Origin of the sequence: Sphingobium abikonense NBRC 16140 (genome assembly GCF_001598335.1) — a bacterium.
Taxonomy (GTDB): domain Bacteria; phylum Pseudomonadota; class Alphaproteobacteria; order Sphingomonadales; family Sphingomonadaceae; genus Sphingobium; species Sphingobium abikonense.
The window spans coordinates 1-113,021 of record NZ_BCYT01000009.1; the positions used below are offsets into that span (position 1 = coordinate 1).

The 113,021-nt window shown below is 63.9% G+C and carries 106 protein-coding genes, 2 tRNA genes and 2 pseudogenes; 46 read left to right on the forward strand and 64 right to left on the reverse strand.

Annotated elements, in window-relative coordinates:
• From SAB01S_RS18750 to SAB01S_RS11475, 5 genes are all read right to left on the reverse strand, one after another.
• Positions 1-306: hypothetical protein (locus SAB01S_RS18750; protein WP_218016153.1), on the reverse strand; the 306-nt coding region annotated here is incomplete at its 3' end.
• A 3-nt stretch (positions 307-309) separates the two neighbouring features.
• Positions 310-1,467 carry a hypothetical protein gene (locus SAB01S_RS11460; protein WP_062733147.1) on the reverse strand — a complete coding sequence of 386 codons (1,158 nt, stop codon included), beginning with the start codon at positions 1,465-1,467 and terminating at the stop codon, positions 310-312.
• A 320-nt stretch (positions 1,468-1,787) separates the two neighbouring features.
• Positions 1,788-2,186, reverse strand: coding sequence for a VOC family protein (locus tag SAB01S_RS11465; protein WP_062733148.1), 399 nt, complete (start codon positions 2,184-2,186; stop codon positions 1,788-1,790).
• A gap of 460 nt (positions 2,187-2,646) precedes the next feature.
• A complete protein-coding gene (locus SAB01S_RS11470) occupies positions 2,647-3,834 on the reverse strand; it encodes a CaiB/BaiF CoA transferase family protein (protein WP_062733149.1) in 1,188 nt (395 codons plus the stop codon).
• A gap of 69 nt (positions 3,835-3,903) precedes the next feature.
• Positions 3,904-4,638 carry a FadR/GntR family transcriptional regulator gene (locus SAB01S_RS11475; RefSeq protein ID WP_062733150.1) on the reverse strand — a complete coding sequence of 245 codons (735 nt, stop codon included), beginning with the start codon at positions 4,636-4,638 and terminating at the stop codon, positions 3,904-3,906.
• Between the two features lie 130 nt (positions 4,639-4,768).
• Here SAB01S_RS11475 and SAB01S_RS11480 point away from each other — a divergent pair, with 130 nt between their 5' ends.
• The 4 genes from SAB01S_RS11480 (at position 4,769) to infC (ending at position 9,535) form a co-directional block, all read left to right on the forward strand.
• Positions 4,769-5,518: an electron transfer flavoprotein subunit beta/FixA family protein gene (locus SAB01S_RS11480; RefSeq protein ID WP_062733151.1), complete on the forward strand. Its 750-nt coding sequence runs from the start codon at positions 4,769-4,771 to the stop codon at positions 5,516-5,518.
• Positions 5,515-6,444, forward strand: coding sequence for an electron transfer flavoprotein subunit alpha/FixB family protein (locus tag SAB01S_RS11485; RefSeq protein WP_062733152.1), 930 nt, complete (start codon positions 5,515-5,517; stop codon positions 6,442-6,444). Before SAB01S_RS11480 ends, SAB01S_RS11485 begins: the two co-directional genes overlap by 4 nt.
• Before the next feature lie 429 nt (positions 6,445-6,873).
• Positions 6,874-8,871 (forward strand): threonine--tRNA ligase, encoded by a 1,998-nt coding sequence (thrS, locus tag SAB01S_RS11490; protein WP_062733278.1) that lies wholly within the window; start codon positions 6,874-6,876, stop codon positions 8,869-8,871.
• Between the two features lie 130 nt (positions 8,872-9,001).
• Entirely contained in the window at positions 9,002-9,535 is a 534-nt protein-coding gene (infC, locus tag SAB01S_RS11495) for a translation initiation factor IF-3 (protein ID WP_021225320.1), read from the forward strand.
• 201 nt (positions 9,536-9,736) lie between these two features.
• On the opposite strand, the gene SAB01S_RS11500 is transcribed toward infC, so the two are convergent.
• From SAB01S_RS11500 to pabB, 6 genes are all read right to left on the reverse strand, one after another.
• Positions 9,737-10,852 carry a zinc-binding dehydrogenase gene (locus tag SAB01S_RS11500; RefSeq protein WP_062733153.1) on the reverse strand — a complete coding sequence of 372 codons (1,116 nt, stop codon included), beginning with the start codon at positions 10,850-10,852 and terminating at the stop codon, positions 9,737-9,739.
• Positions 10,853-10,928: 76 nt separating this feature from the next.
• A complete protein-coding gene (msrA, locus tag SAB01S_RS11505; protein ID WP_245646468.1) occupies positions 10,929-11,570 on the reverse strand; it encodes a peptide-methionine (S)-S-oxide reductase MsrA in 642 nt (213 codons plus the stop codon).
• 16 nt (positions 11,571-11,586) lie between these two features.
• Complete coding sequence (locus SAB01S_RS18660) at positions 11,587-11,739, reverse strand: hypothetical protein (RefSeq protein WP_021225317.1); 153 nt, start codon at positions 11,737-11,739, stop codon at positions 11,587-11,589.
• Positions 11,740-12,022: 283 nt separating this feature from the next.
• Positions 12,023-13,225, reverse strand: a complete 1,203-nt coding sequence (locus tag SAB01S_RS11515) for a pyridoxal phosphate-dependent aminotransferase (RefSeq protein WP_062733156.1) — start codon at positions 13,223-13,225, stop codon at positions 12,023-12,025.
• 139 nt (positions 13,226-13,364) lie between these two features.
• On the reverse strand, positions 13,365-13,988 hold the full coding sequence (locus SAB01S_RS18850; RefSeq protein ID WP_062733157.1) for an aminotransferase class IV: 624 nt from the start codon (positions 13,986-13,988) through the stop codon (positions 13,365-13,367).
• 33 nt (positions 13,989-14,021) lie between these two features.
• Entirely contained in the window at positions 14,022-15,191 is a 1,170-nt protein-coding gene (gene pabB, locus SAB01S_RS18855) for an aminodeoxychorismate synthase component I (protein ID WP_062733158.1), read from the reverse strand.
• Between the two features lie 92 nt (positions 15,192-15,283).
• On the opposite strand from pabB, the gene SAB01S_RS11530 reads away from it, so the two are divergent.
• Complete coding sequence (locus SAB01S_RS11530) at positions 15,284-15,667, forward strand: DUF983 domain-containing protein (RefSeq protein WP_062733280.1); 384 nt, start codon at positions 15,284-15,286, stop codon at positions 15,665-15,667.
• 7 nt (positions 15,668-15,674) lie between these two features.
• On the opposite strand, the gene SAB01S_RS11535 is transcribed toward SAB01S_RS11530, so the two are convergent.
• Positions 15,675-16,112 (reverse strand): acyl-CoA thioesterase, encoded by a 438-nt coding sequence (locus tag SAB01S_RS11535; protein ID WP_021225312.1) that lies wholly within the window; start codon positions 16,110-16,112, stop codon positions 15,675-15,677.
• 243 nt (positions 16,113-16,355) lie between these two features.
• On the opposite strand from SAB01S_RS11535, the gene SAB01S_RS11540 reads away from it, so the two are divergent.
• From SAB01S_RS11540 to SAB01S_RS11555, 4 genes are all read left to right on the forward strand, one after another.
• Positions 16,356-18,671: a TonB-dependent receptor gene (locus tag SAB01S_RS11540; protein WP_062733159.1), complete on the forward strand. Its 2,316-nt coding sequence runs from the start codon at positions 16,356-16,358 to the stop codon at positions 18,669-18,671.
• Between the two features lie 22 nt (positions 18,672-18,693).
• Entirely contained in the window at positions 18,694-20,037 is a 1,344-nt protein-coding gene (locus tag SAB01S_RS11545; protein ID WP_062733160.1) for an alkaline phosphatase family protein, read from the forward strand.
• 114 nt (positions 20,038-20,151) lie between these two features.
• Entirely contained in the window at positions 20,152-21,390 is a 1,239-nt protein-coding gene (locus SAB01S_RS11550; RefSeq protein ID WP_062733161.1) for a YceI family protein, read from the forward strand.
• Between the two features lie 131 nt (positions 21,391-21,521).
• On the forward strand, positions 21,522-22,892 hold the full coding sequence (locus SAB01S_RS11555) for a class II 3-deoxy-7-phosphoheptulonate synthase (protein WP_062733162.1): 1,371 nt from the start codon (positions 21,522-21,524) through the stop codon (positions 22,890-22,892).
• A gap of 226 nt (positions 22,893-23,118) precedes the next feature.
• On the opposite strand, the gene SAB01S_RS11560 is transcribed toward SAB01S_RS11555, so the two are convergent.
• From SAB01S_RS11560 to SAB01S_RS11570, 3 genes are read right to left on the reverse strand one after another with little or no spacing between them, the layout of a single operon-like run.
• Positions 23,119-23,682, reverse strand: coding sequence for an LptA/OstA family protein (locus SAB01S_RS11560; RefSeq protein WP_062733163.1), 564 nt, complete (start codon positions 23,680-23,682; stop codon positions 23,119-23,121).
• On the reverse strand, positions 23,682-24,329 hold the full coding sequence (locus SAB01S_RS11565) for a hypothetical protein (protein ID WP_021225305.1): 648 nt from the start codon (positions 24,327-24,329) through the stop codon (positions 23,682-23,684). The genes SAB01S_RS11560 and SAB01S_RS11565 overlap by 1 nt, the downstream gene beginning before the upstream one ends.
• A 21-nt stretch (positions 24,330-24,350) precedes the next feature.
• Positions 24,351-24,968 carry a ribonuclease D gene (locus tag SAB01S_RS11570; protein ID WP_062733164.1) on the reverse strand — a complete coding sequence of 206 codons (618 nt, stop codon included), beginning with the start codon at positions 24,966-24,968 and terminating at the stop codon, positions 24,351-24,353.
• 279 nt (positions 24,969-25,247) lie between these two features.
• On the opposite strand from SAB01S_RS11570, the gene SAB01S_RS18980 reads away from it, so the two are divergent.
• On the forward strand, positions 25,248-26,069 hold the full coding sequence (locus SAB01S_RS18980; protein WP_062733165.1) for a cold-shock protein: 822 nt from the start codon (positions 25,248-25,250) through the stop codon (positions 26,067-26,069).
• A 158-nt stretch (positions 26,070-26,227) separates the two neighbouring features.
• On the opposite strand, the gene SAB01S_RS11580 is transcribed toward SAB01S_RS18980, so the two are convergent.
• From SAB01S_RS11580 to SAB01S_RS11620, 9 genes are all read right to left on the reverse strand, one after another.
• A complete protein-coding gene (locus SAB01S_RS11580) occupies positions 26,228-27,913 on the reverse strand; it encodes a GH35 family beta-galactosidase (RefSeq protein WP_062733166.1) in 1,686 nt (561 codons plus the stop codon).
• A 305-nt stretch (positions 27,914-28,218) separates the two neighbouring features.
• The gene (locus tag SAB01S_RS11585) at positions 28,219-28,461 is read right to left on the reverse strand and encodes a hypothetical protein (protein ID WP_062733167.1); all 243 of its coding nucleotides are present in this window, start codon (positions 28,459-28,461) and stop codon (positions 28,219-28,221) included.
• Complete coding sequence (locus SAB01S_RS11590; RefSeq protein WP_174525645.1) at positions 28,458-28,667, reverse strand: hypothetical protein; 210 nt, start codon at positions 28,665-28,667, stop codon at positions 28,458-28,460. The genes SAB01S_RS11585 and SAB01S_RS11590 overlap by 4 nt, the downstream gene beginning before the upstream one ends.
• Positions 28,668-28,800: 133 nt before the next feature.
• The gene (locus SAB01S_RS11595; protein ID WP_062733169.1) at positions 28,801-30,177 is read right to left on the reverse strand and encodes an ATP-binding protein; all 1,377 of its coding nucleotides are present in this window, start codon (positions 30,175-30,177) and stop codon (positions 28,801-28,803) included.
• A 10-nt stretch (positions 30,178-30,187) separates the two neighbouring features.
• The gene (locus SAB01S_RS11600; RefSeq protein WP_062733281.1) at positions 30,188-30,907 is read right to left on the reverse strand and encodes a response regulator; all 720 of its coding nucleotides are present in this window, start codon (positions 30,905-30,907) and stop codon (positions 30,188-30,190) included.
• A gap of 131 nt (positions 30,908-31,038) precedes the next feature.
• A complete protein-coding gene (locus SAB01S_RS11605) occupies positions 31,039-31,659 on the reverse strand; it encodes an EF-hand domain-containing protein (protein WP_062733283.1) in 621 nt (206 codons plus the stop codon).
• Between the two features lie 203 nt (positions 31,660-31,862).
• Positions 31,863-33,080 carry an argininosuccinate synthase gene (locus tag SAB01S_RS11610; RefSeq protein WP_062733170.1) on the reverse strand — a complete coding sequence of 406 codons (1,218 nt, stop codon included), beginning with the start codon at positions 33,078-33,080 and terminating at the stop codon, positions 31,863-31,865.
• Positions 33,081-33,248: 168 nt separating this feature from the next.
• The gene (locus tag SAB01S_RS11615) at positions 33,249-34,289 is read right to left on the reverse strand and encodes a hypothetical protein (protein ID WP_245646465.1); all 1,041 of its coding nucleotides are present in this window, start codon (positions 34,287-34,289) and stop codon (positions 33,249-33,251) included.
• 166 nt (positions 34,290-34,455) lie between these two features.
• Positions 34,456-34,650 (reverse strand): DUF4169 family protein, encoded by a 195-nt coding sequence (locus SAB01S_RS11620; protein WP_062733174.1) that lies wholly within the window; start codon positions 34,648-34,650, stop codon positions 34,456-34,458.
• Positions 34,651-34,740: 90 nt separating this feature from the next.
• Here SAB01S_RS11620 and SAB01S_RS11625 point away from each other — a divergent pair, with 90 nt between their 5' ends.
• The gene (locus SAB01S_RS11625) at positions 34,741-35,730 is read left to right on the forward strand and encodes a LacI family DNA-binding transcriptional regulator (protein WP_062733176.1); all 990 of its coding nucleotides are present in this window, start codon (positions 34,741-34,743) and stop codon (positions 35,728-35,730) included.
• Positions 35,731-35,751: 21 nt separating this feature from the next.
• Here SAB01S_RS11625 and SAB01S_RS11630 read toward each other — a convergent pair.
• A tRNA-Gly gene (locus SAB01S_RS11630) sits at positions 35,752-35,825 on the reverse strand.
• A 113-nt stretch (positions 35,826-35,938) separates the two neighbouring features.
• Here SAB01S_RS11630 and SAB01S_RS11635 point away from each other — a divergent pair.
• The 4 genes from SAB01S_RS11635 (at position 35,939) to SAB01S_RS11650 (ending at position 41,303) form a co-directional block, all read left to right on the forward strand.
• A complete protein-coding gene (locus SAB01S_RS11635; RefSeq protein WP_062733178.1) occupies positions 35,939-36,856 on the forward strand; it encodes a LysR family transcriptional regulator in 918 nt (305 codons plus the stop codon).
• A gap of 114 nt (positions 36,857-36,970) precedes the next feature.
• Entirely contained in the window at positions 36,971-39,091 is a 2,121-nt protein-coding gene (locus SAB01S_RS11640; protein WP_062733181.1) for a TonB-dependent receptor, read from the forward strand.
• A gap of 82 nt (positions 39,092-39,173) precedes the next feature.
• Positions 39,174-40,289, forward strand: a complete 1,116-nt coding sequence (locus tag SAB01S_RS11645; protein WP_031299231.1) for a DUF47 family protein — start codon at positions 39,174-39,176, stop codon at positions 40,287-40,289.
• Positions 40,290-40,304: 15 nt separating this feature from the next.
• Positions 40,305-41,303 (forward strand): inorganic phosphate transporter, encoded by a 999-nt coding sequence (locus SAB01S_RS11650; RefSeq protein ID WP_021228627.1) that lies wholly within the window; start codon positions 40,305-40,307, stop codon positions 41,301-41,303.
• A 58-nt stretch (positions 41,304-41,361) separates the two neighbouring features.
• Here SAB01S_RS11650 and SAB01S_RS11655 read toward each other — a convergent pair whose 3' ends face one another.
• A complete protein-coding gene (locus SAB01S_RS11655) occupies positions 41,362-41,547 on the reverse strand; it encodes a hypothetical protein (RefSeq protein ID WP_009820985.1) in 186 nt (61 codons plus the stop codon).
• A 145-nt stretch (positions 41,548-41,692) separates the two neighbouring features.
• On the opposite strand from SAB01S_RS11655, the gene SAB01S_RS11660 reads away from it, so the two are divergent.
• Entirely contained in the window at positions 41,693-43,105 is a 1,413-nt protein-coding gene (locus SAB01S_RS11660) for a helix-turn-helix domain-containing protein (RefSeq protein WP_062733183.1), read from the forward strand.
• Here SAB01S_RS11660 and tatC read toward each other — a convergent pair whose 3' ends face one another.
• The 8 genes from tatC to glmU form a co-directional block, all read right to left on the reverse strand.
• The gene (tatC, locus tag SAB01S_RS11665; RefSeq protein ID WP_062733185.1) at positions 43,106-43,885 is read right to left on the reverse strand and encodes a twin-arginine translocase subunit TatC; all 780 of its coding nucleotides are present in this window, start codon (positions 43,883-43,885) and stop codon (positions 43,106-43,108) included.
• On the reverse strand, positions 43,882-44,376 hold the full coding sequence (locus SAB01S_RS11670) for a twin-arginine translocase TatA/TatE family subunit (protein WP_062733187.1): 495 nt from the start codon (positions 44,374-44,376) through the stop codon (positions 43,882-43,884). Before SAB01S_RS11670 ends, tatC begins: the two co-directional genes overlap by 4 nt.
• Positions 44,377-44,405: 29 nt before the next feature.
• Positions 44,406-44,648, reverse strand: a complete 243-nt coding sequence (locus SAB01S_RS11675; RefSeq protein WP_021228632.1) for a twin-arginine translocase TatA/TatE family subunit — start codon at positions 44,646-44,648, stop codon at positions 44,406-44,408.
• A 27-nt stretch (positions 44,649-44,675) separates the two neighbouring features.
• The gene (scpB, locus tag SAB01S_RS11680) at positions 44,676-45,266 is read right to left on the reverse strand and encodes an SMC-Scp complex subunit ScpB (protein WP_062733188.1); all 591 of its coding nucleotides are present in this window, start codon (positions 45,264-45,266) and stop codon (positions 44,676-44,678) included.
• Positions 45,263-45,994 (reverse strand): segregation and condensation protein A, encoded by a 732-nt coding sequence (locus tag SAB01S_RS11685; RefSeq protein WP_040604035.1) that lies wholly within the window; start codon positions 45,992-45,994, stop codon positions 45,263-45,265. The genes scpB and SAB01S_RS11685 overlap by 4 nt, the downstream gene beginning before the upstream one ends.
• Positions 45,995-46,044: 50 nt before the next feature.
• Complete coding sequence (glmS, locus tag SAB01S_RS11690; RefSeq protein WP_062733190.1) at positions 46,045-47,868, reverse strand: glutamine--fructose-6-phosphate transaminase (isomerizing); 1,824 nt, start codon at positions 47,866-47,868, stop codon at positions 46,045-46,047.
• Positions 47,869-47,977: 109 nt separating this feature from the next.
• A complete protein-coding gene (locus SAB01S_RS11695) occupies positions 47,978-48,844 on the reverse strand; it encodes a metallophosphoesterase (protein WP_062733192.1) in 867 nt (288 codons plus the stop codon).
• 7 nt (positions 48,845-48,851) lie between these two features.
• Positions 48,852-50,144, reverse strand: coding sequence for a bifunctional UDP-N-acetylglucosamine diphosphorylase/glucosamine-1-phosphate N-acetyltransferase GlmU (gene glmU, locus SAB01S_RS11700; RefSeq protein WP_062733285.1), 1,293 nt, complete (start codon positions 50,142-50,144; stop codon positions 48,852-48,854).
• A gap of 152 nt (positions 50,145-50,296) precedes the next feature.
• Between glmU and SAB01S_RS11705 the strand changes: the two genes are divergently transcribed.
• Together SAB01S_RS11705 and SAB01S_RS11710 are read left to right on the forward strand one after the other, a co-directional pair.
• Positions 50,297-50,965, forward strand: a complete 669-nt coding sequence (locus SAB01S_RS11705) for an HAD family hydrolase (protein WP_062733194.1) — start codon at positions 50,297-50,299, stop codon at positions 50,963-50,965.
• 10 nt (positions 50,966-50,975) lie between these two features.
• On the forward strand, positions 50,976-51,737 hold the full coding sequence (locus SAB01S_RS11710) for an enoyl-CoA hydratase/isomerase family protein (RefSeq protein WP_062733196.1): 762 nt from the start codon (positions 50,976-50,978) through the stop codon (positions 51,735-51,737).
• 64 nt (positions 51,738-51,801) lie between these two features.
• Here SAB01S_RS11710 and SAB01S_RS11715 read toward each other — a convergent pair whose 3' ends face one another.
• Both SAB01S_RS11715 and SAB01S_RS11720 read right to left on the reverse strand, forming a co-directional pair.
• On the reverse strand, positions 51,802-54,726 hold the full coding sequence (locus SAB01S_RS11715; RefSeq protein ID WP_062733198.1) for a TonB-dependent receptor domain-containing protein: 2,925 nt from the start codon (positions 54,724-54,726) through the stop codon (positions 51,802-51,804).
• Positions 54,727-54,914: 188 nt separating this feature from the next.
• On the reverse strand, positions 54,915-55,730 hold the full coding sequence (locus SAB01S_RS11720; protein ID WP_062733199.1) for an HpcH/HpaI aldolase/citrate lyase family protein: 816 nt from the start codon (positions 55,728-55,730) through the stop codon (positions 54,915-54,917).
• Positions 55,731-55,824: 94 nt separating this feature from the next.
• On the opposite strand from SAB01S_RS11720, the gene SAB01S_RS11725 reads away from it, so the two are divergent.
• Positions 55,825-56,799 carry an SPFH domain-containing protein gene (locus SAB01S_RS11725; protein WP_031299235.1) on the forward strand — a complete coding sequence of 325 codons (975 nt, stop codon included), beginning with the start codon at positions 55,825-55,827 and terminating at the stop codon, positions 56,797-56,799.
• 37 nt (positions 56,800-56,836) lie between these two features.
• Positions 56,837-57,286 (forward strand): NfeD family protein, encoded by a 450-nt coding sequence (locus SAB01S_RS11730; RefSeq protein ID WP_062733201.1) that lies wholly within the window; start codon positions 56,837-56,839, stop codon positions 57,284-57,286.
• Positions 57,287-57,288: 2 nt separating this feature from the next.
• On the opposite strand, the gene SAB01S_RS11735 is transcribed toward SAB01S_RS11730, so the two are convergent.
• Positions 57,289-58,494, reverse strand: coding sequence for a tetratricopeptide repeat protein (locus tag SAB01S_RS11735; protein ID WP_169802566.1), 1,206 nt, complete (start codon positions 58,492-58,494; stop codon positions 57,289-57,291).
• Positions 58,495-58,550: 56 nt separating this feature from the next.
• Complete coding sequence (locus tag SAB01S_RS11740) at positions 58,551-59,333, reverse strand: helix-turn-helix domain-containing protein (RefSeq protein ID WP_062733286.1); 783 nt, start codon at positions 59,331-59,333, stop codon at positions 58,551-58,553.
• Positions 59,334-59,541: 208 nt separating this feature from the next.
• Here SAB01S_RS11740 and SAB01S_RS11745 point away from each other — a divergent pair, with 208 nt between their 5' ends.
• Positions 59,542-60,414 (forward strand): OmpA family protein, encoded by an 873-nt coding sequence (locus tag SAB01S_RS11745; protein ID WP_062733204.1) that lies wholly within the window; start codon positions 59,542-59,544, stop codon positions 60,412-60,414.
• Between the two features lie 42 nt (positions 60,415-60,456).
• Here the strand turns inward: SAB01S_RS11745 and SAB01S_RS11750 are convergent, their stop codons facing one another.
• From SAB01S_RS11750 to SAB01S_RS11760, 3 genes are all read right to left on the reverse strand, one after another.
• On the reverse strand, positions 60,457-62,289 hold the full coding sequence (locus SAB01S_RS11750; protein ID WP_062733206.1) for a DUF885 domain-containing protein: 1,833 nt from the start codon (positions 62,287-62,289) through the stop codon (positions 60,457-60,459).
• Positions 62,290-62,364: 75 nt separating this feature from the next.
• A complete protein-coding gene (locus SAB01S_RS11755; protein ID WP_062733208.1) occupies positions 62,365-63,576 on the reverse strand; it encodes a cation:proton antiporter in 1,212 nt (403 codons plus the stop codon).
• A gap of 30 nt (positions 63,577-63,606) precedes the next feature.
• The gene (locus SAB01S_RS11760; RefSeq protein ID WP_245646466.1) at positions 63,607-64,242 is read right to left on the reverse strand and encodes a DUF421 domain-containing protein; all 636 of its coding nucleotides are present in this window, start codon (positions 64,240-64,242) and stop codon (positions 63,607-63,609) included.
• Between the two features lie 24 nt (positions 64,243-64,266).
• Here SAB01S_RS11760 and SAB01S_RS11765 point away from each other — a divergent pair, with 24 nt between their 5' ends.
• Both SAB01S_RS11765 and SAB01S_RS11770 read left to right on the forward strand, forming a co-directional pair.
• The gene (locus SAB01S_RS11765; protein ID WP_062733210.1) at positions 64,267-65,409 is read left to right on the forward strand and encodes a cupin domain-containing protein; all 1,143 of its coding nucleotides are present in this window, start codon (positions 64,267-64,269) and stop codon (positions 65,407-65,409) included.
• A gap of 6 nt (positions 65,410-65,415) precedes the next feature.
• On the forward strand, positions 65,416-65,964 hold the full coding sequence (locus tag SAB01S_RS11770; protein WP_062733212.1) for a pseudouridine synthase: 549 nt from the start codon (positions 65,416-65,418) through the stop codon (positions 65,962-65,964).
• 13 nt (positions 65,965-65,977) lie between these two features.
• Here the strand turns inward: SAB01S_RS11770 and SAB01S_RS11775 are convergent, their stop codons facing one another.
• The gene (locus SAB01S_RS11775) at positions 65,978-67,075 is read right to left on the reverse strand and encodes an anhydro-N-acetylmuramic acid kinase (RefSeq protein WP_062733289.1); all 1,098 of its coding nucleotides are present in this window, start codon (positions 67,073-67,075) and stop codon (positions 65,978-65,980) included.
• Between the two features lie 126 nt (positions 67,076-67,201).
• Between SAB01S_RS11775 and tyrS the strand changes: the two genes are divergently transcribed.
• Together tyrS and SAB01S_RS11785 are read left to right on the forward strand one after the other, a co-directional pair.
• Positions 67,202-68,419, forward strand: a complete 1,218-nt coding sequence (tyrS, locus tag SAB01S_RS11780; RefSeq protein ID WP_062733292.1) for a tyrosine--tRNA ligase — start codon at positions 67,202-67,204, stop codon at positions 68,417-68,419.
• 125 nt (positions 68,420-68,544) lie between these two features.
• Positions 68,545-68,901 (forward strand): PilZ domain-containing protein, encoded by a 357-nt coding sequence (locus SAB01S_RS11785; RefSeq protein WP_062733214.1) that lies wholly within the window; start codon positions 68,545-68,547, stop codon positions 68,899-68,901.
• Here SAB01S_RS11785 and SAB01S_RS11790 read toward each other — a convergent pair.
• From SAB01S_RS11790 to recG, 3 genes are all read right to left on the reverse strand, one after another.
• Positions 68,873-69,961, reverse strand: a complete 1,089-nt coding sequence (locus SAB01S_RS11790) for a mechanosensitive ion channel family protein (RefSeq protein ID WP_062733215.1) — start codon at positions 69,959-69,961, stop codon at positions 68,873-68,875. The two genes, SAB01S_RS11785 and SAB01S_RS11790, sit on opposite strands and share 29 nt — an antisense overlap.
• A 66-nt stretch (positions 69,962-70,027) precedes the next feature.
• Entirely contained in the window at positions 70,028-70,537 is a 510-nt protein-coding gene (locus SAB01S_RS11795; RefSeq protein WP_157078336.1) for a hypothetical protein, read from the reverse strand.
• Positions 70,538-70,592: 55 nt separating this feature from the next.
• Entirely contained in the window at positions 70,593-72,656 is a 2,064-nt protein-coding gene (recG, locus tag SAB01S_RS11800; protein ID WP_062733219.1) for an ATP-dependent DNA helicase RecG, read from the reverse strand.
• 197 nt (positions 72,657-72,853) lie between these two features.
• Here recG and SAB01S_RS11805 point away from each other — a divergent pair, with 197 nt between their 5' ends.
• Entirely contained in the window at positions 72,854-73,117 is a 264-nt protein-coding gene (locus tag SAB01S_RS11805; protein WP_062733294.1) for an FAD assembly factor SdhE, read from the forward strand.
• Positions 73,118-73,249: 132 nt separating this feature from the next.
• Positions 73,250-76,723, forward strand: a complete 3,474-nt coding sequence (gene mfd, locus SAB01S_RS11810) for a transcription-repair coupling factor (protein ID WP_062733220.1) — start codon at positions 73,250-73,252, stop codon at positions 76,721-76,723.
• 47 nt (positions 76,724-76,770) lie between these two features.
• Here the strand turns inward: mfd and SAB01S_RS11815 are convergent, their stop codons facing one another.
• The 3 genes from SAB01S_RS11815 to SAB01S_RS11825 all read right to left on the reverse strand — a co-directional run bounded on the left by SAB01S_RS11815 (position 76,771) and on the right by SAB01S_RS11825 (position 79,819).
• A complete protein-coding gene (locus tag SAB01S_RS11815; RefSeq protein ID WP_062733222.1) occupies positions 76,771-77,589 on the reverse strand; it encodes a ferredoxin--NADP reductase in 819 nt (272 codons plus the stop codon).
• Positions 77,590-77,750: 161 nt separating this feature from the next.
• On the reverse strand, positions 77,751-78,062 hold the full coding sequence (locus SAB01S_RS11820) for a hypothetical protein (protein ID WP_062733296.1): 312 nt from the start codon (positions 78,060-78,062) through the stop codon (positions 77,751-77,753).
• A 155-nt stretch (positions 78,063-78,217) separates the two neighbouring features.
• The gene (locus SAB01S_RS11825) at positions 78,218-79,819 is read right to left on the reverse strand and encodes a phosphoenolpyruvate carboxykinase (protein ID WP_062733224.1); all 1,602 of its coding nucleotides are present in this window, start codon (positions 79,817-79,819) and stop codon (positions 78,218-78,220) included.
• 264 nt (positions 79,820-80,083) lie between these two features.
• Here SAB01S_RS11825 and SAB01S_RS11830 point away from each other — a divergent pair, with 264 nt between their 5' ends.
• From SAB01S_RS11830 to SAB01S_RS11855, 6 genes are all read left to right on the forward strand, one after another.
• The gene (locus tag SAB01S_RS11830) at positions 80,084-80,788 is read left to right on the forward strand and encodes a response regulator transcription factor (protein WP_021228663.1); all 705 of its coding nucleotides are present in this window, start codon (positions 80,084-80,086) and stop codon (positions 80,786-80,788) included.
• Entirely contained in the window at positions 80,757-82,352 is a 1,596-nt protein-coding gene (locus SAB01S_RS11835; protein ID WP_062733226.1) for a sensor histidine kinase, read from the forward strand. Before SAB01S_RS11830 ends, SAB01S_RS11835 begins: the two co-directional genes overlap by 32 nt.
• Positions 82,353-82,414: 62 nt before the next feature.
• Entirely contained in the window at positions 82,415-82,846 is a 432-nt protein-coding gene (locus SAB01S_RS11840) for an HPr kinase/phosphorylase (protein WP_062733228.1), read from the forward strand.
• Entirely contained in the window at positions 82,843-83,781 is a 939-nt protein-coding gene (gene rapZ, locus SAB01S_RS11845) for an RNase adapter RapZ (protein ID WP_062733230.1), read from the forward strand. Before SAB01S_RS11840 ends, rapZ begins: the two co-directional genes overlap by 4 nt.
• Before the next feature lie 22 nt (positions 83,782-83,803).
• On the forward strand, positions 83,804-84,208 hold the full coding sequence (locus tag SAB01S_RS11850) for a PTS sugar transporter subunit IIA (RefSeq protein ID WP_009820945.1): 405 nt from the start codon (positions 83,804-83,806) through the stop codon (positions 84,206-84,208).
• The gene (locus tag SAB01S_RS11855; protein ID WP_021228667.1) at positions 84,205-84,477 is read left to right on the forward strand and encodes an HPr family phosphocarrier protein; all 273 of its coding nucleotides are present in this window, start codon (positions 84,205-84,207) and stop codon (positions 84,475-84,477) included. The genes SAB01S_RS11850 and SAB01S_RS11855 overlap by 4 nt, the downstream gene beginning before the upstream one ends.
• Positions 84,478-85,138: 661 nt before the next feature.
• On the opposite strand, the gene SAB01S_RS11860 is transcribed toward SAB01S_RS11855, so the two are convergent.
• Both SAB01S_RS11860 and SAB01S_RS11865 read right to left on the reverse strand, forming a co-directional pair.
• On the reverse strand, positions 85,139-85,576 hold the full coding sequence (locus SAB01S_RS11860; protein WP_062733232.1) for a DNA polymerase III subunit chi: 438 nt from the start codon (positions 85,574-85,576) through the stop codon (positions 85,139-85,141).
• Between the two features lie 10 nt (positions 85,577-85,586).
• The gene (locus tag SAB01S_RS11865; RefSeq protein WP_062733298.1) at positions 85,587-87,026 is read right to left on the reverse strand and encodes a leucyl aminopeptidase; all 1,440 of its coding nucleotides are present in this window, start codon (positions 87,024-87,026) and stop codon (positions 85,587-85,589) included.
• Between the two features lie 250 nt (positions 87,027-87,276).
• On the opposite strand from SAB01S_RS11865, the gene SAB01S_RS11870 reads away from it, so the two are divergent.
• The 4 genes from SAB01S_RS11870 to rsmA all read left to right on the forward strand — a co-directional run bounded on the left by SAB01S_RS11870 (position 87,277) and on the right by rsmA (position 92,805).
• A complete protein-coding gene (locus SAB01S_RS11870) occupies positions 87,277-89,496 on the forward strand; it encodes an LPS-assembly protein LptD (protein ID WP_062733299.1) in 2,220 nt (739 codons plus the stop codon).
• An 85-nt stretch (positions 89,497-89,581) separates the two neighbouring features.
• On the forward strand, positions 89,582-90,970 hold the full coding sequence (locus tag SAB01S_RS11875; protein ID WP_062733234.1) for a peptidylprolyl isomerase: 1,389 nt from the start codon (positions 89,582-89,584) through the stop codon (positions 90,968-90,970).
• The gene (pdxA, locus tag SAB01S_RS11880; RefSeq protein ID WP_062733301.1) at positions 90,948-91,973 is read left to right on the forward strand and encodes a 4-hydroxythreonine-4-phosphate dehydrogenase PdxA; all 1,026 of its coding nucleotides are present in this window, start codon (positions 90,948-90,950) and stop codon (positions 91,971-91,973) included. Before SAB01S_RS11875 ends, pdxA begins: the two co-directional genes overlap by 23 nt.
• Positions 91,966-92,805 carry a 16S rRNA (adenine(1518)-N(6)/adenine(1519)-N(6))-dimethyltransferase RsmA gene (rsmA, locus tag SAB01S_RS11885; protein WP_062733235.1) on the forward strand — a complete coding sequence of 280 codons (840 nt, stop codon included), beginning with the start codon at positions 91,966-91,968 and terminating at the stop codon, positions 92,803-92,805. Before pdxA ends, rsmA begins: the two co-directional genes overlap by 8 nt.
• A 3-nt stretch (positions 92,806-92,808) precedes the next feature.
• Here rsmA and SAB01S_RS11890 read toward each other — a convergent pair whose 3' ends face one another.
• The 4 genes from SAB01S_RS11890 to rpoZ form a co-directional block, all read right to left on the reverse strand.
• Positions 92,809-94,356, reverse strand: coding sequence for a M56 family metallopeptidase (locus SAB01S_RS11890; protein WP_062733237.1), 1,548 nt, complete (start codon positions 94,354-94,356; stop codon positions 92,809-92,811).
• Positions 94,353-94,721 carry a BlaI/MecI/CopY family transcriptional regulator gene (locus SAB01S_RS11895; protein WP_062733239.1) on the reverse strand — a complete coding sequence of 123 codons (369 nt, stop codon included), beginning with the start codon at positions 94,719-94,721 and terminating at the stop codon, positions 94,353-94,355. Before SAB01S_RS11895 ends, SAB01S_RS11890 begins: the two co-directional genes overlap by 4 nt.
• Positions 94,722-94,828: 107 nt before the next feature.
• Positions 94,829-95,194 carry a PilZ domain-containing protein gene (locus SAB01S_RS11900; protein WP_169802567.1) on the reverse strand — a complete coding sequence of 122 codons (366 nt, stop codon included), beginning with the start codon at positions 95,192-95,194 and terminating at the stop codon, positions 94,829-94,831.
• Between the two features lie 281 nt (positions 95,195-95,475).
• Positions 95,476-95,820 carry a DNA-directed RNA polymerase subunit omega gene (rpoZ, locus tag SAB01S_RS11905; RefSeq protein WP_021228850.1) on the reverse strand — a complete coding sequence of 115 codons (345 nt, stop codon included), beginning with the start codon at positions 95,818-95,820 and terminating at the stop codon, positions 95,476-95,478.
• 126 nt (positions 95,821-95,946) lie between these two features.
• Between rpoZ and SAB01S_RS11910 the strand changes: the two genes are divergently transcribed.
• The gene (locus tag SAB01S_RS11910; RefSeq protein ID WP_062733242.1) at positions 95,947-97,149 is read left to right on the forward strand and encodes a phospholipase D-like domain-containing protein; all 1,203 of its coding nucleotides are present in this window, start codon (positions 95,947-95,949) and stop codon (positions 97,147-97,149) included.
• 42 nt (positions 97,150-97,191) lie between these two features.
• Here the strand turns inward: SAB01S_RS11910 and SAB01S_RS11915 are convergent, their stop codons facing one another.
• From SAB01S_RS11915 to ald, 6 genes are all read right to left on the reverse strand, one after another.
• Entirely contained in the window at positions 97,192-97,572 is a 381-nt protein-coding gene (locus SAB01S_RS11915; protein WP_062733244.1) for a hypothetical protein, read from the reverse strand.
• Between the two features lie 175 nt (positions 97,573-97,747).
• Positions 97,748-98,302 carry a hypothetical protein gene (locus tag SAB01S_RS11920; protein WP_062733246.1) on the reverse strand — a complete coding sequence of 185 codons (555 nt, stop codon included), beginning with the start codon at positions 98,300-98,302 and terminating at the stop codon, positions 97,748-97,750.
• Positions 98,299-99,648: a sensor histidine kinase gene (locus SAB01S_RS11925; protein ID WP_062733248.1), complete on the reverse strand. Its 1,350-nt coding sequence runs from the start codon at positions 99,646-99,648 to the stop codon at positions 98,299-98,301. The genes SAB01S_RS11920 and SAB01S_RS11925 overlap by 4 nt, the downstream gene beginning before the upstream one ends.
• Entirely contained in the window at positions 99,641-100,351 is a 711-nt protein-coding gene (locus tag SAB01S_RS11930) for a response regulator transcription factor (RefSeq protein ID WP_062733250.1), read from the reverse strand. Before SAB01S_RS11930 ends, SAB01S_RS11925 begins: the two co-directional genes overlap by 8 nt.
• A 196-nt stretch (positions 100,352-100,547) precedes the next feature.
• The gene (locus SAB01S_RS11935; protein ID WP_062733252.1) at positions 100,548-101,378 is read right to left on the reverse strand and encodes a sulfite exporter TauE/SafE family protein; all 831 of its coding nucleotides are present in this window, start codon (positions 101,376-101,378) and stop codon (positions 100,548-100,550) included.
• 353 nt (positions 101,379-101,731) lie between these two features.
• Positions 101,732-102,847, reverse strand: coding sequence for an alanine dehydrogenase (gene ald, locus SAB01S_RS11940; protein WP_062733303.1), 1,116 nt, complete (start codon positions 102,845-102,847; stop codon positions 101,732-101,734).
• A 158-nt stretch (positions 102,848-103,005) separates the two neighbouring features.
• Between ald and SAB01S_RS11945 the strand changes: the two genes are divergently transcribed.
• A complete protein-coding gene (locus SAB01S_RS11945; protein WP_062733253.1) occupies positions 103,006-103,473 on the forward strand; it encodes an Lrp/AsnC family transcriptional regulator in 468 nt (155 codons plus the stop codon).
• Here SAB01S_RS11945 and SAB01S_RS11950 read toward each other — a convergent pair.
• Positions 103,463-104,356, reverse strand: coding sequence for a peptidylprolyl isomerase (locus tag SAB01S_RS11950; protein WP_062733255.1), 894 nt, complete (start codon positions 104,354-104,356; stop codon positions 103,463-103,465). The genes SAB01S_RS11945 and SAB01S_RS11950 overlap by 11 nt on opposite strands.
• A 153-nt stretch (positions 104,357-104,509) precedes the next feature.
• On the opposite strand from SAB01S_RS11950, the gene SAB01S_RS11955 reads away from it, so the two are divergent.
• A tRNA-Ser gene (locus tag SAB01S_RS11955) sits at positions 104,510-104,600 on the forward strand.
• A 458-nt stretch (positions 104,601-105,058) separates the two neighbouring features.
• On the opposite strand, the gene SAB01S_RS11960 is transcribed toward SAB01S_RS11955, so the two are convergent.
• Both SAB01S_RS11960 and SAB01S_RS11965 read right to left on the reverse strand, forming a co-directional pair.
• Positions 105,059-106,696: an FMN-binding glutamate synthase family protein gene (locus tag SAB01S_RS11960; RefSeq protein ID WP_062733256.1), complete on the reverse strand. Its 1,638-nt coding sequence runs from the start codon at positions 106,694-106,696 to the stop codon at positions 105,059-105,061.
• Complete coding sequence (locus tag SAB01S_RS11965; RefSeq protein WP_062733258.1) at positions 106,693-108,405, reverse strand: thiamine pyrophosphate-dependent enzyme; 1,713 nt, start codon at positions 108,403-108,405, stop codon at positions 106,693-106,695. Before SAB01S_RS11965 ends, SAB01S_RS11960 begins: the two co-directional genes overlap by 4 nt.
• A gap of 425 nt (positions 108,406-108,830) precedes the next feature.
• Between SAB01S_RS11965 and SAB01S_RS18870 the strand changes: the two genes are divergently transcribed.
• The 5 genes and pseudogenes from SAB01S_RS18870 to SAB01S_RS11985 all read left to right on the forward strand — a co-directional run bounded on the left by SAB01S_RS18870 (position 108,831) and on the right by SAB01S_RS11985 (position 111,199).
• On the forward strand, positions 108,831-108,962 hold the full coding sequence (locus tag SAB01S_RS18870) for a LysR family transcriptional regulator (protein ID WP_245646467.1): 132 nt from the start codon (positions 108,831-108,833) through the stop codon (positions 108,960-108,962).
• 77 nt (positions 108,963-109,039) lie between these two features.
• Positions 109,040-109,588: pseudogene (locus tag SAB01S_RS11970) on the forward strand (LysR substrate-binding domain-containing protein); the annotation flags it as partial.
• Positions 109,563-110,039, forward strand: a pseudogene (locus tag SAB01S_RS11975) (alpha/beta fold hydrolase); the annotation flags it as partial. The pseudogenes SAB01S_RS11970 and SAB01S_RS11975, both read left to right, overlap by 26 nt.
• Positions 110,040-110,099: 60 nt before the next feature.
• The gene (locus SAB01S_RS11980; RefSeq protein WP_062733304.1) at positions 110,100-110,729 is read left to right on the forward strand and encodes a pyridoxamine 5'-phosphate oxidase family protein; all 630 of its coding nucleotides are present in this window, start codon (positions 110,100-110,102) and stop codon (positions 110,727-110,729) included.
• Positions 110,729-111,199, forward strand: coding sequence for a nuclear transport factor 2 family protein (locus SAB01S_RS11985; protein WP_062733305.1), 471 nt, complete (start codon positions 110,729-110,731; stop codon positions 111,197-111,199). The genes SAB01S_RS11980 and SAB01S_RS11985 overlap by 1 nt, the downstream gene beginning before the upstream one ends.
• A gap of 115 nt (positions 111,200-111,314) precedes the next feature.
• On the opposite strand, the gene SAB01S_RS11990 is transcribed toward SAB01S_RS11985, so the two are convergent.
• The gene (locus SAB01S_RS11990) at positions 111,315-111,947 is read right to left on the reverse strand and encodes a glutathione S-transferase (protein ID WP_062733260.1); all 633 of its coding nucleotides are present in this window, start codon (positions 111,945-111,947) and stop codon (positions 111,315-111,317) included.
• Between the two features lie 531 nt (positions 111,948-112,478).
• Here SAB01S_RS11990 and SAB01S_RS11995 point away from each other — a divergent pair.
• On the forward strand, positions 112,479-112,955 hold the full coding sequence (locus SAB01S_RS11995; protein WP_062733261.1) for a hypothetical protein: 477 nt from the start codon (positions 112,479-112,481) through the stop codon (positions 112,953-112,955).
• Positions 112,956-113,021 lie beyond the last annotated feature (66 nt).

Sequence of the window (113,021 nt, forward strand, 5' to 3'; positions counted from 1 at the left end):
CTGATCAGCGGGCAGAGCAGCGAGGGCCCTAACTAGGGCCACTTCGATCGCCGTGGGCAGTTCCTCATTCCAGCCTGCGGGAAAGCCGAATATCTCGGCATGTCCTCTGGCGGCGTGATCAACGGACCAGTAGACCGGCTTCCGAAATTTCCTGATCACAAATGACGCAATAGGCGGGAGCGCAGCTCCAGAGAGGATGGCGACCGCCTCCGCCGCGGCCTCCGCACCCAGCGTCAGAGCACCGATGACAAGCGGGCGTGTCGGATCGACGTCTTCGCCGTGGCCTAGAGCGTCACGAAGGTGCATGCCTCAAAGCATACTCGCCGACTGCGCCCAGCAATCCCGCATGCTGCTGGTGCCGTCCTGCATGATATACTCGCGAACCGCTCGGAACACGAGTCCACGGGTCGCTTCGCCGACGTTGCTACGTTTAGTGTCGATCGTCTTGCGGACCTGTTCGAATATTTCGACGCCAAGTGCTTCAACCGGGTTCTTCCTGGCTTCTTCGATCAGCTTTGCCATCGCGCCCGGTAAACGATCCTTTAGCGTATCGTTCTTGTGAGCGAAGCCGATGGCTGCGGCGAAGCCGAGAACAACGGTGTCGTTGCCGAAAAATCGGTTGTGCTGCTCGCCGAGCGTCTGATCCAGCGCGACTACCCACTCTATAAACTGGCGAAAGCCATCTCGCTGGTTACCGTCTTCCGAGGTCAGGTCGATGCCGAGCGATTCTAGAGCCTCGTCAACCACCATGGTTTCCACGACGAGGTTGGTTCGGTCGACGTTCGGGCTCCTCTGCATCCATGCTTGGAAGGCCTGAGCTAGCGTCGAGAGATGGTACTGGCCCGCCCGAACTCGCCGCTTATGGTCCTTAAGTCGAAAAATCTCGATGCCCTCGAGATCCTGAAGATCCTCCGCGAGTCCACCAGAAAGGATATCAATTTGATGCTTCATCGACATCGGACGCTGGCCTGCGTTGAGTAGGAGCATTCGATACGCGAGCGGGAAGAAAGCGATGTTGACCCAGATCTCGAGCCTGAGGGAGCGACGGAGGAACTCCTCTCGCTCCTCCTCCTGAAGGTCATCGAAAGTCTGGCGGAGTGCGTTCGTGCGCTGGAGGCCGTCGATAATATCGAAGTGTGCGGGGGTACTCTTCGCGATGGCGCCCTGGAGCGCGTCGAGATCCTCGCGCGATGCTTTGATGAACCCATCGGCAGTGTCGTAGTTTGCCAAGGCGGTCTGGTCGATGTCCCGAACCGCCAGCACGATGGTCGGCAGTATACACCCGAGCTTCAGGTCCGCGCGAAGGTTCTTGTAGGGCTTGGATCCCCGGATGATATCCCGCTGGATCGCGAGATTCTCTTCGGAACCTTGGGTTTTCGCAAGGTACCACTCATAGTCCGCGCGTGCGCTCACCATGAAGTTTTGGATCCGGTTGTCGTAATCGATACCGACCACTTCGAACTGCATGAAGTCTCCTGAAGATGGCAACGGGTAGCAGATAGCCCCAAAACGATCGAACTTAAATCATGCACTCGGATCACCGCCCAGTCCAGCCACTTCGCCGACCCGTTGGTGCGCTTTCGGAAACGGCTGTCGACCATCGTTGAGCCGACGAATGGGCACTGGCGATTATCCGCCTGAAGCAGGGCGGAATGGCCGCTTTCTCGCTGTTTCCTCCCGAACCTGCAATTCCGCAATCGGCCAAAATGGAACGGGAAGAGAGCGACCAGCTGCCCCACCAAATCATTGGCGGGCAGCTGAATCAGGCTAAACGATGCCAAGCAGCGTCATTTGGGGAAGTGGATGCCGCATAGCTTGTTTCCATCTGGATCGCGGAAGTACGCGAGTACGATCGTACCCATAGACGCTGTTTCGCGAGGACCGGGCGCAACCTCGATCGACATGCCACCATTGGCAACTGCAGCATCATGAAACTGCTTCACCTGCTCTGACGAATTGCATGAAAAAGCAATGGTGCTGCCGTTCGCGACAGTTGCCGGTTCGTCATTGATCGGCTGGGTGACAATGAAATTGGCCCCATTCCCGCTGTTGTAGATCAGGCGCGTGTGGCCACTGTCGGCCACGTTGATCGTCGCCTCCGCAACTCCGAGGGTACCAAGCACCGTGTCGTAAAAGCGCTTCGCCCGGTCGATGTCGTTCGACCCCACCATCGTGTGAAAAAGCATGCATCTTCTCCTACTAGGGCTACGCCATGATTGAACACTGCCCGCGCTCGGCCATAGCAGGATCAAACGCGCGGTCACGCTTGGATCGTTGGGCTGACGTTGGCATGCTTGAATCGATAGGGACAGAAGTCTCACCTTGGTCGATGGGCGACAGGCAGCCACTTCCGTTCATGATCTTGTCGCCTGCCCCAAGGGGGACCGGCGGCTATCCCTTCCTACCCGCCGGTAAGGCGACATTCCGAAATCGGCCATCCTCCCCCTGTCCTACATCCCGACCTCATGCCATAATCCACCCCGGCTCTTTCCAACCGTCCGTCTCCACCCCGCGCGCCGTCCGCACAGGGACACGCATTAACTTCGCAAAAAATCTCCTATTGCGAAATTCGCGCCACCATTCCGCATCCACGCAAATGCGTAGCCCACGACGGTGTGAACTTCGCACCTTTTACAAACGCGCGTGTCAGCCCAGATCGCCGCTGGCCCGCAACGCCGCGACAACCTCCGCGCTCAAGCCCAGCCCGGCCAGCACCGTCGCGCCATCCTCGCCCAGTCGCGCGACATGATGCCGTGCCTCGACCCGCGATCCGCTCATGCGGAAAGGCGGATTGGGCACTTTGAACGTACCCGCGCCGTCACGCACCTGCGCGAACGCGCCGCGCGCCGCGAGTTGCGGGTCGTCCAGCAACTCGCCAATCTCGCGATAGCGGGCGCATGGCACGCCATGGCGCGACAGGATCGCCTCGGCCTCCGCCGCGCTGCGCTCTATCGTCCACGCCTCGGTCAGCGCCAGCAACGTCGCCCAATTGGCATTGCGATCCGCATTGGTCAGGAAGCGCGGATCGTCGCGCCATTCGGGATGACCTACGGCGTCCGACAATTGCTCGAAATTGCGCGGACTGGTCGGCGCGACCATGATGAAACCGTCATTGGTCTTGAGCGGCGTATAGAGCGGCCGCCGCGCGTCGCCCGGAAATTGCGCCTCCTGCGTCTCGAACACGAGCATGCCGACCATCGCTTCCAGCATCGACAGGTCGATATGCTGCCCCTGCCCCGTTCGCTCCCGCTGATAGAGCGCGGCCTGTATCGCGCCGAACGCATGGGTGCCGCCCAGCACGTCAGCGATGAAAATGCCGCTGGTCGCGGGCCGATCCGCCCCGTCCTGATAGCGCAGGTTCACCATGTCGAAACCGCTGGCCGCATGGATGACCGGCGCATAGGCCGGGAACAGCGCCTTTGGCCCGGTCTGGCCATAGCCGGAGATGGAGCAATAGATGAGCCGCGGATTGATCGCCGCCAGCGTCGCAAAGTCGAGGCCGAAGCGCGCCATGACGCCGGGCCGGAAGTTCTCCACCAGCACGTCGCAGGTGGCGACGAGCTGCTTCATGAGCGCGATGATCTCGGGCGATTTGAGGTTGCAGGCGATCGACTGCTTGCCCGCGTTCAGATTGCCGAAATAGGCGCTATGCCCGTCTCGCTTGGGCGGCCGCGCACGGACCTGATCGCCCTCAAGCGATTCCACCTTGATGACGTCCGCGCCAAGGTCTGCGAGCATCCGGGTGGCGAAAGGCCCGGCCATGACGCTGGTGAAATCCAGTACCCGCACGCCGTCCAGCGCGCCCGCCATCACAATCTTGCCATCATCCGCCATGCCGCACCTACCTATGGATCCATATATTCAATGGTCCTACCTATTGCATGGCAAAGATGGCGCGGTCAATCAGCCCTTGGCGGCAGCCTTGCTGTTCTTGCGGACATGGCGATGCACCCGTTCCAGATGCTTGCGCATTTCCGCAACGGCCGCTTCCTCATCCTTCGCCCGCAAATGCCGTACCAGCTTGAACCGGGATTCGATCAGCGATTGCTGCAACGTCTCATAGTCCGGCCCCCGCACAAATTCGTGCAGGATCGTCGATAGCGAATCGACGAAGATGCCGAAAATGCGATTCTTGGTCGCCCGCGCCAGCACCGCATAATATTCCACCGCACAGGCATAGCGCGCCTCCACGCTGCTTTCCCGCTTGGTCCGCTCGGCAATCGCCTCCAGTTCCGCGAGGTCGGTTTCCGTGGCGCGCGCGCACGCCAGGCGGACGATGATATCCTGCAATGCCAGCCGCGCCTCGGTCAGTTCGCCAAGCGAAATATCGCCCAGATGGACATAATCCTGCATCGCCTGCACGATCCGGTCCGGCTCAGCCGTTTGCACGAACGCCCCGCCCTTCGCGCCCTTCACATTGCGGATGATTCCTGCGACCTCCAGACTGCGTAGCGCTTCCCGCAACGCGCTGCGACTGACCTGAAACTCGACCGCCAATTCCCGTTCGGCAGGCAGCTTGTCCCCCGCCTTGAGCGTCCCCGCCGCCAATTGCTCCCGTATCTGTTCACAGATCACCTCGAACGCGCGGCGCGTCTTGATGGGAGCGAAACTGGGCTTGGGGGACGGGGACGATGCCATAGAGTGCGCTCCGATAGAGATGCGCAAATCTATAGCCGACGCCGAGAAAGGCGCAATGGCCGGACCGAACGGGATTGACAGACGCCTATCACTCTTTAATGGTCAGACCATTATGAAAATGGAGCGAGCCATGAAGATCCTTGTGCCCGTGAAGCGGGTGATTGATTATAATGCAAAGCCGCGCGTGAAGGCGGACGGTACGGGCGTCGATCTGGCGAACGTCAAGATGAGCATGAACCCGTTTGACGAGATCGCGGTGGAGGAAGCCATCCGCCTGAAGGAAAAGGGCGTGGCGACCGAGGTGATCGCCGTGTCGATCGGCGTCGCCAAGGCGCAGGAAACGCTGCGGACGAGCCTTGCGATGGGCGCGGATCGCGCGATCCTGATCCAGACCGATGAAGAGGTCGAGCCGCTGGCCTTGGCCAAGCTGCTCGCCAAGGTCCAGGAAGAGGAAGGCGCTGGCCTGATCATCCTGGGCAAGCAGGCGATCGACGATGACAGCAACCAGACCGGCCAGATGCTGGCGGCGCTGCTGAACCTGCCGCAGGGCACGTTCGCGTCGAAGGTCGAGGTCGAAGGCGACAGCGTGTCGGTGACGCGCGAAGTCGATGGCGGGCTGGAGACGGTGAAGCTGTCGACGCCGGCGATCATCACCACTGACCTGCGTCTCAACGAGCCGCGCTATGCGTCGCTGCCCAACATCATGAAGGCGAAATCCAAGCCGCTCGCGCAGAAGACGCCTGCCGATTATGGCGTAGATATCGGCGCACGGCTGGAGACGCTCAAGGTGGTCGAACCGCCCAAGCGCACCGCCGGCGTCAAGGTCGCCGATGTCGATGAATTGGTTGCCAAGCTCAAGGCCATGGGAGTTGCCGCATGAAGACGCTTGTATGGGTTGAACATGAGGGCGGCGTGGTCAAGGACGCGACGCTTTCCGCCATCACCGCTGCTGCGAAGCTGGGCGAAGTGCATCTGCTGGTTGCTGGCGAAGGCGTCGATGGCGTTGCCGCTGCCGCCGCGCAGATTGCGGGCGTGGGCAAGGTGCATGTCGCTGACGACGCCGTCTATGGTCATGCGCTTGCCGAGAATATCGCGCCGCTGGTCGTGGAACTGATGGGGCATCATGATGCTTTCATCGCGCCCGCCACCAGCAACGGCAAGAATATCGCGCCGCGCGTTGCGGCTCTGCTCGACGTGATGCAGATCAGCGATATCCTGTCGGTCGAAGGCGAGGACACGTTCACGCGGCCGATCTATGCGGGCAATGCGATCGCCACGGTCAAGAGCAAGGATGCCAAGAAGGTCATCACCGTTCGCGGTACGGCGTTCGAGAAGGCGGCTCGTGAGGGTGGTTCGGGCACGGTGGAAGCGGTGGCCTCGACTGGGGACAAGGGGCTGTCGTCCTTTGTCGGGGCGGAGATCGCCAAGCTTGAGCGGCCGGAACTGACCAGCGCCAAGATCATCGTGTCGGGTGGTCGGGCGCTCAAGGATGGGCCGACGTTCGAGGAAGTCATCTATCCGCTGGCCGACAAGCTCGGCGCTGCGGTCGGAGCCAGCCGGGCGGCGGTCGATGCGGGTTATGTGCCCAACGACTATCAGGTCGGACAGACCGGCAAGATCGTGGCGCCGGAAGTCTATGTTGCGGTTGGCATTTCCGGGGCGATCCAGCATTTGGCGGGGATGAAGGACAGCAAGACCATCATCGCCATCAACAAGGATGAGGATGCGCCGATTTTCCAGGTAGCCGACATCGGCGTGGTGGGTGATCTGTTCAAGATCGTGCCGGAATTGACCGATAAGCTGTAAGCGCGACGCCATCGCATAGGAAAGGGCGCGGGATAAAGATGCCGCGTCCTTTTTACGTCTGTCGTCGGCTGCATTGTCGTAAAGAAGATGATCTGTCGTGCGACGATGAGTGGCGGGCATTCACTGCTACCTCGCTCCATTCATGGTCCGTTCCCTTGTGCCTAGCCTTGCGGTAAGTAATTGGGAACCAAATGTGATTCCTGATTCCAGCAAGAACGAACTGGGGCCTTTTTGGGGGCCTTATTAACCGTCTCATTTTCATTACATATTTGAAAATAAAAACAGAAACATCGTGGATTGGATTCCAGCTCGGCTCGCAATGAGATTTCCCCCTGTATTGACAGGCAGGTCGGCCCATCTAAGGGGAAAGCGCGGCCACATGTGCCGCGCGAACGGTTCCTTCAACAGAAAGACATACTCGTGTCCGCCATGCTCAAAATCACTCTGCCCGATGGTTCCGTGCGTGAAGTCGCGCCCGGCACTACCCCGGCGGATATTGCGGCGGCGATCGGTCCGGGTCTTGCCAAGGCGGCGATCGCGGCGCGGGTGGATGGCGAATTGCGCGATATTGGGCGGCCGCTGGAACAGGATGCCCAGCTTGCGCTCGTCACTGCGAAGGACGAAGCAGACGCGCTGGAACTTGCCCGTCATGATTTCGCGCATGTTCTGGCCGAAGCGGTGCAGGCCCTGTTTCCCGGCACGCAGATCACCTTCGGCCCCGCGACCGAGGATGGTTTCTATTACGATTTCGCGCCCAAGGATCGGCCATTTACCGAGGAGGATCTGCCGGCGATCGAGGCGGAAATGCGCCGGATTATCGCCGAAGACAAGCCGCTCATGCGCGAAGTGATCGACCGCGATACGCTGATCGCGCAATGGGAAGCGGCCGGCGAGACGTTCAAGGCGCAATGGGCAGCCGAGTTGCCGCAGGGTGAGGAACTGACCGTTTATCATTCGGGCGCACCCGGTTCCAAAGGATCCTGGTACGACATGTGCCGCGGCCCCCACCTTGCCTCGACGGGCAAGCTCGATCCCCAGGCCTTCAAATTGACGCGCGTTTCCGGCGCTTATTGGCGCGGCGACCAGAAGAATGCGATGCTCAGCCGCATCTACGGCACCGGCTGGCTGAACAAGAAACAGCTGAACGCGCATCTGACCCGGCTGGAGGAAGCGGCCAAGCGCGACCATCGCAAGCTGGGCGCGGAGATGGACCTGTTCCACCTCCAGCAGGAAGCGCATGGGTCGGTCTTCTGGCACCCCAAGGGCTATCTCATCTGGCGCGAGCTGGAAGCCTATATGCGCCGCGCGATTGATGCGGCGGGCTATCGCGAGGTCAAGACGCCGCAGGTGATGGACGCGCGCCAGTGGGAACAGTCGGGCCACTGGGGCAAATATCGCGAAAATATGTTCGTGATCCCCGACGAAGTGCCCAACGTGGCGGATGAAGGCCCGCTGGTGTCGGACGATGCCGACTGGATGGCCTTGAAGCCCATGAACTGCCCCGCGCATGTCTTGATCTTCCGTCAGGGGATCAAGAGCTATCGCGACCTGCCCTTACGCTTCTACGAAAATGGCTGCTGCCACCGCAACGAGCCGCACGGCGCGCTGCACGGTCTGATGCGCGTGCGCCAGTTCACGCAGGACGACGCCCATATTTTCTGCCGCGAAGACCAGATCGTCGAGGAAGTGCGCGCCTTCTGCTCGCTGGCCGATCGCATCTACAAGGATTTCGGTTTCCGATATTCGATCAAGCTCGCGCTGCGCCCTGAAAAGCGGTTTGGCAGCGAGGACATGTGGGACAAGGCGGAAAATGAGCTGCGCGACGCCGTCGTCGCGGCCGGCCTGGCGACCGAAGACTATGGCTGGGAGGAATTGCCCGGCGAAGGCGCTTTCTACGCGCCCAAGCTGGAATGGCATCTGACCGACGCGATCGGCCGTACCTGGCAAGTCGGCACGCTCCAGTCGGACCGCGTGCTGCCCGAACGACTCGACGCCGCCTATATTGGCGAGGATGGCGAACGGCATCGGCCGGTCATGCTCCACCGTGCGATCTTTGGCAGCTATGAGCGTTTCATCGGCATATTGATCGAACATTATGCGGGCAAATTCCCGCTGTGGCTGGCGCCGGTGCAGGCGGTGGTCGCGACCATCGTTTCGGATGCGGACGACTATGCCCGAGTGGCGGTCGACAGGCTGCGCGCCGCAGGGATCCGGGCCGAACTCGATACCCGCAACGAGAAGATCAACTACAAGGTGCGCGAGCATAGCCTGGCCAAAGTGCCCAATTTGCTGGTCGTCGGCCGACGCGAGGCGGATGAAGGCACGGTGGCGCTGCGTGAACTGGGCAAGGAAGGCCAGAGCGTCCTGTCGCTCGACGAGGTGATCGCCCGCCTTGAAAAAGAGGCGCTGGCCCCCGATATGCAGTGAGGCAGAAATGCCGCAAAGGTGCGCGATTTCGTTACGGCGGAACCGCGCACCCCTTCCCGCATTGGTAAAATGCCGCTAAAAGCCGTCCGTTTTCGTAACGACCATAGGAGATATTGCTATACGTCCCCCGATGATGCGCCGCCCGATGGCGCCGCCGCCGAAATCCGGCCCCCGTTATAACGAGTTCATCAACGTGCCCAAGGTGCGCGTGATTGATGATGAAGGCGAAAATCTGGGTGTGATGTTTACGCAGGAGGCGATCGAGCAGGCCTATGAGGTCGGCCTTGACCTCGTCGAAGTCTCGCCGAACGCCGATCCGCCGGTCTGCAAGTTCCTGGATATCGGCAAGTTCAAATATGAAGCGCAGAAGAAGGCGAATATCGCCCGCAAGACGCAGAAGACCCAGGAACTTAAAGAAATCAAGATGCGCCCCAACATCGACGATCATGATTATGAGACGAAGATGAAGAAGGTGCATGACTTTATCGGCGATGGCGACAAGGTGAAGATCACGCTGCGCTTCCGCGGACGCGAACTCAGCCACCAGCAGCTGGGCATGAACCTGCTCCAGCGCGTGGCCGAGAATGTGCAGGAAATCGCCAAGGTGGAGGCCTATCCGCGCATGGAAGGCCGCCAGATGCTGATGGTGCTGGCGCCGAAATAAGCGCGAACGATAGCGATTGGCAAAAAGGGCGGGGTCTTACGGGACCCCGCCTTTTTTGTTCGTGAGGTTTCATTTCCTCTAGCACGCCCGGAGAAGCCATCAGGCAGCGTGATGACAGGTTCTTGCGGAAGTGGCTGGCGCTCAGCAGAACAATAACGCGCCTCTGTGTCTAATGACTGCAACGGCCCGTCCGGCTTCCCCTCATCCGTTGGGCAGCAGCAGATATTTTTCGCCGGTCCGCCTTGCATTATAGGCCATCACCGCGTCGCGCTTGAGCGCGTCGTCCAGCGAAGTGCGCGCTTGGTAATGGCTGGCGAAGGTCGTCGTCAGATTAGCGCGCACCCGCGCCCGCAAGCCTTCCAATGTCTTGGCATCAAGACTTTGCAGGAAGGGGAAGAGCAGCCAGCCGCCGACCGACCAGCTGAAACCGAAGCTGCGATTGAGAATGGTAGGCCCGGTATCGAGCGCGCCGTAAATATAGGCCTGCTTGCGGCTGCTTGAGCCGTAGCGGCTATAGTCTTGCCCTTCCGACGCGACTTGCTCCATGGCGTGCAAAATATGCCCGACCATCTTGCCGCCGCCGATCGCGTCGAAGGCCAAGGTCGCGCCCGTTGCCTTGAGCGCGGCGATGAGATCAGTCCGGAAGTCATCGCTGCTGCTGTCGAGCACATGCTCGGCGCCCATGTCCTTCAGCAGCGCGACCTGAGCCGGGCTGCGCACGATATTGACCAGCGGAATGCCATCTGCCTGGGTAATGCGCAGCAGCATCTGACCCAAATTCGACGCGGCGGCCGTGTGAACGATGGCGCTATGGCCATCGCGTTTCATGGTTTCGACGAAGCCCAGCGCGGTCAACGGATTGACGAAGGCGGATGCCCCCTGCTCCGCCGTGGCATCGTCAGGCAGGACGATGACGGAGCGGGCATCGACCGTCCGATATTGGGCGAACATGCCGCCTGCGACGCAGGCGACCGTCTTGCCCAGCAGGGCCTGTGCCTCCGTGGCCTCGCCCGCCGCGACGACGGTGCCTGCCCCTTCGTTTCCGACCGGCATCGCCTGCCCGACCCGCGCAGCCATCGCCCGGCGCGCGCCGTCCGGCATCGTCGCGATAATGCGCCCCTCGCCATAGTCGGCCGTATCCATGTCGGCCGGACCGAAAAGCAGGCCAAGGTCGGATGGATTGATCGGCGCGGCATCGACCCGGACGACGACTTCGTGCCCGGTCGGCTGGGGCAGCTTTTCCTCTGCCAGCTCAACGACCAGCCGGCCATCCTCCTGCAACGTCGTCAAAATCTTGCGACCGCGCAATTCACTCATCCTGTCCTCCTGCATCGTTCGGCCAAGAGGTAGTCATGGGTGCGGACGGAACAAGGGCCGGCGGCGAACCAGCCGTTCAGGCCGAAGGCTGATCGCGATAAAGCCCCGGATACAGGGATTGGAACGCCGCCAGCTTGGGCGCGTCCCAGCGCAGGATATAGGGGTGGCGCGGATTCTTGCGCATGAAATCCTGATGATAGCTACCGGCGTCCTGGAATCCCGTGAAAGGCTCGACCTTCGTCACAATCGGATCATTCCACAGGCCGCTTTTCCCTAGCTGCGCCAAGTAGGCGCGCGCCGCCCGATCCTGTTCGCTGTTCAACGGGAAAAGGGCACTGCGATATTGCGTTCCCCGGTCAGGTCCCTGCCGGTTCAGCAGCGTCGGGTCGGCGACAACCGAGAAAAAGATGCGCAGCAGCGTGCCGTAGCTGACGACCTTGGGATCATAGGTCACGCGCACGGCTTCGGCATAGCCGGTGTCGCCCGCGCTGACCTTGTCATAATCGACACGAACATCGCGCGGCCCACCGGCAAAGCCGGATACGACCAGCTTCACCCCTTTGACGTGGGAAAAAACGCCTTCGACGCCCCAATAGCAGCCGCCGGCGAAAACTGCGGTTTCCAGCTTGCGCGTCGGCGCGGCATCGACGGCGGGGAAAGGCGCGGTGACAACGCGCTCAGCATGTGCGGGCACAGCGGCGGCCAAGGCCACCGCCATCAAGGGGACGATGCGTTTAAAGAGCCGAGCCATCGGTCGAGGTCGCGGCGACGGCGGTGCTGCTGAACATCGGCGGCTCTTCGGGTTGCAGCATGACCATGCCCACAGCGCCGATCGCGAACCCGCCCAGGAAGCGCAGGAACAAGTCGGATTTGAGGAACGCCTTCATGGCAAACGCCTTTCTACCAAAGTCTGCCGATCTCATCGGCTTTCCCGCTACCTTCATGCGCCTTGCCCCTGACTGAACGGCCGGTTCTGCAGCAGCAGCTTTCGACCAATGCCAGGATAAGGACGACGAACGCCGCCGGATATTTAAGTTTCTGTTCGCAACCGGCATATAAGCCGGCCGGCGCCGAACACAAGACGGCGCAGGGGGAAAAGGACCGTTTCCAGATTGCGCAAAAAAGTTCCCGCCGCCTGGACTTTTACCGAGCGGCGGGCAACGGCCGCGCCTATTTCAGCGCCGCGCAGGCTTCCTGAATGCGGGTGCAGGCCTTGCGCAGCACATCGTCCGATGTCGCGTAGCTGATGCGGAAGGCCGGCGACAAGCCGAAGGCTGCACCATGGACGGCCGCCACCTTGGCCTCATCCAGAAAATAGCCGATCAGGGCTTCGTCGCTGTCGATCACCGCGCCCTTGGGCGTCGTCTTGCCGATGACGCCGCTGGCGTCGGGATAGACATAGAAAGCGCCTTCGGGCGTCGGGCAATCCAGGCCCGGCGCATCGTTCAGCATGGCGACGACCATGTCGCGACGCTTCTTGAACACCGCGTTGCGATCCTCCAGAAAATCCTGCGGGCCGGTCAGCGCGGCGACGGCGGCGGCCTGGCTGATCGAGCAGGGATTGCTGGTCGACTGCGACTGGAGCTTGCCCATCGCCTTGATGATCCATTCAGGCCCGCCGGCAAAACCGATGCGCCATCCGGTCATGGAAAAGGCCTTGGAACATCCATTGACCGTCAGCGTGCGGTCATACAATTCCGGGCAGACCTGCGCGATGGTGGCGAAGGGCGTGGACGCATACCAGACATGCTCATACATATCGTCGGTCATCACCAGCACATGGGGATGGCGCAGCAGAACCTCGGCCAAGGCCTTGAGTTCCTCCGCCGAATAGGCCGCGCCCGACGGGTTGGACGGGGAATTGAGCATCACCCATTTGGTGCGCGGCGTAATCGCGGCGTCCAGTTGTGCCGGCGTGATCTTGTACCCCTGGGCGGCGGGCGCTTCGATGAAGACCGGCGTGCCGCCCGCAAAGTTCACGATGTCGGGATAGCTCACCCAATAGGGCGCGGGAATGACGACTTCATCGCCCGCATCGACCGTGGCAATCAAGGCGTTGAACAGCGTGTGCTTGCCGCCCGAATTGACGCTGATCTGGCTGCGCTTGTAGACAAGGCCATTGTCGCGCTTGAATTTGAAGGCGACGGCTTCCTTGACATCGGCGGTGCCGTCCACGTCCGTGTAGCGGGTCTGGTTGTTGCGGATCGCCGCGATGCCGGCTTCCTTGACGAAGTCGGGCGTGTCGAAATCCGGCTCGCCGGCCGACAGGCCAATAACGTCCACGCCGTCGGCTTTGAGCGCGTTGACGCGCGCGCTCATGGCGAGCGTGGCGGACGGCTGGATGCGACCGAGGGCAGCGGAAGTCTGGCTCATGGCAATCTTCTTTCTCAAATATCCTCTTGTCCGCACATTTAGCGGACGCCGCGGTCCTTAGTGCGCAACGCAGGCAGGGGCAACCGCCAGATGGGCGGCAAAGGCTTTGCCCTTCAAAAGCCCGGCTATCGACGGCTGCCTAATGAGCGAGCGTCGCCGCCACCATCCCGCGCGCGGCGTTGCCGATGAAGAAGCCGCCTTCCAGATCATGGACCTTGAGGTCCGCCTCCACAGCCTCGCCCATGTCGATCAGGCTTTGGCGCAAAACGCCGGGTAGTAGCCCGCGCGCCAGCGGCGGGGTGAGCAGCTTGTCGCCGCGTTCGACGAAGAGGGTGGAAAAACAGCCCTCGGTCAGATAGCCGTCCGCATCGGTCAGCAGCACTTCATAGGTGCCGCCCCGGCGCAGCGCGGCGCGATAGAGGCTGCGATCGGTAGTCTTGTGGCGCAGCCGCAGGTCGTCAGCCGGTGCCTGGCGAGGCACGACGGCCACCGGGACGATCGCCTGCGGCCAGGTGCGATGATCGCGCACCTCGATCGCCAGCGCGCCGCCGCGCGACACCAGCAGCCGCACGCGGCTGCGTTCGCGCAGGCGGAAGGTCGCGGCCTGAAGCTCGTTCCGGACATTGTGCCGGTCAAAGGTAAAGCCCAGCGCATCGGCGCTGTCCTTCATCCGCGCCAGATGCAGGTCCAGCAGCCTGACCCCTTCGTGCGGGTCGAAGGCCATGGTTTCCAGCAGGTCATAATGTCCGTCGGTCAATGACATTGCGGTTATTTCAAGCCCCTGCTCTTATCCAAGTCAAGCCGTGCCAAGAAAACGCGCCTTCGCCAGACATTCCGCCCATTCGGACGCGCCATCGGAATCCGCGACAATACCCGATCCCAGGCCAAGCCGGCCCGCGTCAGCGCCGTTGTCGATGCAAATCGTGCGAATGGCAACGTTGAAGGCCGCATCGCCATCCGGGTCGATCCAGCCCAGCGCGCCGGTATAGACGCCGCGCGGATGCGGTTCGACCGCTTCTATGATCTCCATCGCCCGCAGCTTGGGCGCGCCGGTGATCGACCCGCAGGGAAACAGCACGCGCAGCACATCGACCGGCGACAGGCCCGGCAGCACGCGCGCGCGGACGGTGGATACCAGTTGGTGCACGGTGGGATAGCTTTCCACCCGGAACAGGTCGGGCACGATGACGCTGCCCGCCCGCGACACGCGCGACAGGTCATTGCGCAGCAGGTCGACGATCATCAGATTTTCGGCGCGCTGCTTCTCATCCTCCTCCAACCAGCGGGCTTGGGCGGCATCGCTGGCCGGATCGCCCCCGCGCGTCGCGGTGCCCTTCATCGGCCGTGCGGTCAACTGGCCGCGCACCTGGCTGAAAAAGAGTTCGGGCGAAAAGGACAGGATATTGTGATCGCCGGTCTGGATGATGCCGCCATAGCCGGCGGCCGCGCGCGAACGGACAGCGGCATAGAGCGCCAACGGGTCGCCCTCCATTGGCACATCGCAGGGGAACGTCAGATTGACCTGATAAACGTCGCCGGCGCGGATATAGTCCTGCACCCTATCGAAGGCCCGGCGATAGCCCATCTCGTCGATCAGGGGGCGCATAGGGCCGATCCTTGCGCGCATCCGGTCCGGCAGCAGGTCGGGCACGGCGGTGGAGGGGATGCGCCGCGACCCTTCGAACAGGCCGAACCACAGCAGGGGCGCGCCGCCCCCTGCCCTTTGCGCCGCGATCGGCGCCAGCCTGTCTTCCAAAGCCAGCCCCGCCTCATAGCTGAGGAAGCCGGCCGCATGCAGGCCTGCGTCACTGGCCTGCGCCACGCGGTCGAGCGCTGGCTGCACTTCATCCATGCGCCTAGCCGCGATGGTGGCGACAGGATCGCGATAGAGACGGGCGGGCGCGGGGCCGCGCAGACGCGCGTCGTCGAACAGGCAGAATATCTCGGTCGGACCCGGCAGGCGCATGGCGTTTCCTAGCAGGCTTTGCCGCGGACGGAAGCGCCATTGGCGTGGCGATGCTGTTGCGCCCGTCGAGCCATCGCCCTAGCGATGAGAGCATGACCGAGCCAACAGCCCCGCAAACACCGGACCGCGCGGCCTGGCCCGCCATCGCGCGCGGGCTGCGGGGACGCTGCCCTGCCTGTGGCGCGCCGGGCCTGTTCGCGCGTTTTCTGAAGGCGTCGCACCGCTGCACGGGATGCGGCCTGCGGCTCGACGCGCATCAGGCGGATGATTTCCCGGCCTATATCGTGATCCTGCTGCTCGGCCATATCCTGGTGCCGCTGATGATCGAAACGAACAGCGTGCTGGCCATCCCTCTGGCATGGCAATCGCTGATCTGGCCAGCCCTTGCCGCCATGCTGGCGATCGCCCTGATCCAGCCGGTCAAGGGCGCGGTCATCGCATTTCAGTGGAGCCGCCATATAGCGGGGTTTCGCTGACGCGCGATCAGTCGGGTTTGCGCAGGAAATTCCGCTCCATCGCCTCGCGCAGCGTGTCATCAATGAGGCGACGGCCCTCGGCGCCATGGGTGACGACGGTCGTGTCGCAGGTCGCGACGCATACGCCCTTCTGGAAACCCGCCGAACTGATGGTCCAGCTGGTGCGGCCGATATGGCCGATCGCGCAATGGACTTCGAACGGATAGGGAAAGTGCGATTCCTCCAGAAAATTGAGGTTCACATTGGCCACCAGCCAGCGCACCCCCTGTTCCTGCGGATGCCGGCCCAGATGGTGGTGGAACCGGATACGCGCGGTTTCGAAAATGCCCGAAATCGCCACATTGTTGATGTGGCCCATCGTATCGAGATCCTGAAATCGCGTGTCGATGCTCGTGATGAAACGATAGGCATCGGGACTGAACCGCCAGCTATCAGGTTTGGCCATGTTCTGCTTTCCCTCGGAAATCTATAGTGGTTGCCATAGCCATCGCAGCCATTGATGCAATAACGTCATGCAAAATGATGAAGCTGCGGCTTTTTTGACACAGGCCGAAACAGACCATTCATGACGCGCCTGTCACGGCCATGACGCCGATCCGTCAACGATCCCTCACCACGGTGCAACATGCCGACGATACTGGCCGCTCGCGACCCGGCGATCAGACCGGAGTCCAGGGGGACTATCATCATGCGGCCACTTCACGCTTTCTTGCTTGCATCGACTTTCCTGGCGGCGACGCCGGCTTTCGCGCAGGAGGCCCTGCCCGCGGCGGACACGCCGGCCGATGGCGGGGAAATCATTGTCTTTGGTCGTGGCGAAACGCGCCAGGTGCAGGAAATCACCAACAAGGAACTCGTCACACTGACGCCGGGCACCAATGCGCTGAAAGCCATTGAAAAGCTGCCCAGCGTCAATTTCCAGTCCGCCGATCCGTTCGGCAATTATGAATGGTCGCAGCGCGTCACCATCCGCAGCTTCAACCAGAACCAGCTGGGCTTCACCTTCGACGGCATTCCGCTCGGCGACATGAGCTATGGCAATCATAACGGCCTGCACATCACCCGCGCCATCAGCTCCGAAAATATCGGCAGCGTGCGGGTGAGCCAGGGCGCGGGTTCGCTGGGCACCCAGTCGACCGGCAATCTGGGCGGCACAGTCGAGACATTCTCCGCCGATCCGGCCGACTATCTGAGCGGCGGATCGCTCGCGGGCCAAGGCAACCTCACCTATGGCAGCGACGAAACATGGCGCGCTTTTGCGCGGCTGGCGCTGGGCACGCGCGATGGCATTCGCGGCTATGTCTCCTATGGCTATGGCACCACCGACAAGTGGAAGGGCCAGGGCACGCAGGACCAGCATATGGGCAATGCCAAGGTCGTGATTCCGGCCGGCGACGCGACCATCGACGGATGGCTGAGCTATTCCGACCGGCGCGAGCAGGACTATCAGGACATGTCGATGAACATGATCCGGCGCCTGGGCTGGGACTGGGACAATACATTTCCCGACTATGCCCGCGCGATCGACTATGCCGACCGCCTGAACGACGTCGACCGGATCAGCAACAGCGGCGGATCGCCCTTCCCCGACGGCCTGTTCGATTATAGCGGCGCGCCGGTCGCGGGCGGGCAGGTTTATCCCGGCAACGTCACAAGCGCCGACGACGCCTATTATGACGCGGCGGGACTGCGCAAGGACTGGCTGGGCGCGCTTGGCCTCACGACCCCGATCGGGGAGGCGGCGACCGCCCGCATCAAGGGCTATTATCACAATAACAGCGGCATGGGCCTGTGGGCGACGCCCTACACGCCCAGCCCCAATGGCGTGCCGATGTCGGTGCGCACGACGGAATATGACATGGACCGGATCGGCGTGTTCGGCAGCGTCGACTATAGCCTTGGCATCCAGACGCTGAGCGCGGGGGCCTGGTATGAGAATAACAAATTCCATCAGGCGCGCCGCTTCTATGCTTTCGCCAGCCGGACGCAGCCGGGCCTGAGCTTCCGCGACTATCCCGAAAACCCCTTCTTCACCCAATGGGAGTTCGATTTCACGACGAACACCTTCCAATATCATGTTCAGGACAAGATCGACCTGGGCATGGTGACGATCAACCTGGGGTGGAAGGGGTTCAAGGTCACCAACAAAGCCGACGCCATCGTCCAGGCGAGCTTTCCCGAAGGAAGGATCAAGGTCGAGGACTGGTTCCAGCCCCATGCCGGCTTTGCCGTCGAACTGAGCCCGGAGGCGGAAATCTTTGGGGGGTTCACCCAGGTGACGCGCGCCTTCTCCTCCGCCACCACGACCGGCCCCTTTTCGACGAACCAGGTCGGCTTCGACGCTATCCGGGATGATTTGAAGCCCGAACAGTCCGACACCTATGAACTGGGCCTGCGCTACAACACGCCGATGTTCAACGGCGTGCTGGGGGCCTATCTGGTCAATTTCCGCAACCGGCTGCTGGCGGTGACGGTGGGCAGCCCGATCCAGGGCCTGGCGTCCGCGCTCCAGAATGTCGGCGGCGTGCGCGCACTCGGCTTTGAAGCAGCGGGCGACCTGAAACTGGGGTCCGGCTTTGGCGTCTATGCCTCCTACAGCTACACCGACGCCACCTACCGCGACGATGTGCTCAACAGTTCGGACGGCACGCTGGTCGCCGCGATCAAGGGCAAGACCGTGGTCGACAGCCCCAAGCATATGGCGCGCGGCGAATTCAATTATGATGATGGCCGCGCGTTCGGACGGGTCGGCGTCAATTATATGTCGCGCCGCTATTACAGCTACACCAACGATGCCTCGGTCCCCGGCCGGGTCATCGTGGACGCATCGGTCGGCTATCGCCTGACCGACCGGATCGAGGTGCAGCTCAACGCCACCAACCTGTTTGACAAGAAATATGTCGGAACGATCGGGTCGGGCGGGTTCGTCAACAGCGGCGATGCGCAAACATTGCTGGTGGGCGCGCCCCAGCAATTCTTCGCCACGCTCAAGACCGGCTTCTGAGCCAGATCGCGGAGACAGACGCATGAAGACACTCGCGCTTGCCGTTTCGGCCCTGGCGATGGCCATTCCGGTCATAGCCTCAGCAGAACCCGTCCTCCTCATTTCGATCGACGGGTTGCGCCCCGGCGATGTGCTGGAGGCCGACAAGCGCGGGCTGTCCATTCCCAATCTGCGCCGCTTCGTGACGGAGGGCGCGCATGCGACCGGCGTCACCGGCGTGCTGCCCACCCTGACCTATCCCAGCCACACCACGCTGATGACGGGCGTGTCGCCGGCCAGGCATGGCATCGTCGCCAATAACAGCTTCGACCCCATGGGCATCAATCAGGGCGGCTGGTATTGGTATGCACAGGATGTAAAGACGCCCATGCTGTGGGAAGCGGCGACGAAGGCCGGCCTGTCCACCGGCAATATCCACTGGCCGGTCAGCGTCGCGGCCAAGGGGGTGACGTGGAACCTGCCGCAGATATGGCGCACGGGCCATGCCGATGATGCGCAATTGCTCGACGCGCTGGCGACGCCGGGCCTCAAAGCGCAATTGGAAGCGCGGGTCGGCGCGCCCTATGCCATGGGGATCGACGAAAGCCTGGCGGCGGACCAGAATCGCGCGCGCTTCGCTCGCGCCCTGATCGATGCGTACCGGCCGGATTTCCTGACCGTCTATTTTGCAGCTTTAGACCATGAGGAACATGCCAGCGCGCCGGGATCGCCCTCGGCAAAATCCGTGCTGGAAAATATCGACGCGCTGGTCGGCGATCTGGTCGCGGCGGAGCGGCAGGCGCATCCCGACGCGGTGATTGCGCTGGTCAGCGACCATGGGTTCGAAGCGACCCATAGCGCGATCAACCTCTATCGACCCTTCATTGACGCGGGCCACATCACGCTGGGGTCCGACGGCAAGGTCGCGTCCTGGCTGGCGATGCCGTGGATCGCGGGCGGATCGGCCGCGATCATGCTCTCGCGGCCGGACGATGCAGCGCTCAAGGCGCGGGTGCGGACGCTACTCGACCGGCTGGCGACCAATCCCGCCAACGGCATCGATCAGATCGTCGATCATGACCGGCTTGTGTCGATGGGCGGCAATCCGCAGGCCAGCTTTGCCGTGAATCTGAAACCCGGATTTGTGACCGATATCTTCCGGGGCGCGGCAGTTCCCATGATCGGTCCAAGCCCGGTCAAGGGCATGCACGGCTATTTCCCCGGCCCCGCCAGCCTGGACGCGACATTGCTGCTGATGGGACAAGGTATTCCAGCCGGCAAGGATCTGGGCCGGATCGACATGCGCGCCATTGCGCCCACGCTCGCGAAAATCATGGGCGCCGACCTGCCGACCGCGCAGGTGGAAGCGCTTCATATCGGCGACTAGCATGTGCCCGCTTTTGGCGGGGTCATCGCCATGCCTTGGGCATCTGTTAGCAAGATGATGGACTTGCATGTCGGTCCGCCCTAATTTGGCGGCACGCCTTATCGGGGAGCATCCATGCCGCAACGCTACAGCATAGCCGCCATCATCCTGCACTGGGCGATCGCCGCCCTGCTGGCCTTCCAGATTGCGGTCGGATGGGCGCTGGAGGATCTGGGCGCGCGCGGCTTTGACCTGTTCCAGCTGCACAAGTCGGTTGGCATCACCATATTGGCGCTGACCCTGCTGCGCATCGCGGTGCGGTACTGGAAGCCCCGTCCGCCGGCGAAGGAAGGCGGATGGCAGGGCGGCCTGGCCTCGGCCGTGCATTTCGGGCTCTATGCCTTCATGCTGGCCGCGCCGCTGACCGGCTGGGCACTGGTGTCCACCGCGAAGGTCAAGGTGCCGACTTTGATCTTCGGCGTCATCCCCCTGCCCCATCTGCCGGTGCCGGCGAGCGCGCATGAATTGGCCGAGGGTAGCCATGGCCTGATCGCGTGGATCGGCATCGCCTTGTTCCTGCTGCATGTCGCAGGCGCGCTGCGCCATCATCTGCTGCTGCGCGACGGATTGCTCTGGCGCATGGCGCCGGGCCGGTCACAGCTGTGGCTGGTGGCATTGCCGGCGCTGATCCTGATCGGCTTCCTTGCCGGACGCGCGATCGTGCCGACCGGCGCGCCGCCCGCCCCGGCTCCCGTGGGGCAGGACATGGACATGGGCAATGACGCCGCCAATATGGCAGAGGCGCAGAACGCTGCCGTGGCGGCGGATGCCGACAATGCGGCCGCCAACGCCAGCGCGGTTGCCGACGAGGAACCGGGCGAACCGCCGGCATGGGCCGTGCAGCCGGGCGGCGCCATCCGCTTTTCGGTGGGCAATGACGGCGAGACGATCAGCGGCGCCTTTTCCAAATGGACCGCGCAGATCGTCATGGACCCCGCCCGGCCTGAAAGCGCAGACTTGAGCGTCACGATCGACATGACGTCGGCAAGCGTCGGTGACGCCTATAAGGACGGGATGCTGCCGGGCGACGAATTTTTCGCGACCGCCGCGCACCCGACCGCAACCTTCACCGCCAAGGGCGCGCAGGAAACCAGCCCCGGCCGCTACAGCGCCGATGGCACCTTGACGCTGAAAGGCGTATCCAAGCCGCAGTCCATCCGGTTCAGCCTGTCGGGCGACGGGGCGACGCGGCGGGTGCGCGGCATCGCCAGCATCACGCGAGCGGCCTTTGGCGTGGGCAATGGGGACAGCAGCGGCAGCCTGGCCCCGCAAGTGGCGGTGACGTTCGACTTCACTGCCAGGCGGAAGGACTGACGACCCGGTCGATCAGCATGATCGAGACAAATCATTGCGCGGCGGACGGGCAGGACCGCTATAAACTTGCCTTGACCCGCGTGGCGGCGTAGGTGCGGCGCCTATTTTGATGCATGCGAAGGAGAAGAGACGTGGCGGCGAAGTGGACGCCGGAAAGCTGGCGGAGCCAAAAGGGCATTCAGATGCCCGTCTATCGGGACCAGGCGGCGCTCGCCGCGGTCGAGGCTCAGCTTGGCCAGTTTCCGCCGCTCGTCTTTGCGGGCGAGGCGCGCAACCTGAAGGCGGACCTTGCCAATGTGACGACCGGCGAGGCGTTCCTGTTGCAGGGCGGCGATTGCGCTGAAAGCTTTGCCGAGTTCCACCCGAACAATATCCGCGACACGTTCCGCGTGCTGCTCCAGATGGCAGTGGTGCTGACCTTCGCGTCGAAACTGCCGGTGGTGAAGGTCGGCCGCATGGCTGGCCAGTTCGCCAAGCCGCGATCGGCCGATACCGAGACGATCGGCGGCGTGGAGTTGCCCAGCTATCGCGGCGACAATGTCAACGACATCGCCTTCACGGCGGAATCACGCGAGCCGGACCCGGCGCGAATGGTGCGCGCCTATAACCAGTCGGCCGCGACGCTCAATCTGCTGCGCGCCTTTTCGACCGGCGGCTATGCTTCGCTCGACCGGGTGCATGGCTGGATGCTCGATTTCATGGGCCGGTCCCCCTGGGCCGCGAAGTTCGAGGCGATGGCCGACCAGATCGGTCAAGCGCTCGACTTCATGCGCGCGTGCGGGCTGGACGCGGAAAGCGTGCCGCAGCTGGGCGGGACCAGCTTCTATACCAGCCATGAGGCTTTGCTGCTGCCGTTCGAACAGGCGTTGACCCGGCAGGATTCGATCACCGGCGAATGGTATGACACGTCGGCGCACATGCTGTGGATCGGCGACCGCACTCGCTTTGAGGGGTCGGCCCATGTCGAATATCTGCGCGGCATCGGCAATCCCATCGGCATGAAGTGCGGGCCGAGCCTGGAGCCGGACGCGCTGCTGCGCCTGCTCGATGTGCTGAACCCCGCGCGCGAGGCGGGGCGGATCACGCTCATCACCCGCTATGGCCATGACAAGATCGAGGCGGGGCTGCCCAAGCTGGTGCGCGCGGTGCTGCGCGAAGGGCATCCGGTGGTCTGGTCGTGCGACCCGATGCACGGCAATGTCATCAAGGCGCCCAATGGCTACAAGACGCGGCCGTTCGACCGCATCCTGGCCGAAGTGCGCGGCTTCTTTGCCGTGCATCGCGCCGAGGGCAGCTTCGGCGGGGGCATCCATGCCGAAATGACCGGGCAGAATGTGACCGAGTGCACCGGCGGCGCCATCGCCATCACCGACGAGGGGCTGGCCGACCGCTACCACACCCATTGCGACCCGCGCCTCAACGCGGCGCAGAGCCTGGAGCTGGCCTTCCTGCTGGCGGAAATGCTGAACGAGGAACTGAAGGAACGTCGCGCGGCGGCGTGATGTCCTGAGCCATCGCGAAAGGGCGTCGCTGCCGAAGCGGCGCCCTTTTTCGTGCGCTTATCGCGACGGCAAAAGCGACGGCTGCAAGGCGTCACGCATTTCCGCGCCGTCTGGATCAAAGATTGTCGTCGTAAATCAGATACTTAGACGTTCGCAATAAGGCGTGTTATTGCGAATCCGGCCATATTGTAAAAACCACTCTGCACCTGTCGCCTTTGCAGGGCGGTCAGTTGTTCCGCTGCGGCACGGAGAATGTGCCCGATACGCGGCCGCTGGGGCTGGTCGATGTGCCCGCGCCGCCGCCGCTGGAGCGGCCGTCGACGGTGGATCGCCCACTGTTCAAATCCATTACCAGCCGCCCGCCGGTCAGCCGGTTCGCGCCTTGCGTCAGCGCGACATTGCCCAGCATCGTGATGAGCTTGGCATTGAGGTCATAGATGGCGACATTGCCGCGCGCGGTCTGATCGCCCTTGGTCACCACGACATTGCCCGATGCGTCGATGCGGTCGATTTCCACGCCGCTGGCGCCGCTGCCCGGCTGGTTGCGATAGGCGACGGTCATGCGCGCGGCGTTGAGCGTCATGCCCGCCTGCGTCACCACGACATTGCCCGACACGACAACGCGGTCGGCGCGGTCCTGCACCTCGATCCGGTCGGCGGTGAAATTGACCGGGGCGTTGCTGTCATGGTTGCGGAACACCTGCGCGAACAGGGGGCCGCCCGGGCCGGCGATCATCACGCCGGTGGTCGCTAGAAAGCCGGTCGCAAGCAGGATGAGGGAGCGTTTCATCACTTCTGCCCTTTGAGGCCATTTTGTTCGATACGCAAGCGGGCGCGACCGTTCAGCGTAACGGTGCGCGCGCCCATGTCGGCTTCCAGATGATCGGCGCTGAACGTGCCGATGGGGATGCGCCCGTCGACGCGCCCGGCGCTGCGCATCCGCCGCGTGGTGAGGTCGACGCCCACGTCGCGCGTGGTCAGGCGATAGCCGCCCGCCGCCTGGAACTGCACCGGCCCCTCGATCGCGACGCGCTCGCTTTCCATGTCGTAGCGGCCCTTCTGCGCGGTCAGCACGGCGGGGCCATCCGACAGCAGGATGCGCGCGGACATATCGTTCAAGTCCACGATCGGTTCGCGCGAGCTTTTCTGCACCGCCGATCCCGCGCGCAGCGAGAAGGGCTGCCCCTTGCTGTCTTCGCCACGATAGAGGGCTTCGGTGACGCGCATGCGTTCCTTGGCCACTTCCACCTTGTTCTTGTCGAGCACGAAGCTGAGCTTGTCGCCGCTGGTGAAGGGCGCGGTGGCGAGCAAAGCGGCGAGCACGCCGACCGACACGGGCAGCCAGTTCTTGAGCAGCCTGACCAGCCGGTCATGGCTGCCGCCCGGCCGCGCCCAGTGGCGGCGCACATTGCGTTGCTGTTCGGCCTGAACGGACATGGCGGCGCTTACCCGTCCCCCTTACATATGCGCGAAAATGTCGATTTCCGGCCAGCCCGCCAAGTCCAGCTCGGCCCGGTGCGGCAGGAAATCGAAACAGGCCTGGGCGAGCGCCATGCGCCCTTCCCGCTCCAGCCTTTTGTCCAGTTCGGCCTTGAGCTGATGGAGGAAGCGCACGTCGGACGCCGCATAATCCTTTTGCGCGTCGGACAGGACCGGGCCGCCCCAGTCGCTCGACTGCTGCTGCTTGCTGATGTCCTGCCCCAGCAATTCGCGCACCAGTTCTTTCAGGCCATGGCGGTCGGTATAGGTGCGCACCAGGCGCGAGGCGATCTTCGTGCAATAGACGGGCGCCGCGACGACGCCCAGATAATGGCGCAGCGCGGCAATGTCGAAGCGGCCGAAATGATAGAGTTTGAGCCGCGCCGGATCGGCCAGCACGGCCTTCAGGTTCGGCGCGGCATAATCACTGCCGGGGTTGAAGCGCACCAGATGCTCGTCCCCCTTGCCGTCGCTGATCTGGACCACGCACAGGCGGTCGCGCGGGGTGATGAGCCCCATGGTTTCGGTATCGACGGCGATCGGGCCGGGCGCGAGCACGCCGGCGGGCAGATCTTCTTCATGGAAATGCACGGTCATGCCACCCCCTCTATGGCGAAACCGCCCGCACCGCAATCGAGGCAATGCATGGCTCTCGCGGAGCGACGAGCCGAGAGACGCGCGCGACAGGATGCTTACAATGGCGATAATAGCGCGAAAAGGAACGGATCGGGACCGGAAAGGTGAAAATCATTCGCGTGGGCCTGAAAAGTTGATATAGTGATTCCCAAACCCGCCTTTGCGGTGGATTTTGCATGTCATTCGCCCGACATGTTTGTCCGATTGGTCTTGGGGCGAAGCGAAAGTGACTAACAGGGCATGAGTTTTGATAGAGGTCGCCGCGGCGGGCGCGGCAGGGATAAGCGCGACGGTTTCGGCGACGACAATTTCTACGATCAGGGCCGCGGCGGTTTTGGCGGTGGTGGTTTCGGCGGTGATCGCGGCGGCTTTGGCGGCGGCGGCGGTTTCGGCGGCGATCGTGGCGGTTTTGGCGGCGGTGACCGCAGCGGCTTCGGCGGCGGCGGCTTTGGCGGCGGCGGTGGTCGCGGCTTTGGCGGCGGCGGCGGCGGTGGTCGCGGCATGCCCGCGCAGGTCGTCGGCGAAGGCAAGGGCGTCGTCAAATTCTTCAACGGGCAAAAGGGCTTCGGCTTCATCGTTCGTGACGATGGCGGCGAAGACGTGTTCGTCCATATCAGCGCGGTGGAACAGGCCGGCCTCACGGGCCTGGCCGAAGGCCAGCCGCTCGGCTTCACGCTGGTCGATCGCGGCGGCAAGGTGTCGGCCACCGATCTGGTGATCGATGGCGAGCCTTTGCCGGTGACCGATCGCGCCCCCCCGCGCGAACCCCGCGCCGGCGGCTTCGGCAATGATCGCGGCGGCTTTGGCGGCGGCGATCGTGGCGGCCCCCAGCGCCAGCTGACCGGTGAACGCGCCAGCGGTACGGTGAAATTCTTCAACGCGATGAAGGGCTTTGGCTTCATTCAGCGCGATGACGGCCAGCCCGACGCCTTCGTCCACATCAGCGCCGTCGAACGCGCCGGCATGGCCGCCCTCAACGAAGGCGACCGCCTCGACTTCGAACTGGAAGTCGACCGTCGCGGCAAATATGCCGCGGTGAACCTCCAGTCGAAGGCCGACTGAGCCAGCGCGAAAGACACATCCCTGTCACAAGGGAGAGGATGCGAAAGGGGCCGCTTGGAAGAGCGGCCCCTTTTTTGTAAGTGGACGGTGAGACGGGATGCCGCGGCCCTATGGGCCGTCCTCCAGGGCGTGCATCAGCTGCCAAGGATCATAAACCGTCAGCGATAGCGATAGAGGCGGACGCGATAGACCTTGTTTTCGGCGGCGTCCGATGACGAGAGCCGCAGGGATTGACCCTGGCCATTTTCGTCACCGTTCAGTCTTCTCCCGGCGGACATTTCTCCGTTCTTCAAGATTTGTTCGTCAATACTTTCAATCCCGACGATCGGCGGCCCGGGACGGTCCGTGGTGAAGCTGATCTGCATGTCGCCGGCCCCCAAGACGATAAACTCGTCCGGACCAGTCTGGAGGAACATAGCTGCGACGCGACTATCGGGATCGACATTACCATCAGGTCCGTTCGCACGGACCATATTGACCATATAATCGCCGATCCGGCCCCGGCCCGTTCGTTGCGCCGACCCCTCCATGATGACAGTCGAAATTTTTCCTTCCGCCTGGCTTTTAAGCACCAATGGCGCGAGTTGTTCGAGCTGGCCATAGAGCGCGCCGATCACAGGGTCGCCATCCCCACCAGTCCCCAGCCCGACGCTCGGATCTCCAGCCAGTTGCACGCCGCGCTCGTCAATGCCGAAGGGCGAGAAGCCGAAGCCGTTGAGCGCGCCGAAAGTGTAGAGGGCGTTGGCCGCACCGATCGCACCGCCCCGCGCTTCAGGCACAAACAATACATTGTCGGGCCGTCGATATTGCGAGGCCCAATAGGCATAATTGTCGAAATAAATGTCGGGCGCGAGGAAATCGAGCGCGGGCGCCCCTGCTTTCCATAGATCAATGGCGAAAGGCAGCGGGCCGCCCGAATTATACTGACCTGGCTCGTAATTGGGGCGAATCAGCGCCGCATTGGTGAACATAGGCAGCGGGTATTCCGCTTTCCCAGCGGCAGCGACTTGGTCGATATAGCGCGCATAGGACCAAGACATGAAGAGGGAGTCCGTCATTCCGTCGTCACCAAAAACTTCAGTCCAGCTTCCCCTGCTTTGCCCTCCATTGGCTTCCCATGCGGCGCGCAATTCTGGGTTCAGGCTTGCGCGGTGCTCGGTCAGGTAGGTCATCAACTCTGGGGGGACAGGCCCGGCGAAAGCCGCTTCGGCGTCGGGCGCGTGATCGCGCGATTCGGGAATGACGCCAACCTCATTTTCGACCTGCACCATCAGCACGGTCTGGCGGGCGCCATCGACAGACTTCAAATGGCGCATCAGTTGCGCAAAAGCGCGCGCGTCAGCATCGCGAGCATTGGTGGAAAGAGTGGAAATACGTTCCGTCCCGCGTCCATCTGCAGTTTGCATCCGGGGGAAACGCTGCGTGTCGCGTTTCACCCATGATGGGACGTAGCTGGAAAAAGTGTTCTTCCAAGTCCCGAACCAAAGAAACACCAAGCGCAGGTCATGGTCGCGCGCACCTTGTATCAGGCCATCGACGTTGCTGAAATCAAATCGGCCTTCGACCGGTTCGATTGTTTCCCAGGCGATAGGAACCAGCACGGTGTTGAGGTTGTCACGGACAAGCAGCGGCCACTTCCGGCTGAAATGATCAAGACTGCTAGTGCTGCTGTTCTTGACCTCGCCACCCAGGACCAGGAAGGGCTTGTCATCCACGATCAGTTGGGTCGCAGCGCCCCGTCGCTCGAAATGCGGAAGACTTGATGGCTGGGGCGTGGCTGCCATACCGTGTGGAGCCGAACCCCATAGGCTGGCCAGCATGAACAGCGCGATCATCTTTCGCATGAAGCCCCTCTCCGGATCATTTGTGTTATCGTTACCATTACACGGAGCGTTAGATGATTCCAATATGTAATCGGGTGAAGTTATGCGGGAACCGGACCCTGAAGTTCAGGGGAATACGCAGGGCGGCATGTCCCCCAACCCCTACCCCTCACGACCCCGGCGGGATTGGGCTTCGCGTTGGTTGACGGCGCGGATTTTGGCGTGGGCGCGGCTCAAGTCGCTGTCGTGTGCGCGGCGGGCCGGGGTGGGCTGGGTCGCGGGCAGCGATGCGCCGGGCGTGCGGCGGGCCGGTTGCTGGCGGTCGGTCATCGCCGGGATGTCGCCGGCGGCAACTGGCGCGCGACGTGCGAGGCGGAGCGGACGACTTCGCCCTGGATGAGTTTGCCCTTCATCAATCCGCGCAGCGTGTCGGCGTCGCGCGGGTCCAGCATCACGACGCGCACGCCGCCCGATTGCAGCGGTTCGATCACCGAAATGCGCAGCGCATGGCTGGCGCACAGGGCCGTGACCGCTTCGGGCGTGCCATTGACGTTGATCGCGCGGCTCATGCCCGCACCTCCACATGCGCGGCGAGCGTGAAGGTCGCCGTGCCATCGGCCCGTTCCGACCTGTAGGGATGAGGATGCTGGCGAATGCGCTGATTAAAATCAGCGGCCGAGCGACGATGGGCGGAAGATATTTCGGGCGTGGGCGCGCTCTGGTAGCGGATCAGTTCTTCCTGTTCGCGCTTCAATAGATAATTGAGATCGTCCAATATTTGGCTCCTCAGCTGGCAAGCGGGAGCACTATGGTCTCTCTGTCACGGCGAATGCTTGCGGCATGGGTCGCGCGATGGCGATGATATAGCATAATAGTGGGGATATGTCGCCCTTTTAAATCGGGCGACGTCAGGCGGGCAGCACCAGGCTGGCCTCCAGCCCCCCTTCCGCGCGGTTGGCAAGGCGCAGTTCGCCATGATGTTCGGTCATGATCGCACGGACGAGGGCGAGGCCGAGGCCCGCGCCGCCCGTCTCGCGGTTGCGCGAGCCTTCCAGCCGGGTGAAGGGTTCGAGCATTTCGGCCATGCGGTCCTGCGCGATGCCGGGGCCTTCGTCCGCGACGGTGATGCGCACCTGGCCGGGCTCATGGGCCACGCTGACATGGGCGCGGTCGCCATAGACGATGGCGTTTTCGATGAGGTTGCGCAGCGCGCGGCGGATCTGTTGCGGGCGGACCAAGGCGACGGCGCGGGCGCTGTCGGCCAGGGTGACGGGCGATCCCAGCTCGATAAAATCCTCCACCACCGCGTCCGCCAGCGCCGACAGGTCGACCTTTTGCGGGCTTTCGGCGCTGCGGCCGGCGCGGGCGAGCGAGAGGATATCCTCCAGCATGCGGTTCATTTCCTCGATCGTGTCGGACATGCGCGCGCGCTCGGCGTCGTCCTCCACCGATTCGGTGCGCACGCGCAGCGAGGCGAGCGGGGTGCGCAAATCATGGCCGATCGCGCCCAGCATCCGGTCCTTTTCATCCAGCATCGCGATGATGCGCGCGCGCATGGCGTTGAAGGCCATGGTGAGATCGCGCACGTCGCCCGGCCCGCGTTCGTCCACGGGGTCGGCCGCGCCGGTGCGGGCGAATTGCTGGGCCGAGGCGGTCAGCTGGCGCAGCGGACGCGCGAGGCGGCGGCCGATCCAGAGCAAGGGCGCGAGCACGATGATGTAGAGGATGAGCGTCTGCCCCGCCAGCCAGCCGCCAAAGCGCGGCGGGCGGTTGCCGATGCGCCCTTCGACCAGCAGCCACCGGCCCGCATCATATTCCACGGCCAGTTGCAGCCGGCCGACGCGGCGGTCATCGGGCGCCTCCCCCTGGCGCAGGCGCAGCCTTTCCCAGCGGCGCAGCGGCATGACGCGGCTGTCCTCCGCCGCGATCACCTGGCGCACGGTGAGGCCCATATCCGCCAGCATGTCGCGCGCGCGGTCCGCGACATCGGGCCGGGGCTTGCCGCCGAGCGTGGGCTGAGTGGAGAGGAAACGGGCCGCGCGCGTCTGGCGCCGGTCGGGGCGGCCATCTCGCGCGGTGGCGCGCTCGGGCGTGCGATCGGCGCGCTGATCGAGCGCGGTCACGACGCGATAGGCGAGCGGCGCGGTCTGGCCCGTCAGTGTCAGCCGGTTGCGTTCGCGCAGCAGCAGGCCGAAATTGATCGCCTGCGCGACGAACAGCGCCAGCGCGACCAGCAGGATGACCTGCCCGACCAGGCTTTGCGGCCAGAGGCGGCGTATCGTCATGCCCGGCGCATCACAATTTACGCACTTCGGCCGACAGGGTGTAGCCGCCGCCCCAGACGGTCTTGATCAGGGTGGGATTCTTGGGATCCGGCTCGATCTTCTTGCGCAGGCGGCTGATCTGGTTGTCGATCGCGCGGTCGAAGGCGTTGGCCTCCCGCCCCTGGGTGATGTCGAGCAGCTGGTCGCGGCTCAGCACCTGATTGGGGCGCGTGGCAAAGGCGAGCATCAGATTATATTCGGCGGTCGACAGCGGCAGCGACACGCCTTCGCTGTCGACCAGCGTGCGTTCCTGCGATTTGAGCAGCCAGCCGGCAAAGGCGTAGGTCGCGCCATCGGGCGCGGTGACGCGCTGGCCGCCGCTGGCGACCCGGCGAAAGATCACCTTGATGCGGGCGACCAGCTCGCGCGGCGAAAAGGGTTTGAGGACATAATCGTCCGCGCCCATTTCCAGGCCGACGATGCGGTCCGTCTCCTCCGATTTCGCGGTAAGCAGGATGACCGGTATCTCGCTGGTTTCGCGGATATGGCGGCAGAGCGACAGGCCGTCCTCGCCCGGCATCATGATGTCGAGGATGACAAGGTCGATGGCGTTGGCGTTGAGCCGCACCCGCGCCTCCGCCGCGCTGTCGACGGCGGTGACGCGAAAGCCGTTGCGCGACAGATATTGCGCCAGCGGTTCGCGGATCGAACGCTCGTCATCGACGAGCAGGAGATGGGGACGGTCGCTCATCATGCCTGTCTGTCACGGGTTGGTCATGGTTGGAAGGGCGAAGGGAGTGCCTTCGCCCTTCCGGGGCGGGGTGGCGCGCGCTGCCGGGGGAGAGGAGCCCGGCAAGGCAGCGCCGCCCGCCATCACGGCGATCAATTCTGGGCGGATGCCTTGCGGTCCTTCCACGCGGCGCGCATCGCCTGGCGGCCCGCCTTCATTTCGTCGGCGGTGACATAGCCATCCTTGTTGCTGTCTGCCCGATCGAACATGGCGAGCGCGCCGGCCGTGAATTCGGCCTTGGTGACGGTGCCGTCCTTGTTGGCGTCACTCATGGCGCCGCCGTGGCGCATCATGCCGCGATGATGGCGCTTGCCCATGTGACGGCGGCCTTCGCCCTTGCCCATTTCGGCGCGCTTGTCGGCGCGGGCCTGCTGGCCGGCGGCGAGTTCGGCCTTGCTGAGCTGGCCATTCTTGTCGGTGTCGAGCCGGGCGAAGCGTTCGTCCATGCGCTGCTGGCGCTTGAGATCGCGATCCTTTGAGGTCAGCTGCCCGTCCTTGTCGACGTCCATTTTGGCAAAGCGGGCATCGAGCGCGGTGGTGAGTTCAGCCTTGCTGATCTTGCCATCCTTGTTCGCGTCGGCCTGCATCATCATGCCGCCGCGCGGTCCACGGGGGCCGTCTGCGCCGGGCTGGGCCGATGCGACATGGGTGGCGGCGAGTCCGCCGACGAAGAGTGATCCGACCGCGACGGTGGTGAAAAATTGGCGAAGCATATCTGTTTCCTTGGCTTGGTTCATCCGAACGAGGCCGATGCCGCGTCCTTGATGACCCTTATGGAAACAATGTGTCCCGCAACTTTGTCAGTCCAGCGGCGAATTTGTCGCGAAATGTAACGGGTAAGCGGCTTCGGGGAGCGCCATTATGTCGGGTGGGTCGAGGGGGGCCGCGATGAGGCTGCCCCTCCCCCCTTGCACGATCAGCGGTCGCGGCGTCCGAGCAGGCGAAGCCGCAGCGCGTTCAGCTTGATGAAGCCCGCTGCGTCACGCTGGTCATAGGCGCCCGCATCATCCTCGAACGTCACGACCTTTTCACTGTAGAGCGAATAAGGCGATTTGCGGCCGACGACATACACGCCGCCCTTGTAGAGCTTGAGGCGAACGGTGCCCGTCACCTTTTCCTGGCTATGGTCGATCGCGGCCTGCAGCATCTCGCGCTCAGGGCTGAACCAGAAGCCGTTATAGATGAGCTCGGCGTAGCGCGGCGCGAGTTCGTCCTTCAGATGCGCAGCGCCCCGGTCGAGCGTCAACTGCTCGATGCCGCGATGGGCGAGATGATAGATGGTGCCGCCCGGCGTTTCGTACATGCCGCGCGACTTCATGCCGACGAAGCGGTTTTCGACGAGATCGAGGCGGCCGATGCCATGTTTGCGGCCATAGTCGTTCAATGTTTCGAGCAATGTGGCTGGCGACATGCCGACGCCGTTGATCGCGACGCCATCGCCACGTTCGAAGTCGATGGTGATATATTCCGGCGCGTCGGGCGCATCCTCCGGGTTCACCGTGCGCGAATAGACATAGTCCGGGGTTTCCTCCCACGGGTCCTCCAGCACTTTGCCTTCCGACGAGGTATGCAGCATGTTGGCGTCGGTCGAAAACGGACTTTCGCCGCGCTTGTCACGGGGAATGGGAATCTGGTGCTTTTCGGCGAACTCGATGAGTTTGGTGCGGCTGGTCAGATCCCATTCGCGCCAGGGCGCGATCACCTTGATGTCGGGCGACAGGGCATAATAGCCCAGTTCGAAGCGGACCTGGTCATTGCCCTTGCCGGTCGCGCCGTGGGAAACGGCATCCGCGCCGACCTGTCTCGCGATCTCGATCTGCCGCTTGGCGATCAGCGGGCGGGCGATCGACGTGCCGAGCAGATACAGCCCCTCATAGAGCGCGTTGGAGCGCATCATCGGGAAGACATAGTCCTTCACGAACTCTTCGCGCAGGTCGTCGATGAAGATATGCTCTTCCTTGACGCCCATCAGCCGGGCCTTGGCGCGCGCTGGCTCAAGCTCTTCGCCCTGCCCCAGATCTGCGGTGAAGGTCACGACTTCGCAGCCATAGGTCTGTTGCAACCATTTCAAAATCACGCTGGTGTCGAGGCCGCCGGAAAAGGCGAGGACGATGCGATTGATCTTTTCGGTCATGGAGCGGCGACTCTTTCTGATGGAAATGGCGCGTCAAGGGATGCGCGCGCCCGGTATCAGCCATGCTGGAAAAGCGCAACCGGACTGGCGGAAACGCACGGCAAAAAGGCCGGGCATGCGGCCCGGCCTTTGTTGTTCTCTTCGTCTAGTGTGATGGAAAGCCGCCGGTCAGTTGGTGCGCGGCTTCAGGAAAGACGCGCGGCGATTGTCCTTGTCGAAACGATAGACCATCTGGCTGCGATCCTGCACGGCCGGACTTGGCGCGGCGGCAGGTTCGGCATGGACGGTCTGCGGCGCATCGGGGATGCGGGTCGCGCCGTCGCGCTGGGCCAGCAGGAAGCGCGCGCGACGCATGCGCTTTGCCCGGGTGGTGAAGGGATTTTCCGGGCTGGGCGGCGCCGCGACCATGGCGGCGAGCGTCGCGTCGGATGCCGTCACCATCGCCGGGCGCGGCTGGAGCGCAGGCCGGGTAGTTGGCGCTGTGTCGACAGGTTCGGGAGCAATTGGGCTGGCCGTTGCTGTCGATACCATCGCCGGGGGTGAAACCGCGCTCTCATAGGTCGGGACGGCCATCGCCTCCCCCTCTTCCGGACGGCGACGACGCATCAGTGCCGCGCCACCCAGGCCCAGCAGCAGCAGCGCACCGCCACCCATCGCCCAGAGGATCGCCTGATCGGTGCGGTCTGCCTGCGCTGTCGGTGCTGGGGGCATCAAGGGTTCAGCCGAACCGGGTGCCGCCTCTGCGGTCGCGCGATTGGCCGTCGGGCTTTCCGGCGCGGCAACGGGCGCGGCCGGTCTGTTGGCGGGCGATGTCACAGGCTGCGAGTCTGTGCTCGCAGCGGCAGTCTCCCGCGTCACGGTCGCCTGCTGTGTCACGCTGCGCTCGGCGGGGCGCCTCTCGGCCTGCTCGGCTTCGGCAGCGGCGCGTGCTTCGGCAATCCGCTGCTCGATCGGGGCGGTCTGCTGCACGACGGGCGCGCTTGGCTGGAAGACCGGGGTGGTTGGCGAGTCAGCGCTGATTGCGGGCGACGTTGTCGCCGTCGGCGCCTGCGTCATGGCGGGCGGGGTGATGATGGTGGCGTCTGGCGTCATCGTGGGGGTCGATGCTGCCGGACCCATATCCTGTGCCAGCACAGGGGTTGCGGTGAAGGCCAGAACAGCGGCAATCGCGGCCCTGGCGGGGCGGGGGGTGCGAATATGTCCAGTCATAGTGCATCATCAACCCGCCACCGGCCCGAATCTTTGCGTGCCATGGTCATTTCACGGATGAATCGAAATCACGACGCGACGAACGGAGAATCCTGAACAGATGTTCATAGTCAAACAGCCAAATAGCCTTCGTTAAATGAACCAATATTCATCTAAACGGAGTTATTTACTCGACGTTGTCTTTGGATGACTCCCGAAACGCTCCCTTCAACACGGCACTCTGTCGATCGTCTTCCTTCGCTTGCGTTGCGCGCTCGGCCTTTGTGCGGCCAAAGCGCGCGCGATTTTCGGCGGCCTGCGCCGCCTTGTCGGCGCGTTGCTTGCGCTTGCGCGCCTGCCGCAGATTGATGACAGTGCCCATCGCCCCACCATAGGGCCACGCGCCATGGCTTGCCAAGCGCGCCGGCAAGGGGGCATGACAGTCCCTCACCGCGCCACGAGCCAGGACCCCATGACCAGCATTCACGACGTCGCCGCCCTCGCCAAAGTCTCGATCAAGACGGTGTCCCGCGTTGTCAACAAGGCGCCCAATGTCAGCGACGCGTTGCGGGACCGGGTGCAGGCAGCGATCGCGCAGCTGGGATATCGCCCCAATCAGTCGGCGCGGCGGCTGGCTGGCGGGCGGTCTTTCATGATCGCATTCCTCTATAATAATCCCGCACCCGGCTATGTCAGCCGCATCCAGATGGGCGCGGCGTGGCGGTGCCGGGACTTGGGCTATCATCTGGTGGTCGAACCGCTGTCGCCCGGCGGAGAGGAACGGTTCGACGTGCTCGACCGGCTGGTCGCGGCGCTGCGGCCCGATGGCGTGCTGCTGGTGCCACCACTGGCCGACGATCAGGCATTGCTCGACAAGCTGACGCAGATGCAGCTGCCCTGCGCGCGCATTGCCGGTTCCGCGCCCTCGCCCAGCTTCACCATATCGACGCCCGAACAGGCGGCTGGCCGGATGGTCGCGGATCATCTGACCGGGCTTGGCCATCGCCGCATCGGCGTCATCACCCCGCCCCCGAGCCACCATGCCGCGCTGCGCCGCGTGGATGGCTTTCGCGAGGGACTGGAAGCGGCGGGCATCGCGGCGGAGGAGGCGTTATTCGTGCCCGGTCGCTTCGATTTCGCGTCCGGCATCGCGGCGGGCGAAACCTTGCTGGCGCTTCCCGATCCGCCGAGCGCCATCTTCGCCACCAATGACGACATGGCGCTGGGCGTGCTGACGCTGGCGCACCGGATCGGATTGCGCGTGCCAGAGGATCTGTCCGTCACCGGCTTTGACGATACATCGGCGAGCCTCACATCCTGGCCCCCGCTCACCACCGTGCGCCAGCCGCTGGAAGATATGGGCCGCGCCGTCATCGACGCGCTGGCCCAAGGCGCGCAGGGCACGCCTGAATTCACCTTCACCCTGATCGAACGCGGCAGTTCCGGCCCGCCGGCAGCGTGAGGAATGATGCGCGGAAATGCGTGGAGCGGGTAGCGGGGATCGAACCCGCATCACAAGCTTGGAAGGCTAGTGCTCTACCATTGAGCTATACCCGCCCGGCAGAGGAGCGCCCTGCCATCATCGCGGGGGATTCGTCAAGCGGGCTTAACGCGATGGGCGCGAGAAGATGGCGCTTACGCACCGACGCCATTTCCTCTATCACCGGCGCATGAGCAGCCCATCCCTGCGCCAACTCGACATTTTCGCGCAGATGGCGGCGGCGGGCAGCGTGGCGCGCTGTGCCGAGGATATGGGCCTGACGCCGGCGCAGGTGCTGGATGGGATCGCGGCGCTGGAGATGCGGCTGGGCTATCGGCTGTTCGACGATCCGGGCGGCGCGGCGCGGCTGACGCCGGCAGGGCGCAAGACCGCGCAGGCGATGATGCAACTGGGCGGCGACGACGCGCCAGCCGTCGTCAATGCAGCGGATACCGATATTGCGCCGGCGCAGGCGGCGCCATCCGCACCGCCGCGCGACGCGATCATGCTGGCCGCGCCGGCGCCGATCTTCGGCCATTTCCAGGATGCGCTCGCCGCGTTCGAGGCGGCCAATGACGATATCGCCATCAGCATCGACCTGCATATGCATAGCGCGGACGATGCGGCGGCGGCGCTGGCGGCCGGACGGGCCGACATCGCCTATTTCTACGCGCTCGAGGCCCCTGCCTCGCCCCCGTCGCGCTATGGCTGGTCCGAGCCGCTCAACCTCTATGCCGGGAGCGGCCATCCTCTCTCGCGCGCGGACATGGTGGGCCGCAGCGACCTCGCCGCAACGCCGCTGCTGGCGATGGAGCGTCATAACGGGATGCGCATCATCGCCGAGGCGGCGCTCGCGCGCGGGCGCGCTTCTTTTCCGATGACGGCGCTGGAAAGCGATAATATGCTGGAGATCGTCGACGCGCTGCGCGACGGCGTCGGCTGCTTTGCCGCCTTTGGCCCTCTGGCGCGTGACCTGGGCCGGATGAGCGGCATCCGGCGGCTGGCGCTGGATGTGCCCCTGCCCGCCATCGAAATCCGTCAGGCGACCGCCCCGCACCTAGAGAATAAACCGGCGGCGCAGGCGCTGGCCGACTATCTGTTCCTGTAGCGCCTTTGCCCGATTTCGCCGCGCCGCAACATATTTGCGACAAATGCACTTGATACGATGTATCATCCCGGATAGAGGGTCGGCTTCAGACCATAATCAAAGGGTTGATCCTGCATGTCCCGCCTTTCGATGCTGCGCGCCGGTTGCGCTCTCCCGCTGCTGTGCCTTTCCATCCCCGGCCTTGCCCAGAGCGCGCCAGCGGCCGATGCGCCGCAGGATGGCAGTTATCATGACCAGCGCGCCGACATCGTCGTCACCGCGCTGATCCCGCGCCGTCAGGGCGACATATTGTCTGGCACCAGCGTGCTGACCGGGGAAAAGCTGACCCGCGAACTGCGCCCCAGCATCGGCGAAACGCTGGCGCGGCAGCCCGGCGTGTCGGCGACATCCTTTGGCCCCAGCGCGTCGCGCCCCATCCTGCGCGGTTTTCAGGGCGAGCGCGTGCGCATCCTGACCGACGGGATCGGCAGCTTCGACGTGTCGAACACATCAGTCGACCATGCCGTTGCGATCAATCCGCTGACCGCCGATCGCATCGAAATCCTGCGCGGCCCCTCTGCGCTGCTCTACGGATCGTCGGCGATCGGCGGCGTCGTCAATGTGATCGACAGCCGCATCCCGCGCCGGGTGCCCGACGAACCGGTGCATATCGACGCGATCGGCACCTATGGCAGCGCCGCCAATGAACGCACGGGCGCGGGCGAAATCGAAGTGCCACTGGCCGACAAGTTCGTGGTTCACCTGGACGGCACCTATAGCAAGACCGGCGATCTCGACACCGGCAGCTATATCCTGACGCCCGCGCTGCGCGCGCAGGCGGCGGCGAGCGGAGACGCGGAGATTGCCGACCTTGCGAACCTCAAAGGCAAGCTGCCCAACAGCGCGGGGCGCGTCTGGGAAGTGGCCGGCGGCGCGGCCTATATCGACGATGGCGGCAATCTGGGCGTGTCCTTTGCCCATAGCGACAATTTCTATGGCGTGCCGGTACGCTATGCGCTCAACCCCGATGGCGAAGCGGAGGAAGTGCGGCTCCGCATGAAGCAGGATCGCGTCGACCTGCGCGGCGAGGTCGCGGTCAATGGCGGCTTCCTCGACAGCATCCGCCTGCGCGCGGGCTATGCCGATTATCAGCATCAGGAAATCGAGGATACGGGCGAGGTCGGCACGACCTTCTACAACCAGTCGATGGAAAGCCGGCTGGAGTTCGTGCAGTCCAAGCGCGGCGGATGGGACGGCGCGTTTGGCGCGCAATTCTTCACCCGCCGATTCGAGGTAGAGGGCGAGGAGAAGTTCCTGCCCAAGAATGAAACCAACCAGATTGGCTTCTTCACGCTGCAATCGTTGGACCTGGGCAACACCCGGCTGGAGGGCGGCGCGCGTTTCGAACATACCGATGTCAGCGCCGATGCCGACGATACGCTGTTTTTCGACGGCCGCCGTCGCAGCTTTGATGCGCTGTCCGGCTCGATCGGCATCAGCCAGGCGATCATGTCCGGCTGGCGCATCGGCCTCAACGCATCGCGCAGCGAACGCGCGCCGTCGGCCGAAGAATTGTTTGCGCGCGGCAATCATGCCGGTACACAGGCATTCGAACTGGGCGATCCTGATTTCGGCAAGGAAAAAAGCTGGGGCCTGGAAGGCACTCTGCGCGGATCGGGCGAAGGCTACAGCTTCAGCCTGGCGGCCTATCATAACTGGTTCAGTGGCTATATCTATGAAAGCGTCGCCGCCGACAGCGTCTGCCAGGCGGTCAATGGCGGCGAGGATCTGGAATTTCCCTGCTACGCCTTCAACCAGGCCGACGCCCGCTATTACGGGTTCGAGGCCGAAGCGTCGGTCAAGCTGGCGCAACTGGGCGGCTATGCGATCAATGTCGATGGCGTTGCCGACTATGTCCGCGCCACCATCAAGGGCAATGGCCCCGCGCCGCGCATTCCCCCGCTCCGTCTGCTGGGCGGGCTGGAAGCGCAGGGCGATCGGCTGTCCGCCCGCGCCGAAGTCGAGCATGTGTTCGATCAGGACCGGGTCACGACGTTCGAAACCCCGACCGACGGCTATACGATGGTCAACGCATCGCTGTCATTCAAGCCGCTGCCGGGCAATGACCGCACCACGCTGATGCTGTCGGCCAACAATATCTTTGACGTGGAGGCCCGGCGCCACGCCAGCTTCCTCAAAGATTACGCGCCGCTGGCCGGCCGCGACATCCGCGTGACGGCGCGCTTCTCGCTGTAAGGCACTGACATAGGGAGCCGGGGCAGACGTCCCGGCTCCGCCGGCCGATTGCGCATTATGACGTTTATGTTACATGCGTTTAATGCGCCAGATCGCCGCCCTGCCCTATACGACCGCCGCCGACGGGTCGATGCAGATCCTGCTCATCACCTCGCGCGACACCGGCCGTTGGGTGATTCCCAAGGGCAACCGGATGAAGGGGCTGGCCGGCCATCGCGCCGCCGAACTGGAGGCTTTCGAGGAAGCGGGGATTCAGGGCATCGCCTGCCCTGCCCGCATCGGTCGCTATCGCTATGACAAGCGCCGCCGCAAGGGCGGATCGCGCGAGGCTATGGTCGATGTATTCCCCCTCGCCGTCACGCGCCACCTGCCGCAATGGCCCGAACAGGGACAGCGCGAACTGCGATGGTTCCCGCTTGCCGAGGCGGCGAAAGCGGTGGACGAGCCGGACCTGCAATCGATCATCGCGCGCTTCCGCGAACCACCCGCCGATCCGGGCTGGTTCTTTCGCATCCTGATCGCTATGCGCGACCGGCAGAATGAAAGGACAGGTCTATTGCGCTGGTTCCACGCGCTGATGCCCAAGCAGGGTCGCTTCTTCGAACAGTTTGAGGATCATGCCACGACATTGGTCGCGGGCGCGGACGCGCTCGCCCGGCTGATGCAGGGGGGCCCGGACATGGCCACCCATATCCGCACCATCTCCGATCAGGAGCATGTCGCCGACGACATCATCCGCGACGTGCTGAAGGATGTGCGCCGCATCTTCGTCACCCCCTTTGACCGGAGCGCGATCACCGACCTCATCGGTGTGATGGACGACGCGATCGACCAGATGAACCAGACCGCCAAGGCGGTCGCGCTGTATGAGGTAACGACATTTCCGCCGCAGATGCAGGATATGAGCGCGCTGATCGTCGAATGCGCGCGCATCACGGAAGAAGCGATTCCGCTGCTGCGATCGCTCAACCTCAATGCCGCGCGGCTGCATGACCTGACCGAGAGGCTGGTCAAGCTGGAAGGCCATGCCGACATATTGCATGAAGACGGGCTGAAACTGCTCTATGCGCAGGCCCGCGAAGGCAATCCGATGGACTTCATCGTCGGCCGGGAAATCTACAGCCATCTGGAAAAGGTGACCGACCGGTTCGAGGATGTCGCCAATGAGATTTCCGGCCTGGTCATCGACCACGCCTGATCCCGCGCCCCCGTCATGGACCCCATCGCCCTTCCCCTGCTGATCGCGCTGGTCGGCGTCGCCCTGCTGTTCGATTTCCTGAACGGGCTGCACGACGCCGCCAACTCGATCGCGACCATCGTGTCGACCCGCGTTCTCAAGCCGCAATATGCAGTCGCCTGGGCGGCCTTCTTCAACTTCATCGCCTTCCTCTTTTTCGGCCTGCATGTCGCGACCACGGTGGGCAAGGGCATTGTCGACGCCAGCATCATCGACCCGCAGGTGATTTTCGGTGCGCTGATGGGGGCGATCAGCTGGAACCTTATCACCTGGGGGCTGGGCATTCCGTCCTCGTCCAGCCATGCGCTGATCGGTGGATTGCTGGGCGCGGGCGTATCCAAGGCGGGCCTGCCCGCCGTGGTGTGGAGCGGCGTGTTCAAGACCAGCGTCGCCATCGTCCTGTCGCCGGCGGTCGGCCTGTTCCTGGCGCTGATGCTGGTGCTGGTGGTGAGCTGGATATTCCGCCGCTTCACGCCGCAGGGCGCGGACCGGGTCTTCCGCAAGCTGCAACTGGTGTCCGCCTCGCTCTATTCGCTGGGCCATGGCGGCAATGACGCGCAGAAGACGATGGGGATCATCGCGGTGCTGCTCTATTCGCAGGGTATGCTGGGCGGCACCTTCTATGTGCCCTTCTGGGTGATCCTGTCCTGCCAGGCGGCGATGGGCCTGGGCACATTGCTCGGCGGGTGGAAGATCGTCCACACCATGGGGTCGAAGATCACGCGCCTGACGCCGGCGCAGGGTTTCTGCGCGGAAACCGGCGGGGCGATCACCCTGTTCATGGCGACCCATCTGGGCGTTCCGGTGTCGACCACCCATACCATCACCGGCGCGATCGTCGGGGTGGGCGCGTCGCGCCGCTTGTCGGCCGTGCGCTGGAACATCGCATCGCGCATCGTCGTCGCCTGGGTCGTCACCCTGCCCGCCGCCGCGGCGATCGGCGCGCTGTTCTACGGGCTGACGCAGCTGTTCTAAAAATGTTGAGGGCGCGGTCGGTTGCCCGCCGCGCCCTTCCCTCTCCTGTGGCGATAAGTCAGGCAACACGGCCCAGCCGGTGATAGAGATTGGCATATTTGACCGATTCCGGCTGGTCCTGCACTTCGCGCAGATAATGGGCGATCGCGGTGCGGATGAGGCTGAAATCCTCCTGGCTGAACACCGCGCGCGAACGGGCGGGCTGGGGATGGCCGTGGGTCGGTTCGATCGTCTGCGCCTGCATGAGCCTGTTTCCTTGTGTGACACCCCGAAGCAGCGGGGCCATGGACAGCGATGTAGACAGGAGCGCGAGCGCGAAACAGGCCGATGAGTGGCCGGAAGTCACAATCCATATTGGTCATATTGTCAAGTCATGACATAGTGACTGCATGGCAGACTCGGGCGATCGCAAACTCTATCTTGGCCCCAAGTTGCGGGTGCTGCGCCGCGAACTCGGCCTCAACCAGACGCAGATGGCCGAGGAACTGGGCGTGTCGCCAAGCTACCTCAACCATCTGGAGCGCAACCAGCGCCCGTTGACGGCGCAGATGATGCTGCGGCTGGCCAATACCTATGATATCGACATTCGCGATTTCGCCGCGCCCTCGACCGATGGCGGGCCGCGCGAATTGGGCGAGATATTGTCCGACGCGCTGGTGCGCGACATCGGCATATCGCGCGACGAGGTGCTGGAAGTCGCGGAAAATTATCCGGGCGTGACCGAGGCGGTGGCGCGATTCTATCGGGCGCTGACCGACCTGCGCCGGGTGCCGGGGGAAGCGCTTGCGGGCGCAGCGGAGCGGGTGCCGATGATCGCCCCGATCGACTGGCTGCGCGAGATGATCGCAAGGGCGGGCAATTATTTTGCCGAGATTGACGCCGGCGCGGAAGCGATTGCGGCGGACCTGCCCGAGGACCCGGCGCTGCTTCAGGCGGCGTTGCGCGCGCGGCTCAAGGACCAGCACGGGATCAGCGTGCAGGCGGTGCGGGCGGACCTGATCGCGGGTCGGCTGCGCCATTTCGACATGCACCGCCGTCGCCTGATGCTGAGCGAGCGATTGCCGCCGTCCGGCCGCCTGTTTGGTGCCGCCTGGCATCTGGTGGCGCAGGAACTGGCCGACGCCATCGCCGCGCAAGTGGCGCGCGCCGCGCCGCCGGATGAGGACAGCCGCCGCCTGACGACGATTGCGCTCACCAACCATGCCGCCGCCGCGCTCATCATGCCCTACGAGCGGTTCCGCCAAGCGGCCGAGCAGAGCCGGCACGACCTGCCCTTGCTGTGCGACCGGTTCGGCGTGTCGCTGGAGCAGCTGGCGCATCGGCTGACCAGCCTCAACAGCACCGGTGCGCGCGGCATCCCCTTCTTCATGGCGAAGATCGACGGGGCCGGGCAGATCGCCAAGCGGTTCGATGGCGAGGCCTGGCCCTTCGCCCGCTATGGCGGCACCTGCCCGCGCTGGGACGCGCATGACGCGCCAGCATCCGGGGCAATCGCCGCGCAACTGATCGAGACAATGGAGGGCAAAAGGTTTGTCACCCTGGCGGCCAGCCTGCCGCGCGGGGCGGCGGGTGGGCGCGCGCGAACCGTGATCGCGCTGGGATGCGAAGCCAAACATGCCGGCCGCATCATTCACGCCGATGGCCTGGACGCAGAGCGGGGCGAGGCTACCGAGGTGGGACCGGGCTGCCCGCTATGCGAACGCCGCGCCTGCCCGGACCGGGCCTTGCCGCCGGTCACGCGCGCGCTGGACCTGCACAGCTATGAACGGACGACCGCGCCTTACCCGTTCCGCCGGGTCTGATCAGGCGGCGGCTTCTTCTGCGTCCTCCGTATCCGCCTTCTTGCGGTCGGTGAACCAGATGGCGATAATCGTGACTTCGTAGAGCAGCAGCAGCGGGATAGCGAGCATCAGCTGCGACACGACATCGGGCGGGGTGAGCACGGCAGCCAGCACGAAGGCGGCGACGATCATATAGCGGCGCAGGCCGATCAATTGCGCACGCGAGACAAAACCCGCGCGATTGAGCAGCATCAGCAGCACCGGCATCAGGAAGCTGATGCCAAAGGCGAGGATGAATTGCATGACAAGTCCGAGATAGGCGTCCGCGCTGGGCAATGCCTCGACCGACAGGCCGCTGCTGTCGCCCTGAAACTCAAGAAAGAAGTGGAAGGCGGTGGGCATCACCACGAAATAGGCGAGGCTGGCGCCCATGGCGAAGAGGAAGGGCGTTGCCAGGATGAAGGGCAGCAGCGCCTTTTTCTCGCGCGCGTACAGGCCGGGCGCGACAAAGGCCCAGAGCTGGTTGGCGATGATCGGGAAGGAGAGGCAGAAGGCACCGAAAAAGGCGATCTTCACCTGCACGAAAAAGGCTTCATAGAGCTTGGTATAGACCAGGCGCCCGCCGCCATCGCCAAAGGCTTCCTTGAGCGGGTGGACGAGGATGGCGAACAATTGCTCGGAAAAATAGAAGCAGATCGCGCCAGTGATGGCGAGCGCATAGACGCATTTGAGCAGCCGACCACGCAGCTCGATCAAATGGTCGAGCAAGGGCGCCTTGCTGTCGTCAATATCGTTGATCATGCCGCCGCATCGCCCTTGTGCGCGGGCATGGCATCGTCGTCCCTGGCGGGGGCTTGCGCCACATAGGGCGGGCGATCGCTCGCCGGTTCGGCCGCAGGCGCGGGACGCGATTCGGCGACGAAGGGCGGCTTGGGCGCGGGTGGCGCGGGATCGGCCACATAGGGCGGCGCTTCTGCATCACCTGCCCCATCAGCGACCGACGCGGCCGCTTCCGTCCCGGCATCGGGTGCTGGCAGCGCATCCACAGCCGGCGCGGGCGGATGATCGTCCATGATCCGCTTGTTCTGCGCGGCCCATTTCTTTTCCAGCTCTTCCAGCTCGACTTCGCGCACCATCGCATCGATTCCGGTGCGGAAGTGGCGAGCCATGCCCTGCGCCTTGCCCACGATCTGCCCGACCTTGTAGAGCGCGCGCGGCAGGTCCTTGGGACCGATCACGATCACCGCAATGATCACGATCACCAGAAATTCGGTCGAATCGATGCCAAACATGCGCGACTACCGGCCCGGAGGTTGAAGGATCAGGCCTTGGTCTTTTCTTCGGTGGTCGCGCTCGGCGCGTCCTGTTCGGGCACGCGATGACCCTCGATCCGGGTCGCGGGCTTGGCCGGCGTCACGTCGTCATCGTCGTCGGCCATGCCCTTCTTGAAGCTCTTGATGCCCTTGGCAACGTCACCCATCAGGCCGGAAATACGGCCGCCGCCGAACAGCAGCATGACGACCAGGAGCACGATCACCCAGTGCATCAGCGAGAAGGAACCCATAATATCTACTCCTGTCAGAGGGCCTTACTAGGCCTCTTCCTCATCATTTTCCAGAACGGATTGGCCGCCCATAGCCTCCAGTGCCAGATCGACAGGATCCAGCAGCCCGGCGGCGCGCAGATCCTCCAGCCCCGGCAGGTCCCGGCGGCTGCTAAGCCCGAAATGTGACAGGAAGTCTACGCTGGTCGCATAGATGAGCGGCCGTCCCGGCACTTCGCGGCGACCGGCCGGCCGCACCCAGCCCGCTTCCATCAGCACGTCCAGCGTGCCCTTGGCCACCTGAACCCCGCGGATCGCCTCGATCTCCGCGCGGCTGACCGGCTCATGATAGGCGATGATCGCCAGCGTCTCCATCGCCGCGCGCGACAATTTGCGCGGCTCGTCCTTTTCACGGCGCAGGATATGGGCAAGGTCGGGCGCGGTCTGGAAGTGCCAGCGACCACCGCGCTCGACCAGATTAATGCCGCGCCCGGCATAGGCGTCGGCCAGGCCCTCAAGCGCTGCCGCCATATCGCCATCGCCGACATGAAGTTTGAGTTCAGCGGGCGTCATCGGCGCTTCGGCGACGAACAGGGCCGCTTCTATCGCGCGCATATAATCATCGGGTTCTGATTTCATGGCCCGGCATGCCCCGATGCGGCAGCGCGCAGATAGATGGGCTGAAAAATCCCGTCCTGCTGGATATCCAGCCGCCCCTGCCGCGCCAGTTCCAGCGCCGCGACAAAGCTGCTCGCGAGCGCCGACTTCGCCTTGGGCTGGTCCAGATCAGCCGGCAGGAATGCCTCCAGCCGGGTCCAGTCCAGCGCCGCGCCGACCAGCGCACCGACCCGCTGGATCGCCTCGTCCAGCGTCATGACCGGGCGCACTTCGATGGTGTGCACCACCGGCTGCGTGCGCGCGCGAATCTGGCCATAGGCCTGGATCAGGTCATAGAGGCTGGCCTGCCACTGCGCCTTCTTGACAAGGCGCAGCCCTTCGGGCCGGCGGCGGCGGAACACGTCGCGGCCGATGCGATCGCGCGCCATTAGCCGCGCCGACGCATCGCGCATCGCGTGCAGCCGCTGCAACCGCAATTGCAGCCGCAGCGCCAGTTCTTCCGGGCTGGGGTCGGGCTGTTCCGCGCGGGGCAACAACAGCGAGGATTTGAGATAGGCGAGCCAGGCCGCCATCACCAGATAATCGGCGGCCAGTTCGAGCTTGAGCTGCCGCGCCCCTTCGATGAAGGCAAGATATTGCTGCGTCAGGGCGAGAATGGAAATTTCGCGCAGGTCGACCTTCTGGTTGCGCGCCAGCGTCAGCAGAAGATCGAGCGGCCCCTCCCAATGGTCGAAGCTGACGGTCAGCATCTCCGGCCGCGCCGCGCGGCTGTCGTCATCCTGTCCGAACAGGTCCGCGCTCACTCCACCGTCACCGACTTGGCGAGGTTGCGGGGCTGGTCGACATCCGTGCCCTTGGCGACGGCGACATGATAAGCGAGCAGCTGCACGGGCACGGCATAGACCAGCGGCGCGATCAGCGGATGAACCTGCGGCATTTCGATCGTCGCCATGCAGCCTTCGCCGGCGATGGCGATGCCGTCCGCATCGGAAATCAGCACCACCTTGCCCCCGCGCGCCTGCACTTCGGCCATGTTGCTGACGGTCTTTTCGAACAGTGGCCCGCTCGGCGCGATCACGATGACGGGCACGGCATCGTCGATCAGGGCGATCGGGCCATGCTTCATTTCCCCCGCGGCATAGCCTTCGGCGTGGATATAGCTGATTTCCTTGAGTTTCAGCGCGCCTTCCAGCGCCATCGGATAATCCGGCCCGCGCCCCAGATACAGGACGTCGCGCGCAGGCGCGATGAGGTGCGCCATCGCCTCGATCTGGCCGTCGCGGGCCAGGGCCTGGTTGAGCGCGGCGGGCGCTTCGGACAGGTGCCAGACGATGTCGGCCTCCTCTTGCGGCGTCAGCTTGCCCTTGGCGCGTGCCAGATTGGCCGCCAAGGCCGCCAGCACGGCCAGCTGGCAGGTAAAGGCCTTGGTCGATGCGACGCCGATTTCCGGCCCGGCATGGGTGGGCAACAGCAGGTCCGCCTCGCGCGCCATCGAACTGGTCGGCACGTTGACGACAACAGCGATGATCTGCCCTTCGGCGCGGGCATGGCGCAGCGCGGCCAGCGTGTCGGCGGTTTCGCCCGACTGGCTGATGAACAGGGCAAGGCCGCCCGATTCCAGCACCGGCTCGCGATAGCGGAACTCGCTCGCCACATCGATGTCGACGGGAACGCGGGCGAATTTTTCGATCCAATATTTGGCGACCAGACCCGCATAGAAGCTGGTGCCGCAGGCGACGATGGTGATGCGCTTCACCTGAGCCAGGTCAAAATCCATGTCGGGCATGGCGATCTGGTTTTCCATGCGGCGCAGATAGGATCGCAGCGTCTGGGCGACGACGACCGGCTGCTCGTAAATTTCCTTCTGCATGAAGTGGCGATGATTGCCCTTGTCGATCATCGCGCCGGACACGCCGGAAATGGTGACGGGGCGATCGACGGGATTGTTGTCCTTGTCAAAAATATCCGCGCCGTCGCGGGTGATGACGACCCAGTCGCCTTCCTCCAGATAGGCGATGCGCTGGGTGAGTGGCGCAAGCGCCAGCGCGTCTGACCCGAGATAGGTTTCCCCGTCGCCATAGCCCACCACCAGCGGCGACCCCAGCCGCGCGCCGATCAGCAGGTCGGGATGCTCGCGAAAGGCGATGGCGAGCGCGAAAGCGCCGTGCAGGCGCGGCAATATCGCCCGCACGGCGTCGGTCGGGGACGCGCCCTGCTCCACCTGCTCGCTCACCAGATGGGCGACGACTTCGGTGTCGGTCTGGCTGTCGAAATGACGGCCGCGCCCAACCAGTTCCTCGCGCAGCGACTTGAAATTTTCGATGATGCCATTGTGGACCAGCGCCACCTGCGCCGTCGCATGGGGATGCGCGTTGCTGGTGGTCGGCGCGCCATGGGTGGCCCAGCGTGTATGGGCGATGCCGGTGGTGCCGGGCAGCGGTTCCGCGACCAGTTCCTTCACCAGATTGTTGAGCTTGCCCTCCGCGCGGCGACGTTCGATCGCGCCGTCATGGATGGTGGCGACGCCCGCGCTGTCATAGCCGCGATATTCCAGGCGCTTCAAACCATCGACCAGCCGCTCCGCCACGTCGTCCCTGCCGATGATCCCGATGATGCCGCACATGAAGGAAAAGCCCCGATCGACCCAGATTGAACCCGATGCCCCTTTATAAGGGCAAGTCATGGTCAAGCCATTAAAGGCTCCGCGCCGCTGCGCCAACAGCGCGAGCCAACTATTTGCGCGCGGCGGGCCGGATGGTGAGGAACCAGATGTCGGGCGGGGCGAGCATGCGGAAAGGCAGGCCGCTGGTGCCCACGCCCGCCGCGACGATCATCTGCCGCTCACCCTCGCGGTAGCGGCCGCAGGCATAGCGCGTGCCATATTTCGACGGCACATAGACGATGCCGGCGAAGGGGAAGGCGACCTGCCCGCAATGGGTGTGCCCCACCAGCGTCAGTGATGGCGTGTCGGGCAGGCGCGGAAAAACGTCGGGCCCGTGCGACAGGATGACGGGCGCGCCGCCGATCCGCGCCATCGCCGCCAGCGTGCCGTCGATCGCGGGCTTGCGGGTGTAGATATCCTTCAGCCCGCCGATCGCCAGCGGCCCGCGCCGCACCGCGCCATCCTGCAACAGGGTGATGCCGACCGCGTGGAACGCCGCCTGCCAGTCTTTCGCGCTCAAGGCCCGGCGGTTCTTCTTGCTGCGGCTGTCATGATTGCCCAGCACCGCCACCACGCCCATCGGCGCGCGCAGGGCGGCAAAGGGCGCGATGCTGGCGCGCGCGTCATAAATGGCCGCGCCCTTGTCATCGCCGATATAATCGCCGCCCAGCAGGATAAGGTCGGGGCGCAGCGCGTTGATCTGCGCGACGATCCGCGCCATCCGCTGCGGGCTGTTATCCGGGCCGGACAGATGCGTGTCGGTCAGCAGCGCGACGGTGACGGGCCGTTGCGCCGCGCCGGCCGGATAGGGCAATATCACCTCCGCCCGCCGCACCACCGGCATCGCGCGCGCATTGTGGATCAGCCACAGGGCAAAGCCGACGCCCAGCACCAGCAGCGCCGCCAGCCCCAGGAACAATTTGCGGATCACGGACAATGCGCGGTCATGTGCGCTGCTTCCTGGCCTGCATCCTCTCGCGGAAGCGCGCGGCCCAGCCGGTCTTGCCGACCTGTTCGGGGCGGACGAGGCAAAGCGAATCCGGCTCGACCGGGCGGGTCACGACGCTGCCCGCCGCGACGATCGCGCCCGCGCCGATGCTGACCGGGGCGACCAGCGCGCTGTTGGAGCCGATGAACGCGCCCGCGCCGATGTCCGTCCGATATTTGAAATATCCGTCATAATTGCAGGTGATGGTCCCCGCGCCGATATTGGCCCCCGCCCCCACGCTGGCGTCGCCGATATAGGACAGGTGATTGGCCTTGGCCCCTTCGCCCAGCGTCGCCTTCTTGATTTCCACGAAATTGCCGACCTTGGCCTTTGCCCCAATCTGCGCCCCCGGCCGCAGCCGCGCATAGGGGCCGATTTCCGCGCCGCTGTCGACGCTGGCCCCTTCCAGATGGGAAAAGGCGTGGATGGTGACGTTGTCCGCGACGGTGACGCCGGGGCCGAAGACAACGTTGGGCTGGACCACCACATCGCGGCCGAGCTGCGTGTCGTGCGAGAAGAAGACCGTCTCCGGCGCGACCAGCGTTATGCCGTCGCGCATCGCATCGGCCCGGCGGCGCGCCTGCCACAGCGCCTCCACCCCGGCCAGTTCGGCGCGGCTGTTGACGCCCGCCACTTCCCATGCGTCGGTTTCGATAACCGCACTCTGGCCGCCGGGCAGCATGACGATGTCGGGCAGATAATATTCGCCCGCCGCATTATTATTGCCGATCGCATCGAGCAGGACGAACAGGTCGGTCGATCGCACCGCCATCAAGCCGCTGTTGCACAAGGTCACGGCGCGCTCGGCATCGTCCGCGTCCTTATATTCGACCATTTTTTCGATAATGCCCTGCCCGTCGGCGATGATGCGGCCATAGGCCGCCGCATCGTCGGGACGAAAGCCCAGCACCACGGCGCGCGGTTCGTCCCCGCGATTGAGCCGGTCCAGCATCGCGCGCATCGTGTCGGCGCGCACCAGCGGCACGTCGCCATAGAGGATCAGCACGTCGCCCGCGAACCCTGCCAGCGCGCCATGCGCCTGCGCGACGGCATGGCCGGTGCCAAGCTGTTGATCTTGCACCGCGATTACCGCGCCGGTGCCTTCGACCGCACGCTCCACCTGGTCCCGGCCCGCGCCCACGACCACCACCTGCCGCTGCGGCGACAGCTGCGCCGCGCTCGCCAGCAGATGCAGCAGCATCGGCCGCCCGGCGACCGGGTGCAGCACCTTGTGCAGCGACGATTTCATCCGCGTCCCCTGCCCGGCGGCAAGGATGATGACGGCAAGCGGGCGAGCGGCGGAACTGGTCACGATGATTTCCCGATGATTGGCCTGTGCTGGGCGCTCTGTGCCATGTTTGCCTTGCCTTTGCCACCGCGCACGCGGCATGGAACGCGGCCATGAACAGCATCCCCTTCGATATTGTCGGCTTTGACCTCGACGGCACGTTGATCGACACCAGCGGCGACCTGGCTGCCGCGGTCAACCATGCGATCGGCACCATCGGCCGTGATCCCTTCCCCGCCGCCGACATTCATCCCTTCGTCGGCAAGGGCGCGCGGGTGATGCTGCAACGCGCACTCGACGCGTCGGGCGGTTATGACGACGCGATGCTGAGCGCGCTGCTGCCGATCCTGCTGGATCATTATGCGCACAATCTGGCGATCCATTCGACGCCCTATCCGGGCGCGGTGCAGGCGCTCGACGCGCTGGCGGCGCGCGGCGTGCGGATTGCCCTGTGCACCAACAAGGCGGAGCGGTTCACCATCCCCTTGATGCAGCAGATCGGCCTGCATGACCGGTTCGCTTCCATCGTCAGCGGCGACACGGTGGGCGTGTCCAAACCCGACCCCGCGCCCATCCGGGCGATGATCGAGCGCGCGGGCGGCGGCCGCGCGATCTTCGTGGGCGACACGATCAACGACATTGCCGGCGCGCGCAACGCGGGCATCGCCAATATCGCGGTCGGCTTCGGTTTTCTGGACGGGCCGGTCGAACAGTTGCAGGCGGACGCGGTGATCGCGCATTTCGACGAGTTGGTGCCGCTGCTGGAACGCTGGCCAGGATGAGGGCGCGCGCATGACGCTGCGGCTGGAGCGCGACGGGCCGATCGCCCGGCTGCTGATCGACCGGCCCGCGCGCCGCAACGCGATGACGCAGGCGATGTGGGAGGATGCGCCGCGCCTCGTCGGCCAAGCGATGGCGGACGATGCAGTGCGCGTGCTGATCCTCGCCTCCGCCACGCCCGGCCTGTTCTGCGCCGGGGCGGATATCGACGAATTTGCCCGCTACGCCGCCGATCCCGACTGGCGCATCGCCAATCAGGCCGCGATCCGCTCCACCCAATATGCGCTGGCCCATGCCGACAAGCCGGTGATCGCCGCGATCGACGGGGATTGCGTGGGCGGCGGCTGCGGCATGGCGATCGCCTGCGACCTGCGCGTCGCCGCGCCCGCCGCGCGGCTGGGCATCACGCCGGCCAAACTGGGCATCGTCTATTCGCTGTTCGACACGAAATTGCTGGTCGATCTGGTGGGCCCAGCGCGAGCCAAGCGCATCCTTTTCACCGGCGCGCTGCACGATGCGCAGACGGCGCTGACGATCGGCTTGGTCGACGAGATCGCGCCCGATCCCCTTGCCGCCGCCAAAACGCTCGCCCGCGCCATCGCCGCCAACGCCCAGCACAGCGTCCGATCGGCCAAGGCAATTATCCGCCGCATCCTCGACGGCCAGGCCGACGACGACGATGCCACCCTAGCCCTGTTCCGCGACGCCTTCACCCTGCCCGACTTCACCGAAGGCGCCGCCGCCTTCCGCGAAAAACGCCACCCGGATTTTTGAGCGTCCAAGAAAAAGGGGCGGATAAATCGCCCCTTTCCTTCCTGTCACTACAGGGCCAGCCCCATCACATCGTGATCTTGGCGCCTGCATACATATAGCGGCCGACATAGCTGATCGGATAGTTGCTCGACGCGATCGAAGGCTGCTGGTCGAACAGGTTGTTGGCGCCGACATAGAAGCGGAACCGTTCGTCCACGTCATAGGCGACATAGAGGTCGTGCTGCCACTTTTCCTTATACCAAAGATATTTGGACTCCGCGATGTCGGGGTTGGCGTTGGTCTGCTCGATTTCGTAGCGGCGCGTCTTGCTAAACCAGCTGATGCCATAGTTGACGGTCAGCTTGTCCAGTTTCCAGGTGATGTCGCCTGTTGCATTCCACTTGGGATAATAGGGTTCTTCACGATCGACATCGACTGTCGCGCCCGGGGTCGGGATGAATTCCAGCTTGTTGAGGTAGCCGCCAACCAGCGACAGGGCGAAATTGCCGGCGCTGGCAGTCTCGAACTGATAGTTCAGCTTGAAATCCGCACCGGAGGTACGGAAATTGGCCACATTCTGAGGCTGCACGAACCAGCCGTTGATATAGCCGGTCGTGGGATCGCGCGAAATGTTGCCGCAGAAGACATTATCCAGCGAAGGCTGGTCGACGCATAGTTCGGCGACTTCCTCGGCCGTGGCGGTGTTGATCGCATTCTTCAGCTTGATGTCATACCAGTCGAAGGATGCCACCAGCCCGCGAATGAAGCTGGGGCGCACCACGACGCCCGCCGTCCAGGTCCGTGCGGTTTCTTCTCGCAGATTGCGATTGCCGCCACTGTTTCCAGGCAGGCTGACCGTCGCCGTCGGATCATTTTCCGGGTTGAAGACGGCAATCTGGTCGGGCGTCAGGCCCAGGGCAGACAAGGCTGCCTGGCAATTGGCGGCGCGATACTGCGTGCCTTCGTTGATATAGACCGGATCGCACGGATCGCCGATGAACGAGAAGCCCCCGTTCAGCGGAGCGAACAGTTCCGTGATGTTGGGGGCACGCACGGCTTCCGACCAGGTGCCACGGAAAGTGATGTCAGGGATCGGCGCGTAGGTGCCGTCGACCTTCCACGTCGTCGTCTTGCCGATGGTCGAATAATCCGACAGGCGCAGCGCGGCGCCAAAGCTCAGATTATAAGCGAAGGGCACTTCCTTAAGCACAGGCACCGACAATTCGCCGAAGACTTCCTTGACGTCGAAGCTGCCGCGTTCGGGAAGCTGGAGCGAGAAATCCGCAAGCGCGCCTTGCTGGAGCAGATCGTCAGGCACAAAGCTGCTCTTTTCCTTGCGATATTCGGCGCCAAGGGCAAAGCCCACCGGACCACCGGGCAATTCGAAGAACTGACCGAAATCACCCGAGATGGATCCCGACACGACATGCTGCTGAACCTTGGCGCGGTTCATGATGTCCGCATTGACCCAGTCGAGCGCGGCCTGGCTGGGCGATCCGTTGCCCAGCAGGTTGAGCGGCTGGCACCCACTGCCAGCACCCGGCGTGAAAGTGGTGGCTGGCGCGTCATAATTATCGGGATTGATATTGCCCGTCGGGTCGAGGGTCGAACGACAGACGATCTGGCCGGTCGCCGGATCGCGCACCGCGTCGATCGCCGCCCAGTAGCGATCGCCGATGCGATAGTCGGTCAACAGCACCTTCGACTTGGTCTGACCGAACGTGTAGGACAGTTCGTAGCGGGCATGATCGGAAATCACGCCCTCGAAACCGCCAACGAAGCGCATCGTTTCGCGTTCATTCTCTTCGCCGCGCACGCCCATATCGAAATTGTCGCGAGAAATCAGCGCGCCATCGGGTGCCAGCGCACCAAACTGATCCTGCAAATAGGCATTGTCGGGCGACAGATAGGTGAAGAAGTCGAAGGATGGCTGCGCCAGCGTCTTCGTCTTGTTTTTCACATATTTGGCTTCAAAGAAGAATTTGACCGCGTCGCTGAAATCATAATGCGACAGCAGATTGATGTTATGGACGCGATTATAGGCTTGCAAATCGCCCTGATAGCCCGCCAGCGGCGTGCTGTCGCCTCCCTGCGTCAGGCCGCCCGACGACGGCAGCAATGTGCCGCGATCATAGACTTTGCCTTCGCCGGTATAGTCGGGAATGCCGTCGAAATCGACGTCGATCGCACCGCCCAGCGAACTGTCCGCATAGCGCAGATTGTTGGTCGGCACGCGATCGGGGATGTTCGGATCGTCAGGGAAGTCGAGAGGATTGCGCACGATGCCATAGGTGTCGAGCGGATTGCCGGTGCGCGCCCGGTTGAAGCTGCTCAGACGATCCTGTTCGCGAAATTCGTAGGACAGGGCGATATTGCCACGCCCGTCGCTGAAATTGCGGCCATAGGTCACCGATCCATAACGCTGCCCGGCGTCGCCCCGGCTGGAAATGCCCACCTGGCCGCTCGCCTTGAACCCTTCGAAATCGCGCTTCAGGCGGAAATTGACCACGCCCGACACGCCGTCCGCGCCATAAATGGCCGACGCGCCGCCGGTCAGGACGTCGACCGCCTCCACCAGATCGTTGGGAATGGTGCTGATGTCGACCGCAGCCGACCCGGACAGGCTGGCCACATGGCGACGACCATTGACCAGAACCAGCGTGCGGTTTTCGCCCAGGCCGCGCAGATCGAGCAACTGAACCCCGACCGCACCGAAGTCCGCGTTCGATCCCGATGTCCGCGCGCCGTTCAGAGAATTGATCAGCGCGGGGTTCTGCGCCAGCGTATCGACCAGTTGCACGTTACCAGCCTGCTCCAGCGCTTCGGCGGTGACCGTGACCAGCGGATTGGCGAGATTATAATCGCTGCGTTGAATACGGCTGCCGGTAACGACGATTGTGTCGCCGGCGTCGGCGGGCGCGGCATCCTGCGCGAAGGCGGGCGCGACGATCAGGGTGGACAGGGCGCTGGCCGCAAGCAGCCGACGCGCCGCAACAGCGGTGCGATGCATATATTTTCCCTCTGTTTTTTGAGAGTTCGGGGCGAACTCAATCCATTGAAAGACGCCAAAAGCGACCCGGCGGATCAACCCCGGTGCGACGAACAGAGAGCAATTGTAACGTTTTTGTTGCGGCGTGTAGCATCATTGCAACACAGCTAGAAGCGGTCCGTCCTTCGCCTGAAAAGCATCGGTCGCATTTATTCCCCTACGGCTTCGGCGCGCGCGACAAGTGCCTTGGCCTGTTCGACGTGCATGGTTTCGATCATGCGGCCTTCAAAGCGTTCGGCGCCGCCGGTGGCGGCTTCGATCAGGCGGCGGGCGTCGGCCAGGGCTTGGGCGTCGGGGCCGAACACTTGATTGGCGACGGGAACCTGCGCCGGGTGGATCAGCGTCTTGCCATCAAAACCCAGCGCATGACCCTCGGCGCATTCCGCCTCCAGTCCTGCTTCATCGTCCAGCCGGTTAAAGACGCCGTCAAATACCGCGATGCCCGCCGCACGGGCGGCCAGCACCACTGTCTGCATCGCAAGGCCCAGGCCCGCGCGCCCGGCATTGTCGGGAAGGCCAAGGTCGCGGCGCAGGTCGTTATTACCCATGAACAGCCCGGCGCAACCTTCGCCCGCCGCGATCGCATTGGCAGCCAGCACGCCGCGCGCGCTTTCGATCATCGCGATCACCGGTTTCTGACTGACCGAAAATACGTCCTTCACCTGTTTGGGATGCTCCACCTTGGGCAGCACCACATAGTCGGCCGCCGTGCCCTTGAGGGCGATCATCTCGCGCCCATGGGTGGCCGCGCCTTCGACATTGATGCGCACAGCGGCAAGCCTTGAGCCAAAGCCCTCGCCCAGGGCTTCGAGCGCGCGGTCCAGCGCCTCCGCCTTGCGGTCGTCGGCAACCGCGTCCTCCAGGTCCAGGATCACCATGTCGCACGGCGATGTCCGCGCCTTGGCAATGGCGCGCGGGTTGGAGGCGGGGAGGAACAGCAGCGAACGGGCGTGACGCAGCAACATGGGGCTTACTCTCCTTTGCGGTTTGACTTTCCTCGTTAACGAAACGGGCGCATGATCCAAGCCCGACATGCCCTTCATGGAAAATGGAAACGCCATGCTGACCACCTTTGCCCTGACGCTGACCGGCCTCGTGCTCTTCTACCTCGCCGTCAGCGTGAAGGTGGTGCGGCAGGGCTATCAATATACGATCGAACGCTTCGGCCGGTTCACCGAAGTTGCCCGGCCCGGCCTCAATTTCTACCCCGCCTTCTTTTACGCGGTGGGCCGCAAGATCAACATGATGGAGCAGGTGGTCGATATTCCGGGGCAGGAAATCATCACCAAGGACAATGCCATGGTGTCGGTCGACGGCGTGGTCTTCTTCCAGGTGCTGGACGCGGCGAAGGCGGCCTATGAGGTGAGCGAGCTTTATGTCGCGATCATGCAGCTGGCGACGACCAACCTGCGCACGGTGATGGGGTCGATGGATCTGGATGAAACATTGTCCAAGCGCGACGAGATCAATGCGCGGCTGTTGTCGGTGGTCGATCATGCCACCAACAGCTGGGGCATCAAGATCACGCGCGTCGAACTGAAAGACATTCGCCCGCCCGCCGATATCGTCAATGCGATGGGCCGGCAGATGAAGGCCGAGCGCGAGAAGCGCGCGCTCATCCTGGAATCCGAAGGCCTGCGCGCGTCGGAAATATTGAAGGCCGAGGGCGCGAAGCAAAGCCAGATCCTGGAAGCCGAGGGCCGGCGCGAGGCCGCCTTCCGCGACGCCGAGGCGCGCGAGCGCGAAGCCGAGGCGGAGGCCAAGGCGACGCAGATGGTGTCGGACGCGATTTCGTCGGGCAATCCGCAGGCGCTCAACTATTTCATCGCCCAGAAATATACCGAGGCGGTGCAGCAATTCGCGACGTCGCCCAATGCCAAGACCATCCTGTTCCCGGTGGAGGCGACGCAGCTGATCGGGACGCTGGGCGGCATCGGCCAGCTCGCCAAGGATGCGCTGGGCGTCGATGGCCAGCCCACCCCCACCCCGCCCGCGCCGCCACGCCGCGGCCCGTTCGGCCAGAGCCAGGGGTAAGGGCGATGGCGCGTGAAGGTGGCAGGAGGATGCGGGCATGACCGACTGGATCGCCCTGATGGAGGATCATTGGGCCTGGCTGGTATTCGCCGCGCTGTTGGGCATCGGCGAAGTGCTGATCCCCGGCGTGTTCTTGATCTGGATCGCGATCGCCGCCGCGATCACCGGGCTTGCCGCGCTGGCGCTGCCGATCGGCCTGCCGCTGCAATTGCTGCTGTTCGCCGCGCTCAGCATCGTGGCGGTCTATGCCGGGCGGCGCTGGTATGTCGACCATCCCGTCGCCTCCACCGACCCCCTGCTCAATGACCGCGCCGCCCGGCTGATCGGCGAGACGGTCAGCGTGGTGGAACCGATCAGCGGCGGCGAGGGCCGGGTGCGCGTGGGCGACAGCGTCTGGACCGCGCGCGGCCCCGACACGCCCGCCGGCGCGCGCGTCCGCATCATCCGCGCGGAAGGCGCAACCTTGTGGGTAGAGGGGGCTGAATAAAGTTATGATTTCGACGTCATCCCCCGGTTGATCTTGAGCACTCTGTCCGTATCCGCCTGCGACCGAGCATAATCACCGAGGGATTCATATATGTCGCCGCGCAGGCGGAGCGCCCATAAGTCATCAGGATCATGCCCGATGGCTGCGGAAAGTTGCTCTATGGCAGCATGGGGATTTCCACCATGAAGGCTTAGCAGCGCGCGGCCGTGCAGAACAATGACATTAGACCGGTCAATTGCATCGACTTTCCGAAAATCAGCAAGTGCTTTTTGGGTGTCCCTTTTCCAAACATAGGCGATACCCCTGTTTGCCAACGCCGTAGCGTTTTTGGGTTCCAAGTTAGCGGCCTTGGTGAAATCCGCTATGGCCCTGTCCAACTGGCCATCGTCGAGAAACAGCAGTCCGCGATTGAGGAACGCTTCCCCATTCCTATTGTCTTTTGTGATGGCCCGACCATAGTGACGAATACTGGCGCTGCGATTGCCGAGTTCGGTTGAAACGAGACCCAGATTGTACCAAACTGCCGAACTTTCGGGATCGAGATTTGCCGACGCGGCATAGTCTCGTTCCGCCGATATATAATGTTTCTGGGCATAGTAGCCGTTACCCCGGGCCAGCAATATGTCCGACCTCTGCGCCCGACCATTGGCCACTTTTAGCAAAGCATTGCACGCTTCGATGGCCTCTATGGCCGAAAAGCGATCCTGATAATTATGACATTTTTCCCGCTCTTGCTGGACTGGCGCATCACGAACACCAATCGCGCCCGCGTAAATGCATAGCCCAGCGAGCGCGCCGTTCCACATGAGAGCGCCCCAAAAGCGCTTGGGTTGAGATGCACGCTCAAATGTCCAATCCGCACCCCTTACGATGGGTTGAATTCGACCCTTGCGAAAACCTGACACAACCGTGAACGCCGCCCATAGCCCCATCAGGGCGATGAGCAAGGGCCAAAAGGATGGCGATCTGGCGAACGCTTCTGCAAACGGTGTGAAAATGAAGAAACCGAACGAAATCAAACCGGCGAGAATGAAAAAGTTGCGTCTAAACAGCGCCACCGATCGCCGACCATAGTCTTTAGGAGCGGAGGTAATGTCCCGTCGACGCGGCGTGTCAGTGAGGTATCTGAAGATATAACGTGCAGGCGCGTAGGCAGCGATTGCAATCGCAAGCCATATCCAGACCCGAACCGGCACATCATCGAACATGACTATTGATTGGAACATCCGCTCGCAGCGAGCAAGATATCGCTGAAGCCCCTTGGCTATTCGATCGTCACGCCCACGACCTGCCAGCCAGCCTTGCCCTGTTCCAGGGTCACGGTTTCGACGGCGTTCGGCTTGGCGGCGAAGTCGGTGCGGAATTTGATAACGGTGTAGCCGGCCGGCGGGGCGGGAAGCTCCTGTTGGCTGAGGAACTGGCGGGAGGAGACGGCCCCCAGCGGCAGGCGCACCTTTTCCGACACCGACGCCCAGACCTGCGGCGTGTTGAGCTTGCGGAAGGCGGGACCGAAGAGGCGATAGCTGTCGTCCCAGCGGCCGGCGTCGACCAGCGTCAGGAAGGCGCGCGCCTTTTGCACCAGCTCTGCGTCCTGCGGAACCTGCGCCTGGGTCGTGGCCGGCTGCGTGTTCGCGCCATCGGGGCTGAGCGTCGCCATGGCGAGCAATCCAAGGATAAGGGTCATGAGCATCACTCCTGTCAGGATCAGGGGCCGGCGGCTGGCCTGCCCCGCGCCGTCCATCGGCGCTGTCTGCTCATCCCCCGGCGCGGCCGCCCTGTCCGCCCCGATTTCGCTGTCCCCCAGATTTTCGGGGGGGCGCGACGTTACATCGGCCCCTTCCGCGTCCAGCAGCATCCGCGCCGCTTCCCGGCTGCTCGACACGGCCAGCTTGCGCCGGGCGTCGCGCAGCCGTTCGTTGATGGTATGGACCGACAGGCCAAGGCTGCGCGCGATCGACTTGGCGTCATGCCCGCGCACCATCAGGCGCAACGTCTGCTTCTCCTTTTCAGTGAGCGCAAGAACGGCCTCTTCCACGGATATGCTCATGGGCATCATGCGTAAGCCCCCCACCCGATCGCAGCCACCCCAAAAAATTGGGGTCTGCTTGTCGCCCGCGCCAGGGACTGCCTCCATTCGCCTCGCCCTGCGCTCGCATGACCGGCAGAGCAATGCGCCTTGCGCCTGCCATTCATCTGCGCGCAATATTCGCCGGAACAGGCAGGACCGGCTTATTCAAGAGGATGGAGGATCACCCATGTCTAAACTGTCAAAGGGAGGCGCCGCGCTGCTGGCCTGCGCGCTGCTGAGCGGGCCGATGGCGAGCCCGCTGGCCGCTCAGGACGCGCCGCCGGCGGACCTGTCGGCCACGATTACCGAACCCGAGCCGGCACCCGCCGAAGCGGTCAAGGGACCCACGATCGAAGGGTTCATCTCCGCACGCAGCGGCGACCAGATGCAGGTCACGGGTGAGGATGGCGCGAACAACGTCGTCGCCATCGGCGAGGCAACCGTGGTGCGGGCTAGCGGCGGCTTTCTGGGCCTTGGCCGCGAGACGCTGGGGCCGGACGCGCTGCTGAACGGCCTGCCCGTCAGCGTCGAGACGGTGCAGGGCGCGCAGGGGCTGGTCGCGACGCGCATCGCGCTCAAGAACAAGGACCTCAAGACCGCGTCGATGATCCGCAACGGCACGGCGCAGGGCTTTGCCGAACAGAGCGCCGCGACCGAGGCGCTGCGCGGCCGGGTCGCCGACATCGATCAATATAATGTGAAGGCAACCACCAACGTCAATTTCGACACCGGCAAGGCCGTGCTGTCGCCCCAGGCCAAGAGCGACCTGTGCGCCACGGCGGCCAGCGCCGAACAGATGGACAATGCGCTACTGCTGGTCGTGGGCTATACCGATTCGACCGGGTCGGAAGAATATAACCAGATGCTGAGCGAGAAGCGCGCGGGCCGGGTGGTCAATTATCTGCAACAGCATTGCAACTGGAAACCCTATCGCATGCTGACGCCGACCGGCATGTCGGAAGCCCAGCCGATCGCCAGCAACGACACCGCCCAGGGCAAGGCCGAAAATCGCCGCGTGTCCGTCAACATCCTGGTCAGCAAGGGGCTGGACGGGATGTAAATCCCATCCGGCCCTGGGCCTCAAGGGGCGCGGGGCGGGGGTTCAGGCCCCGCCGCGTCCCTTCACCCAGGCGTCGACATTGGCGGCGAGCACGGTCATCGGCACGCCGCCCCCCTTCACCACCATGTCGTTGAACAGGCGAAAGTCGAACCGGTCGCCCAGCGCCCGTTGCGCGTCCCCGCGCAGCCGCACGATTTCGCCATGGCCGACCTTGTAGCCGCAGGCCTGTCCCGGCCAGGCGCAATAGCGGTCGACTTCGCCCTGTACATCCTCCAGCGTCGATCCGTTGGTGCTGGCGAACCACTGGATCGCCTGATCGCGGGTCCAGCGCTTGGCGTGCAGGCCGGTGTCGACCACCAGCCGGCAACAGCGATAGGCGATCGACTGGAGATAGCCGAGCCGCCCGGCGACATCGCCATCATAGACGCCCAGTTCATCGCCCAGCTGCTCTGCATAGAGCGCCCAGCCCTCGCTATAGGCGTTGAACGCCAGCAACGACCGGATCAGCGGCAGTTTATAGGTATATTCGCCCTGCCAGATATGGCCCGGTATCCCTTCATGATAGCAGAGCGTAGGCAGGCTGTAGCGCGGCCAGATGCCGGTATCGCGCAGGTTGATATAATAATTTCCCGGCACGCTGCCGTCGATGGAGCCGGCCCCGGCATAGGCGCCCGGCGCGCCCGCCTCTATCTCCACCGGCACGCGCTTCACGATCAGCCTGGCCGGCACCAGCGTCGCAAAGGCGCGTGGCAGGCGGGTGCGAATGTCAGCCAGCCGCCCGTCGATATAAGACAATATCTGGGCCCGGCCTGTATCGTCGTTTGGGAAAAGGTAGCGCGGGTCCTTCCCCATGGCGGTCATGCGCTGCCCGACCGTGCCCTTGGTCATGCCCAGCCCCTTGAGCAGGCCGTCCATCTGCCCTTGCAGCGCGGCAAGCTGGTCAAGGCCCAGCTTATGCACCTCGTCCGGGGTCATGCGCGTCGTCGTGCCGGCACGCAGCGCCCAGCGATAATAGTCCTCACCTTGCGGCAGTTTCCATACTCCCGCTTCCATCGTCGCGCCCCGACGCTGGCGCTGAAGTTCAGCGCACTGGCGGGCGAGCGCAGGCGCGACCTTGTCCCGCACGATCGCCTGCGCGCGCGCGGCATGATCGCCCGGCATGTCCTGCGTGCGCCGGGCCAGCGAGGCGACGGGCACCCATTGGTCGATCGGCTGCGCCTCCACCCGCGCCATCTGCCCCAGCGTCTTGTCGAGCAAGAAGGCGGGCGCGATGACGCCGATGCCCGCGTCGTGGCGCAATCGCTGCGTTTCGCCGTCCAGATTGGCGGCATAGGCCTCCAGCCGGGACAGATAGGCGTCCGCGTCGGCGGGATTGTCGATCTTGTGGTTGGAATCGAGGAAGTCGGGCGTTTCGACGAAGCTGCCGGTATTCTGCGCGACCGCATAGGGGCTGTTGCGGTAGGACCAGTTGCTGTTCATCATCGCCATGTCGCCGAACGGGAAGGCAAAACCGTCAGCCGCCAGTTCGTGGGACGTGCATACCACCTCCACGTCGGTACGGGTCGCGGGCGACAGCGCATCGAGGTCGATTGCGCGCAGCCGCACCAGCCGGTCGCGCACATGGGCGGCGATGCGCGCTTGGCCTGCCGGGCTTTTGTCGCCCAGCTGCGATTTGAGCGCCGCGCGCGCGCGGGTGTCGATGCCAAGCCCGCTGGCGGTTTCGGGCGCGTCGACCAGCATTTCCTCGGCCATCTGCGCCAGCAGCGCCTCCGCCTGCGCATCCGCGGCGGTGGCGGCGCGCGCGCCGCGCGACAAAGCGGACAGGGTGAGCGCGCAGGCGCCGGAGGCTAGCAGGTCGCGGCGGGTAATAGGCATGCGTTTGTCTCCGGCAGGGCTGGGCATTGCCCGCTTTGGCATGATTTCAACGGATTTCGATAGCGTAATTGACCGTCAGGATGAGCGCGCATCGTCGGGATCGCCCTGCCCCGTCAATTTCCAGCGTCGCAGCAGCGGTGGCATGGTCAGCCCCTGAAGGAAGATCGAAAAGGCGACGACGCCGAACGCCAGCACGATGATCTGTCCACGCTCCGGCACGCTAGCCGGCACCGCCAGCGCCAGCGCCAGCCCCACCGCGCCGCGCAGCCCGCCCCACAGCAGCACATGCTGATAGGGAGCGGGCAGGCGCAGGCGGGTTGGACGAAACAGCAGGGCAATGGGATAGACCGCCGCCGCCCGGCCGATCAGCGTCAGTGCGATCACCACGGCCAGTGCGCCCGACACCAGCGCGAGCGGCTGATGCGCCTCATGACTGCCGATCATCAGGAACAGCAGCGAATTGGCGAGGAAGGCGGCATATTCCCAAAAGCCCAGCACATGGCCGCGCCCGTTATCGGAAATGGCCCGCCGCCAGCCCAGATTGCCGACGATGACCCCGGCGACCAGCGCGGCGAACACGCCCGATGCGCCCAGATGTTCGGCCAGCAGGAAACTGCCCCAGGCAATGACGGTGGTCAGCGTGATTTCGACAAGATGATCCTCCGTGCGCCCGGCCAGTTTCAGGAGGACGAAGGCGACGACGCCGCCCGACGCGATCCCGCCCAGCACCGTCCAGGCGAGCGCACCTGCCGCCGCGACCGGAGTCAACGCGCCGCCGCCCGCCAGCCCCAGCAGGATCGAAAAGCCCACGGCGGCGACACCGTCATTGAGCAGGCTTTCGGATTCGACCACCATGCACAGGCGCGGCTCGGCGCGCATTTCCTTAAAGGCGGCGATGACGGACACCGGGTCGGTCGCCGCGATCAGCACGCCGAAAAAGGCCGCGCCCAGCCAGCTCCATCCGAGCAGCCAGTGAATCCCGCCCGCCACGACCCCGGCGGAAATAGCCACGCCCAGAAAGGCGAGCGTGACCGTCAGCGGCAATTGATCGCGCAGCCGCTTCCAGGGCATTTGCAACGCCGCCTCGAAGATCAGCGGCGGCAGGAAGATGTTGAAGATCAGTTCGCGCGACAGTGGCAGGTCGACGCCGATCGGCAGCAGCGCCAGCGCGATGCCCGCCGCGACCAGCCCTGCCGTATAGGGCAGGCCGATGCGCCGCGACACGATCGCCACCAGCGACGTAACGACCAGCAACATGCCAAAGTCGATCAGTTGCAGTTCCGCCATGCCCGTCCCGCCCTCGCCTGCTGCGACCGGTCAGCGCGCGACCGATCGCAGCACCGTATAGGCACCGTCCGATCGTTCAAGCACACTCATGCTGCCATCGCTTTCCAGCACGACCGCGCCCACATCCTCGATCCGCCCGATGCCGCTCTTGCGGATCGACGCTTCCACCTCCGCGCGGGTGACGCGTTCGTCGCGCATCGCCGAGTCGCGAAAATCGCCATCCTCCACGAGCAATCGCGGACGGGATCGGACCAGGTCGCTGAACCAGGACGATCGGATCGACGCTTGCGCCACGATCCATTGCAACAGCGCCAGCATACAGAAGGCCAGGGCGCCTTCGGCAAAGGCGACATCCTTGGTCAGCAGCACTGTCGCCAGCGTGGAGCCGAGCGCCACAGTCACCACCAGATCGAACGCATTGAGCTTGGCGAGCGAGCGCTTGCCCGACAGGCGCAGGACGAAGACCAGCCAGGCATAAGCGAGCAGGGAAATGATGAGGACCCGCAAGAGGCCGTGCACATTATCGAAGAACATGAGCATGGAAGTGTCGGGAGTGCCGCGCGGTTCCGCGCCCGCCCAACCTGCATCAGCCAATGGCACCCCCCCCTGCTGCTTCTCGCCTGCCTCCCGCTTGTCAGCGACGGCCGCGACGGGCAAAGCCGTCACACCTGTCCCCGTCCGCGAGCATCCATGTTTCCTTCCTTCGACGCTGAAGCCTTCCTGCGCGATCATTGGCAAAAGCGGCCGCTCCTGATCCGCAATCCCTGGGGCGCGTGGGTAAATCCGCTGGAGCCGGACGAACTGGCGGGCCTCGCCTGCGAGGAGGGGATCGAATCGCGTATCGTGGTTCAGAGGGACGGTGACTGGGCGCTGGAACATGGCCCCTTTGGGGAAGATCGTTTCGCGACATTGGGCGGGTCGCCCTGGACCCTGCTGGTGCAGGCGGTCGATCATCACGCCCCCGATGTCGCGGCGCTGATCGCGCCTTTCCGCTTCATCCCCGACTGGCGGATCGACGACGTGATGGTGAGCTATGCCAGCGACGGCGGCGGGGTCGGGCCGCATTTCGACCAATATGACGTGTTCCTGGTGCAGGGGCTGGGCCGGCGGCGCTGGCGCGTGGGGCCGCGTTGCGACCGCGACACCCTGCTGCGTCCGCATGGCGACCTGCGCCTGCTGCCCGATTTCACCGCGACGGACGAATGGGTGCTGGAACCGGGCGATATCCTGTATGTCCCGCCCGGTTTCGCGCATGACGGCGTGGCGGTGGGCGATGATTGCATGACCTATTCGATCGGCTTTCGCGCGCCATCACGGCCCGACATGCTGATCGAATGGGCCGAACATCTGGCCGCCGCCATGCCCGACGATGATCTTTATGCCGACCCCGACCTTAAGCCCGTCGCCAATCCCGGCGAAGTCGCGCCCGACGCGATCGCGCGGCTGCACGCCATGACGATCGCGGCAATGGCCGACCGGTCCGCCTTCGCCGACTGGTTCGGGCAGCATGTGACGACGCCCAAATATCCCGACGCGGACTGGCGGCCGAAGGAACCCGTCACGACCGAGGATATGCTGGCCCTGATCGACGCGGGCGCGGCCCTGATGCGCAATCCGGCAAGCCGCTTCGCCTTCTTTCGGAGCGAGAATGGCGTGACGCTGTTCGTCGATGGCAGCGCTTATCCTTGCGCCGGCGATCTGGCGCTACTGGCGCAGCAGCTGTGCGCGCATCCTGCCGTCACGCTCGACCGGTCGATGGCTGCGGGGATCGACTTGCTGGTGACGCTCGTCAATCAGGGTAGCCTGATGATCGACGACGGGCATGAGGACTGACTCGCCATGGCCCGGCTGATCCTGTTCAACAAACCCTATGACGTGCTGTCCCAATTCACCGATTCCAGCATCGGCGCGGACCGGCGCACCTTGTCGGACTTTATCCACGTGCCGCGCGTTTACCCGGCCGGGCGGCTCGACCGCGACAGCGAAGGGTTGCTTTTGCTGACCGACGACGGCCGGTTGCAGGCGCGCATTTCCAATCCGCGCTTCAAGACGCCCAAAACCTATCTGGTGCAGGTGGAAGGCGATGTGACGCCCGATGCACTGGCCCGCTTGCGCGCTGGCGTGATGCTGAAGGACGGGCCGACGCTGCCGGCGCAGGCGGAGCGGATCGAGCCGCCCGCGCTGTGGCCGCGTGACCCGCCGGTGCGTTTTCGCAAGACCGTGCCCGATTGCTGGATCAGCCTCACCATCCGCGAAGGGCGCAATCGGCAGGTGCGCCGGATGACCGCCGCCGTGGGGCACCCCACGCTGCGGCTGGTACGCTGGCGGATCGGCGACTGGACGCTGGACGGGGTAGCGCCGGGAACATGGCGCGACCTCCCTCTCTGACGCGCGATTGCGATCAGGGCCGGAACAGAACGCCGCCGGTCATCGGCGCGGGCGCGCCGGTCGTGCCGGGAAAGCTGATCGGCAGGCCTTTAAGGTGCCGCACCGCCATATAGGCAAAGCCCTGCGCCTCCAGCGCGTCGCCGTCCCAGCCCAGATGATCGACGCTGCGCACACTTGCCCCCGTCCGCTCGGCGATCATCGCCATCAGCGTGGCATTGTGCCGGCCGCCACCCGCGACATGGATTTCGGCCGGGCGCTGGGGCAGATGGTCGATCGCACGCGCCACCGCCGCGGCGGTGAAGGCCGTCAGTGTCGCCGCGCCATCCTCCAGAGATAGGCCCCGCACCGCCTCGATCGAAAAGGCTTCCCGGTCGATGCTCTTGGGCGGCGGCAGATCGAACCACGGGTCGGCCAGCATCGTCGACAAGATTGCCGCATCCACCTGCCCCCGCGCCGCGCAGGCACCGCCTTCGTCATAAGGGGCATGGCCCTGCGTCTGCATCCAATTGTCAATGAGGCCGCTCGCCATGCCGGTGTCAAAGGCGATCAGCGCGCCGTCCGACCCGATGAAGGTGATGTTGGCAACCCCGCCCAGGTTGAGGATCGCGGCGGGCTTGGCCAGCGCGTCGGCCAGCGCGCGATGATAGACGGGCAGCAACGGCGCGCCCTGCCCGCCCGCCACGACATCCGCCTGGCGCAAATCGGCGACCACCGGGATGCCGAACGCCCCGGCCAGCCCCGCGCCATCGCCAATCTGCCAGGTCCAGCCGCGCTCCGGCCGGTGGGCGAGCGTGTGGCCATGAAAGCCGATCACCCCGATATCCTGCGCGACATGGCCACTGCGCCCCAGCAGGTCGGCCACCGCCTGCACATGGCGTTCGGTCAATTCCGCCTCGACCGATGCGATCAGCGGTTCGAAGCCCGGCCGTTCCATCGCCATCGCGCGCTGGCATGCTTCAGCAAGGCGCAGGCGAAAGCCCTCGTCATAGGCCATGGCGTGAAATTCCAGCGCCGCGACCGCGCCCTCCCCATCCGTTTCGATGAGCGCGGCGTCGATGCCGTCGCGCGACGTGCCGGACATGAGGCCGATGGCCAGGGTCGATTGGGGCATAAGGGAAAAATCCGTTCGCGGCTGGACCTGTGCAAGCGCCATCCTTGAAACAAGTCGCGCCCTTCGACAAGCGCCGGGCGAACGGCATCTTTCCGTCGACCGCCCGCGATGCTAAAGGCGCGCGCCATGAGCCAATATCAGTCCGATCTCCTCCGCCTGCTCGACGAGCGGGGCTATATCCACCAACTGACCGATGCGCAGGGCCTTGATGCCCTGGCCGCGCGCGACGTGGTGCCAGGCTATATCGGCTTCGACCCTACCGCCCCCTCGCTCCATGTCGGCAGCCTGGTGCAGATCATGATGCTGCGCCGGATGCAGCAGGCCGGGCACAAGCCGATCGTCCTGATGGGCGGCGGCACCGGCAAGATCGGCGACCCCTCCCTGCGCGACGAGGCGCGCTCGCTGATGACGGTCGAGAAGATCAACGAGAATGTCGCCAGCATCAAGCGGGTGTTCGAGCGCTTCCTGACATTCGGCGACGGTCCGAGCGACGCCATCATGGTCGACAATGCCGAATGGCTCGACGCCCTCGAATATATCCCCTTCCTGCGCGACATCGGCCAGCATTTCTCGGTCAACCGGATGCTGAGCTTCGACAGCGTGAAGCTGCGACTGGACCGCGAACAATCGCTCAGCTTCCTTGAATTCAACTATATGATCCTGCAGGCCTATGACTTTCTGGAACTGTCGCGGCGGGCGGGCTGCCGGCTCCAGATGGGCGGGTCCGACCAGTGGGGCAATATCGTCAACGGCATCGAATTGTCGCGGCGGGTCGATGGCACGCAGGTGTTCGGTCTTACCTCCCCGCTCATCACCACGGCCGACGGCGGCAAGATGGGCAAGACCGCCAAGGGCGCGGTGTGGCTGAACGCCGATGCGCTGTCGCCCTATGATTATTGGCAATTCTGGCGCAACACGCAGGACGCCGATGTCGGGCGCTTCATGCGGCTGTTTACCGACCTGCCGCTGGACGAGATCGCCCGGCTGGAAAAGCTGGACGGGGCGGAGATCAACGACGCCAAGAAGATACTGGCCGACGCCGCCACCGCCATGGCCCATGGTGCGGACGCCGCCGCCGCCGCCGCCGAAACCGCCCGCCGCACGTTCGAGGAAGGCGCGTCCGACGCCAATCTGCCGACCGTCAGCCTGGGCCAGCAAGGCCTGACCGTTGTTCGAGCGACCACGGCCCTTGGCTTTGCGACGTCGAACAAGGAAGTGCGCCGCAAACTGAGCGAAGGCGCGATCAGGGTGAATGGCACGGTCGTCACCGACCCCGCCGTCATGCTGAAAGCCGGCGACAAGCTGAGTTTCGGAGCCAAGAAGCACGGGCTGGTCATCGACTGACCCGGAACGCGGCGAAAAATCCCGTTACCTCAAAGGGATCGGCTAGACGGGATAAACAGGCTTAACGCCTTGCTAAGCCTGTTTTTGCACATCTCGTTCATGATCGGCTGCTTAGGCTCGCGGTCATGCCCAACTCGGTTCTCGCCAGTCTCGACCATGTGATGCGATCGCGCGACCCGTCGGTCGAACAGCGTCGGGCGAAACGCGACCTGGTGGATCTGGTCAGCCATGTCACCGTGCGCGGCCGCACCCAGGGCGTGCGGATCATCAACATCTCCCCCCTTGGCCTCATGTGCCGATCGGACGATTCGCTGCTGACAGGCGAGCGCATCACTGTCTGGCTGCCAGTCGTAAAGGATTATCCCGCCGAAATTCGCTGGGCAGAGGATGGGCGCGTCGGCATGGAATTTCTGACGCCCGTCAATCCGCGCCTCTATGACGCGATGATGGCGCTTATTCCGCCGCGTCAGACGATCTGGTAGGGGCCAGCCTCTCAAACCCTTCGCCCGGCTCCAGCCGCTGACGGCTACGCACCAGCGCATCGGGCATCTCGGTGCGCAGAAAGTCCATCACCGCTTCCCGCACTTCGCAGCGTAGGTCGAAAGCGATGCCGGCATTGCGCGCCGACAGGAGACCGCGCAGTTCCAGCGCATCGGCGCGATGGTCGGTCACCTGCAATATCGCCACGCGCCCGTCCCACCGGCTGTTGGCTTTCACCGCATCGACGAAAGCATCGCGGATACGCGCCACGTCAGCGGCGGGATCGACATAGAAAAATACCGTGCCCAGCAGGTCCGACGTTTTCGTCGTCCAGTTCTGAAACGGCTTTTCCAGAAAATAGGACACCGGCACCACCATGCGCCGATCGTCCCAGATGCGCACCACGACGAAAGTCAGGGTGATATCCTCGATCCGGCCCCATTCCCCCTCCACAATCACCACATCGTCCAGGCGAATGGGCTCGGAAAAGGCCATTTGGACGCCGGCGATCAGATTCTTGAGCGCGGGCTGCGCCGCCGCGCCCACCGCCAGGCCGACCAGGCCCGCAGACGCCGCCAGCGTGACCCCGATCGATCGGACGCCGGGAATGGCGATCAGCGCCATCGCGATCACCAGCACCGCGATCATGCTCTGGGCGATGCGGTAGAGGATGCGCACGCGCGTATGCCGCTGCCGCGCCTTCAAATTATCCTCGGCGCTGATGTCGCTATGGCTTTCGATCATCTGCCGTACCGCCCGCAGCACCCGAAGCAACAGCCAGCCGGCAAGCAGCGCGAAAAGCATCTTCGACCCGATCGACCAGAGCGACTCCACCCGTGGCCCAAGCTCCAATGGCTGGACGCCCGCGCCAAGCGCGAACAGCACAACCAGCCAGCGCGTCGGCTGGAATATGGCAGGCAGCAGGATCGGCGTCATGCGCGCGCGCACCACGCGCACGGCGATGGCGTACAGCACCCAATGGATCAGGAAGGCCGCGACGACCGACAGCGCGATGGAAACCGCGGCCAGCGACGTGATGTTGGTCAGGCTGATGTCCGGCATGAAGGGAGCAACGCCATTGCCTGCAAATTGTTTCGCAGGCGCAGCATGAACGGAATCACGATGACTTTATTGCGCGCAGATCCGGGTCCGCACATTCACCCAGCATCCGTTGCGCTTCGTGACGACGCCCAGCGGGTCATAGGCCCGGCTGTCATCCGGGTCCTTGTTCCAGGTCGCGGTGGTGCGACCGTCGCTCTGTGTCGTGACGACCGCGAAATGCGACTGACGCGGTTTGCCGCCGTCCCATGTGTTGAGCGTATATTGGTCCTTCCCCATCGGAAAGACACGACAAGGCCCGTCGACCAGCCGCTTGCCGTCCACCTCGAAATGGCAGTCGCGCACGGAGGGTGTCATCCCCGCACCGGCCTGATCGCCCGCCTCTGCCATGGTGCCGCGGATCGTATTTGGCGCTTGTGCGGGCAGGCCGGCATTGCTGGCAGCGGCCTCCGCCTCGGCGCCGGCAGTGCCCGCATCGGCCTGTTCCGTCTGCGGCGCCGAATGGCACGCCGCCAGCGCCAGCACGGCCATCAGAAACCCACATTCTCGCACCGCATGCTCCTTTACAGATGCCGACATGGAACGATCAGGGACGGCATTTCTATCCGCCTTGCCGGTTCGATTGGCGTGCTCATCACCCGCCGCGCAGCAACCCTACGGCCGCATCCTTTTCGAACAGATAGAGGCAGGTACGCGCGGCCTGCCCCCGCGCGCTGTCCAGCCCGCCATCGCGTTCGATCAGCAGATGCGCGTCATCGCGCGCCGCGTCCACCAGCGCCGCAACATGCTCCGGACTGGCCAGTTTCATCACAGCCTCGCCCGACTGGCGCGTGCCCAGCACCTCGCCCGCGCCCCGCAGCTTCAGATCCTCCTCGGCGATGCGAAAGCCGTCATTGGTTTCGCGCATCAGCGCCAGCCGCGCGCGCGATGTTTCGCCCAGCGCGTTGCCGCGCAGCAGCAGGCAGGTGGACGGTTTGTCCCCGCGCCCCACTCGCCCGCGCAGCTGGTGCAGCTGCGCCAGGCCGAACCGGTCCGCGCCCTCTATGATGATAAGGCTGGAGTTTGGCACATCGACGCCCACCTCGATCACCGTAGTCGCCACCAATATCTGCGTGCGGTTGCCGGCAAAGGCTTCCATCGCCGCGTCTTTTTCCGGCCCCTTCATCCGGCCATGGACCAGGCCGACGCGATCGCCGAACCGCAGCCGCAGCGATTCCGCGCGCGCCTCGGCCGCCGCCTGGTCGCTGGTTTCGCTTTCCTCCACCAGCGGGCACACCCAATAGGCCTGCCCGCCGCTTTCGACATGGCGGGCGAGCGCGTCGACCACCTCGTCCAGCCGGCTCGCCGCCATCACCAATGTCTGGATCGGCTGGCGGCCGGGCGGCATTTCGTCGAGCCGCGACACATCCATTTCGCCATAATAGGTCAGCGTCAGCGTGCGCGGGATCGGCGTCGCGGTCATCACCAGCAAATGCGGCGCGCGTTCCGCCTTGTTCGCCAGCATCATCCGCTGCGCGACGCCGAAGCGATGCTGTTCGTCGATCACGGCAAGGCCCAGCGCCTTGTAACGCACCGCCTCCTGAAAAATGGCATGCGTGCCGACCAATATGTCGATGCTGCCATCGGCCAGCCCCATCAGCGTGGCTTCGCGCACCTTGCCCTTTTCGCGCCCGGTCAGGATCGCGATTTCGATGGGCATGCCCGACGTCATCTTGCGCAGCGTTTCATGATGCTGCCGCGCCAATATCTCGGTCGGGGCCAGCATTGCCCCCTGCATCCCCGCCTCGACCGCATTCAGCAGCGCCATCAGCGCGACCAGCGTCTTGCCTGATCCCACATCGCCTTGCAGCAGCCGCAGCATCGGCGTTGTTTGCGCCATGTCGCCCTCAATCTCGCCGATCGCCCGGCGCTGCGCGCCCGTCGGCGCGAAGGGCAGTTTCAGCATCGCGCGCAGCCGCCCGTCGCCCTCTATCGACACGCCGCGTCGGCGGCGCGACGATTGCCGCACCAGCATCAGCGCCAGTTGACCGGCAAAAATCTCGTCATAGGCGAGCCGCTCGCGCGCGGGGCCATCGCCCGGATCGGCATGAGCGCGGGCCAGCGCCTCTCGCCAGGCGGGCCACCCCTTGCGCGCCAGCAGGCTGGGTTCGATCCATTCCGGCAGGTCGGGCGCGCGCGCCAGCGCCTGCGCCGCCAGGTCGCGCATCCGGTTGTTGGTCAGCCCTTCGGACAGGCCATAGACCGATTCGCGGGCGGGCACCGTGTCCGCTTCCTCGGGCGGCAGCACATGGTCGGGATGGACGATCTGGAGGTTTTCGCCATAGGCCTCCAGCTTGCCCGACACGAATTTGGGTTCATTGAGCGGCAACAGCTTGCGCGGCCAGCCGCTATTCTTCCCAAAATAGACGAGGGCGACGCCATTGCCCTGCCCGTCCACCGCCAGCACGCGGAACGGCGCGCGCGCGCTGCCGCCGGCGCGATAGTCGATGGGCGTCAGCACCGTGCCGATGATCCGCCCGGCGTCGGCCATGTCCAGCCGGTCAGTCAGGTGGCGATCGACCCAGCTGACCGGCAGATGGAAGGCGACATCGACCGCCCGCTTGAGGTCCAGTCGCTCCAGCGGACGGGCCAGCGCCGGTCCTACCCCTTTGAACAGGGAAATTTCGGCAAAGATCGGATTGAGAATATCGGGTCGCATGGCTATCTCACGCGCTCTAGCCCAGCCGGGACGGTGGCACAAATGGCGGCTCGCACCTCGATACAGCCGTTCGTGCTGAGTGGGTCTGAGCAAAGTCGAAGACCCGTATCGAAGCATCCTGCGTCGAACGATCCTTCGATACGCCGCTTCGACTTCGCTCAGCGGCTACTCAGGACGAACGGATGAAGTGAATGAACATGAACGACACTCCCCATCTGCGCCGCATGAAGTTTCGCGCCTGGCATCGCGGCACGCGCGAATCGGACTATACCGTGGGCGGCTTCTTCGACCGTTATCACGCGACCTGGAACGAAGAGGAAATCGCGTGGTTTGAACGCTTCATGGAAGAGCAGGATGCCGACATCATGGGCTGGGCGGTGGGGACGATCCCCGTGCCCGATGAATGGAAGGGTCCGATGATGGACCGGTTCCTGAAACTCGATTTCGTGAAGATCGTCTGAAATCATCCTCCCCTGCACGGGGAGGTGGCAGGCCGAAGGCTGACGGAGGGGTGTAACCCTCTCAATAATGTGACACCCCTCCACCGGCTTCGCCGGTCCCCCTCCCCCTAAGGGGGAGGATGAAAGAGCAGAATGACCGATCTTCAAAAAATCCTCAGCGCCAAGGCGCCGATCACCCTGGCGGGCGTGCCGGCCGGGTTCCTGCCCTGGCTGCTCGCGGATCTGGCGCGCGCGGCCGGCGGAGCGGCGCCGGGCCGCGCCGTCTTCATCGCCGCCGACGAACAGCAGGCGCGCGCCATCGCCGACACCGCGCCAACCTTCGCCCCGGAACTGGAGCTGATCGACATTCCCGCGTGGGACTGCCTGCCCTATGATCGCGCCAGCCCGTCGCTGCGCGCGGCGTCTGCGCGTCTGGCGGGACTTCACGCCTTGCAGGTCAAGCCTAAGGGACCGCAGCTTGTCGTCACCACGCTGGCGGCGATGACGCAGCGCACGCTGACCCCCTTTCGCGTGCGGCAATTGGTGGCGAAACTCGCGCCCAAGGAACGGATCGCGATCCAGCGGCTGGCCGAGATGTTACAGGCCAATGGCTATGTCCGCACCGATACCGTTCATGACCGGGGCGAATTCGCCATCCGCGGCGGCATTGTCGATCTGTTCCCCGGCGGCGAGGAACAACCGCTGCGGCTCGACTTTTTCGGCGACGAGATAGAGACGGTCCGCCGGTTCGACACGTCCGACCAGCGCACCACGGGCAGCGTCGATGGCTTCACCCTGCTCCCGGCGTCCGAAGCACTGCTGGACGAGGACACGATCAAGCGGTTCCGGCTGCGCTATCGCGAGACATTTGGCGCAACCGCGACCGGCGACCCGCTCTATCAGGCGGTCAGTGACGGCCGCCGCCTGGCCGGCATGGAACATTGGCTGCCATTGTTCGAAGAAAAGCTGGTGCCGCTGACCGATCATCTGGGCGATGCCGTGATCGTGCGCGATTCCGGGGTGGCGGGCGCAGCGGAAAACCGGTTCGAGGCGATCCGCGATTATCACGCCAACCGGGTGCAGGCGAAATCATCCGATCCCGGTTCCTATCGTCCGCTCAAACCCGACGCCCTTTACCTGAACGCGGCCGAATGGGACGCGGCGGTGGCGTCGCTGCCGATGCATGCCACCACGCCTTTCCACGAGCCGGAAAGCGCGACGGTGCTGGATTTCGCGGTCGACGGGCCGCGCGATTTCACCCCCGAACGCGCACAGAACAGCAATATCTACGACGCTGTCAGCGCCCATATCGACGGCCTGCGCCGCAAGAAGAAGAAGGTGGTGATCGCCAGCTATTCGGCGGGCGCGCGCGAACGCCTGTCCGGGTTGCTCGCCGATCATGGCGTGGCGCGGATCGCTGCGGCCGATGACTGGCAGGAAGCGCTGGGCCTTGCCGCCGACGGGCGCGTCGCGCTGATCGTGCTTGGCCTAGACCATGGCTTTACCGCACCCGATGTCGCGGTGCTCACCGAACAGGATATGCTGGGCGACCGGCTGGTGCGCCGCGCCAAGCGCAAGAAGAATGCGGACGCCTTCCTGCAGGAACTCGCCACGCTGACGCCCGGCGATCTGGTCGTGCATCGCGACCATGGCATTGGCCGCTATGATGGGCTGACGCAAATTCCGGTGTCGAAGGCCGCGCATGATTGCGTCGCGCTGGAATATGCCGGCGGCGACAAACTCTATGTGCCGGTCGAAAATCTCGAAGTCCTCTCGCGCTATGGCTCCGAAACCGATGGCGTAAGCCTCGACAAGCTGGGCGGCGAGGCCTGGCAGCGGCGCAAGGCGAAGATGAAGGAGCGCATCCGCGAAATTGCGGGCGAGCTGCTCAAGACCGCCGCCGCCCGCGCGCTGCGCCCCGCCACCGTCGCCGAACCCGACGTCGCGGGCTACCCCGCCTTCGTTGACCGCTTCCCCTATCAGGAAACCGACGATCAGGATCGCGCGATCAGCGACGTGATCGATGATCTTGGCGCGGGCAAGCCGATGGACCGGCTCGTGTGCGGCGACGTGGGTTTCGGCAAGACAGAGGTCGCGCTGCGTGCTGCCTTCGTCGCTGCGATGGCCGGGATGCAGGTCGTCGTCATCTGCCCCACCACCCTGCTCGCGCGCCAGCATCACATGAATTTCGTCGATCGCTTCCGTGGTTTCCCGATCGAGATCGGCCGCCTGTCCCGCCTGGTCCCCGACAAGGAAGCAAAAGCGGTAAAGGCGGGCCTCGCCGATGGCAGCATCGACATCGTGGTTGGCACGCACGCCCTGCTCGCCAAGGGGATTGAGTTCAAGCGGCTGGGCCTCGTCATCGTGGATGAGGAACAGAGGTTCGGCGTCACCCACAAGGAACGGTTGAAGGGCCTCAAGACCGACGTGCATGTGCTGACGCTGACGGCGACGCCGATCCCGCGCACGCTGCAAATGGCGATGTCGGGCCTGCGCGAATTGTCGGTCATCCAGACGCCGCCGGTCGATCGGCTCGCCGTGCGCACCTATGTCATGCCGTGGGATGGGGTGGTCATTCGCGAGGCGTTGCTGCGCGAACATTATCGCGGCGGGCAGAGCTTCTTCGTCGTGCCGCGCATCGCCGACCTTACGGAAGTCGAGGAGTTTCTGCGCAACGAGGTGCCCGAGGTCAAACCCATCGTCGCCCACGGCCAGATGTCGGCGACCGAGGTGGAGGAGCGCATGTCCGCCTTTTACGACAAACGCTATGACGTGCTGCTGTCGACCACCATCGTCGAATCCGGCCTCGATATTCCGAGCGCCAATACGCTCATCATCCATCGCGCCGACCGCTTCGGCCTTGCCCAGCTCTACCAGCTGCGCGGGCGCGTCGGCCGGTCCAAGACGCGCGCCTATGCCTATATGACGACGCCCGCCAACCGCATCATCACCGACACGGCGGAAAAGCGGCTGAAGGTGTTGTCGGACCTCGACACGCTGGGCGCGGGCTTCCAGCTTGCCTCGCATGATCTCGACATTCGCGGCGCGGGCAATCTGGTCGGCGACGAACAGTCGGGCCATATCAAGGAAGTGGGCTTCGAACTCTACCAGTCGATGCTGGAAGACGCGATCCTGGACGCCAAGGCCGGCGGCATCGCCGAAGAACGGCGCAGCGAGGAATTTTCGCCACAGATCAGCGTCGACGCGCCGATCCTCATTCCAGAAGAATTCGTGCCCGACCTCGACCTGCGCATGGGGCTATATCGCCGCATCAACGAACTGGAGGATCGCCAGGGCCTCGAATCCTTCGCCGCCGAACTGATCGACCGTTTCGGCAAGCTGCCGCTGCCAACGCAAAACCTGCTCAAGATCATCGAGATCAAGCAGAATTGCCTGGCCGCTAATATCGCCAAGATCGATGTCGGCCCCAAGGGCGCGCTCGTTACCTTCTTCGAGGATCGCTTCCCCAAGCCGGAAAATCTGGTCGCCTATGTCCAGCGATTGAATGGTGTCGCCCGGTTGCGCCCTGACAGCAAGATCGTGCTGGATCGCGCCTGGGGCGATCCGCAGGCGCGCCTCAATGGCGTGCTGCAATTGTCCAAGGGGCTGGCGAAGGCCGCAGGGTAAGACGACGGGCGGCGCGCGTCATACGCGCCCGCCCATTGCTCCTATCGTCAGCCGACGAAGGCGCGCTCGATCACGAACTGGCCGGGCGCCGCGTTGGAGCCTTCGGTAAAGCCCGCGCCTTCGAAATAGGCGGCGAACTGCTTGATCATCTCCATGCTGCCGCACATCATGATCCGGTCGGTTTCCGGGTCGAACTTCTTCGCGCCGGGGATCCCGGCGAACAGCGCGCCGCTCTCGACCAGCGCGTCGATGCGCTGCGTATGGCCGTCAAACGGCTCGCGCGTGACGGTGGGCACATAATGGAATTGCCCGGGTGCCTGTTCGGACACCAGCGGATCTTCGGACCATTTGGCCTCCAGATCGTCGCGGAAGGCAAGGTCGGACACGCGGCGCACCGAATGGACGATCATCACCTGCTCGTAAAATTCATAGACGTCCGGGTCGCGCGACAGGCTGAGGAAGGGGGCCAAGCCCGTGCCGGTCGACAGCATGAACAACCGCTTGCCCGGCAGCAAAGCGTCGGTGACGAGCGTGCCGGTGGGCTTGCGGCCCAGATAAATCTGGTCGCCCGGCTGGATCAGCTGAAGCTTCGACGTCAGCGGGCCATCCTGCACCTTGATCGACAGAAACTCGATTTCCTCGTCCCAGCTGGGGCTGGCGACCGAATAGGCGCGCAGCAGCGGCTTGCCATTGTCGCCCTTGAGGCCGATCATCACGAACTCGCCCGAACGGAAGCGGAAGCTGGCTGGCCGCGTGATGCGGAAGCTGAACAGATGTTCGTTCCAATGCTTCACCGACAGCACGGTTTCCACGGAAAGCGCGCCGGTGGGTTCCAATGCCGGCTTTTCGGTCGTTACGTCGGTCAACTAACTTCGTCCTTGCTTGCGTTGGCGCGGCCCGCGCCGCCTCAATTGCGGATCGTTCGCAACAGATCAGATGCGCGCGAATTGGCCCTTCCGCGCCGCGAAGGCAAGGCCAAAAAAACTTGGGGGTGGCAAAGCGCCGGCTTCCGCCGCGCGGCGGGTCGTCAGCCAAACAGGCCCTTGGCGATGCCGCTCAATTCATTGGCGGGGTTGCCGTCGCCGTCCCGGTCGAACATGCTGCCCAATTGGCTCATGATCGCTTCGGGCCCGCCAAAACTGCCCATCAATTGCTGCAACTTGTCGGCCGACACGCCATGTTCGGCCGCCGTTTCGGCAAGCGCCGCCACGCTGGTTTCGCCCGATCCGATCTTCGCCGCGATCTCGCGCATCAGCGCCTGCATCTGTTCAGGCGTGACGCCGATCTGCGCGGCGACCGCCTCCAGCCCGCCCAGTTTGCCGATGATGCTGTCGAACATGCGCTTACGCTCCTTTTCACTATCCACGCAGATTAGCAGGAGCGCCGGGTCAACGCAAAAAGCCCCTTCGCTTAAAAGGCGGAGAAAACCAGACTTCGCGAAAAAGGGGCGGGAAACCATGGCCCCCACCCCTTTTTGTCATACTGTCGCTCGCGTCAGGCGGCAGTCAGCGCCGCGCCGCGCACGCCATCGTCGACATGCTCTTCAAACTGCGCGAAATTGTCGACGAAGGCCTTGACCAGCGTTGCCGCCGTTTCGTCATAGGCCTCGCCGTCCGCCCAGGATGCGCGCGGATCGAGGATGGTCGAATCCACGCCCTCCACCGCCACGGGCACTTGGAACCCGAAATTGGGATCGGTGCGGAACTGCGCATTGTTGAGGCTACCGTCGAGCGCCGCGTTCAGCAGCGCGCGCGTGACCTTGATCGGCATGCGCTTGATGCCCGGCATCGTCGCCTTGCCGCCCGACCAGCCGGTGTTGACCAGCCAGCAGGTGACGCCGCCCTTGTTGATCCGTTCTTTCAGCAAATTGCCATAGACCGAGGGGTGGCGCGGCATGAAGGGCGCGCCAAAGCAGGTCGAGAAGGTCGCGGTCGGTTCGGTCACGCCGATTTCGGTGCCTGCGACGCGCGCGGTGTAGCCGGACAGGAAATGATACATTGCCTGTTCGGGCGTCAACCGCGCGATCGGCGGCAGCACGCCATAGGCGTCGGCGGTCAGGAAGATGATGTTCTTGGGAACCGGCCCCAGATTCTTCTCCGAAGTGTTGGGGATGAAATCGATCGGGTAGGAGCCGCGGCTGTTTTCGGCGAGGCTGTTGTCATCCAGGTCGATGGCGCGGGTTTCCTCGTCCATCACGACATTTTCCAGCACCGTGCCGAACCGCTTGGTGGTGGCGAAGATTTCCGGTTCGGCCTCAGCCGACAGGTTGATCATCTTGGCATAGCAGCCGCCTTCGAAGTTGAAGACGGCCGTGTCCGACCAGCCATGTTCATCGTCACCGATGAGCGTGCGGCTGGCGTCGGCCGACAGCGTCGTTTTGCCGGTGCCGCTGAGGCCGAAGAAGACCGCCGTATCGCCGTTCGCGCCGATATTTGCCGAACAATGCATCGGCATCACGCCCTTGGCCGGCAGCAGATAGTTGAGGATGCCGAACACGCTCTTCTTCATCTCGCCGGCATAGGCGGTGCCGCCGATCAGGATCAGCTTTTCGGTCAGGTTAACCGCGATCACCGTTTCGCTGCGGCAGCCATGGCGCGCGGGATCGGCGCGGAAGCTGGGCAGGTCAATGATCGTATATTCGGGCGCAAATCCGGCCAGTTCCTCGGCGGTCGGCCGCACCAGCAGCGTGCGGATGAACAGATTGTGCCAGGCAAATTCGTTGATGACGCGTACATTGACGCGATGCTCAGGCTGCGATCCGCCGAACAGGTCGGCGACGTAGAGCGTGTCCTTTTCGCCCAGCGCCTTGAAGAAATCGTCCTTCAATGCCGCAAAATGCTCCGGCGTCATCGCGACATTGGTGTTGCCCCACCAGACCGTGTTTTCGGTTTCGGCGTCGCGGACGATGAACTTGTCCTTGGCGCTGCGGCCGGTGTGCTTGCCGGTCTTGACGACCAGCGGGCCGTCCTTCGACAGCTTGCCCTCGCCATTGCGCACGGCCGCCTCGACCAGCGGCGCGGTGCCGAGATTCCAATGCTGGGTGGCATGGGTAGTGATGCCCTGGTTCGCCAGGGTGATAGAGGATTTGGCCTGCACGCCTTTGCTCCTGTCTATGTTGTCGTCCCGCGCATGCCATCATGGTCGGGGTCGATCCGCCTCCCCGTCGCCCTTTCGTAAGGCGTCCGGCTTGCTGACATATTTCGCATAGGACGTGATGCGAGCAGCGTCAAATTGAGTCGATGCTGCGCCGCAACCATCGGGACGGCGCTTCGCGGCCCGGCATCGTCAGCCTTTCTTGCAGCCCCGCGTGCCATGGTCTAACGCTGCTGCGCTCTGCAACCTGATCAGCCGGGACGCCGCATGACCGCAACCATCGCACTGGTGGACGACGACAAGAATATCCTGACCTCCGTGTCGATCGCGCTACAGGCCGAAGGCTTCGTGACGCGCATCTATCCCGATCCCGAAGGCGCGCTGAAGGCGCTGCTCGACAATCCCGCCGACCTTGCCGTCTTCGACATCAAGATGCCGCGCATGGACGGACTGGAACTGCTGCGGCGACTGCGCGAAAAAAGCGCGATGCCCGTGATCTTCCTCACCTCCAAGGCCGATGAGCTGGACGAGGCGCTGGGCCTGGCCATGGGGGCGGACGATTATATCTCCAAACCCTTCTCGCAGCGGCTGCTGATCGCGCGCATCCGCGCCATATTGCGCCGCGCCGAAGCCAATCGCACGCCCGAAGCCAGCGACGAGCCGGTTGCCGAGCCGATCGTGCGCGGGCGGCTGGAAATGGACCCGGCCCGGCACCGAGTCAAATGGGATGGCAAGGACGTGACGCTGACCGTCACCGAGTTCCTGATCCTGGAAACGCTTGCCCAGCGCCCCGGCGTGGTCAAGAACCGCAACCAGTTGATGGACGCCGCCTATCAGGACGACGTCTATGTCGATGACCGCACCATCGACAGCCATATCAAGCGCCTGCGCCGCAAATTCCGTGAGGTAGACAGCCAGTTCAATGCAATCGACACGCTCTATGGCGCCGGATACCGATTCTCCGAGGAATGACCGCCTGCCCGCACCGATGCGCTGGTCGGGGCGGGTCAGCCTCACGCCGCGCATCCTGGCGGTCAATGTGTTCGCGCTGGCGCTGCTGGCGGGTGGGTTTTTCTATCTCGACAGCTATCGCACCCGCATCGTCGATGATCGGCTGGCCCAGTCCGCGCGGGAATTGAAGCTGCTCGCCATCGGGCTGGACACCGCACCGGCCAATCGGCAGGACCGGTTGATCGCCGCCTATGCACGGCAGACCGGCGACCGGGTGCGCCGCTATGGCGCCAATGGCGCGCTGATCGCCGACAGCTTCGCCATGGATGCGCCGCGCTATGAATTGCGCTCGCCCGAAGACGAAGCCTTGCGGCGCCATGTCGCGCGCTTCCTCGACAAGATGGTCGATCGAGTGGTGTCCGCCGATCGCCCGCCCGATTTTGAGGAGCCAACGGTCGATCGCGCCAGCGCCTGGCCCGAACTGGTCGCCGCGCGCCGTTCCGGTCGGCCCGAAGCGATGAACCGCTACGCCCCCGACCGCACCTTCATGATTTCGGCCGCCGTGGCGATGAGGGACGGGACCAGCCTGCTCGCGACCGAAAATGCGCGCGACATCACTCGCACAGTGCGCGCCGAACGCTTCCGCCTGGGGCTGGTGCTGGGCGCGGCGGTGCTCGCCTCGGTGCTGCTCTCGCTGTTCCTCGCCCGCACCATCGTACAGCCGCTCCAGCGCCTCGCGCGCGCCGCCGTGCGCGTGCGACTGGGCCGCGCGCGCGAGGTGACGGTGCCGCGGCTGCCCGAACGGCGCGACGAAATCGGCATGCTGGCCCGCGCCCTGTCGGACATGAGCCATGCGCTGCGCCAGCGGATCGACGCGACCGACGCCTTCGCGGCGGACGTCAGCCATGAACTCAAGAACCCCATCGCCTCGCTGCGCTCCGCGCTCGATTCGCTTGAGCGAGTGGACCGCCCGGACCTGCGCGCGCAGTTGATGGCGATCGCGCAGGATGATGTACGCCGGCTCGACCGGCTCGTCACCGACATTGCCGAAGCCTCGCGCGTCGACGCGGAACTGTCGCGCACCCGCTTTGAACCCATCGACCTTGGCCTGCTGATCGAAAAAATGGTGATCGCCCGCGAAGCGCGCGGCGTGCCGCGTGGCGTGCGGCTGGCCTTCGCCCGCCCGCGCAAGGATGTCGCCGTCGTGCTGGGCGAAGAAGGCCGGCTGGTGCGCGTGCTCGACAATCTCATCGACAATGCCGTGTCCTTTTCACCCGACGGCGGCCTTGTCCGCATCATCGCCACGGTGGCCCACGACCAGGTGCTGGTCAGCGTCGAGGATGAAGGGCCGGGCGTCCCCGAATCCGAGCGCGAACATATTTTCCGCCGCTTCCACAGCGTCCGGCCCGAAGGCGAAAGTTTCGGCAAGCATTCGGGCCTGGGCCTCGCCATCGCCCGCTCCATCGTCGAAGGGCATCAGGGCCGCATCAGCATCGGCGACCGCGAGGATGCGCAGCGCGGCGCCAGCTTCGTCGTGCGCCTGCCGATGGCGGTGGCGCGCGACCCCGGCATTGTTTCGGAATAAGACGCCGACGCGACGCTCGCCCATTTTCATTGATGCCGACAGGCGTTAGAAGAGGCGGGATAATGGCGCGCGCCCTTTCCTCCGAAACGCTGCATGCGACCAGCGTGGCCATTGATGGCCGGGCCGTCCTGCTGTGCGGTCCCAGCGGCGTAGGCAAGTCCGACCTGGCGCTGCGCCTGATCGACCGTGGCGCCACGCTGGTCAGCGATGATTACACGCTGGTCCAGCGCATCGACGGTTCTCTGCGCGCCACCGCGCCCGACACCATCGCGGGCAAGATGGAGGTGCGCGGCCTTGGCATCCTGCCCATGTCCCATGGCGACGCGCCCGTCGCGCTGCTGTGCGACCTGTTCGACCAGGTCGACCGGATGCCGCCCGAGGGCCTGTCCCGCGCCGTCGCCGGATTGCAGGTGCCGGTCGTCAAGATCGCCCCGTTCGAAGTCTCTGCCGCGATCAAGGTCGAATTGGCGCTCAGGGCGCTGGCGCCGCGATGAGCGCATCCCACCCCAAATCGATCCTGCTGCTGTCGGGCCTGTCGGGCGCGGGCAAGACCACCGCGCTCAAGACGCTGGAGGATATGGGCTGGGAAGTCGTCGACAATCTGCCGCTGATGCTGCTCGACCGGCTGCTCGACACACCACTGCCCGTCGGCCATGGCGCGGGTGCCGACCGGCCGCTGGCGCTGGGCATCGACGCGCGCACGCGCGGCTTTGACGCCGGCGCCATCGTGCGCCGTATCAAGGGCCTGCGCGAACGCCACGGCCATGACATCGAAACCCTGTTCCTCGACTGTTCCGACGCCGAACTGGAACGGCGTTTTGCCGAAACCCGCCGCCGCCACCCGCTGGCGGCCGATCGCCCCGCCGCCGACGGCATCGCGCGCGAACGCGAACTCACAGAACCGCTGCGCCGCTGGGCCAGCCAGGTGATCGACACCACCAGTTTCACCAGCAACGCCCTGCAACAGGAAATGCGCGACCGCTTTTCGCGGCCCGGCCTGTCGGAACCGGTGCTGACCATCCTGTCCTTCGGCTTTTCGCGCGGGGTGCCGCGCAACGCCGACCTGATGTTCGACATGCGCTATCTGCGCAATCCGCACTGGGACGATGCGCTGCGACCCAAAACCGGGCTGGAGGCCGACGTCGCCGCCTATATCGCGCAGGACCCCGCCTATGACGACAGCGTGAGCCGGATCGAGGATCTGCTCGTCACGCTGCTGCCGCGTTATGCCGAAGGCGGCAAGACCTACATTACCGTAGCGTTCGGCTGCACCGGCGGGCGGCATCGGTCCGTCCATGTCGCAGATCGGGTCGCGAGGCACTTGCAAGCAGCGGGCTTTTCGCCCACGGTTCTGCACCGCAATATAGAATCAGCGCCCCAGGACAGCCTGGAGAAGCGCCGACCGGGAGGCCCGAAAGCAGAATCATGATACAGGTGGGCCGCACAAGCACATGATCGGACTCGTACTCGTCACCCATGGGTCGCTGGCGACCGAATTCGTCGTCGCCATGGAACATGTCGTTGGGCCGCAACAGCAGATCGCCACGATCTGCATCGGCCCCGAAGACGATATGGAATTGCGCCGCGCGGATATCGCTGCGGCGGTCGCGCGCGTCAATGATGGCGCGGGCGTCATCCTTCTCACCGACCTGTTCGGCGGCACCCCGTCGAACCTCGCCATCTCGCTGCTCAAGGCCGGCGAGATCGAGGTGATCGCAGGCATCAACCTGCCCATGCTCATCCGCCTGGAAAGCGCGCGCAAGGTGATGGACGTACGCGCCGCCGTCGCCGCCGCGCGCGAGGCAGGCCAGAAATATATCAGCGTCGCATCGGAATTGTTGGGCAGCACTGCATGAACGAAATCAGCCAGGACGTCCGTATCACCAACAAGCGCGGCCTTCACGCCCGCGCCAGCGCCAAATTCGTGACCCTGGCCAGCGGCCTGCCCGCTGAAGTCACCGTCAGCAAGGACGGCCATCACGTCACTGGCACGTCGATCATGGGGCTGATGATGCTGGGCGCGGCGATGGGCGACCAGATCACGATCAAGGCGACCGGCCCGGACGCCGCGCAGGCGCTCAGCCAGCTCGTCACCCTGGTCGAGGACAAGTTCGGAGAAGAGTGACGCCCGTCCGTGGCCACTAATATATGACTAGCGGACATAACCATATTCATCCCTACAAAGCGGGAATCCGTCCCTCATCACCGCGCCCGTTAAGACGTCGGGAGATAGGTTCCCGCGTTGACCTGCGGTCACTCTTCGGATCGCGGGAATGACGGCAGGGCGCCTGAGATATCTAAACCTACCTTCCGACCCGCAAAGGATGTCCAAGGTTTCGGCCAACAAAATCGTCAACGTCACGCAACCGGTTAGGCAATGCCTCTGCTTTTATTCTCCGCGTATGGTTGATGAATCGAAATCCTGCGTTCCAAAGCGCCCGCACTTTCTCCCATTGCTCATCGTCTGATTTGCGAGGCACCTTAAACGCGCGCCCCATCCAGTGAAGACTTCTATGGCATTCAGGGCATACAGCAGAGGCCGCTTCCGATAGCTTCCATGATTTCCGGCAATCGAAACAGGCATGTGGCCACAGGCACTCTGGGCCACGATGGTAGGGAGGAACATTTGGGGCGCTTACAGTCCGATTGCCGGCCGCCCGCCTCAACTCCATTCGGTCGAATTTGGAGAGGTCAGCCATTTTTCGAGACTAAACCTTCTCATGTTCGCAATCAAGACCAGGAACAGGCTCCGAGATCACCAACGATTGGGTGCTATTTGCCCGCGCCTACGGCCCCTGCACCCATTTCCGGCCCTCCTGCCGCCAGAAGCGCGGCTCCACGCCTTCCGCTTTGCTAAGCGTGCGCCAGCTTGTCCGGGCGCCGTCGATGGTTTCGGCGTCGAAGAAATAGAAGGCGCGATCGAAGCCGAGCGCCTCCTCGCGCCACAGGCCGTCGGCCAGCGCGACGTGGCGCGCGCCATTGCCCGCATTGCAGGTATCGCTCAGCAGAATCGGCTGGTGCGCCTCCCCGCCTTCGCCGACGCGACCATGGGCGAGGAAGCTTTCGGGCGGCCCCGCCCACAGGCCCTTCGAAATGCGGTCGAGCCGGTCGTCCTCCCCCGCCACCACCAGCAGCCGCGCGCCCATCGCCAGGATGCGCCCGGCGATCGCGGGCAACACCTGTTCGACAGGATCGCGGCTCAACTGGTAGAAATCGACCTGCATCGCCGGCGCGTCAGCGTTCGAACCGGTCCGTCACGAAGCGGTCGAGCAGGCGCACGCCATAGCCGGTCGCGCCCTTGTCCCATGTCGCGCCGGGCTTGTCCGACCAGACCATGCCGGCAATGTCGAGATGCGCCCACTTGACGCCTTCGTCGACGAACCGCTGGATGAACTGGGCGGCGGTGATCGACCCGGCATAGCGCGGGCCGATATTCTTCATGTCGGCGATCGGGCTGTCGAGCAGCTTGTCATAAGCGTCGGACAGCGGGAAGCGCCACAGCTTTTCCCCCACGCTCCGCCCGGCCTTCGCCAGCGCGTCGGCGAGCGCGTCGTCATTGGCGAAGAGGCCGCCATGTTCATGGCCCAACGCGACGATCATCGCGCCGGTCAGCGTCGCCAGATCGACGATCATGTCGGGACTGTAGGTTTTCTGCGCCCAGGTGACGGCATCGCACAGCACCAGCCGCCCTTCGGCATCGGTGTTGAGCACTTCGATCGTCTGGCCCGACATGGAGGTGACGACATCGCCCGGCCGCTGCGCATTGCCGTCGGGCATATTTTCAACAAGGCCGCAAATGCCCACGACCCGCGCCTTCGCCTTGCGCCCGGCCAGCGCCTTCATCGCGCCCGCGACAGCGCCCGCGCCGCCCATGTCCCACTTCATGTCCTCCATGCCCGCGCCGGGCTTGAGCGAGATGCCGCCGGTGTCGAAGGTCACGCCCTTGCCGATGAAGACCAGCGGCTTGTCCTGCGCGCCGCCGGTGCCGTCCCATTCCATCGCCAGCAGGCGCGGTTCGCGCACCGAACCCTGCGCAACGCCCAGCAAGGCGCCCATGCCAAGCTGCGTCATCGCATCCTTGTCAAGCACGGTGATCTTGACGCCCAGCTGTTCCAGATGACGGCAGCGTTCGACGAAGCTTTCGGGATAAAGGATGTTGGCCGGTTCAGCGACCAGTTCGCGCGTGAAGGCGACGCCATCGGCAAGCGCGGCCTGCCGTTCCCAGTCGGCGTCGGCATCGCCGGCAACGATGGTGATGGTCTTGAGCGTGGGCTTGGCCTTTTCACTCTGGCGCGTGCGGTACGTGTCGAAGCGCCAGCTGCGCAGGCGTGCGCCAAAGGCCAGCGTGGCGGCGGCCTCGCCATTCAGACCTTCAACCACTGCATGGATCGCGCCGCTGCTCGCCAGTCTCGCGACCAGCGTGCCGCCGGCCTTTTCCAGATCCTGGTCGCCTCCGGCCCCGGTGCCGATCAGCAGGATACGAATGGTCCGGCCGCCTTCTTCGGCGAAACTTTCAAAGCTGCTGCCTGCTTCACCGGTAAAGCGCGAGGCCGCCGCGCCCGCTGACAGAGTCGAGGCGGCCGACAGCGGCAGGGCATCAAGCCCGCCCTTGGCAACGGCCAGGACCAGGGTGTCGGCGGCTTCGGGGCGGGTCGGGCTGAATTGGATATCCATCGGGGCGCTTTTCCTCTTGTCGATGTCTTGGCGGCGGCCGCTGGGCCGCGCTGTCTGTTCCGCAGATAGTGCCGCCCGGCGCGTCTGGCAAAGGCGTTCGACCGATTTTGCATGATTCGATCCACGGCTGGCGATTGCGGAGCGCGCGGCAGTGCGATAGGCGGGAAGGCCAGACGCGCCGTCCATAGAGGCCCATTGCTTGCAGACCGCCTTGCCTTCCCCATTTTCTTGCGCTTCCCTCCGTGCCGTCCTGCTGGGCGGCGCGGCGCTGATTGCATGCCAGCCCGCGCTGGCGCAGCAACTGAACGAACCGCAGACGCCGATCAGCGCGCCCGACGCGCCCGTACCGACCAGCGACGATCAGATCGGCTTTGCCGCTGATACGCTGGAATATAATAGCGAGACGGAGATCGTCACGGCGAGCGGCAATGTGCAATTGCTACGCGAAGGCAATCGCCTGCGCGCCGACAAGGTCGTGTGGGACCGGAACAGCGGCAAGGTGGAGGCACAGGGGAATGTGTCCGTTACCGATCCCGACGGCAATGTCGCCTATGGCGACCGCTTCGATGTCACCGACAGCCTGAAGGACGGCGCGGTCGACAATATGCTGCTGGTGCTGCAATCGGGCGGGCGGCTGGCCGCGGTCAAGGGCACCCGCACCAATGGCGTCTACACGCTGGAACGTGCTGCCTATACCGGCTGTTCGGTCGAGGACAGCGACGGTTGCCCCAAGGAGCCGACCTGGCAGATCAACGCCGTGCGGGTGGTCTATGACCCGACCCGCGAGCGCGTCACCTATCGCAACGCCAATATCGAGCTGTTTGGCCTGCCGCTCATTCCGCTGCCCGGTTTCAGCCATCCCGTGGGCGATAATGGCGGCAGCGGTCTGCTGGTGCCCAATTTGCGCTACGATCGCAACAATGGCTTTGAAGTCGCGCTGCCCTATTATTTTAAGCTGGCGCCCAATCGCGACCTGACGATCACGCCGCACGTCTATACCGACACCTTGCCGATGCTGGAGACGAATTTCCGGCACCTCTACGACCGCGGCGCCTATCAGATTACTGGCTACGTCACACACGGCCGCCGCGTCGCCACAGGCGAAAGCCCGGCGGGAACGACGGCGGCCGACAGCGAAAAAGATCTTCGCGGCTATCTCGACGCGTCGGGCGCGATGCAATTGTCGCCCGAATGGAGCCTGGACGGGTCGATCCGGGTAGCCACCGATCGCACGTTCCTGCGCCGCTACGACATCAGTCGCGAAGACCGGCTACGATCGACCATCGGCGCGCAGCGTATCGGCGAAAACAGCTATTTCTCGATTCGCGGCTGGGCGGTGCAGACGCTGCGCCAAGGCGATTCGCAGGGGCAGACGCCGATCGCGCTGCCGGTTATCGACTATCGGCTGCGGATGAAGGACCCATGGTTGGGCGGCGTGTTGCAGTTGCAGGCGAACACGCTGGCGATCACCCGCACCGCCGGCCAGGATACGCAGCGCGCCTTTGCTGGCGCGGAATGGAATTTGCGCACGCTGACGGGCCTGGGGCAGGAAGTGACCTTCACGGGCTATCTGCGCGGCGACGTCTATCATAGCAGCGACAATGCGCTGACATCGGTCGCCAGCTATGCGGGCGATCCGGGCTGGCAGGCGCGCGGTATCGCGGCGGCGGCGGTAGACATGCGCTGGCCGTTCGTGGGCGAAGCCTTTGGCGGCGTGCAGCGGATCGCGCCGCGCGTCCAGATCGTCGCGTCCCCGCATCTTGCCAACCTGTCGCTGCCCAATGAGGATGCGCGCGCGGTGGACCTGGAGGACAGCAACCTCTTCGCGCTCAACCGCTTTGCCGGCTATGACCGGTTCGAGGATAGCTCGCGCGTCACCTACGGTCTGGAATATGGGCTGGACCTGCCCAATTTTTCGCTGAGCGCGATCATCGGCCAAAGCTATCGGCTGGATCGGCAGGAAAGCATTTTGCCCGACGGCACCGGCCTGTCGGATCGCACGTCTGATATCGTCGGGCGCACCACCATTCGCTACAAGAATTTCGTCAGCCTGATCCACCGCTATCGGCTGGACAAGGACAATCTGTCGGTGCGCCGCAACGAGATCGACGCGACCGTGGGCAGCAAGAAAACCTATGCGATGGTCGGCTATCTGCGGCTCAACCGCAATGCGCTCACCGGGCTGGAGGATTTGCAGGATCGCGAGGAACTGCGCCTCGGCGGCCGGGTGCAGTTCGCGCGCTTCTGGTCGGTGTTCGGATCGACCGTCGTCGACCTTACTGACGCGAAGGAAGATCCGGTCAGCATATCGGACGGTTATGAACCAGTCCGCCACCGGCTGGGCGTTGCTTATGAGGATGACTGCCTGACGCTGGGCTTCACATGGCGACGCGATTACCAGACCAATGGCGACGCGCGAAAGGGCAATGGTTTCCAGCTACGGCTAGCTTTCCGCAATATTGGCATATAAGGAACGGGCTTCGTCCTCTCGTCAGGGCCGGTTAAGGCGGGGCTGTGCATCAGGCGCGGACCCGCATTGGAGTTTATTGCCGACGATGCTGCCTGCCGTTTCCTCGTCCAGCCGCCTGACCCGCGGCGCCTGTGTCCGCTTGCGCACCCTTGTCCTGTCATCGGCCCTGATCGCCGCGGGTGTTCAGCCCGTCGCCGCGCAGACGGTCGACGACGATGACGCCAGCATGGCCACGCAGCAGCTGAACCTGCCCAAGGACGTCACCGTCTTTGGCAAGAGCGATCCCAATGTTCGCAAGGCGACCGCCATCGTCAACGGCCGCATCATCACCGGCACCGATGTCGACCAGCGCCTGGCGCTGATCATCACCGCCAATGGCGGCAAGGTGTCGGATGAGGAAAAGGAGCGGCTGCGAGTGCAGGTGCTGCGCAACCTGATCGATGAGACGCTCCAGATTCAGGAAGCGGCCGCCAACGACATCAAAATCGCGCCGGAAGAAATCGAGCAGAGCTATCAGCGGGTCGCGGCCAATTTTCGGAAATCCCCCGCCGAATTCGACGCCTATTTGCGCAGCCAGGGCAGTTCGGCCGCCAGCATCAAGCGCCAGATCGAAGGCGAACTGGCGTGGAGCCGCCTGCTCCGTCGCAACATCCAGCCCTTCGTCAATGTGTCAGAGGACGAGGTGAAATCGGTCATCGACCGGCTGAACGCGGCCAAGGGCAGCGACGAATATCGGATCGGCGAAATCTATCTGTCGGCAACGCCTGAAAATCAGGCGCAGATTGTCGCCAATGCACGCAACATCATCCAGCAGATCCAGCAGGGCGGCAGCTTCCAGGCCTATGCCCGGCAGTTTTCCGAAGCCTCCACTGCGGCCGTCGGCGGCGACCTGGGCTGGATTCGTCCCGCGCAATTGCCACCTGAACTGGCGCAAGCTGCCGCCGAGATGCAGGTCGGCCAGATTGCCGGCCCCATCGAAACGGTGGGCGGGGTGTCGATCATCTACGTCATGGACAAGCGCAAGGTGCTGACCGCCGACCCGCGCGATGCATTGCTGAGCCTGAAGCAATTGTCCGTCATGTTCCCCAAGGGCACCACCAAGGAACAGGCAGGCGCCAAGGCCGCGGAATTCGCCGCGGCGGTAAAGGAAATCAAGGGTTGCGGCCAAGCCAATGAGATTGGCGCGCGCATCGGCGCGGATGTGGTCGACAACGATAATGTGAAGGTGCGCGACCTGCCACCGCAATTGCAGGAAATCCTGCTGAACCTGCAAGTCGGTGAAACCACCCCGCCCTTCGGATCGATCACGGACGGCGTGCGGGTTTTGGTGGTGTGCGGACGCGACGATCCGGCATCGGCGAATGCGCCCAATGCTGACCAGATCATGGCGCAGCTGGAAGAGGAACGGGTCAACAAGCGCGCGCGCATCTATTTGCGTGACCTTCGCCGCGATGCGGTCATCGATTATAACTGACGCTGTGCCTCGGCTGGCGCCCTTCGCCGTGTCGCTGGGCGATCCGGCCGGGATTGGCCCGGAAATCGTCGCCAAAAGCTGGGTGATGCGCGAGGCGCGCGGCCTGCCGCCCTTTTTCGCGGTAGGCGACGTAGCATCGCTGCGCGCCGTCTGGCTTGGCCCGGTAGAGCGGATCGACAGCCCGGAAGAGGCCGCCGAGGTGTTCCCGCGCGCGCTGCCCTGCCTTCAGGTCGCAGACGCGGGCGAGATCGTTCCCGGCGTGCCCGGCATCGATGGCGCGCGGGTCGCGTTCCAGTCGCTGGAGGTCGCCGTCGGCCTTGCCCGGTCCGGGTCCGCGGCGGGGATCGTCACCGCGCCGGTCGGCAAGGAACAATTATATGGAGTGGGCTTCACCCATCCAGGCCAGACCGAATTCATTGCCGAACGCTGCGGGGTGGCACCGCACAATGCCGTCATGATGCTGGCCGGCCCAGCGCTCAAGGTCGTGCCGATCACAATCCATATCGCGCTGGCCAACGTATCGGCTGCGCTGACCATCGACCTGATCCGCGCGCGGGCGCTGACCACGGCCAAGGGATTGCAGCGCAATTTTAATATCGGCCGGCCACGGCTGGCAGTGGCGGGGCTCAACCCCCATGCGGGCGAGAATGGCGCGCTGGGTCGCGAAGAGATCGAGGTCATTCGTCCCGCCATTGAGCAATTGCGCGCCGATGGTCTGGATATTGTCGGGCCGCTGGCCGCCGACGGCATGTTCCACGCGCGCGCGCGCGAAACCTATGATGCGGCGCTGTGCATGTATCATGACCAGGCGCTGATCCCGATCAAGACGCTGAATTTCGACGAAGGCGTCAACATCACGCTGGGCCTGCCGATCGTGCGCACGTCGCCCGACCATGGCACGGCCTTTGGTATTGCCGGCACGGACAGCGCGAATCCCGGCGCAATGATGGCGGCGCTCAAAATGGCGGCCGAAGCGGCGCGCGCGCGCATCCTGCATGGCTGACGAACGACCGGCGCTGCCGCCGTTGCGGGATGTCATTGCGCGACACGGGCTGGCCGCCAGCAAGGCGCTGGGGCAGAATTTCCTGCTGGACGAACAGTTGCTCGATCGTATCGCAGCCATCCCCGGCCCGCTGCGTGACAAACCGGCTTTCGAAGTAGGCCCCGGCCCCGGCGGCCTGACGCGCGCCATCCTGCGCGCAGGCGCGCGGTTGGTAGCGGTGGAGCGCGACGATCGCTGCCTGCCTGCGCTCGCTGAGCTGGCCGATGCCTTTCCGGGTCAGTTGACGGTGATCGCGGGCGACGCGATGCAGGTCGATGCCCAGGCAGAAGCGGGCGATGGCGCGCATATCATCGCGAACCTGCCCTATAATGTGGGCACGCCATTGCTGGTGGGATGGCTGTCAGCGATCTGGACGCCGCTCCCCTGGTGGTCGAGCCTGACGCTGATGTTCCAGATGGAGGTCGCGGAACGCATCGTCGCGAAGCCCGGCACGGATCATTATGGGCGCCTGGCCGTCCTGTCGCAGTGGCGCAGCGATGCGCGGATCGCGATGAAGGTGCATCGCAGCGCCTTCACGCCGCCACCCAAGGTCATGTCCGCCGTCGTCCACATCACGCCCAAGCCTGCGCCCGAAGGCGTGCAGTTGAAGATGCTCGAGCGACTGACCGCGGCAGCCTTTGGTCAGCGGCGCAAGATGATGCGCCAGAGCCTGAAGGCATTGCCCGGCGCGCTGGAGGCGCTGGAGGCCGAAGGCATCGATCCCCAGCGCCGCGCCGAAACCGTCAGGGTCGAGGAATTTGTTGCCGTTGCCCGGCTGTTGAGCCGGGACTGAGCCTCAATAGCCTTCGCCGTCCAGTTCGGCGATATTCTCATCAATATCGCGCAGGGCCTCGGCGCGCGCCTGCGCCGGCAGGCCAGCCGCGGCGATTTGCGCCCGCGCCGCGATCAGGCCACTGCGTGCCGCCACTTTACCCAGATGCTCGGCCTGGCGCGCCTGCGCTTCGATGGCCTTCTGACAGATGCGCACCCGGATATGCCGCCGGCCATTGGCATCGACCGTTTCACGATGACTGGTGAGCCCCCTGCCCTCGCACCCGTCACGCACGTCGACGACGGGCACCATGCGGGCGATCTCCTCCTCCGTCGGGACGCGATGCGTTTCGACGCGGCCATCGGCGTAGGTGACGATGATACGCCCCTTTTCGCTGCGCACCGTGACGGGTGGCGTCGGCGCAACAGGCGGACTGGGCGGCGTCATGTCAGCAGCTGGGAGGACTGGCGCGATCGGCGCCACGGGAGCAGGCGCGGCGATAGCTTCCCTGTAGGGCGCGGCTGGCGCAGCAGGGGTCGACGGCTTGGCTGGGGCGTCCATCACGGCAGGGGTGATGGACGCCTGAGCGGGTTGCGCGACGAGGTCGGTCAATCGCGCTAGGTCGACCTGTTCCACCTTTTGCGTGATGGCCGCCATCTGCTTTGCGGCCCGGCTGCCCGACGCCGTCAGTGCCAGGCCGGCTACGGTGGCCAACCCAACCGTGGCCATGCCCCAACTGATACGGCGCAATGATGCTTCATGACTGGATAACATTTTCAGCCTCCCTTTCAGCGTGGCGAGACGGGTCAGATGGCAGGCAGCAGCATAATGGCGGCCGCCGGCGGCCTTGAGAATGGCGCGACCATAGGCATGGGCCTGATCATGGCCGTAGAGCGAGAGGACGCGCGCGTCGCAGGCGGTTTCCTGGTCGGCGCGGTAGGCCCGATAGGCGATCCAGGCGATCGGATTGCACCAGTGAAATGCCAGCAGAAGCAGGGCGATCATATTCGCGAGAAGATCGCCGCCATGATGGTGCGCGCGTTCGTGGGCGATCGCCATGTCCTGTTCCTGCGCGTCATAACGCAGGGCGAAATCGGGCGGCAGTACGATATGTGGGTGCAGCACACCAAAGGCGAGCGGGCCGGACGCTTGGGGACTGGTGATGACGCGAATGCGGCCTTCCTGCCCCACCGGCGTCGCATCCTTCACGATGAGCCGACGGAACCGCACATAGCCAATAATCTGGACCGCCATGAAAATAGCCGTCCCGGTCAGCCACAAGGCGATCGCTATTTCCAGCCAGGGCAAGGCCGGGCTGGCCACCGTAATTTGCGCGGCAGTGGGCATGGCCAGCATCGCGGGCAAGCCGGACTGATCCATCGCCTGATGCAAAGGCGAAGGATCCGCCACTTGTTCGGGAAGCGCAGGCAGGACCATGCGCGCGAACGGGAGGACCCAGAGCATATAGGCGGCGCCCGCGCCCAGCCACCGCGCCAGAGGTCGCCTTATCATCATGACAAGCGCCATCAGCAGGCTGGAGGCGACCATCGTTTCGACCAGCCAGATGATCATGGCTTGAGCCCTTTCAGAATATCCTCCAGCTCGGCGATATCCTCCGGGCTCAGCTGATCCTGGCTCGCAAGCTGAGCTACGAGCGGCGAGACGCGGCCACCAAATAGGCGGTTGACCAGGCGCCCTGATTCACTTGCGACATAGTCGTCACGCTGGATGAGGGGGCGATAAAGGAAACGACGGCCATCCTGATCGGCAGCGATTACATCCTTCGCCATCAGCCGGGACAGCAAGGTCTTGACCGTTTGAAGGCTCCAGTCACGGGAGGCCGTAACCTGTTCAGCGACATCATTGGCGGTGCGGGGCGAGGTTTCCCATAGCGCCTCCATCACGACCAATTCGGCTTCGCTGATTTTCTCGCTCACGATCCGCCTCGGCTCGATGACTGCAACTACATTTGTAATCGCATCGTTTACATCTGTAGTCAATAGGCACCCGGCGTCACTGAAGAGGCGAGCGGGTCATCCTGATATCAGCCAGTAACCCGCAATCCAAACATGGCACGGCGATCGGCCGGACGAGCGGTCGCGCCACGAGGCGCGCCACGCGCCTGCCCGGGATAATCCGATGTCAGCGCCGAGGCATAAACGGGTCTGTCCGGCGCCTTTTCCGGACCTGTCGCCTTCATCACGTCTTCAACGTTGATCGGCTTGTCGAAGGCGACGCCGAACTGGACATCACCACACCACACGACGCGCGCCGGGATCGTGAAACGCCCGCGCGTCAGGATAATTCGCGTGCCGACATCGAGCACCGGTCCCTGCACCCGGGCACCGCCTTCGGAAATATCGCGTATCCGCACCAGTTCTACATCCGATGCGTCATGTTGGGTCTTCATATTCGCGGCCATGAAGACATTGGAGCGTTTGGGGCGATCCATGATCTTTCTCGCATCGGTAAACGGCGCGGATGAGACGCCCTTGGATCGCTTGCGCCGTCAGTCCCTGCGTGGCGGGACGATGCGACCCGGGTCGGCTGCTACACGGGTAACGAATGGATCAGGCCAAAAGGTTCCCGATCCGATTGCAATGTATAGAATGGACAGCGGCCCGTAAAGGTCGAGGCCCGGTCCTGCTCGCGCAGGCCGGGCCTCTTTCCCTCTCCAAACGGGTTCAGCGATCAGCCGTCGTAATCGCCACCGATATTTTGGTTGCGCGGCGGCGCCGCAGCCGTCAGGCGCAGAGCCTCCGCCGACTGGGCGATCGAGCCGATTTCATCTGGCGTATCATCATCGTCGATCTGGACCTTTTGCAGCGATCCGATCAGGGAATCGTGCAGGTCATCGGGCAGCACGGTTTCTTCCGCGATCTCGCGCAGGGCAACTACGGGATTCTTGTCGCGGTCGCGATCAAGCGTCAGTTCGGCGCCACCGGAAATTTCACGGGCGCGCTGAGCGGCAAGAAGGACGAGGTCAAAACGGTTGGTAACCTTGTCGACGCAATCTTCGACGGTGACGCGGGCCAAACAGGGCCTCCTGAATACAACGAAAGGAAAAGCGTGAACCGGGCAGCTAGCAGCCCCGCCAGCGAGAGTCAATGAAAAGGCCATAAGCCCATGGCCACAGCGAGTGAGAACGGGCATTAAGCCTGAATGGCGACCGTCACGTCCCTTTCCAGCGCAGGCGATGCGCCCGGCATATCGGTCGTGCTGGAGGGCAATCAGCTGCGGCTGATCACGCATGGCCCCGCGCTGCGATCCGCCCTCGTCACCCTGATCGACGGGGCGCGCCACAGCCTGAAACTCTATTATTATATCTTCGCTGCTGACGTGAGCGGCGCGATGGTGCGCGACGCCTTGGCCCGGGCCGCGCGTCGCGGCGTATCGGTGACGCTGATGATCGACGCATTCGGTTCAGCCAAGACGCCCGACAGTTTCTTCGCGTCACTGGTCGATGCAGGCGGGCAATTCGAGCGCTTTGGCGCACGACGCTCCACGCGCTATCTGATCCGCAATCATCAGAAGATGGCGATAGCCGACGACGAACGGTTGCTGATTGGCGGGTTCAATGTGGAAGATGGCTACTTTGGCGTTCCGCAGGAGAATGGCTGGCGTGATCTCGGCCTGTGGATGGAGGGCGAACAAGTTGAGGCCATGACCCGATGGTATGGCGGGTTATGGCGGTGGGTGTCGACGAGAAAGCAGCGTTTCAGGACGCTGCGAGCAATGGTGCGGCAATGGCATCCTGCCCTGCATTATGATGGGGGGTCGGCATTTCGCTGGCTGATCGGCGGTCCGACGCGGCGGCTCAGCCCATGGGCGCAGCTTGTCAAGCATGACCTAGAAAAGGCGCAGCGCGTGGACATGATCGCCGCGTATTTCTCCCCCGGACGCGGCATGTTGAAACGCATTGCGCGCGCGGCCAAGCGCCACGGCGCGCGCATCATCCTGCCCGCCGTCTCGGATAATGGGGCGACAGTTGCAGCGGCGAGGCTGTTATACGGACCCTTGCTGAGGCGCGGCGTCGAAATCGCTGAATATCAGCCGTGTAAGCTGCATACGAAATTGCTGGTCATCGACGACGCTGTGTTCGTCGGGTCCGCCAATTTCGATATGCGCAGCCTCTTCCTTAATCTGGAAGTGATGCTGAGGGTAGAGGACAAGGCGTTCGCCGACCAGGTCAGAGCCTATATCGCGCAGGAAATGCAAGATAGCCGAGCCATCAATTTGCGAGACCATCTTTCGGACCGCAGCATAATGACCCTAGTTACGCAGGCGATCAGCTATCTGCTAGTCGGAATACTAGATTACACCGTCACTCGTCGCCTGAACTTCCGCAATCCCGACGCCGACTGAGGAGGAGGCGCCGAGCCCCCTCCCCATTTGCATCACGCAGCCTCATCGACCGCTTTTGGCGAGGACCCGGACCTGGCCAATGGGATAGCCCTTTTCGGCCATTTCCTTGGCATAATCGCCCCGGGCATCGGCCAGTTCGGCGCGATATTCGTCCCAAGCGTCGCGGTTATCCTCCGCATCGGAGGAGCGGCGCAAATCCTTGGTCAATTCCTTCCGGGCTTCCGCAAGGTCGGTCTGATAATTGAACCAATAATCATTTTCGACGCCGGCAATGGGCGCCTGATAGACCAGTTGGTCTTCAACCTGCGCCAGTTGCTCTTCATAGCTGACCGGGCCTTCTGCTGTTTGCGCCAGTCCGGCAGTCGGGAGAGTGGCGGGAGCAAGGCCCAAGAGGGCGGCGGCGAGAAACGTAGAGCGTGCCATCGGTTCTTCTCCTCTTTGCTGATCTGAACCATGATCGACACAACGCCCGAACAAAGGGATTTTGAGCCTTAACGGATGTGCAGAATGGATGAAGCGAGCCTGGGCAACGATGGACCGCACGGGTGAAAACCACGCAAATCTTGTATTTTTAATCGGTATTACAGCGTCTTATGCCTTATCGAACCAGCAAATAGAAGCTTACCGCCTCCTCTCCGTCATTTTCTATCACAATATGGTAGCGATCGGTGAAAAGCGGCATCCAGGCGCAGTCCGCCTGCGGCCCGCCGACAGGCTTTTCGCACAATGTTTCGCCTTTCGCGCCCTGAACCTTGAGCGACAAATGGCCATCGCCCTCCCCCGTCGGCGCGACCATGATATGCGCGCGTTGACCGCCCAGGAAAAGCTGCCGCATCGTCATGCTGCCGCCCGGCAGGAGCGATCCGCGGCGATAGGCGGGACCCAGAGCGCGCCCGCGATAGGGCGGATCGTCAATAATCGCGCCGCTAGCCTGCGCCTTTTCGCGCCAGAGCGCCGCCAAATCCGCCTGGCCCGGCGCCGGTGCCGCCCCCAGCACCGACAGCACCCGCGCCTTGCGGCCGAGCGAGGCGGTGTCGCCCTGCGCCTGCGCCGCCTCCCCTTCGACCAGCGTGCGCAGGATGGGGTCGGAAGGACGATGATCCGCAGGTGACGCCGCCGCCGCAAACAGCAAAGGCAATAACAGCGCAATCACGATTCATCCTCCGGCTGGACAACGAAGCGCGCGCCGGGCGCTGCATCTTCGACGTGGAGCGTCAGCCCATGGCGCTGCGCGATCGCCAGCGCAAGAGCCAGCCCAAGGCCATGGCCGCCGTCCGCCGCCCCGTCCAGACGGACATAGCGCTCGAAAATTCGTTCGCGGTCCGCCGCAGGGATGCCATCGCCATCATCCTCCACAATGATGCGCGGCCCGGCGGACAGTTGAAGCGACACGCTGCCGCCGCTCGGTACATATTTGAAGCCATTGTCGAGCAGATTCGACATGAGCCGCATCATCTGCACCGCATCGGCGCGCAAGCGTATGCCGGGGGCGATGCGAGCATGGAAGCCGATCCCCAATTCCTCAGCGCTCGCGCCGTAAAGGTCGGCCAGATTTTCCGCGATATCGCTCAAGCTGACTTCCGCAAGCCCACGCATGTCGCCGCGCATCGCTTGTGTGCCGGCAATGTCGAGCAGGGAATCGAGCAAGCGCACGACGCTGCGTATCTCGGCCCGCGACCGCTCCAGCGTTTGCAGCAGCATATCGTCTCGCGTCGCCTCCATAGCCCGCAGGATACGCGTATCCAGATGCATGAGCGGCGTGCGGATTTCGTGCGCCGTTTGATCGGATACGGCGCGCTGCGCTTCAATCAGGCGTTCGACCTGGTCGAGCATGTCGTTGGTGTTGGTCGCCAGTTCCGTCAGTTCGTCGCTATCGCCCGCGCCGGGCACGCGTGCTTCAATATGACCAGCGCGGACGGCGGCAAAGGTGGCGTTCACCGCCTCCACCCGATTGCGCAGGCGCCGGGCGGCAAAATGGCCCGCGACTAGGCTGAGCCCGGCGATCAACGCACCCGCCGTAGCAAAAGCGACAGCCAGGCGGGCGAGCAGCGCCTGACCGCGATAGTCGCTGCGTCCCACCACCAGTCTCATGTCCGGCCCAAGTTGCGTCGCCCGGGCGAACATGCGTTCGCCATCGGCCAAAGTAACGAACCGCGCTTCCGATATGTTCGGGGCGATGCGCGGCCAGCGGGTCAGGTTGCCCGCGATCCGATCGCCATTGTCGCGCGCCAGCAGATACCAGACGCGTTCGCCATCCTGACGCTCCACCTCGAAGCGATCGGCGATCCGCGCCTTCAGATCTTCCCTGCCTGCGCTGACATATATGTCGGCAAGGCCGGCAAGGTCGGTATCAACCTCCCGCGCGAGCATGGCGCGCGCGTCATTGTCGACAATCTGGCGCACGACCAGAAACAGCGCCAGGGTCGACAGCAGGCTGACCAGCAAGGCCGACATCGTGACCCGGCCGAAAATCGACCGGAACAGGCCAGGCCTAGCCACGAGCCGCGTCTGCGTGCGCGATCAGCCGATAGCCGGTTCCCCAGACGGTTTCCAGAACCGGCGTATCGAAACCCTCCTCCAGCTTACGGCGCAAGCGGCCGACATTCACGTCGACCACATTGGTCTGGGGATCAAAGCTCAGCTTCCAGACATGGCGCAACAGCATCTCGCGCGTCACCACTTCGCCGGCATGGTCCATGAGGTAGCGGAAAAGCTCGAATTCCTTGGGCGACAAAGGAAGATGCCGTCCCTGTCGAAAGGCGGTTCGCGCCTTCACATGGCATTCCAGGTCTCCGAACAGCAGCACGGGTTCATGGCTGCGGCGGCTGGCGCGCCGCCAGAGAGCGCGCACGCGGGCGACCAGCTCGTCGGGTTCGAAGGGCTTGGCGAGATAGTCATCCACGCCGCTTTCCAGCCCTTCGACCCGATGTTCGCTGCGGCCCAGCGCCGACAGCATCAGGACCGGCGCGCCGACGCCGGCCGAGCGCATCCGCGTGACGATGTCTATGCCCGACAGATGCGGCAACATGCGGTCGAGGATGACGACGTCATGCCCTCCGCTTCCTGCCCGATGGAGGCCTGCCGGCCCATCGGCAGCCTGTTCCACCGTCATGCCCGCAGCGTTCAGGATCGCCGCGATCGTCGCCCGCGCCGCCTCGTCATCCTCCACCAGCAAAACGGAAATCTGATCAGACTGCCCCATGATCCCCCCGGCTTAGCCTTAACGGCAAAGCCCGCCAGTGACAAAGCCTGTTAGAGGACGCGAAGCCGGGCATCGTTTCGGTTACGGCCTGCCCCTGCCGATGGGAACAGTGAAACCCCGCTGTCTTACCTTTCTCAAACGAAAAACGGCCGCCATGTCCGGCAGCCGTTTCGTGTCATCCATGACCGCGTGGGATTTACATTTTCAAACCGTTGCGCAGCATCAGCATGCCGATGATGAGGAGATAGACGCCGAAAATCTTTTTTAAGGGTCCCGCCGGCAGGCTGTGCGCCGCCGCCACACCGAGCGGCGCGGTCAGCATCGACATGGACGCAATCGCCAATGTCCCGGGGATATTGATGTAGCCCAGCGATCCCCAGGGCAGGCCCGTTTCCTTCAGGCCAATGATGGCAAAGCCGATGGTCGTGGGGATGGCGATCAAGGTGCCGATACCCGATGCGGTCGCAATGGCCCGGTGGATGGTCCGCCCGCAAAGCGTCATCACCATGATCGCGATGGTGCCGCCGCCAATGCCCAGCAGCGAGGAAAAGGTGCCGAGGCCGCCCGCGATACCGACCCGCACGATACCGGACGGCATGGTGTCGCTGATCACCTTCCCGCTGACCTTGGGCAGCAGGAAATTGAGCGACATCAGGACCACGCCACCGCCAAAGATCATCTTGAGCGTACGACCATCGACATGGCTGGCGAGCAAGACGCCCGCACCGCATCCCATGACGATCCACGGCGCCCAGGCCTTGAGCACTTCGAATTCCACCGCGCCGCGTTTGGCATGGGACAGGAGCGACCGGATCGACGTGACGATGATGGTGGCGGCGGACGTGCCGATCGCGACATGGGCAATGGCATCTTTCGTGCCGCCAAGCAGCGGCAAAACAACCAGCAAGGCCGGCACAACGACGAAGCCGCCGCCAATCCCGAAAATGCCCGCGGCAAATCCGGCCAGCAACCCGGCCGCCAGCATGGCCACCAGCGGCACCAGCCATGTCGTGATTTCGGCAGACATCACAGCCCCCCTTTCCGCGCAGGTCCGCCCGCGCGCATGTTTATGCCATCGCCCTGCGGGATCAAGGCGGCGAAAATGGGGTAATCGTCCATGATGTCAGACCATGCCTCTCTTCGGCGGAACCAGGATGCGTGGGGGCATGCGGTGATGTTCCCCTGCCCCGCTCAACGAACAAGAAGGAATAACCCGCAACGTCCGTCGCGCCGTTCGCGTTACAATCTGGAAACAATTGCAGACGGGACGTTGGAAAGAAAAAAAAGAAAGGCGCCAACCCCGGTGAGGAGGTTGGCGCCTGTTTACCGCGCGCTTCTCGAGCGTATCAATGGCCCGAGAGGATTACGGTCGCATCCGGATCAGGCCACGGCCTGTTCCGCCGGCGTATAGGGCAGATTGAGATCGTCGGCCACCGCCTGATAGGTGACCTTGCCGTCCCATATATTCAGGCCCGCACGCAGATGGACATCGCGGCGAAGCGCCTCCTTCCACCCCAGTTCGGCAATGCGCAGCGCATGGGGCAGCGTGACGTTATTCAACGCATAAGTGCTGGTGCGCGCGACCGCGCCGGGCATGTTGGCGACGCAATAGTGCACGACATCATCGACGATATAGGTCGGCTCCGCGTGGGTCGTTGCATGGCTGGTTTCGAAACAGCCGCCCTGGTCGATCGCGACATCGACCAGGACCGCGCCCTTCTTCATGGTCTTGAGCATGTCGGCGGTCACGAGCTTGGGCGCGGCCGCCCCCGGAATAAGCACCGCGCCGATCACCAGGTCAGCGTCCGCGACGCAATCGGCAAGATTGGCCTTGTTTGAAAAGCGCGTCTTGGCCCGCGCTTCGAAATACATGCCCAGCTTCTCCAGAACCTCGGGGCTACGGTCGAGGATGGTGACGTCCGCGCCAAGCCCAGCCGCCATCTGCGCCGCGTTGAAGCCGACAACGCCACCGCCGATGACGGCGACCTTGGCGGGCAGCACGCCCGGCACGCCGCCCAGCAGCACGCCACGTCCGCCATGCGCCTTTTCCAGCGCCGTCGCACCAGCCTGAATAGCCATGCGCCCGGCGACCTGGCTCATCGGCTTGAGCAGCGGCAGGCCGCCGCTGACGTCCGTCACGGTTTCATAGGCGATGCAGGTCGCACCGCTGGCAATAAGGTCGCGGGTCTGGTCCGGATCGGGTGCCAGGTGCAGATAGGTATAGAGAATCTGGCCAGGCCGCAGCATCGCGCGTTCCACGGCTTGCGGCTCCTTCACCTTCACGATCATGTCGGCCGCAGCGAAGATTTCGGCTGCCGTGGCGATGATGTCGGCGCCCGCCTTGACGTAGAGATCGTCGCTCGCGCCGATGCCGTTGCCCGCGCCGGTTTCCACCAGCACGCGATGCCCATGCGCGGTCAGCTCATGCACGCTCTCGGGCGTCAGGCCGACGCGATATTCGTGATTCTTGATTTCCTTGACGGTGCCGACGATCATCATGTCTCTCCAAAGCCGAGGGACGGCGCGCGATTGCACTTCCGTATGGCCTGCGTGATACCGCAAAGGCGACGGCGAATGGTCCTGTATTTGCAGGGTGGAAGCGAAGACCTGCGGATGATATGCCGCGATATTGCCAATCAGCGGGATGATTTCGCGTGGATCGCTTCGACATCGCCATATTGGAAGCGCTGCAAAATGATTCCCGCCGATCCATGGCGGATCTGGGCGATCGGATCGGCCTGTCCTCTTCTGCCTGCCATCGCCGCATCAAGGCGATGGAGGAAGCAGGCCTGATCGCAGGTTATGCCGCACGGCTGGACCCCAAAGCGCTCGGGCTTGACCTCCAGGCCTTTGTCGAAATCTCTCTGACCAGCCAGAGCCGGGAAATTATGGATCGGTTCGAACGCGCGGTGGCCGACTTTCCGGAAATATTGGAATGTCATCTGATGGCGGGCCAGGCCGACTATCTGCTGCGCGTGGCCGCCGCGGACCTGAAAGGGTTCGACGCCATTCACCGCGACTGCCTCGCCCGCTTGCCCGGCGTCTCCGCCATCCGCACCAGCTTTGCGATCCGTCGTATCCGCGATTGGCAGGGCTATCGCCTGCGCGGCCTCAAGGCTTAGCCCGGACCGGGACCGGCGCATTGCACAGATCCACGCCGCCCGCAGGCCTTTCGTAGAAATCATCCTTTCGGTTGGCGCGCAGACGCAGATATTCACTGAAAATCGGTGACGTCGTATCCATTTGCTGGAAATGCGGCTGCTGCGCAGCGGGCAGGTCGCTCGCCAGGCGCACGGACACTATAGGCACCGGGCGCTCCGATCCTGTGTAGAAGCCCAACTCCCCCGATCCGCGCGGCAGGCTGGATAGATGCGCCATGCCGTCGATTACGCGTCCGACAACCGCGATATTGCGGTCAAGCTGGCGCGGCGCCTGGCCGATCACGGCGTAAAGTTCCGCGCCGGTGCCAGCGTCAGGCGACAGGTTGCGGCCGACCCCGACATAGCCATAGCAATGCGGCAGCCAGGCGGCGTCCCCATCCATCGCCACCGGCCAACCCGCGACGAAACCCGTTTTGGGCGCATAGGCGTCAGGATAGGGCAAAGATGTGACCTGCAGTCGCCGGTTGGCGAGCAGCACTGTGTAATCAGCCGCGCTGGTCTGGAGCAGACCGGGCGGCAACGGTTTTTTCTCCGTCACGTCGCCCCATTGCGCGACATAATTGTCCTGAACCCGATTAATGCTGGTTCCATCCCACCAATGCGCCTGGGCAAGCGTGCGGATATTGGCGACGTGGCGGGGCGCCATGCCCGGGGCGAGCTGAACGATAATCTGCGCGCCCCCCTCGACCGTCATCACGATCACATCCTCTCCGGGAATGTCCGTCCATGCGCTCGCCGGCGATGATGCGATGAGTGCGGCTGGCGTGGCCGGCGGCGCGCTGTTTGCCGGGATGGGAGCCAAGGCCAGGGCTGCTGCAAGAATGGAGGAAAGCGAATGAATCATCGGGCCATCAAACAAAAGACGTTTGATAAAGTAAAGCGATGCCGTTGATGCCCCTTGCCACCCCGCCCGCCCCGCGATAGGGAGCCGCCTTCCAGTGCGATTGGATAAAAGAACCCGATTCACGCCGCTTCCAGCGACAACAGGGTTCCGTGCGGAGCGGTGGCCGAGTGGTCGAAGGCGCTCGCCTGGAAAGTGAGTATACGTCAAAAGCGTATCGAGGGTTCGAATCCCTCCCGCTCCGCCACCTACTCTTATATCGTCGTACTGCCCCCGTCTTTGCCCAATGGGCGCAAAGTAGCGTGAACTGACGACGATTACCTGCATAGAGAACCATGCGGCCCCTGCGCCTGCGAGAACCTACGCCGTCTTCCTCTACTCATCCAGTTCGTTCAGAAAGGCGAATGCGGTTTCAAACCACCCAATGTTTAGCAAGGCTTTGATGTCTTGAACGCAATCATGCGAAAATAGAAGCAGGCGAACTGCGCAATAAATCATGAAAAGTGCGGGTTCTGCGCCAGTTTCAGGTGTCTTTTCGGACCGGAATATTACCGAGCGCCCGGACCGCGCTAAAGACCTCCCCACTGCAGTCGTAACACGGGATGCGCCTCCAGCATTCCGGCGTGGACAATCCGACATCGGAAAGAAGGAGAGTCGGCATGAATCATAGCAGGCGATCTGGACACTGAATGCGCCGGAACAAGGTCAGCTTTTGCGTTTGAATGACGTGGCATCGGCTTGGTCCCACCATCTTGCAAGCCGTGCGTCTCGCGCGCCGTCCAGCAACTCACCGGCCTCCACGAACGGATAGAGTTCGTCCATGGACCGCATCTCGACGGCGCTGATCCGCTGCCGCAACCCGTCCGGCGTAAACTCGTCCGGAGAACTCAGGCCACAGGCCACCACGATCTCGTGCAGGGCGTCGAGCGTGCTGCGCTGGAAACGGGCGACCCGCTCCGCCTTTTCCGGGATGACCAGTGCGCGCTGGCGGGCGGGGGACTGGGTCGCGACGCCAGTAGGACAGGTGTCAGTATGGCATCGCATCGACTGTACGCACCCCAAGGAGAACATGAAGGCGCGCGCCGCATTGCACCAGTCAGCGCCCAGTGCCGCATTCATCGCGATACCGGCGCCCGACATGATCTTTCCGGAGGCGGCGAGCCGGATCCGGCCTTTGAGGTTCGTGCCGACCAGTGCGTTGCGGGCGAGCATCAAGCCTTCACGCAATGGCATGCCGACCCGGTCGGACAATTCGGTGGGAGCAGCGCCGGTACCGCCCTCCGCGCCGTCTATGACGATGAAGTCGACCAATATGCCGGTTTCCAGCATCGCCTTCATCACCGCGAACAATTCGTGAGGATAGCCGACGCACAATTTGAGCCCGACCGGCTTGCCACCCGACAAGTCCCGCATCCGAGCGGCGAACTCGACCAGTTCGATAGGCGTCGAAAAGGCACTGTGGCCAGGCGGGGAGAGGCAATCCTGCCCCTGCGGCACGTCGCGGGTCTGCGCTATTTCCGCCGTCACCTTGGGGCCGGGCAGCAGGCCGCCATGGCCGGGCTTAGCGCCCTGGCTTAGCTTGATCTCGGTCATTTTCACGGCGTCGTGTGCGGCACGGTCGGAGAAATGGGCTGGGTCGAAATGGCCGTCCTTGTCGCGGCACCCGAAATAGCCCGAGCCGACTTCCCAGACGATGTCGCCGCCATGCTTCAAATGATAGTGCGAGAGTCCACCCTCGCCGGTGTCGTGATAGAAGCCGCCTTGCTTCGCCCCGAGGTTCAGCGCTTCTATCGCGTGAGCGCCCAGTGCGCCGAAACTCATGGCCGAGATATTGAGCCGCGCCGCGCTGTAAGGACGGCTGCATTGATCCGTGCCCACATGCACCCGCGTGTCTTTCGGCGCGTTGCGGGCAGGAGCGATTGAATGGGCGAGCCATTCATATTCATCGGAATAGACATCCAGTTCGGTGCCAAAGGGATGAGCGTCGACTTCACCCTTGGCCCGTGCGTAGACCAGCGACCGCTCGTCGTGGCTGAAGGGGCGGCCATCGAGATCGCTCTCGACAATATAGGCGCGCAGGAACGGGCGCAGCCACTCGAAGAACCAGCGTGCGCGCGCGGAGACCGGATAATTGCGGCGCAGGGAATGATGTGTCTGGAACAGATCGATCAGCGCCACCAGCAATATTGGCCCGAACAGCAGCAACGCCCACAGGGCATGCGGATGCCGCCCGCAGATGATGAGGGTCGCGATAGTCCCCGCCAGGGCGAGCAGCAGCACGAGGTTGCGCGACAGGGCGTGATCGCGCGTGAGCGCGGCGGTGATGCTCGACTGCGGCCTCATGACAACAGGTTCTGGATAATGCCCTTCACGTCGCCGCCACGTCCATTGAGTATCGCTTTCGCTGAGTAGAGTGCCATGCCGGCGACCTGGTCGACGGCAACCTTGGGGGGCATGACCAGTTCGAACCGGTCGGTCACGACGTCGAGCAGGGCCGGGCCGGGAGCAGCCAGCCAGTCCTGCACGTCCTGTTCCAGCCGCTCCGCCTGCTCCACGCGCCGGCCCCACAGGCCCATCGCTTCCGCCACGCGGGCGAAGTCGGGATTGAGCAGGTCGGTATAGGTGTCGAGCAATCCGTCGACCTTTTGTTCAATCTCCACGAAATCGAGTGCGCCATTATTGAAGATCGCGACCTTGATCGGCAGCTTTTCCTGCACGGCGGTCAGCAGGTCGCCAAGCAGCATCGCGATGCCGCCGTCGCCGGACAGCGAGATGACAGTCCGATCGGGATAGGCCGCCTTGGCGCCCAGAGCCTGTGGCATGGCATTTGCCATGGTGCCGTGGCTCAGGCTGATGACGGTGCGGTTCTGCCCGGTGGACGCGACATGGCGCAGGCACCAGACCATCGGCGATCCGCCGTCCGCCGTGTAGATCGTATCGGGCGGCGCGGCGCGGGAGATGACCTCCGTCAGATATTGGGGATGGATGGCGCCGCCCTTGCCGACCGTCGCATGGCGCCCTTCTTTCTCGACGCTGCGAGCACGGTGATCCAGACACTCGGCAAGAAAATGGCGATCGTCGCGCGATGTCACGCGCGGCAGCAGGGCGTCGAGCGTCGCACCGACATCGCCGACCACGCCGAGGTTGACGGGATGTCGGCGCCCCAGATGCGATCCGTCCAGATCGACCTGGATGATCGTAGCCTTGTCCGGATAGAATTGCCGCCACGCGAAGTCGCAGCCCAGCAGCAGCAGCGTGTCGCAGGTCATCAGCGCATGATAGCCTGCCTCTCCTCCAAAGATGCCGGTCATGCCGACATCGAAGGGATTGTCATGTTCCAGAAAATCCTTGGCGCGAGAGGTATGGGCGACCGGGGCCTGCAGCATATTGGCGAGCGCGACCACCTGGTCATGCGCCCCCTCGCAACCCGACCCGCCATAGATGGCGATCTTCTTGCCCTTCGCGAGCGTCGCGGCGATCTGGTCCAGTTCCACGTCGCTGGGGCGAACCTGTGGCTGGGGACGATGGACCGAGAAAGGCGGCTCGTCCGGCGCCTTGGCACTGGAGATGTCGGCGGGCACGATGAGCACGGCGACCCCGCGTTTTGAAAGAGCCGCCTGCGCGGCCATCGCCGTCTTGCGCCGAGCCTGCGCAGGCGTCCGGATTTCCTCGCAAAAGACGCTGCACGACTGATAGACGGATTTGAAGTCGACCTCCTGCGGGAAATCGAAGCCGAGTTCGTCGCGCACGATCTGGCTGGCGATCAGGACGACCGGCGCGCGGTTGCGATGAGATTCGAACAGGCCGTTGATAAAATGCAGGCTGCCGGGGCCGCAGGATCCAGCGCAGAGCGCAAGCTCGCCAGTCAGCAGGGCGTCCGCACCCGCCGCAAATCCCCCGGCCTCCTCATGCCGCATATGGACCCACCGGATGTCGCTCTGTCGAATGGCGTCCGTCACATGATTGAGCGTGTCGCCTGGAATGCCATAGCATCGGCTGGCACCCGCCGCCTGCAGGGTTTCCACAATCACCGCCGCCACTGTCTTCGCCATCGCATCCTCGCTCGCCTGTGAGACGCAAAGGAAAGCAACGATCGGCCCGCATGTTCCGGAGCAAAGGGCGTTATGGTCCATCGCTGGCCATCGTTTGGACGCAAGACATCCCGAAGTCCGTAATCGTTTTCCCCAAAAAATTCAGGCTATTGCAACGAGGAGCGCTGAGAGGCTGATTGTCACCTTCTTGGATCGATGAGACTGTTGTCGAGTGGTGGCTACGGGTCGATCTCCCCTAAATCGATTTACCTATAGCCATCAAAACCACAGGAGAGGAGGAAGGCGATCATCGAAGTATGATCGCGCCGTTCGCGAGCGGTTATCTTGGGATTGTTCATGTGCGCGGATTGACCGGCCTATGACATCCCGCGCACAACTCAGTCCCAAATCTGTATTCGGGGAATGTTTTGGATCGCTGGCAGGCCATGAAGATATTCGTCCGCGTAGCGGAAGCAGGCGGTTTCGCTGAAGCCGCGCGGCAACTGCATATGAGTCCGCCGGCTGTAACGCGGGCGATCTCGACGTTGGGGAGGGCGAGATTGGCGTGCGTTTGCTGACCCGCACGACGCGCTCGGTCAAACTGACCCAGGCGGGTCGTGGCTATCTCGATGATTGTCGCCGCATCCTGGCCGATATGGCGGACGCAGACGCGGCGGCGGCAGGCGCTCATGGCAATCCCTCCGGCACGCTGATCGTCACAGGATCGTTGATTTTCGGCCAGATATATGTGCTGCCGATCCTGCTCGACTATCTGGATCGCTTTCCCGTGACCGGGCGCAGCCTGTTCGTCGATCGGCTGGTCAATGTCGTCGAGGAAGGCATCGATGTCGCGGTCCGGATCGGGCATCTGCCGGACTCGGGCTTAAGCGCGATCCGTGTCGGGTCGGTGCAGCGGGTCATCTGCGGCGCGCCGGCCTATTTCGAGCAGCATGTCATGCCCCGGACCCCGGCCGACCTTGTCCATCATCGCATCATCGGCCCGACCGGGGCATGGGCCTCGCCCGAATGGCATTTCGGTCCGGAGGGGCGGAGCAGCGTTACGGTCCACCCCCAGCTCTTCTGCAACACCAATGAAGCGGCAATCTCAGCCGCTGAACAGGGCTGGGGCTTGACCCGCGTGCTCTCCTATCAGGTCGAGCCGGCATTGGCCGCCGGGCGGGTGGTCACGGTTCTGGACGATCATATGGAAAAGCCGTTGCCGATCCATGTCATCCACGCCGAAGGGCGGCGGGCGGCAGTGGCTCGTCGGCCCCGACGCCACCAAGTTCCAATATCACGATGGCGTGCGGGACGTGTCGCGTATCAGCCCCGACAACTGGGTCCATGACCAGGCGCTACTCGACCGGCCAGGCAACAAGGACATCCAGCTCGACCTGTTTTACGACTATCGCACCAATGTGCCGCTCTACCCGGCGTTCCAGGCCTTCTTTCGTGAGCGGAAGCCGCCGACGCTGATCCTCTGGGGCAAGAATGACAAGATCTTCCCCGAATCCGGCGCGCACCCGTACAAGCGCGACCTGCCCGACGCGGAGATGCATATTCTAGACACCGGCCATTTTGCTCTGGAAGACAAGCTGGATGAAATGGCGCCGCTGATCCACGACTTCCTCGATCGCAAGGTCGCCGCGCGCTGAACCTCGACGGGGCCATGGTCATGCATGGCCCTGCTGCTGACGGATGATGGGAGACAGACCATGTCCTATGGTTTTCTGGATATCGCTATGACGCCAAGCGTCCAGGCGGCGCAGGCGGAGATGGGCGCGGATGCCCATTGGGCGGCGTTCAGCGGCAATCGCGCCTTTGACCGCTTCACCGACAATGAAGCGCATTTCCTGGCTGCCCGTGACAGTTTCTGCATGGCAACCGTGTCGGAGGATGGCTGGCCCTATGTCCAGCATCGCGGAGGCCCTGCCGGCTTCCTCAAAATGATGGATGACCGAACGCTGACCTTTGCCGATTATCGCGGCAACCGCCAATATATCAGCACCGGCAACCTCGCCGCGAATGACCGAGCCTGCCTGATCCTGATGGACTATCCTCGTCGCGCCCGACTGAAAATTTATGTTCATGTCGAGAAGCTGGCGCTCGATGCCGATCCTGCGCTTACCGAGCTTGTCACGGATAAGGATTACAAGGCGCGGCCCGAGCGCATATTTCGGCTGCGGCTGGAGGCGTTCGACTGGAATTGTCCGCAGCATATCACGCCGCGCTTCACCGAGCGCGAGATTGAGCAGGCGGTCCGGCCGCTGCATGAACGGCTGGCGCACCTGGAAGCCGAGAACAGGGCGTTGCAGGATCGCCTTGCCAAGATGGGAGACGCATGATGGACAATTCAAGACCGCCGTTGCCGCCCTTCACGCTGGAGACCGCTATCGAGAAGGTGCGCTTGGCCGAGGATGGCTGGAACAGCCGCGACCCCGCGAAGGTGGCCATGGCCTATACACCGCTCAGCCAGTGGCGGAATCGGGCGGAGTTCGTCAATGGTCGCTCTGCGATCGTCGCCTTCCTTACCCGCAAGTGGCAGCGCGAACTGGACTATCGGCTGATCAAGGAATTATGGGCTTTTCGCGACAATCGCATCGCCGTGCGCTTTGCCTATGAATGGCATGACGACAGCGGCAATTGGTTCCGGTCCTATGGCAACGAGAATTGGGAATTTGACAAAAGCGGCCTGATGGAGCGTCGGTTCGCCTGCATCAACGATGCGCCTATCGATATGGCAGAGCGGAAATTCCATTGGACGCAGGGACGGCGCCCTGATGATCATCCAGAGTTGAGTGACTTTAGACTGTGAGAGCGATCTGCGATAAAACTCGCCACCCAAAAGCGAGGCGACCGGAGTTGGAGGCGAAAAATGCGCCTCTCAGGGGCAACAAAGGATCGTTTAGGCCTTTTAAAATAAGGGGCTATTAAGTTGCTGGAGGGAAATGGACTGCAGCCCGATCTGGTGACCAGGGCGCCAAACGCACCATCACCGTAGCGAACAATTTTGATGCCATGCTCTTGCCTAACCAGGCCTTTAGAGCCGGGAGCGGGAGAGTGTCGAACCAATTTTGGTCGACTGCAGCGAATTGGCGAATGAACGGCAGTATCGCTGCGTCTGTTAGCCCCCATATGTCCCCGCCGAGATAGGGATGCCTCATCAGCCTGCCTTCCAGCTCATTCAGAAATGCCAGCGCGGCGCTCCGATGAGATAGGGCATCGGATACATAACGTTCGCGATATTTATATCTATCGAGGTCATATTTGAAGGGGCCGTCGTTCATCGCAATCAACTCTGGATCGTCGCCGCGCAACCAGCCGTCTGGATCATTTCCGGCCAATACATGGCGCATGATATCGATGCTTTGGTCGACGACTCTGCCGTCGGGCAGAACAAGCACCGGCACAGTGCCCTTAGGCGAGGCTGCCAGCATAGCCTGCGGCTTCGCGGATAACTTCACCTCGCGCAGTTCGACGAGAGTCCGGCTTACGGCGAGGGCCAAACGCGCGCGAATGGCATAGGGGCAACGACGAAAGCTGTAGAGAATCCCTTGGGTCATCTTTCATTCGATACACTGTTTGCCCTCTCGATCTCCATGGGGGCGTAGAACGGTGTCGATGTGCGGGACAGGCCGATATGATGGTGACGCGCTCCCCGTCGGTGTCGAACTTCTAAACACCGCCCCGCCGGGCCCATCGAGCAAGCCCGGCAAGCATTGAGGCACGGGAGACGGACCTTGCGCGCCTGGCGCGCCGGTCCGGTCAATTTGAATCGGGCGGCGAGCGCCCAGCCCGCCGCCGAGTCCTGCAATTTCTACCTCCCTGCCGTCTTCGCCCTGCCTGCTCGAACAAGCGCGGCCGGCACGGGATCATCGGATGGGTTGTGAACAGTCTCTCGCCATCGTTATCCCGCATCTATCGTCATCTCCGCGAAGGCGGGGATCCGTGTTCCAGCATGGCACGTGGGCTATAGTCGAAATATGGGTTCCCGCTTTCGCGGGAATGACGAAGTTGGGTGAGAGGCGGACTGTCCGTTATCCATCAGAGAAGTGTGGTTAGATGCCTTTCGATAAAACTGGTATGGCACATTGATGAGCGAGGACTACTATCCAGCATCTGACTTCCTGAATGCGGTCATAGCCGAGAGCGTGCCTCTTGCCGGAAGCACGTTCGCCGATAAAAACCTGCGACACCTCATTGAGCTGACAAGGGACGATGACTTAGCCAAACGTGACTGGGCAACAATGCTGCTCTCGCAACAGGAAGTCGACACTCCGCAGGTGCGCGAGGCTTTGCTCGCCGCAGCCGGGGACAAAGAAGAGATTGTCAGAGCAGAGGCTCTCTTGGGGCTTGCGCAGCGCGATCCCAAACTCGCGCTCCCTTATGCAATCTCCGCGCTATGCAGCGACTGCGTGAGCGTGCCGGTATTTGAAGCTGTCGCGCTCATTGCGGATGCTTCTTTGGTCGAGCATATTAGGCCATGGGTCGATGCGTCCGGCGACGATCGGATCGACAAGTTGGCGCAAGATGCATTGGAAGCCTGCACATTGGGCGTATCGAGGCCTTAACCGCAATGTCTGCTATCGGGCAAACGCTAACGGTCACGTTTATGGGAAGAAATGGTCACTTCCAGA

Excerpts from the sequence above, each read along its gene's own strand:
- SAB01S_RS11735 (WP_169802566.1), bottom strand. The coding sequence starts at position 58,494 with ATGTTCGATGATGTGCCGGTTCGGGTCTGGATATGGCTTGCGATTGCA.
- SAB01S_RS11515 (WP_062733156.1), bottom strand. The coding sequence starts at position 13,225 with ATGAGCCAGACTTCCGCTGCCCTCGGTCGCATCCAGCCGTCCGCCACG.
- SAB01S_RS11645 (WP_031299231.1), top strand. The coding sequence starts at position 39,174 with ATGCGCCAGATCGCCGCCCTGCCCTATACGACCGCCGCCGACGGGTCG.
- SAB01S_RS11725 (WP_031299235.1), top strand. The coding sequence starts at position 55,825 with ATGCTGACCACCTTTGCCCTGACGCTGACCGGCCTCGTGCTCTTCTAC.
- SAB01S_RS11775 (WP_062733289.1), bottom strand. The coding sequence starts at position 67,075 with ATGCCCCAATCGACCCTGGCCATCGGCCTCATGTCCGGCACGTCGCGC.
- SAB01S_RS18980 (WP_062733165.1), top strand. The coding sequence starts at position 25,248 with ATGAGTTTTGATAGAGGTCGCCGCGGCGGGCGCGGCAGGGATAAGCGC.
- SAB01S_RS11635 (WP_062733178.1), top strand. The coding sequence starts at position 35,939 with ATGAGCAGCCCATCCCTGCGCCAACTCGACATTTTCGCGCAGATGGCG.
- SAB01S_RS11615 (WP_245646465.1), bottom strand. The coding sequence starts at position 34,289 with ATGACTGGACATATTCGCACCCCCCGCCCCGCCAGGGCCGCGATTGCC.
- ald (WP_062733303.1), bottom strand. The coding sequence starts at position 102,847 with ATGATCGTCGGCACCGTCAAGGAAATCAAGAATCACGAATATCGCGTC.
- SAB01S_RS11560 (WP_062733163.1), bottom strand. The coding sequence starts at position 23,682 with ATGAAACGCTCCCTCATCCTGCTTGCGACCGGCTTTCTAGCGACCACC.
- SAB01S_RS11470 (WP_062733149.1), bottom strand. The coding sequence starts at position 3,834 with ATGGCGGATGATGGCAAGATTGTGATGGCGGGCGCGCTGGACGGCGTG.
- SAB01S_RS11990 (WP_062733260.1), bottom strand. The coding sequence starts at position 111,947 with ATGACCCAAGGGATTCTCTACAGCTTTCGTCGTTGCCCCTATGCCATT.
- SAB01S_RS11805 (WP_062733294.1), top strand. The coding sequence starts at position 72,854 with ATGAACGACACTCCCCATCTGCGCCGCATGAAGTTTCGCGCCTGGCAT.
- SAB01S_RS11465 (WP_062733148.1), bottom strand. The coding sequence starts at position 2,186 with ATGCTTTTTCACACGATGGTGGGGTCGAACGACATCGACCGGGCGAAG.
- tatC (WP_062733185.1), bottom strand. The coding sequence starts at position 43,885 with ATGATCAACGATATTGACGACAGCAAGGCGCCCTTGCTCGACCATTTG.
- thrS (WP_062733278.1), top strand. The coding sequence starts at position 6,874 with ATGCTCAAAATCACTCTGCCCGATGGTTCCGTGCGTGAAGTCGCGCCC.
- SAB01S_RS11625 (WP_062733176.1), top strand. The coding sequence starts at position 34,741 with ATGACCAGCATTCACGACGTCGCCGCCCTCGCCAAAGTCTCGATCAAG.
- SAB01S_RS11730 (WP_062733201.1), top strand. The coding sequence starts at position 56,837 with ATGACCGACTGGATCGCCCTGATGGAGGATCATTGGGCCTGGCTGGTA.
- SAB01S_RS11660 (WP_062733183.1), top strand. The coding sequence starts at position 41,693 with ATGGCAGACTCGGGCGATCGCAAACTCTATCTTGGCCCCAAGTTGCGG.
- SAB01S_RS11750 (WP_062733206.1), bottom strand. The coding sequence starts at position 62,289 with ATGCCTATTACCCGCCGCGACCTGCTAGCCTCCGGCGCCTGCGCGCTC.
- rapZ (WP_062733230.1), top strand. The coding sequence starts at position 82,843 with ATGAGCGCATCCCACCCCAAATCGATCCTGCTGCTGTCGGGCCTGTCG.
- SAB01S_RS11595 (WP_062733169.1), bottom strand. The coding sequence starts at position 30,177 with ATGACGATACGCCGCCTCTGGCCGCAAAGCCTGGTCGGGCAGGTCATC.
- SAB01S_RS11640 (WP_062733181.1), top strand. The coding sequence starts at position 36,971 with ATGTCCCGCCTTTCGATGCTGCGCGCCGGTTGCGCTCTCCCGCTGCTG.
- scpB (WP_062733188.1), bottom strand. The coding sequence starts at position 45,266 with ATGAAATCAGAACCCGATGATTATATGCGCGCGATAGAAGCGGCCCTG.
- SAB01S_RS18870 (WP_245646467.1), top strand. The coding sequence starts at position 108,831 with ATGAAGATATTCGTCCGCGTAGCGGAAGCAGGCGGTTTCGCTGAAGCC.
- SAB01S_RS11755 (WP_062733208.1), bottom strand. The coding sequence starts at position 63,576 with ATGGCGGAACTGCAACTGATCGACTTTGGCATGTTGCTGGTCGTTACG.
- SAB01S_RS11685 (WP_040604035.1), bottom strand. The coding sequence starts at position 45,994 with ATGCTGACCGTCAGCTTCGACCATTGGGAGGGGCCGCTCGATCTTCTG.
- SAB01S_RS11740 (WP_062733286.1), bottom strand. The coding sequence starts at position 59,333 with ATGAGCATATCCGTGGAAGAGGCCGTTCTTGCGCTCACTGAAAAGGAG.
- SAB01S_RS11610 (WP_062733170.1), bottom strand. The coding sequence starts at position 33,080 with ATGACCGAAAAGATCAATCGCATCGTCCTCGCCTTTTCCGGCGGCCTC.
- SAB01S_RS11875 (WP_062733234.1), top strand. The coding sequence starts at position 89,582 with ATGCTGCCTGCCGTTTCCTCGTCCAGCCGCCTGACCCGCGGCGCCTGT.
- SAB01S_RS11795 (WP_157078336.1), bottom strand. The coding sequence starts at position 70,537 with ATGTCGGCATCTGTAAAGGAGCATGCGGTGCGAGAATGTGGGTTTCTG.
- SAB01S_RS11715 (WP_062733198.1), bottom strand. The coding sequence starts at position 54,726 with ATGCATCGCACCGCTGTTGCGGCGCGTCGGCTGCTTGCGGCCAGCGCC.
- SAB01S_RS11960 (WP_062733256.1), bottom strand. The coding sequence starts at position 106,696 with ATGAGGCCGCAGTCGAGCATCACCGCCGCGCTCACGCGCGATCACGCC.
- SAB01S_RS11890 (WP_062733237.1), bottom strand. The coding sequence starts at position 94,356 with ATGATCATCTGGCTGGTCGAAACGATGGTCGCCTCCAGCCTGCTGATG.
- SAB01S_RS11620 (WP_062733174.1), bottom strand. The coding sequence starts at position 34,650 with ATGGGCACTGTCATCAATCTGCGGCAGGCGCGCAAGCGCAAGCAACGC.
- SAB01S_RS11605 (WP_062733283.1), bottom strand. The coding sequence starts at position 31,659 with ATGCTTCGCCAATTTTTCACCACCGTCGCGGTCGGATCACTCTTCGTC.
- SAB01S_RS11710 (WP_062733196.1), top strand. The coding sequence starts at position 50,976 with ATGACGCTGCGGCTGGAGCGCGACGGGCCGATCGCCCGGCTGCTGATC.
- SAB01S_RS11500 (WP_062733153.1), bottom strand. The coding sequence starts at position 10,852 with ATGAGTGAATTGCGCGGTCGCAAGATTTTGACGACGTTGCAGGAGGAT.
- SAB01S_RS11485 (WP_062733152.1), top strand. The coding sequence starts at position 5,515 with ATGAAGACGCTTGTATGGGTTGAACATGAGGGCGGCGTGGTCAAGGAC.
- SAB01S_RS11675 (WP_021228632.1), bottom strand. The coding sequence starts at position 44,648 with ATGGGTTCCTTCTCGCTGATGCACTGGGTGATCGTGCTCCTGGTCGTC.
- SAB01S_RS11475 (WP_062733150.1), bottom strand. The coding sequence starts at position 4,638 with ATGGCATCGTCCCCGTCCCCCAAGCCCAGTTTCGCTCCCATCAAGACG.
- mfd (WP_062733220.1), top strand. The coding sequence starts at position 73,250 with ATGACCGATCTTCAAAAAATCCTCAGCGCCAAGGCGCCGATCACCCTG.
- SAB01S_RS11530 (WP_062733280.1), top strand. The coding sequence starts at position 15,284 with ATGACCGAGCCAACAGCCCCGCAAACACCGGACCGCGCGGCCTGGCCC.
- SAB01S_RS11790 (WP_062733215.1), bottom strand. The coding sequence starts at position 69,961 with ATGCCGGACATCAGCCTGACCAACATCACGTCGCTGGCCGCGGTTTCC.
- SAB01S_RS11705 (WP_062733194.1), top strand. The coding sequence starts at position 50,297 with ATGAACAGCATCCCCTTCGATATTGTCGGCTTTGACCTCGACGGCACG.
- SAB01S_RS11910 (WP_062733242.1), top strand. The coding sequence starts at position 95,947 with ATGGCGACCGTCACGTCCCTTTCCAGCGCAGGCGATGCGCCCGGCATA.
- SAB01S_RS11480 (WP_062733151.1), top strand. The coding sequence starts at position 4,769 with ATGAAGATCCTTGTGCCCGTGAAGCGGGTGATTGATTATAATGCAAAG.
- tyrS (WP_062733292.1), top strand. The coding sequence starts at position 67,202 with ATGAGCCAATATCAGTCCGATCTCCTCCGCCTGCTCGACGAGCGGGGC.
- SAB01S_RS11840 (WP_062733228.1), top strand. The coding sequence starts at position 82,415 with ATGGCGCGCGCCCTTTCCTCCGAAACGCTGCATGCGACCAGCGTGGCC.
- SAB01S_RS11915 (WP_062733244.1), bottom strand. The coding sequence starts at position 97,572 with ATGGCACGCTCTACGTTTCTCGCCGCCGCCCTCTTGGGCCTTGCTCCC.
- SAB01S_RS11865 (WP_062733298.1), bottom strand. The coding sequence starts at position 87,026 with ATGGATATCCAATTCAGCCCGACCCGCCCCGAAGCCGCCGACACCCTG.
- recG (WP_062733219.1), bottom strand. The coding sequence starts at position 72,656 with ATGCGACCCGATATTCTCAATCCGATCTTTGCCGAAATTTCCCTGTTC.
- SAB01S_RS11600 (WP_062733281.1), bottom strand. The coding sequence starts at position 30,907 with ATGAGCGACCGTCCCCATCTCCTGCTCGTCGATGACGAGCGTTCGATC.
- SAB01S_RS11720 (WP_062733199.1), bottom strand. The coding sequence starts at position 55,730 with ATGTTGCTGCGTCACGCCCGTTCGCTGCTGTTCCTCCCCGCCTCCAAC.
- pdxA (WP_062733301.1), top strand. The coding sequence starts at position 90,948 with ATGCGGTCATCGATTATAACTGACGCTGTGCCTCGGCTGGCGCCCTTC.
- glmU (WP_062733285.1), bottom strand. The coding sequence starts at position 50,144 with ATGAAATCGTCGCTGCACAAGGTGCTGCACCCGGTCGCCGGGCGGCCG.
- SAB01S_RS11980 (WP_062733304.1), top strand. The coding sequence starts at position 110,100 with ATGTCCTATGGTTTTCTGGATATCGCTATGACGCCAAGCGTCCAGGCG.
- SAB01S_RS11540 (WP_062733159.1), top strand. The coding sequence starts at position 16,356 with ATGCGGCCACTTCACGCTTTCTTGCTTGCATCGACTTTCCTGGCGGCG.
- SAB01S_RS11765 (WP_062733210.1), top strand. The coding sequence starts at position 64,267 with ATGTTTCCTTCCTTCGACGCTGAAGCCTTCCTGCGCGATCATTGGCAA.
- rsmA (WP_062733235.1), top strand. The coding sequence starts at position 91,966 with ATGGCTGACGAACGACCGGCGCTGCCGCCGTTGCGGGATGTCATTGCG.
- SAB01S_RS11835 (WP_062733226.1), top strand. The coding sequence starts at position 80,757 with ATGGCGCCGGATACCGATTCTCCGAGGAATGACCGCCTGCCCGCACCG.
- SAB01S_RS18660 (WP_021225317.1), bottom strand. The coding sequence starts at position 11,739 with ATGAAGGCGTTCCTCAAATCCGACTTGTTCCTGCGCTTCCTGGGCGGG.
- SAB01S_RS11855 (WP_021228667.1), top strand. The coding sequence starts at position 84,205 with ATGAACGAAATCAGCCAGGACGTCCGTATCACCAACAAGCGCGGCCTT.
- SAB01S_RS11650 (WP_021228627.1), top strand. The coding sequence starts at position 40,305 with ATGGACCCCATCGCCCTTCCCCTGCTGATCGCGCTGGTCGGCGTCGCC.
- infC (WP_021225320.1), top strand. The coding sequence starts at position 9,002 with ATGATGCGCCGCCCGATGGCGCCGCCGCCGAAATCCGGCCCCCGTTAT.
- SAB01S_RS11935 (WP_062733252.1), bottom strand. The coding sequence starts at position 101,378 with ATGTCTGCCGAAATCACGACATGGCTGGTGCCGCTGGTGGCCATGCTG.
- SAB01S_RS11565 (WP_021225305.1), bottom strand. The coding sequence starts at position 24,329 with ATGTCCGTTCAGGCCGAACAGCAACGCAATGTGCGCCGCCACTGGGCG.
- SAB01S_RS18850 (WP_062733157.1), bottom strand. The coding sequence starts at position 13,988 with ATGTCATTGACCGACGGACATTATGACCTGCTGGAAACCATGGCCTTC.
- SAB01S_RS11770 (WP_062733212.1), top strand. The coding sequence starts at position 65,416 with ATGGCCCGGCTGATCCTGTTCAACAAACCCTATGACGTGCTGTCCCAA.
- SAB01S_RS11745 (WP_062733204.1), top strand. The coding sequence starts at position 59,542 with ATGTCTAAACTGTCAAAGGGAGGCGCCGCGCTGCTGGCCTGCGCGCTG.
- SAB01S_RS11995 (WP_062733261.1), top strand. The coding sequence starts at position 112,479 with ATGAGCGAGGACTACTATCCAGCATCTGACTTCCTGAATGCGGTCATA.
- SAB01S_RS11830 (WP_021228663.1), top strand. The coding sequence starts at position 80,084 with ATGACCGCAACCATCGCACTGGTGGACGACGACAAGAATATCCTGACC.
- SAB01S_RS11655 (WP_009820985.1), bottom strand. The coding sequence starts at position 41,547 with ATGCAGGCGCAGACGATCGAACCGACCCACGGCCATCCCCAGCCCGCC.
- SAB01S_RS11965 (WP_062733258.1), bottom strand. The coding sequence starts at position 108,405 with ATGGCGAAGACAGTGGCGGCGGTGATTGTGGAAACCCTGCAGGCGGCG.
- SAB01S_RS11570 (WP_062733164.1), bottom strand. The coding sequence starts at position 24,968 with ATGACCGTGCATTTCCATGAAGAAGATCTGCCCGCCGGCGTGCTCGCG.
- SAB01S_RS11585 (WP_062733167.1), bottom strand. The coding sequence starts at position 28,461 with ATGAGCCGCGCGATCAACGTCAATGGCACGCCCGAAGCGGTCACGGCC.
- SAB01S_RS11860 (WP_062733232.1), bottom strand. The coding sequence starts at position 85,576 with ATGCAGGTCGATTTCTACCAGTTGAGCCGCGATCCTGTCGAACAGGTG.
- SAB01S_RS11900 (WP_169802567.1), bottom strand. The coding sequence starts at position 95,194 with ATGAAGACCCAACATGACGCATCGGATGTAGAACTGGTGCGGATACGC.
- SAB01S_RS11580 (WP_062733166.1), bottom strand. The coding sequence starts at position 27,913 with ATGCGAAAGATGATCGCGCTGTTCATGCTGGCCAGCCTATGGGGTTCG.
- SAB01S_RS11820 (WP_062733296.1), bottom strand. The coding sequence starts at position 78,062 with ATGTTCGACAGCATCATCGGCAAACTGGGCGGGCTGGAGGCGGTCGCC.
- SAB01S_RS11850 (WP_009820945.1), top strand. The coding sequence starts at position 83,804 with ATGATCGGACTCGTACTCGTCACCCATGGGTCGCTGGCGACCGAATTC.
- msrA (WP_245646468.1), bottom strand. The coding sequence starts at position 11,570 with ATGGCGGTGGCCTTGGCCGCCGCTGTGCCCGCACATGCTGAGCGCGTT.
- SAB01S_RS11785 (WP_062733214.1), top strand. The coding sequence starts at position 68,545 with ATGCCCAACTCGGTTCTCGCCAGTCTCGACCATGTGATGCGATCGCGC.
- SAB01S_RS11545 (WP_062733160.1), top strand. The coding sequence starts at position 18,694 with ATGAAGACACTCGCGCTTGCCGTTTCGGCCCTGGCGATGGCCATTCCG.
- SAB01S_RS11460 (WP_062733147.1), bottom strand. The coding sequence starts at position 1,467 with ATGCAGTTCGAAGTGGTCGGTATCGATTACGACAACCGGATCCAAAAC.
- pabB (WP_062733158.1), bottom strand. The coding sequence starts at position 15,191 with ATGCGCCTGCCGGGTCCGACCGAGATATTCTGCCTGTTCGACGACGCG.
- glmS (WP_062733190.1), bottom strand. The coding sequence starts at position 47,868 with ATGTGCGGCATCATCGGGATCATCGGCAGGGACGACGTGGCGGAGCGG.
- SAB01S_RS11550 (WP_062733161.1), top strand. The coding sequence starts at position 20,152 with ATGCCGCAACGCTACAGCATAGCCGCCATCATCCTGCACTGGGCGATC.
- SAB01S_RS11950 (WP_062733255.1), bottom strand. The coding sequence starts at position 104,356 with ATGATTCATTCGCTTTCCTCCATTCTTGCAGCAGCCCTGGCCTTGGCT.
- SAB01S_RS11985 (WP_062733305.1), top strand. The coding sequence starts at position 110,729 with ATGGACAATTCAAGACCGCCGTTGCCGCCCTTCACGCTGGAGACCGCT.
- SAB01S_RS11535 (WP_021225312.1), bottom strand. The coding sequence starts at position 16,112 with ATGGCCAAACCTGATAGCTGGCGGTTCAGTCCCGATGCCTATCGTTTC.
- SAB01S_RS11670 (WP_062733187.1), bottom strand. The coding sequence starts at position 44,376 with ATGTTTGGCATCGATTCGACCGAATTTCTGGTGATCGTGATCATTGCG.
- SAB01S_RS11930 (WP_062733250.1), bottom strand. The coding sequence starts at position 100,351 with ATGGGGCAGTCTGATCAGATTTCCGTTTTGCTGGTGGAGGATGACGAG.